The organism is Halobacillus kuroshimensis DSM 18393 (assembly GCF_000425705.1).
Lineage (GTDB): Bacteria > Bacillota > Bacilli > Bacillales > Halobacillaceae > Halobacillus > Halobacillus kuroshimensis.
The window spans coordinates 620,345-735,687 of sequence record NZ_AUDY01000008.1 but is presented as its reverse complement, the minus strand read 5'-3'; the positions used below and the strand labels follow the sequence as shown (position 1 = coordinate 735,687).

Genomic DNA, 115,343 nt, shown 5'->3' with positions numbered 1-115,343 from the left:
GTACGGATCGCTTCGGATCCCTTCATCATCGTTTCCAGTTCGAAATCGCTGGCACGGACGGTGAAATATGCCGCATAAAAGTAAATCGGGTAATGGACTTTAAAATAGGCGATCCGAACGGCCATCAGGACATAGGCGGCGGCGTGGGCTTTCGGGAACATGTATTTGATCTTCTTACAGGAATCAATATACCAGTCCGGTACCCCGTGTTTTTTCATTTCTTCAATCCATTCGTCCTGCAGGCCGCGTCCCTTCCTTACAAATTCCATGATTTTAAAGGCAAGAGATGGATCAAGGCCCTTATGCATTAAATACACCATAATATCATCACGGCAGCCGATAACTTCGGGCAGTGTACAAATGCCGTCATTGATCAGCTGTTCCGCATTTCCCAACCATACGTCCGTCCCGTGAGACAAACCGGAAATGATAACAAGTTCGGCAAAGGTTTTAGGCTTTGTATCCTCGAGCATCTGTCTTACGAAACGTGTACCAAATTCAGGCACACCGAGAGTTCCGGTTTTACACATGATCTGGTCCGCCGTTACTCCGAGGGCTTCAGGGCCGCTGAAGATTTTCATAACTTCTGGGTCGTCGACGGGAATCTCCTTCTGGTCGATTCCACTTAAATCCTGAAGCATACGGATAACGGTCGGATCATCGTGTCCAAGTATATCCAGCTTAAGGAGGTTATCGTGAATGGAGTGGAAATCAAAGTGCGTTGTTCTCCATTCGGATTTTGTATCATCTGCCGGATACTGGATGGGGGAAAAGTCGTAAATCTCCATATCATCCGGTACAACGATGATTCCTCCAGGGTGCTGACCGCTCGTCCGCTTGACTCCTGTGCATCCGTGGACAAGCCTGTCTATCTCCGCGTTCTTATAATGGAGCTGATGATCCCCGGCATAGCCCTTCACATAGCCGTAAGCAGTCTTTTCAGCAATCGTACCAATCGTTCCGGCACGATACACGTTATCCTCCCCGAACAACTCTTTCGTATAATTGTGCGCATGCGGCTGATATTCCCCGGAGAAGTTCAAGTCAATATCCGGGACTTTATCCCCTTTGAACCCAAGGAAGGTTTCAAATGGAATGTCCTGGCCGTCTTTCTTTAAAGATGTCCCGCATTCCGGGCAGTCTTTTTCATCCAGGTCAAACCCACTACCGACAGAACCATCAGTAAAGAATTCGTTGTACTGGCACGACGGACAGACATAATGGGGAGGTAGCGGGTTGACCTCGGTGATTTCTGTCATTGTCGCAACAAAGGACGAGCCGACCGACCCCCGTGAACCAACAAGGTATCCGTCTTCAAGGGATTTGGTCACAAGCTTTTGTGAAATCAAATAGATGACCGCAAAGCCGTTTCCAATGATACTGTCGAGCTCCTTCTCCAAGCGGTCCACTATCAACTGAGGGATGGATTCGCCATAGATGCTCCTCGCTTTGTTATAGGACATCTCACGGATTTCCTGATCCGCTCCTTCAATGTTCGGTGTATAGAGATCATCCTTCACCGGGGAAACTTCCCCGATCATATCATTGATTTTATGTGTATTCGTTACGACGAGTTCCTCAGCTTTTTCTTTTCCCAGGAAGGAAAGCTCATCGATCATTTCATTCGTCGTCTTAAAATGCACCTCAGGAAGGGTCTGTCTGTTTAAAGGATTTCCGTTCTGTGACGATATGAGAATCTGACGGTACTGCTTTTCATGAGGCTCAAGGTAATGTGTATTCCCAGTAGCCACGACTGTTTTGCCGAGCCGTTCGCCAAGAGCGGTGAGACGCTTCAGAATATCAAGGATCTGTGCTTCTGTCTGAACGAGATCTTTTTCGACAAGGTGATAATAGTTCCCCGGAGGCTGTATTTCAATATAATCGTAGAAATCGGCCACTTTTTCAGCTTCTTCTTCCGATTTCTGCATAATCGTTTCAAAGACCTCACCTTTATCACAGCCGGATCCGACAAGAATGCCTTCCCGATACTTTTTAAGCAGCGATCTTGGAATCCGCGGCACACGGTAGAAATAATTTACATGCGCTTCAGAAACCAGCCGGTAAATGTTTTTCAAGCCGGTACTATTCGTCGCAAGCAGTGTGGCATGGGAAGGTCTCGAGCGTTGATAAGCTTTTCCTTCTCCCATATAGTCGTTCAAATTCTGGTGATTGGTAATCTCCCGTTCCATGGCTCTCTTTAGAAGTTTCCACAAAAGGTAACCGGTTGCTTCAGCATCGTAAATAGCCCGGTGGTGCTGGGTAAGCTCGATATCGAATTTCTTACAAAGGGTATTCAGCCGGTGATTTTTAAGTTCCGGTACAAGGAATCGGGCCAGCTCCAGCGTATCGATGACCGGGTTTTCCGCTTTCCCAAGATCGATCGCCTGATAGCCGGCATTTAAGAAGCCCATATCAAAGCTTGCGTTGTGGGCAACGAGAATGTCATCCCCTGTCCATGTATGAAAATCCTTTAGTACTTCTTCGATTTCCGGTGCATCCTTTACCATATCATCCGTAATCCCTGTCAAATCAATGGTCGTCTGAGACAGGGGATGATGAGGGTTGGCGAAGGATTCGAAGCGGTCGACAATTTCTCCTCCTTGAATGCGGACAGCTGCCAGTTCAATGATTTTATCGTAAACAGCAGATAAACCTGTCGTCTCAACGTCAAAAACAACATAAGAGGCATCCTCCAGATCGCGGTCCTGCTCCCCATAGGCAATCGGCACTCCATCATCAACCAGGTTGGCTTCAACCCCGTATAGGATTTTAACCCCATTCTTTTCTCCTGCACTATGGGCATCAGGATAAGCCTGAACGACAGCGTGATCTGTGATGGCAATTGCTTCATGGCCCCAGTCCCCTGCCTGCTTAATCAGACGGGATGGAGACACGGGTGCATCCATGGCACTCATTGTCGTATGGGCATGCAGTTCAATTCGTTTCTTTCCTTCAGGTGCCTCGTCCTGACGCAGCTTCGGCTTCACTTCGTTGATATCATTGGCCATCATCGTCAGCTCGTTGGTAAAGCTGTCCGTTTGTACGCCTCCGCGGGCTTTGATCCACATTCCCGCCTGGACAAGCTTGAACATGTCAGCATGATCATCGCCGCGGGAGAACATTTTGATGGAGAACGAATCGGTGTAATCCGTGACCTTCAGCAGCAGAAGGTGCCGGCCTGAGCGGAGTTCCTTCACTTCTGCATCAAACACATACCCCTGGACAGCGATACGCTTCTCTTCTTCCTGAATCTCTTCCATAGGGATGATATCATCCTGGATTTTATAACCAATTTCAATCGGACCTTTAGGCTTTTGATCGTCCTTATCTTTCGCCCGCTCCTCCTGCTCCTTCACAGCCTGCTGGACAAGGATTTTATCTTCTTTCTGCCGTTCTTCCTGAAACCTCTTGATCTCGTCTTTTTCATGTTTAACCTGTGTTGATAAAACAAATGCAGGAAGACCTGCACGCTGCGCATACTGCTTGAGAGGCTCTTCCAGCTTTTTCTGTACGGCATGGCTCTCAGCTAAATTCCTGCAAGTTAACATAATCTTGTTCCCGTTAACTTCAGGCTGCTGTTCCAACAGCAGATCTTTGTATCCCGGAGTCAGGTTTGTCATCGTCTTAATAAAGTTCTGCCAGTATTCTACGATATCTTCACCGGCCAGTTCTTTATCCGCTGTGTCAATTGTCCAGTCTACTTCAGCAATGGAACGAAAGGCATGGACCAATTTACTTGTGAACAGCTCATAAACAGAAGGTGGAAGCGGCCTTTGCATAGCAAAATGAAAATGCCATGCTTTCTTCTCCTTGAATACAACCAGCTTCTCCATCCGGCTTTCTTTAAAATGAGGTTCAATCAGATTATGAGGAAACTGGATCTGTTCCAGTAAGTAGTGCATCTTCTCCTGACTGTTCACACTCATCGTGATTCCTCCCTTTACCATAAGGACTTAGCTCATTCATGGAAATACCCTTGCTCATCTTATCCCAAGCAAGGGTATTTTCTGTGAAACAATTAAGCTTTGTACCAGTTTTTTATATAGTCTGCGATTTCTGAAGCGGAAAGTTCCTTCTGCTCTCCAGTCGCTCGTTCTTTCACTTCCACAATTCCTTCACCGGCTTGTTTTCCAACCGTCACACGAACCGGGATTCCAAATAAATCGCTGTCGGCAAATTTAACACCGGCTCTTTCTTTACGATCATCATATAAAACTTCGATGCCGGATTCAAGCAGCTGGTCATACAATTGATCAGCAAGCTCCTTCTGCTCTTCCTTCTTCGGATTCATGGAAAGCAGATGAACCTGGAACGGTGCAACATTGGCCGGCCACGTGATGCCGCGGTCATCATTATACTGCTCTACCACAGCCGCGAGTGTCCGGGATACACCGATACCATAAGATCCCATGATCATCGTCTCCGCTTTCCCCTGGTCATTGAGGAAGGTGGCATTCATACGCTGAGAATAGAATTCTCCAAGTTTGAAGACATGCCCAACCTCGATGCCGCGGGCGAATTGGATAACCCCTTCCCCGTCAGGAGAAGGATCTCCTTCTTGAATGAAGCGGAGATCTGCATAGCGGGATACGTGGAAATCTTTTTCCGGTGTCGCATTTTTATAGTGATATCCGTCCTCGTTGGCTCCACAGGTTACGTTCACAAGAGCTTCAACAGCTGCATCCGCTACAACATCCACATCTTCCGGCACTCCTACAGGCCCCAGGGATCCGAATCCTGCACCCATCAGACGCTTCGTATCCTCCGCTGATGCAAGTTCTACGACACCAGCATCATAAAGGTTTTTCAGTTTCACATCGTTGACTTCATGATCTCCTCTTGTGACGGCCAGCACAAACTGCTCGTCTACTTTGAACAGGATGGCTTTTAAGCCTTCCTCCAGCTGGTGTCCAAAAAAGTCAGCAACCTCCTGCATCGTTTTACAGCCCGGGGTTTCGACTTTCTTCATATCGATAGGAGTTTCTGCAGACTTTTCATAAACAGCTGTAACAGGTGCCATTTCTATATTCGCTGCATAACGGGATGTGTCTGAATAGGCGATCACATCTTCCCCGACTTCGGAAAGGACCATGAATTCATGCGTATCTTTTCCGCCCATCGCACCGGAATCAGCGATAACTGCACGGAAATTCAAGCCCAGACGGGAAAACACGTTGGAATAGGCCTGGAACATCTTCTCGTATGTTTCGTCAAGGCTCTCATAGGATTCGTTAAAGGAGTAGGCATCCTTCATTAAAAATTCACGGCCTCGGAGCAGTCCAAACCGGGGGCGTGCTTCGTCACGGAATTTATTCTGTATTTGGAAAACCGTTAATGGAAGCTGCTTATAGCTTTTCACCTCATGCCGAACAAGGCTTGTAATCACCTCTTCATGCGTCGCTCCAAGAGCAAATTCACGGTTGTGACGGTCATTCAAGCGCATCAACTCGGAGCCGAAGGTGGACCAGCGGCCGGTTTCCTTCCATAGTTCTGAAGGTTCAAGAGCAGGCATAGCCATTTCGTGAGCACCGATTTTTTCCATTTCTTCTCTTACAATATTTTCTACTTTCCTCAGCACACGCTGCCCAATCGGAAGGAAACTGTAAATCCCCGAGGCAATCTGGCGTATGTAGCCGGCGCGGACTAAAAGCTGATGGCTTTTAATGTCAGCGTCTGCTGGGTTTTCTTTTAAAGTAGGAATGAACATATGACTTTGTCTCATCATCTACACCTCAATTCAATGTTAATAAAAGAAAGCCGGAAGTCCAGGTAATGCCTGTTGCCTTTAGACTTCCAGCTGTAGGATTCATCATAGGAATAAGCGTTGAATATCGTTCCATGTTACCACCAGCATGAGCAGCATCAGAAGAGCAAATCCAATGAAATGGACGAGACCTTCCTTCTGCGGGTCGATCGGCTTCCCTCTGACGCCCTCAAGCCCGACAAAAATCAGGCGGCCCCCATCAAGGGCAGGAAGCGGAAGAAGGTTGACGATCCCGAGGTTAATGCTCAGGATGGCTGTCCACATGACGAAATTGGTGAAACCTGTCTGAACAACCTGGTCCGTAGCGTCATAAATACCGACAGGACCTGAAAGCATATCCAGTGAAAACTGGCCGGTCACGAGTTTGCCAAGGTTCGTCAATATCAACCCGGCCCACTCATACGTCTGAGTAAATCCAAACGTCAGTTTTTCAGTCAACGATTCCTCAAACGCTCTAGCTACCCCCACCTGGCCGATGGTCATGTCACGGTCTTCAATGGACGCAGGGGTTACATTCATCTGCTGGACGGATCCTTCACGTTCCACCGTTAATGTAACTTCTTCACCGGGATGGTCCCTGATGATAGCCGTGAATTCCTCCCATGTACTGACGGATTCCCCGTCCACAGCGGTCACTTCGTCCCCGGCCTTCAAACCAGCTTCCTGGGCTGGTGTGCCATTTTGAATTTCACCAAGCTTGGCCTCATCTGAAGGCACACCTTGAATGAAACCTAAGATCATAAACAGGATAATCGCAAGGACGAAATTCATCATTGGACCGGCAAAGAGCTGCATCGCCCGCTGCGGTACAGTTTTGGATGCAAACTGGCGGTTATAGGGAGCGATTTGTGTTTCATTTTCATCCATTACAAACATCGCTTTTGGATCGACTTCAAAAAACAGCTTTTCGTCTTCATCCACTTCATAACCTTCAATAACAAGCCGATGGTCGAGATCCGCTTTTTCGACTTCAATCACACGGGCTTCCGGATGCTTGGATTTGTTATTCACAATGATCCGATTTACTTTCCCATCGTTATTGAATTCCAGGCCGATATGATGACCGGCTTTCAGTTCTACAATTTCAGGGTCTTCCCCGGCTACACGGACATAGCCCCCGATGGGAAGCAGGCGGATCGTATACAAGGTTTCATTTTTCTTAAAATGATATATTTTCGGCCCGAAGCCGATGGCAAACTCCCGCGCCAGCATACCTGCCCGTTTGGCAAATATGAGATGCCCCCACTCATGGACGAACACCAATAATCCGAACATGAGTATAAATGCAATCACTGTAGTCAAATGAAGCACCTTCCTTTTAATTTAAATGGAAACGGACTCTCTTCCTTGTTTCCTCATCAATAGAAATTATGGTAGACAAGTCCGGGTTATGAATCTTGTCATGCCTTTCCAACGCTTCTTCGATGTATGATTCGATTTCCAGGAAGGAAATTCGGCCTTCCAAAAACATTTGCACGGCTTCTTCATTCGCTGCGTTCAAAACGGCCGGCATCGATCCACCTGCTCTGCCTGCTTCATAAGCCATGCGCAGGCATGGGAAACGATCCATGTCCATTTTCTCGAAATTCAGGGTCGCAATTTCTTCTAAATTCAAATGCTTTGTAATAGGAAGATCCATCCGGCTTGGATAAGTCAAGGCGTACTGGATGGGCACTTTCATGTCAGGCGTTCCCAGCTGGGCAATGACATTCCTGTCTACGTACTCCACCATGGAATGAATCACGCTTTCCCTATGAAGAATAACATGAATCTGTTCATAAGGCACTTGAAAAAGCCAGTGGGCTTCAATAACTTCCAGTCCCTTGTTCATCATGGAAGCTGAGTCAATCGTGATTTTCGCCCCCATGCTCCAGTTAGGATGGTTCAGCGCGTCTTCCACCGTCACGCCTTTCAATTCATCTCTCGATTTATCACGAAAACTGCCGCCGGAAGCTGTAATAATCAATTTTTCAATTTCTTTCCTGTTTTCGCCATTTAAAGCCTGGAATATCGCGGAATGCTCGCTGTCCACTGGAAGCAGTTCCACACCGTATTTCCTGGCTTCCGCCATAACGAGATGACCGGCGGTTACAAGGGTTTCTTTATTGGCGATGGCAATTTGTTTACGGGCCTGAATCGCTTTTAAAGTGGCCGGCAGACCGATACTTCCCATCACAGCGTTGACGACGACATCCACATCATCGGCAGAAGCGGCCTCAATTAAACCTTCTCCGCCGGTTAAAATGCGGGAATGATCGATTTCCCTGCTCAAACGATGCTTCGTACCCTCGTCCTGCACAACGATGACTGCTGGTTTGAATTCCTGTATGAGTGGAACGGCTTTTTCAACGTTACGGCCGAAAGCCATACTGTACAGCGAAAATTGTTCAGGGTGGAGTCTGATGACATCCAGGGTTTGTATTCCGATGGAGCCTGTCGCTCCTAATAATGAAATGTGTTTCATATTCCCCATCCCTTCTTGATTACTGAATAAAGTTGATCAAATGCAGAATCGGCAGAATAAATATTAAACTGTCAAACCGGTCGAGAACACCACCATGCCCGGGAAGGATCTTTCCAGAGTCCTTCACTGCATAATGCCTCTTGAATGCTGATTCAACTAGATCTCCAATTTGTCCTGCAATAGATATGAGCACTGTTACGAGTAGAACGACAATCAAGGAATGCTCCAGGGGTTGTATCAGATGAAAAATAAATGCAACGACACAGGCAAGGACCACACCCCCGACAGAGCCTTCAATCGTTTTCTTAGGGCTGATCTGCGGCCACAGTTTACGTTTTCCGAATGACCTTCCAAATAAATAGGCGCCTGTGTCCGTCGCCCATACGATGAATAAAGCGAACAGAATGTACGTCAAATCCGCTTCCCTTGTCTCGATTAAGTAATTGAAGCCCATGCCAATATAGATGGATGAGAGAAGCAGGAACCCTGCATCATCAAAGGTGAACCGGTTCTTCACGAGAACGGTATAGCTCAGCAGGACGAGGACCGCCAACAGAGTGATCTCCGATTTGGTTACAAGATCATCGGCGTCCACCACTTTATCAAAAACTTCGTACGGAAACATCAATGCCCACATCAGGACAAGACCAAGACCTGCAGCGACCGAATAACGGGCGATTTTTTTCATGCGTATCAGCTCGAGCAGAGCGATACTGGCTATGAAATAGACAAAAGCTTTAAACGGCCATCCCCCCAGGAGGACGATCGGGATAAAAATAAGTGCTGCTACGACAGCAGTAATTGTTCGTTGTTTCATTTCTTCATTCACACCTTATACTCCGCCAAACCGACGTTTGCGATTTTGAAAATCATAAAGAGCTTTTTCGAAATGGCTTTCATTAAAGTCAGGCCAATACACCTCTGTAAACCAGAATTCTGCATAAGCAAGCTGCCATAACAGAAAATTGCTTAAGCGCTGCTCCCCGCTTGTGCGGATGAGAAGATCCGGCTCAATCAGCTCAGACGTATACAGCTCTGATGAAAACATTTCTTCACTGATATCTGATGGATCGAGGACGCCCTCTTTCACTTTTTCTGCGATCTGCCTGACGGCGTGCACCATTTCAAAACGGCTGCCGTAATTCAAGGCAAAATTCAGTACAAGTCCATCGTTGTCTTTCGTTCTTTGGATGGCCTCCTGGACGGCATTTTTCGTGTGTGGAGGCAGAACATCAAAATCACCAATGGTACGGACCTGGACATTTTTCTCAATCAATTCAGGCAGATATGTATTCAGGAAATCTACAGGAAGCTTCATGAGAAACTCCACTTCATTCTTCGGTCGTTTCCAGTTCTCTGTGGAGAAAGCATACAGGGTCAAAACCTGAACACCGAGGTCAGAAGCATAGCTGACAATCCTTTTTACAACACCCATGCCTTCTTTATGACCCGCAATCCGCGGCATTCCTCTATTTTTAGCCCAGCGGCCGTTTCCGTCCATGATGATGGCCACGTGCTTCGGAAGATGAGTATGGTCAAGGCCGAGCGACTGTGTTTCTGCTTGTTTTTTTGTTTTTGCGAATGGAAACTTGATTGGCATCGTTAATCCTCCAGTCCGTTTCTTCCATCTTTCTATTATATACTAAAATAAACGCATATGCCGAGACCCGCAGCTGGTGAAAAAAAGAAAACCGCGCTGCCAAACATCTACAGCGCGGCTTTACCACTTTATGGCATATGAGGTTAGAGAAAAATCAAACTTCCATGATTTCTTCTTCTTTTGTTTTAGCCAGTTGATCGATCTTCTCTACGTTCTGGTCCGTAAGCTTCTGCACATCGTCCTGATAGGAACGAAGATCGTCTTCTGTCAATTCACCGTCTTTTTCAAGCTTCTTCAAACGGTCGTTGGAATCGCGGCGGATGTTACGAACCTGTACTTTCGCTTCTTCCGAATACTTTCCTACAACTTTAGCAAGGTCCTTACGACGTTCCTCTGTAAGTGCCGGAATGTTGATACGTACAACATTACCATCACTGGATGGAGAAAGACCAAGGTCTGCTTTAAGAATCGCTTTTTCAATCTCTGCAATGGCTGTTTTGTCATATGGAGTAATGACAAGCAGGCGTGGTTCAGGCGCTGATACCTGCGCCAGTTGGTTCAACGGTGTAGCTGCACCGTAGTAATCCACATATACGTTGTCAAGAATGGAAGGGTTCGCACGACCCGCTCTTACCGTGGCAAGTTGACGGGAATAAGCTTGAACCGCTTGTTCCATTTGTTGTTTCGTCTCATTAATCACAGCTTCAGACATAATTTATTTCCCCCTCACAATGGTTCCGATGTTTTCGCCCATAACGGCTTTTTTAATATTACCATCTTCCGTAATCGAGAATACCAGTAAATCGATATCGTTGTCCATACATAATGAAGAAGCCGTTGAATCCATAACGCCCAGCCCTTCATTTAGAACATCCATGTAGGATAGCTCATCATATTTCACGGCATCCTCGTTCGTTTTCGGATCGTCTGTATAGACGCCGTCCACGTTGTTTTTCGCCATAAGAATGACATCCGCTTCAACTTCAGCCGCTCTTAAGGCAGCCGTCGTATCTGTTGAGAAATACGGGTTTCCTGTTCCGGCAGCAAAAATAACTACACGCTTTTTCTCTAAATGACGGATGGCTTTACGGCGGATATAAGGTTCAGCCACCTGTCTCATTTCGATAGAAGTTTGGACACGGGTTGGGATCCCTAAGTTTTCAAGGCTGTCCTGAAGAGCAAGTGAGTTCATGACTGTAGCAAGCATTCCCATATAATCAGCATTTGCACGGTCCATGCCCATTTCAGCACCGACCTTGCCGCGCCAGATGTTGCCGCCACCGACAACAACCGCTACTTCCACGCCCAGTTCAGCCACTTCCTTCACCTGACGTGACACAGATTTTATGATGCTTGGCTCAAGCCCGAATCCTGCTTCTCCACTTAAGGCTTCTCCACTTAATTTTAATACAATTCTCCGATAGCGAGCAGTAGTCATAGTTACCTCCCGTGTGTTTTTCTAAAAGTCGAACATGGCTGCTCATAGCATGTATATCATGTATGTAGCCTTTTTGAAAATAGGGAACACCTGCAGTGTCCCCTATTTTCACCATCATTATTTTTTAACTTGGCTCATGACTTCGTCTGCGAAGTTTTCTTCACGTTTTTCCATACCTTCGCCGACTTCGAAACGATCGAAGTTCGTGATCTGGCCGCTTGTGGAAGCAACATACTGCTTCACTTTCTGGTCCGGATCTTTAACGAAGCTCTGGTCAAGCAGGCAGATTTCCTCGAAGAACTTGTTCAAACGGCCTTCCACCATTTTTTCAACGATGTTTTCAGGCTTGCCTTCGTTCAAGGCCTGTGTTTTAAGAAGTTCGCGCTCTTTTTCTGCTTCCTCCTGAGGAATTTCATCACGGGAAACATAACGAGGGTTTACAGCAGCTACGTGCATAGCAACATCCTTAGCAGCAGCTTCATCTGTAGAACCTTCAAGAACAGTCAATACGCCGATGCTGCCGCCCATGTGAATGTAGGCACCAAATGCGTCATTGTCTGTTTTCTCTTTGATAGAGAAACGGCGAAGGGAGATTTTCTCACCGATTTTCGCTACGCGCTCTGTAATGTATGTGCTTAGTGTTTCGCCTTCTCCATGAAGCTTCTGTTCAAGAGCTTCTTCAACAGAGGCAGGTTTCTGGGATACAAGGTGCTGTCCAAGATCTTTAAGAAGTTCCTTGAACTGGTCGTTTTTCGTAACGAAGTCTGTTTCACAGTTCACTTCAAAAAGAACAGCCGTGTTTCCGGAGATTTCAATTGCTGCAGAACCTTCTGCTGCGATACGGTCTGCTTTTTTAGCCGCTTTGGAAATCCCTTTCTCACGAAGCCATTCGATCGCTTTGTCCATGTCACCATCAGTTTCAGTCAGTGCTTTCTTACAATCCATCATTCCAGCACCTGTTTTTTCACGTAGTTCTTTTACCATCTTTGCATTTACAGCCATTGTGAAAGCCTCCTTTATAATGTACAAGGTTAAACAGTCCGGCCTTGTACCGGAACTGGTTGAATAAAAGGAATTCTTTAAAAAAGGTGATAAAGGTATACCCCCTTATCACCTTTAGACCCTTCTTACTCCTGAGCAGCTTCTACAGCAGCTTCAGTTTCTTCAGTTGTTTCTGTTTCTTCCCCCTGCTTCGCTTCAAGGACAGCGTCAGCCATCTTGGAAGTAAGCAGTTTGACAGCACGGATTGCGTCATCGTTTGCAGGGATGACATAATCGATTTCGTCAGGGTCACAGTTCGTATCAACGATACCTACAACTGGGATATTCAATTTATGAGCTTCAGCAATCGCGATGCGCTCTTTACGAGGATCGATGACGAACATTGCATCAGGAAGGCTCTTCATTTCTTTAATACCGCCAAGGAATTTAACAAGACGATCTTTTTCTTTAAGCATGTCAACGACTTCTTTTTTAGGAAGTACATCGAAAGTACCGTCTTCTTCCATACGCTCGATATCTTTCAAACGGTTAATACGTTTGCGGATCGTTTCAAAGTTTGTAAGGGTACCGCCCAACCAGCGTTGGTTGATGTAGTACATACCACAGCGGGTAGCTTCATCACGTACAGTATCCTGTGCTTGTTTCTTCGTACCTACGAAAAGAACGTTACCGCCGTCAGCAGCGACCTCTTTCACATAGTTGAATGCTTCATCAACCTTCTTCACTGTTTTCTGAAGGTCAATGATATAAATGCCGTTACGCTCCGTGAAGATGTATTTCTTCATCTTCGGATTCCAGCGGCGTGTTTGGTGTCCAAAGTGAACACCAGCTTCTAGAAGCTGTTTCATAGAAATTACAGACATGTTTGTTCCTCCTGTTTTGGTTTTTTTAGTATCCTCCGCCCTTTTCATTTCCTTCCTGTGAACTCCTTATCGGAGCAACCTCACAAGCAGATCCAAAGGCGTGTGTATTGACACCGTCAGTAAATATACCACAAAGGTATGAATGGTTCAAGTTTTTTCAGCATTTTTACTGATTAAACTTATACATCAGTTCCACTTCTGTTTTTCCTTTGTTCAAGGCCTTCGCTGTTTCCTCCACAGACCACCCATCCTTTTTCATATTCATGACCATAGAATGAATCGAGGGCTGCTCCTCTCCTGTTCCTTCATCCGGAAGGGGAGGCTCGTACCCGCCGCCTTTCGTTTCTTTCACAGGGCTAATGGTCTCTTCCATTGAACCGGTGCCTGAAGAAGCCCAGGCTTCCATCCGTTTGTTTTCCTCTTTAATTTCATACAGGTAAGAGGAAAACAAGTCTTCGATCTCCGCAGCGACCTTTTCCTGTCGAAGCTCGAGTTCTTCAGTCCGGCGGATTTTTTTCATCATTATCATAAGGCCGAATAAAATTAAACCGTCAATTAGAAAACTGATCACTAATACAAATGATGTCAAGGAGAGTCACATCCTTTCTTCCCCGTCCGCTCCCCAGCTACATCACATTCTGGAGGGACTGCTTTAGTTTATAAATCGCCTTGGCATGGATCTGTGAAATTCGGGACGTCGTTAAATTCAGGACGTGGCCGATTTCCGTAAGCGTGAGCTCTTCTTTATAGAAAAGACTGATCACCAGCTTCTCTTTTTCCTTCAGCTGGTCAATCTGCTCCGCCAGTTCCTTATAGTTTTCCTGTTTGATGAGCGAGGAGTCCGGAGAACCGGTTTCCTCATCAGGAATCGAGTATCCGATGCCTTCCTTATGATCTTCGCCCCCGTCTTTCGGTTTCTCTTCCATAGAAAGGACATTGGCAAACAATGAGTCCTTGACAGCCGCTTCTACTTCCTGGGCGGATATTCCGACAGCTTCTGCCACTTCTTTGGACGTGACTGGACGCTGCAGCTTCTGCTCAAGCTCCTCTGTCACCTGTTCGATTTTTTTAGTCCGATCCCTCACCGAACGCGGCAGCCAGTCTTCCTTCCTCAAACCATCAATAATCGAACCGCGGATGCGGAAGGAAGCGTACGTATCGAATTTTAAATCCCGGGACCGGTCAAACTTTTTCAATGCATCATAAAGACCAAGCATTCCGAGACTTCTTACATCGTCTTTGCTCACATTCTTCGGTAAATGAGCCGTAATCCGATGGACGTGATAATTCACCAGATAATCGTAAAGCTGGACAAGCTGGTTGGCCGCCTCACCGTCTCTTTCGTTCGTCCATAAATTCCACCATTGTTGTTCCTGAGGAGATAAACCACCTGCCATTTTCATCCTCCCCGCATTTTTTCATTTTTTCATTGAACCGGGCGCATCCTCTCATAATAGAAGCTCACCGCCGCCGGCCTTTTTTATGTTCATTTCACTGGTTTCCACATTAAATAGGATGGATCTTCCGACCTGTCCGCCTGTATCCTCCGCAATGATCGGGATAAGGTGCTCCGTAAGGCGGCTTTTGACCGCACTCACATTCCGCTCTCCTATACGAATCCTTGGACTCTGATCTTTCACCGAAAACATATGAGCCCCTCCTGCGATCTTCGCTTTTAAGCTCCCGGGCCTGCACCCTTTGTTGATGAGAGAATCAACAAGGTCATCAACAGCCGTATCTGCATACTTCCATCGGTTAACACGCCCATGGAGAGCCGTCTGCGCTTCCGGGAGCATAATATGAATCATGCCGGCCATGCCCTTCCCGTTGTACAGCACCACTCCAACACAGGAACCAAGTCCTGTTGTGGTGAGTAAGGCATCCGTTCCCGCAGCAGCCATTTGTCCGATCCCGATTCTTATACGCTTTTTTTGGTCGTGTATAACCCGGGATTGTCCAGAAATGGTCCAGGAATTATCCATACATCTTTTCCAATTCCAAAACATCTTCTTTATCCAGCACTTTTTCCAGATTCAAAAGGATAAATAAACGGTCTTCCATTTTCGCCACGCCATGAATATAAGCGGCTTCCACAGTGCCGACAACTTCAGGAGGCGGCTCGACCAAATCGTCTTGGAGGTCCAGAACATCGTTGGCAGCATCCACAATCAAACCAACATTCATATCTTCAATTGTCACTGTAATGATCCTCGTCTGTTCAGTTTCCGGAGCCGGTTCAAAGCCGAACCTTTCCCGCAGATCTATCACTGGAGTGACGACCCCTCTTAAGTTGATGACTCCTTTTACGAAAGACCTGGCTCCCGGTACCCGGGTGATCGGCACCATTCTTTCAATCGACCCCACCGTTTGGACAGGGAGGGTATATTCCTCGTCCTGGATTTGAAAAACGATGACTTTCTGAGCGTGCCCTTTATATTCTGTCATGAAAATCCCTCCTTTTATTTGATTAACGCATTGCTGTCCAGGATTAATGCCACCTGACCATCACCAAGAATAGTGGCGCCGGAAATAGCAAACGCTCCGGATAGATAGTCACCGAGAGACTTCAAAACCACTTCCTGCTGTCCAATGAATGAGTGGACGACAAGAGCTGCCATCTTGTCACCTTTACGGACGATCACAACAGAATAATCATCATCTTCTTCCCGTTCCACAGGCACCTGAAGAAGTTCTGTCAAGTAGACGAGCGGAATGACCCTGCCGCGGAAATCCATCACCCTTTTGTTATGGGCGTGCAGCAGATCTTTCTTCTTCACAATAGCGGTCTCTATAATAGAAGAAAGCGGGATGGCATATTTCTCTTTCTGCACCTCAACCAGCATGACAGAGATGATGGAAAGTGTCAGAGGGAGCTGGATGGAAAACCGGCTGCCTTCTCCAAACTCCGACTCAATTGTAATAGCCCCGCCAAGGGATTCGATGGTGTTCCTGACGACATCAAGGCCGACACCTCTCCCTGATATATCCGAAATCTGGTCAGCCGTGGAAAATCCACTTTCCATAATCAAATCAAACACTTGGGAATCAGACATTGCCTCGGCCTGCTCTTTTGTAACGACCTGATTTTTGACGGCTTTCTCGACCACTTTCGTACGGTTGATCCCTGCTCCGTCATCCTTGATTTCGATGAATACATGATTGCCACTGTGATAAGCCTTTAATTCAATTTTCCCTGCCGCAGGTTTCCCTTTGGCTTCACGCTCGTCAGGACTCTCAATGCCATGATCCACCGCATTCCTGATTAAATGGACGAGCGGATCTCCGATTTCATCGATAACGGTGCGGTCCAATTCTGTATCCGCGCCCGTAATGGTTAATTCCAGACGTTTATGTAAATCTTTTGAAAGCTGGCGGATCATACGCGGGAACCTGTTAAACACCTGGTCAACCGGAACCATACGCATGTTTAAAATGATGCTCTGCAGATCGCTGGATATTCTCGTCATATGCTCCACCGTTTCCTGAAGCTCCTGATGGGCAAGGTCGGCCGAAATCTGTTCCAAGCGTCCCCGGTCAATCACAAGTTCTTCAAACAAGTTCATAAGAGCATCCAGACGATCAATATTCACCCGGATCGTACGCCCGCTGGAGGATGGTTTACTCGTTTCTTTTCCTGCCCTGTTGTTTGTTTCTGGTTGAGGCTGAACCGGGGTTTGTTCCATCGATTGTGTTTCCTCTTCCTTATACAGCTCAACAGAAACGTGCTCCACCTCTGACACTTTTTCAATTTTTGCTTGGATGTCATCTTCTGACCCCTCTGAAATCAAAAGAACGGTAAAGCTGTTCTCAAACTCTTCATTTTCGAGTTTTTCAACAGATGGAGAGGCAGCGACGACTTCTCCCGCTTGTTCAAGAACTTCAAAAACCATATACACTCTCGCAGCTTTTAACAGGCAATCGTCCCGAAGGCGTGTGTGAATCACCAGCGCCTTATTCCCGGACTCTTCTGCCATATGGATCACATTCTTAGTAAATGCATCGATCTGGAGCTCTGTTTCTTGGGTTCCATCCAGAGGGTTTTGACTTATTAACAGCTGCTCTCCACCCTTTTCAACCGCTTCAAGTCTTCGGACGACGTTGTCTACATTCCGCTCCCCAGTCCCGCCATCAGCAATATCCATGACCATTGCTTCCAGGTCGTCGACCGCATCAAAGACGATGTCCAGCACCCCTTCATTCACTTGAAGCTGTTCATTGCGGACCGCATCCAGCACATTCTCCATGTTGTGGGTCAGGTCCGATAAATCCTGGTATCCCATCGTTGCCGCCATACCTTTCAAGGTATGGGCTGAACGGAAAATCTCATGGACGATAGCGGTATCCAGCGGGTTCTTTTCTAAAATAAGCAGATGATCATTGATGGCTTGGAGGTGTTCTTTACTTTCATCAATAAAGACTTCTAAATACTGATTCATTTCCATTTCTTTACCCCTTCTCTAGCGCATGCACGATTGCGGCGCTTATATTCGAGACATCTGTCACTTCATCAGCCAGTCCTGACTTAACGACCGCTTTCGGCATCCCATAGACGACACAGGATTGTTCAGATTCTGCAATCGTGTAGGTCGGACAGCTGCTTCGAAGCTTGATCATGCCTTCCAGTCCATCCGTGCCCATCCCGGTCATCACAACCGCTGTAACCGTCCACCCTTGTACAGCAGCAAGGGACTGAAACAATGTATTGACGGACGGCCGATGTCCATTCACAGGTGCCTGGGCATTTAATTCAAGGAAAAGCCCTTCCCCTTTCTGAACAACCGTCATATGAGTTCCTCCAGGAGCAATATAAGCGACACCATTTTTCAACTCTTCTTCATCTTCCCCCTCTTTGACGGTGATGGAAGAAAGCTTATCCAGCCGGTCAGCCAGGGTCTTAGTAAATCCCGGCGGCATATGCTGAACGACCAAAAGCGGCGCCGGCAGTTGTTCCGGAAGGGCGGCGAGAACCTTTTGAAGAGCTCTCGGTCCTCCTGTAGAGGTGCCGATCGCTACGACCCGTTTCTTCTTCCCTTTTTGGAATGAAACAGAGGGAGGATTTTCAACAGGATGGCTCAATGGCAATGTTCTTACCCTTGCTTCCGCCGCGCCTTTCACTTTCTTTATTACTTCAGCTTCTACTTTTTCCATATCAAGAGAGATAGCGCCCGAAGGTTTTGGTATGAAATCGACGGCGCCAAGTTCCATCGCCTTCAACGTGCTCTCGGCCCCGTCTTTAGTAAGACTGGACACCATGACGACAGGCAGCGGTGTTTCCTTCATGATCCACTCCAGAGTGGACAGGCCGTCCATGACGGGCATCTCCACATCCATCGTGATCACATCGGGTTGAACCTGCTTCAGTTTTTGAAGACAATCCCGTCCATTCCTGGCAGCACCCACCACCTTGATGCGCTGATCCCGCTGGAGCATATCGCTCAACACCCGTCTCATAAAGGCTGAGTCATCGACGACCAGTACTTTGATTTCTTTCACTACGCTTCCCCCTTCCTTACGAGCCGTTTTAATTTTTCCAAAAATCCCGGTTCTTCCAAATGGATCCTGTATGATGCGCGGTTTAAAAACCGTCCGGTGATTTGATCCACGGCCCGGCTCGCTTTTGCTGAAGGGGCATGGATCAGAAAAGGGACCTGGTTCAAAACAGCTTCAAGAACCTGCCGATCTTCAAGAACAACACCGAGCTGATGCACGTCAACATGTAAAAATCTATGCGCAGCCTCCTGCAGACGAGCCAATGTGCGTTCCCCCGATGGTCTGGTCTGCGCCCGATTGACGATAAACGAGAAAGGAAGTACGGGGTTTAGATATACCAGCTGTTTCATCAGTGCATAAGCGTCGGTAATCGACGTAGGCTCCGGCGTTGTCACAATAATGACTTCATGAGCGGAAAGCAGCCATGAGCGGCTGCTTTCTGTAATCCCCGCTCCCATATCAAGAAGGATGACATCATATATTTTCGAGACGTCTTCAAGCTGCTGGTTCAAAAATTCGTAGTCCTCTGCATTCATATTGAACAACTCTGTCAAACCAGATCCGCCGGCAGCATAATCGAGCCCGCCAGGCCCGTGTTCAATAATTTCCTGAAACGTCAGCCGGTTCCGAATAAGATCAGGCAGACTGAAAGCCGATGTTCGTCCTAAAAGAATATCCACATTCCCCATTCCGACATCCATGTCCAGCACCAACACTTTCCTCCCGGAGCGGCACAGGGATAAGGCCATATTTATCGTGATATTCGATTTCCCGACCCCTCCTTTTCCGCTGGCAACGGCAACCACCCGCGCAGGAGGCTTGGATTCACGGGAAATCATACGTGTCCGAAGAAGCTCAGCCTGATCCTTCATCGGTATACCCCTTCATAAGCTGGACAGCTATTTTTCCGGGAGACATGCTTTGAATATCATCGGGCACGTCCTGTCCATTTGTAATATAGGCCGGCCCCCGTTTTTTCTCCAAGATCAGATTGACGGCATCCGCCAGTGTTGATGTTTCGTCTTCTTTTGTAAAAATAATCTTCTCCACAGGTAAGAAAGAAAAGTTATCATAAACCGCCTGCATGTCCGCATATTTACTCGTTAAGGATAAGACAAGAAAATGATCCGCCTGCTCTTCGAAATCAATCACGTTCTGGAGCTCTTCAATAAATGCACGATTCCGGTAGTTCCGCCCTGCGGTATCGATGAGAACAAGATCAACATCCGTCAGTTTTTCCTTCGCCAACCTGTAATCCACCATGTTATAAGCCACCTCGACCGGGGCATTAAGAATTCCGGCATAGGTTTTCAACTGCTCAACTGCTCCAATTCTGTACGTATCGGTTGTTATGAACCCAACCTTCCACCCCTTATTCAACACCGCATCTCCGGCCAGCTTGGCCAGGGTGGTCGTCTTTCCGACTCCTGTCGGCCCGAACAAGTGAATGTACCGTTTCTGAAACGTATGCCCGGACGGAATCTGCCGCAGCATGTCTGTCAATTCCTCTACCGCCATCCTCTTTACATCACCACGTTTGTTCGGAGGTTCATACTTTTCCAGTATGGAAGTGACAAGGCTTTGAACGTATGGCTTTTGAAGCCCCTGTCTTGATAAATATTGTTCCAACTCCTGCATCAACGGGGACAAAGCTGGATTCCTTGTTGATCCATCTTGAATGATGGCTTTCAACTGAGTAATTTCATCCAGAATCTTCTGGTTTTCTCCATTATTCCCCTTATCCAGAAGTGGTTCAGAGGGTATTGCTTTCTTTCGTTCAACTGGAACATCCGGGTCCATACCTGCGACCACTTCTGTCATTTCTTTTTTAAACAACCCGAGAAAGCCCCCGTTTTTGATAACTTTAGAGCTTAAGATCACGGCTTCTGTTCCAAATTCACTTCTCACTTTTTTCATAACTTCCGGCATCGACACTCCGTGAAACTTTTTTATTCTCACGATACATTCACCACCCCGACACTCTGGACTTCTGCACTTGGATCTAATTCGTTATAAGAAAGCACGACGACCTGGGGCAGCGCCCGGTCCAGCAGCTGCTTCATGTACATTCGCACAGCCGGCGAACAAAGGACGACCGCCGTCTCCTCCTGAAGAGTGACCCGTTCGACCTGTTCAGCTACAGAGCGTAATACCGCCTGTTGCCTTTCAGGGTCAAGGGCAAGATAGCTGCCATGCTCCGTCTGCTTAATATGATCAGCGACCAGCTTCTCCACTTGACCGGAAACCGTAATCACTTTCATCTGATCATGACCACCCTTAAACTGACTCGTAATCTGTGCAGACAGAGACTGGCGCACATACTCACCTAACAATTCTGTATCATTGGTCATCTTCGCAAAATCGGCCAGTGTTTCAAAAATGACCGGCAGATTTTTAATTGAGATGTTTTCACGCAGCAGTTTGGCCAGCACTTTTTGAACATCCCCGACACTGAGTGGGTCAGGGGTGACTTCCTGAACCAATATTGGATAGGAGGCCTTCAAGTGATCGATCAGCTGCTGGGTTTCCTGACGGCCAAGGAGGGCGTGGGCATGACGCTTAATCACTTCCGTTATGTGAGTCGAAACGACAGATGGAGGATCGACAACGGTGTATCCTGACAGTTCCGCCTCATCTTTTACATCTTCTGTAATCCACTTAGCCGGGAGTCCAAACGCAGGTTCCACGGTATCCATGCCCTCGACTCCGTCATCCTCATCACCTGGGGTCATGGCCAGATAATGATCCAGCAGAAGCTCTCCACCTGCAACTTGGTTTCCTTTGATTTTCAACCGGTACTCGTTGGGACTGAGCTGAATGTTATCACGGATACGCACGACAGGAATGACAAGGCCGAGTTCTATGGCAAGCTGCCGCCGGATCATAACGATCCGATCGAGCAGATCTCCCCCCTGACTCGTGTCGGCGATAGGAATTAAGGCATAACCGAACTCAAATTCAATCGGATCCATACTAATAAGGTCAACTACATTTTCCGGCGACCGCATCTGATCCCCTTCTGCTTCATCGGTCTCCTCCGGTTCTTCAATGTCCTGCTTTTCAGACTGCCTGGAAAGGCGATACCCTCCAAACGCCAGCACTCCGGCGATCAGGCTCGTTAAGAAAATGGGAATCGGGGTCAGGCCGAGAAGGAAGATGGAGGCGGCTGCAATATAAAGAAGCTTTGGATAGCGGAGCAGCTGACTGGTCACATCAGAACTCAAATTCCCTTCTGAGGCGACTCTTGTGACTACAATTCCGGTTGCGGTCGATATGAGCAGGGCCGGAATCTGACTGACGAGTCCGTCACCAACGGTCAGACGCATATATGTATCAATAGCTTCATTAAAAGACATGCCCATCTGGGCCATGCCGATAATCAATCCAAAAATGATGTTGATGATCACGATAATAATTCCGGCGATGGCATCTCCTTTTACGAACTTACTGGCTCCGTCCATGGCTCCGTAAAAATCGGCCTCATTCTCAATTTTTCCTCGTCGTTCCTTAGCCTGATGTTCATTAATCATGCCTGCGTTTAAGTCGGCATCAATACTCATCTGTTTTCCCGGCATCGCATCAAGAGTGAAACGAGCAGCTACTTCGGAAACCCGTTCCGCCCCTTTGGTAATAACTAAAAATTGTATGATGACAAGGATGATGAATACAACAAAACCAACGAGAGGATTACCACCAATGACAAAAGTTCCGAAGGTTTCTACAACACCACCGGCTTCCGCCTCAGAAAGAATCGAACGCGTTGTTGATACGTTCAGACCAAGACGGAATAACGTAAGCAGCAGCAAAAGGGTCGGAAAGACGGCAAACTGGAGCGCCTCATCCATATTCATGGATACTAAAATAACGATAAGGGCAAGCGTGATATTAATAAGAATAAAAAAGCTGAGGAGCCACCCAGGTAAAGGTATAACAAGCATAATGATGATCAATATTACACCTAACAGGACGGATAAATCTCTTGGTGACATAAGGGCACTCCTTTCTTAAATCTTTTCCTGCAGCCGGTAGACGTAGGCGAGTATTTCAGCCACCGCTTTAAAAAACTCTTCATCAATCGGCTTGTCTATTTCACATTTGGCATAAAGCGATCTGGCCAGCGGTCTGTTTTCCACGGTTACAATGTCGTGCGCCCTGGCAATATCCTTAATTTTAAGGGCGAGAAAATCCACACCCTTAGCTACGACGATCGGAGCGTCAGATTCCTGGTCATCATACTTCACCGCAACAGCGTAATGGGTCGGGTTGGTAATGACGACATCTGCCTGTGGGACTTCACTCATCATCCTCGATGCTGACATCTGGCGCTGCTTTTCTTTGATTTTCGCTTTGATTTGAGGGTCACCCTCTATGTTTTTATACTCATCCTTTATGTCTTTTTTGGACATTCGGATGTTCTTCTCGTGATCATAACGCTGGTATGTATAATCGAGAACGGATAGGAGCAGCAGGGCCAGAGCTGAAGCGATTCCCATGATGACAGTAATCGTCCCGAAGAAAGACACGGCATCTTCCACCGATTTCTGCGACATCATCATCATCTGATCTTTGTTTATCCAAATGATAGAGAAGGTGATCACCCCGACGACGCTGATTTTCAGAAGAGACTTCAACAATTCCACAAGGGCTCGTGCAGAAAAAATCCGCTTGGCTCCTTTAATCGGATCGATTTTTTTCAAATCCGCCTTCAAAGGCTCCCCTGTGAACATGACGCCTACTTGAAGAAGGTTGGAAGCGATCCCTGCAACGACTGCAATACCCATGAGCGGGGCCGTCACCTTCGCTGTTTCCATCGTCATTTCAACAAAAATGGTATGAGTCTGCTCCTGTGTTAAGTCCTGATGCACATAATAAGTAAAAGCATGGCGGTACATATTCAATACCGCGTCCCTCATATATCCGCCAAGGAGAAAAAGGCCGCCGAACATAAACAACAGCAGGACCCCTGTGTTTACATCCTGACTTTTGGGTACCTGTCCTTTTTTTCTCGTATCCTGCCTCTTTTTTGGTGTTGCTTTTTCCGTCTTTTCATCGGCTGCGAAATATTGCAGATCCAACTTCATCCATGCCATTGTTCATCAGCCTCCAAGTACATCCATAAATCCCCTCATGGTTTCAAGCATCGTTTCGAACAGTATTTGAATCAGATAAACATAAAAACTCATCGCTATAACGAGAACGGACAGCGCGACAAAAATTTTCAAAGGCAGTCCCACAACAAACACGTTCAACTGTGGGACGGTCCGGGCAACGATTCCAAGGGCGATGTCAACAAGGAACAGACACCCAACGATAGGTACAGCCATTAAAAAAGCAATCATAAACATCTTATTGAACGACTGGATGACAAACATGATCCAGCCTTCTTCTTTCATAGGAAGAAATTGATCAAGGCCGATGAATTGATAGCTGTAAAAAATTCCATCAATCATCAAATGATGACCATCGACGACTAAAATGAACAGTAATGTAATGATATACATATACTGGCCCACCAAAGGAATTTGAGCTCCTGTTTGAGGGTCGATCACATTGGCGACGGCAAAGCCCATTTGAAAATCGATGAACCCTCCGGCGATTTGTATGGCTCCCAGAATAATGTAAGCCAAAAGACCGACCCCAAGTCCCACGGCTGCCTCTTTTAAAAGCAGAAGAAAATAGGTCCCGTCCACCGTCATTTCAGGAACAGGAAGGGTGAAAACCATCAAGGCGGCTAAAAAAAAGCTGAACCCTACTTTATGAGTGACCGGTACTGTCCGATAAGAAAACAAAGGCAGGGATGCAAAAAAAGCGGCCACCCGGACGAAGACCAGCAGAAATGCCGGCAGATTCACGAGCGAAATCGATTCGATCATAGTCAGCCCACCAGCATATTCAAGTTATTAAAGATTTCCGCTGTGTATTCAACCATATTGGTAAGCATCCAAGGCCCAAAGACGATCAGTCCAATTAAAACGGCGACGATTTTCGGGATAAAGGCAAGCGTCTGTTCCTGAATCTGCGTTGTAGCCTGGAATATACTCACAACCAGCCCTACGGTTAATGCAAGAATCAAGAGGGGCCCGGAAATCAGCAGGACCGTATAAATTCCTTCCTTGGCAAATGAGATAACCATATTGCTATTCATCGTGGTTCCTCCTTAATAGCCTTCCAGCAAGGATTTCGTTATTAAGAACCAGCCGTCCACGAGGACAAACAGCAGAATCTTAAACGGCAGGGAAATCATGACAGGTGGAAGCATCATCATTCCCATCGACATCAACACGCTGGCGACAGCCATATCAATGACTAAAAATGGTACAAAAATCATGAAACCCATTTGAAAAGCGGTTTTCAGTTCACTGATGGCAAAAGCAGGCACAAGTGTAGTCAGCGGCACATCCTGGATAGAAGAAGGAGCTTCCAGACCGGAATAATTCATAAATAAGGCCAGATCCTTCTGCCTGGTGTGTTTGCCCATGAACTCCTTCATCGGAGCACTCGCTTCGTCATACGCTTCATCTAATGTGATTTCCTCATTAAACAACGGGGTTAATGCCTGCTCGTTGACCTCCTCAAACGTAGGAGCCATGATAAAGAACGTCAGAAACAGAGCGATTCCTATCAACACCTGGTTGGGAGGCATCTGCTGAGTAGCCAGCGATGTCCGGACAAAGGACAAAACGATAAGAATCCTTGTAAAACTGGTCATTAAGATCAACAGACCGGGGGCCAGTGATAAAACCGTCAACAACAGCAGCAGTTTGACAGAGGTAGCGATGTTTTCAGGATCTGAGCTTGTAAAGATATCTACAAATTCATTCATGATCCTGTCCCCCTTTCGTTCTCTCCGCTGCTTTTTTCTGTTTCTGTTTCATATCGTTCAGCTGGGTTTCAAAAAGCTGTTGGAATTGAAACGTCGAGGTATCCTTTTTTGGCTCTTGATGACCGGGGAGTTTACGCAGCAGGTTCTGCACGGAAGCTGTTGGAATGGAAGGGCCCTGGTCCTTTTTCTGAAAAGAAGCCTTCGTATCCTGATCCGTAATTTCAGTGATCAACTCCACGGAATCTCCTACACCTAATAAAAACACCTGCTCCCCTACTCTTACAGCCTGTATGGAACGATTAGGCCCGAGACTCATCCCCCCCAGGTTCTCCATAGTTCTTGATTGGTTCACCCACTGGTTTTTACGGTTGAACAATTTCAGCAATCCATAAATCAAGGCCACAACAAAAACCAGGGCCAGTCCGAGCTTCATGAAGTTCCACAGAAGCGAAGGCTGATCCTGTGCTGTTCCAGCGGCCGGCTCAGATGGATCCATATCCGCATCTGCACCAGGGCAGCCCTCCAGTTCCGGATTGGATAAACATTCGTTCACAGAGGGCTGGGCCATCGTTTGCAAAGGAAAAACCGTCAGCAGGAGGACCGTAAACATCAACATTGCTGATACTCTTGGTGCAGAAAACATCATATTCCCCGCTTCAGCTTAACGCTTTCTGAATCGCTTCAATCACACGGTCCGCCTGGAAAGGCTTCACAATAAAGTCCTTGGCGCCGGCCTGGATTGCGTCCACAACCATCGCCTGCTGCCCCATAGCTGAACACATGATGACTTTTGCGTCTGGATTAACCGCCTTAATTTCCTTCAACGCCGTAATCCCATCCATTTCCGGCATGGTGATATCCATCGTGACAAGATCCGGTTTTTCCTCTTTGTAAAGCTCCACTGCTTTTTGTCCATCTTCCGCTTCGCCGGCAATTTCATAGCCGTTTTTTGTTAAAATGTCCTTCACCATCATACGCATGAACGCTGCATCATCTACAATTAGTATTCTTTCTCCCATTTCTCTTCCTCCTGTCATATCGTTCCTGTATTAACGTAATTTTGTCAGTCGGTCCTTTGGACTTAAAATATCAGTCACCCGCACACCGAAATTTTCATCGATGACGACGACTTCCCCTTTAGCCATCAACTTTTCATTCACATGAATGTCGACAGGCTCACCGGCGAGTTTATCCAGTTCCACAACAGACCCGGCAGACAATTCAAGAATGTCCTTCACCGTCCGTTTCGTCCTTCCAAGTTCCACCGTGACTTTTAACGGGATGTCCATCAGCATATCAAGATTTTTATGAGCGGTTCCTGTCATTGATGGAGACTGCTCGAACTGTTGGAACTGTGCATGCTGCACATCTGCTTCCTGAGCACTGCGGCCTGCAGGCCCCCCCACATACTGCGGATCAGCCTGATGCTGTTCAAATTCTGTAACTTCACGATCCGGTGAAGTCCCTGAAGACGACTGCGGTTCTTCAGGTGAAGAAGGCCCGGTTTGTTCCAGCACTTGTTTTTCATCTGAAATGTTAGGTTCACTTGTTTGAGAGCCTTCCGGATCGAGAAGCTGCTCTACCAGGTCTTTAGCAAAATTCAGTGGAATCAACTGCATGATTTTCGAGTCGATCAATGTTCCAATTTTGAGTTGAAAGGCTACATTGACTAACGTTTCCTCCTCAGGGATCATATCCTCCCCGGATTGATCCTCCAAGTCCAGCACATTGATCGACGGTGGAGAAATATCCACTTTCTTATTAAAGATGGTGGACATACTGGTCGCTGCGGACCCCATCATCTGATTCATAGCTTCCTGAACGGCACTTAATGCGATTTCATTCAAGTTTTCGTCCGGGTTCAGACCATCCCCCCCGAGCATCAAATCAGCGATGATGGCTGCATCCTTCGTCTTCATAACAAACACATTTTCCCCTGTGAATCCGTCTGTATAAGTCACTCCGACGGCGACATGGGGTTTGGGAAATTCGTCCGCCAGATCCTTCCGGTACACAACAGCGATCTCCGGCGTAGTGATCTCTACTTTTTGATTGAGCAGAGAAGACAGCGCAGTTGCGGAGCTTCCAAACGATATATTTCCGATCTCGCCGAGCGCATCTTCCTCAAGAATGGCCAGATGCGACTCTTTGGGAGACAGATCTGAATCTTTATTGCTGCCTGTGTCACCCCCGCCATTCAATAACGCATCAATTTCGTCCTGGGATAACATGTCATCACTCATCTTCCCCGCCTCCTTTTGTAAATTCGTCTAATATTTGAACAGCCATCTTACTTTTCACCTGTCCAGGCTGAATGTAAAATTTCGGTTCATCATCCACTTTCATAATCATCGGATGTTCGATGGATTGATCAAGTCGGATGACATCATTTTCATCAAGGTTCAAAAACTGCTCAATACTCATATCCGCCTCTCCGAGAACGGCAAGGACATTAAGCTCTGCTCCCTGGATCGTCCGGCTGATCGCTTCAAAGTCTTCCGGATTTCTTTCTTTGGACTGCTCTTTCTGCATCCAGTAATGGACGGAAAGCTTCGGAATGATCGGCTCTAATACAACGTGTGGAATACAGACGTTGATCATGCCGCTCGTTTCTCCGATCGTCGTGTTCAATGAAACAACGATGACGGTCTCATTGGGAGAAACCATCTGAAGGAATTGAGGGTTTACCTCGAAATCCTCAAGCATAGGATCGATGTCCACAATCGATCCCCATGCCTCCTGATAATTTTCAAGCGCTCGTTCAAACAGGTGGGACATAATCGTCGTTTCAATCTCGGTCAAATTATCCACCTTGTTCACACTGCTCCCACGGCCTCCAAGAACGCGGTCCAGCATGGCGTAAGCGACGTTCGGGTTGGCTTCGAGCAGAATACGCCCTTCCAGTGGAGGGACGCTGAAAATATTTAAAATGGTCATGGCTGGGATCGACCGGATAAATTCCTCATAAGGAAGCTGGTCCACCGACGCTACCTGTATATCTACATACGTGCGTAACTGCGCAGAAAAGTAAGTTGTCAGCAGCCTGGAGAAATTCTCGTGAATTCTAGACAGGCTTCGGACCTGATCCTTGGAAAATCTCAAGGCCCGCTTAAAATCATACACTCTGACTTTCTTTTCTTTTTCTTCTTTCTTTAATTCCTCGGCGTCCATCTCTCCTGAAGACAGTGCAGATAGAAGGGAATCTATTTCATTTTGTGAGAGAACCTCTTCCGCCAAATTTTCTCCCCCTTCCTTCGATTATTGAAGGACTTTGTTTACGGTATAAACGTCCGTGACTTTACCTTCTGTAAGAAGCTCGTTCATCTTTAATTTCATCTTTTCCTCTAAATCAGAAATTCCAGATTGAAAGCTTTCCGACTTCATCACAGATAATTCCTTAATCAATGTATTGCTGATTTGGAAATCCCTCTTTTCCAGTTCCTTTTTCGTAGCTGTGCTGTCTGTGACGACTTGAAAGCTGATCCTCACATAGCTTCCATCTTTCAAGTCCGTGGTGATCTCCTCTGTTACAAATGAGGCCTCCCGGATATCATCAATGCTGCGTTCTCCGGATGCTTCTTCTCCGCCATTGACGTTCAGGACGAAAACAAGCGCAACAACACCGAGAATCGTTAAGGTACTTAACGTGATGATCATTCCTTTGAAAATGTTCATCTTTTTACTCACCTGCCTTATCTGCAGCCTGGATCAGGCCTATGCTGCGAAAATAGTCCGTTACCTTCAGAGCCACTTCTTCCTCTGATTCCAACACGAGAAATGTACGACCGCGGGCAGTGGTGATGGTCGTATCCGGATTAGACTGGACCTGTTCTATGTAAATCGCATTATAGGTGAAAGATTGTCCGTTTAACTTTGTCAATGTAATCATAGAAAGGAGGAGGGTCGGCACCCTCCGTCTCTCCTTATCGCTTCAGATTGACTAGTTCCTGCAGAATCTCATCAGAAGTGGTGATGATTTTCGTATTGGCCTGGAATCCACGCTGGGATGTAATCATTTCGGTGAACTGATCGGCGAGGTCTACATTGGACATTTCAAGCGCCCCTGCAATCATGCCGCCTGTTCCATTCTGACCGGCAACGGATAGATCAGACACGTTATTCAATTCATCGTCATTTGCATTACTGCTTATAAAACCAGAGTTGGGCGTTGCACGATATTCATTTCCGCCGACTTTCTCAAGACCGCCGGGATTGGAAAATTTGGCAAGCATAATTTGACCCGCCTGCTGAACGTTATTATTTGCATCAATGTAGTTGACGGTTCCATCCGTCTGGACACTGAAGCTCTGTGCATCATCAGGAATAGTAATCGCACCCTCGTTACCAATGACATACTTCCCACTGTTATTGACGAGTGAACCATCATCATCCAAGTAAAAGTTCCCTGCTCTCGTGAAACTGATCTGCAGTTGTGAAAGATCTGTGTTTCCTCCACCAACGTTAACGCCAGCCGTTCCCGCTTCCGCAAGCACAAACATGCCGTCTCCTTCAAGCGCAAGATCAAGTGGACGACCGGTGGACTGACGGTTCCCCTGTGTATGGATGGTATCGATGGAGCCGATTTGTGTCCCAAGACCGACCTGGGTTGCATTCAGTCCCCCTGTCACATTGCCACCATTATCATTTGCAATCGGACCTTGGGCATTGGACATCGTCTGACTCATCATATCCTGAAAAGTTACGCGTCCCTGTTTGAAGCCGTATGTGTTCACGTTGGCAATATTGTTGCCGATCGTATCTAATTTTGTTTGAAAACCTTTCATTCCAGAAACTCCTGAATATAGTGAACGTAGCATGTATTCAACATTCCTTTCGGGTTTTAATGCCGGTGCTTCTGTCCTTCCGCCCCAGCTGCGGCTTCCCTTCATACGGGTCCAGCCTATTCATTGATAAAAATGGTGCCATTGATATTCGTAAAGATTTGCGACTGCGTTTCCTCCCGGTTCATCGCGGTTACGACGGTTCGATTCTTCGTACTGACGATCAGCGCTGCTTCATTTGTCAATACAAGAGAATCGGTCACGCCCTTGGTTTCAGCTTCCTGCATTTTTGCAGAGATCTGTTCCCAGGAAGACGGCGCAATGGAAATGTTTCTTGTTTTCAGGCGCTGCTCCGCATGTTTGCTGATTTTCAACCCTGCTGCTTCCTCCAGGGCGTTCTTAAATGAAGCGGACGTTTCTCTCTCTGTTCTTATGCTCGTCTGCCTTCCCATTAAAGGGGGCTGGACAGCATGGACGCGCGGGTCCATCAGGTTTCCTGCTTTCCTGATCCGCTCTCTTGACTCACCTTTGTCAAATCCTGTACTGATACAAGACTGCCGGACTGCAGTTCAACATATGTGCCATCTTCTTTTTGGTTAACAGCAGCAACGACATCTGTCTTCAAACCTCCCTGATCCTTGGAAGAATACGTAACTTCCTTTCCGATTAAATGACTGTAGGTAATCAAGGAAGACATGTTCTGCTGCTCTGTGAAGGACTGAAAAGCTGTCGACATATTCGTCATCTGTTCCAGACTTGAGAACTGCGTCATTTGAGAAACAAACTCCTGATCTTTCATAGGATCAAGCGGGTTTTGATTTTGAATTTGAGTCATCAGGATTTTCAGAAAATCATCCTTTTCAAGGATGTTGCTTCCGGATGTATGGGGCTGCTGATTTTTTAAATAAAAGGACGGATCAATCGAAGTCACGGAACCACCTACACTTTCTCATTCATTAATATATCTTCAAAGGAAGCGCCATCCTCCCCTTCCTCTTCTTCATTCACATGCTGCCTGTCTTCTTTCTCCCCGCGTGACTCATCAGACGATCCATGTTCATCAGCAGTCTGCGCGCTGGAATGGTGCTGTGTGAATGCCAAGGCGTCATTTTTTTCAACCACTACCTGCTGGGGTGAGAACATAGGTCTCAAGTGATGAAGGTTCCCTTCAAGGAGTTCCTTTGCTGCCAGGGTCTGCACCATTAGTTTGACAATCATCTCACCATTCTGCTGGGTCACCTGTACCACCATGTTTCCCAGGCTTCCTGGTTTCAATTGGATCTGCATTTCCTTCATCCCGGATGAATGTGTCAACAAGCGGCTGTTATGGACCATCCGCTCCAGTTCCTGCAGAAAACCAGCAGGACGGGTCTGATCACTTCCCGTTTGATTCACATGGAGGACAAATTGTTCGACTTTAGACATCGCTCCAGAAGCCCCCGTCCAGGATGGTGTATAGGCTTCATCCGCACCGGCTGTGTTTTTTAATGTTTCCTGGACCCACCTGCCCATCTCTCTTCCCGTCAAAGGGTGTTGCTGCTGATAGGTTTGAGGGAGCTTCTGATGCTGCTCCAGCCGTGCAGCAAGCTGTAGAAAAACTTGTTTCTCGACCGGGGCATCACGGAACAACCGGTCGATGACGTCCTGTTTCCCAGAATCCATGGAAGCCTGATGAACGGATTTTGTCAGCGGAATCAGTATTTTTTTTAAATCTGACCCTGCCTGCACACCATTCCTGACGGCCTCAACCAAACTCCTGAACTGTTTTGAAAAGGAAATCAGCGATGGTTCGACGTCCAGAGCTGCCCCTGCAGGCACACGATTGAGAACACTCTGAGGCAGAACGTCTCCTTTTTCTACACTGGCAGATGCATCAATGACCTGCCCCCCTCTGAGCAGGGCTGTAAGCATATCCTTCACTTTTGGGTGGCTTTCCCGAAAAAGAGAAGCCATTTCAACAGCTGCATCATCCGGATGCATGTTTTGCAAAGCTGCCGCTATAGGAGCAAACTCCCTGGTGATAGAATCAATGGCTTCACTGCCCTCCCTGCGAGAAGCCAGGTGCAGGAGTGATTGATGAAAGTCTCTCCATCCATTTGAAAGGGCGGTGGTTGCACTTACCGCTTCATCTTGGAGAGCCGTTTGGGAATGATCACCCTTTGTTTCCCGAGTGATGAACAGGGACTGCGTATTCCCAATTGCGTGCAGTTGATCTTCGAGATCTGTCATCGCTGCCTGCTCTCCATCTGCACCAGCTATTGAATTCAATGATTCCAATAAATCTTCCAGTTGAGAAACGAAAGTCTCGACGGCTTCTTTTGTTATAAAAAGTGGACGTTCCTGTTCACGGACATTTCCTTCTGCGCTAACCTTCTCAAGCATCCGAACTGTTTCTTCATTTTTTATCGAGGAATTTTCTTGGAAATCAAATGACAAGGGAATATCCCCTTGTTCCTTTAGTTGAAATAGTCTGTTCAAACCTGCCGGCATCCCTTCCGTCACCGAATCGGGAGGGGATGATAATCGTGACCCGGATGTTTTCGGTATAAACGATGTCAAAAATAAGTTCAAATCATGATCCTTGTCCACGACCGGAGGACTTCCCGTCTTCTGTTCTTCCGACTGCCTTACAGAGGACGTACCAACTGAAACTAATTTCCTTAACACTTCCAGTGATTGTTCCTCACCAGGCCCCCTATTTTTCACAGGGGGATGTTGGTCAGCAACCTCGGACGGCACACCCTGCACCGGCTTTATTTCCGTCTGCAGATCAGCCTTGATACTCGATGATTTTCCGGAATGCATCAAGAGAAACTTCTGGAATTCTCCCTGAATACGGGCCCATTGATTATGTATATCCCATCCGTCGTTTTCAGAGACAGCTTTTGGGGACAAGGACTTTACCTGCTGCCCAACTTCATTGATCAACTGCTGCATTTGATTCGTCAGCTCTTCCAGGACTTCGTTTTCGTTGGTATCCGCCGGTAAAGTTGTACCAACCTCAGACATTTTTACAGCCTGAAGCGCTTGTTTGAATGTAAGCCCATCAGTCTTAGGAGAAGGGCTCGTGAGTGACTGCGTGGGTACCGACCTTGGAACTAATGAAAATAGCGTCGTTATCTTCTTCACCCCCTTTTCAAATGTGCCGTTTATTCATCCATTAAACGTACGGCAATCTCGGCTGCGGCTGCCGATTCCATAGCGCCTAAAATCGTTCCACGTTCTTTATTCGTAATCTCTTTTAGAACGAGTACTGCTTTATCCTGATTCATTTCCTGTAAAATGGGTGCTGCATCTTCTGCGTCCATCTCACGGAATGACAAGGCCAGATCCTTCACGGAGTCTTCAGCCTCCTCTTCCTGCACTGACGGCTGGGAAGCTTCTTCCAAATCGGCTTGAAGCTGAAGGATTTGTCTATCCTTCTCTTCCATCAATGATTCTTTATCTGAAGCCTCCTGTTTCAATTGGTTGATTTCAGCTTCTTTGTTTGCCAGTGCTGCCTCCAGACGGTCACTGGTATCCCCGGTAGATTCTGCTTCATTGGAAGAAGTGAATGTTGAGAGTCCCGGAATGGCAGACGCAGCTTTTCCAACCTCTTTGGAAACGTTCATCCCTGACAGTGTCAGTGCTACCCATGCGAGAACACCAAGAAAGATAAAAGGAATGAAGACAGCGAGCATGATTTTACCTAAGGAACGCTCTTTTGTTGGGTTGTTTTTTATTTTTCCAGCCATACCATCACCTGTTTAAGAAATTTAAGTATTGATTCATGGACAGTTCATCCATGCGTGCATTTTCTTCGTGTTTCATCCACTGCACTTCTTCTTCTTCCTTCATTTCTATTAATTTTTCATACTTTTTCACTTCGATGTAAGCATCTGTGAGAACAGTTTGAGCGTGCTCCATTTTCATACGGGCCTGTTGGACGGACGGCTGCAGATCATCAACGATGGCTTCTAAATGTTCAATATACTGCCGGTGTTGAACAAAAGCGGCGGCCTGGAGAGTCCCCCGTGATAAGGAATCGTTGAACTGTTCAACTGCCGTCTCTTTTTCCCTGAGCCTTTCATACAGCTCGCCGGCCCGTTTTTCAAAGGTTTCCACTGTTTTTTGGTACTCTTTCTGCTTTTCATGCTTGTCTTTATCTCTCAAGTCCTTAATCTTTTGATAGGTTTGAACAACGGCCGTCATTTACAAATCCCCCTATTCAAATAACCCCTTCAAATCTTCCACCGAACCTTCATAGCTTGCCGGTTCATATACATCCTGTTTTAAAAACTTCACCAGATGCGGATAGTAGGAAATCGATTCATCAATGTCCCGGCTGGACCCTTTTTTATAAGCGCCAATTTGAATCAATTCTCTGTTCTCTTCATACGTCGCCAGATGAGCACGGAGCTGGGATGCTGCATGGGCATGATCCTCTGTGACAATCTGCTTCATCACGCGGCTGATGGATTTCAGGATATTGACTGCAGGAAACCTTCCCTGCTCAGCCAGTTTGCGATCAAGAACAAAATGGCCGTCCAGAATACCGCGGACTGTGTCAGCGATCGGTTCGTTTAAGTCATCCCCATCTACAAGAACGGTATAGAAGGCTGTAATCGTTCCCCTGTTCGAAGCCCCTGTACGTTCCAAAAGCTTTGGAAGGAGAGCGAAGACAGACGGCGTGTACCCTTTCGTAGTCGGAGGTTCGCCAGTGGCCAGACCGATTTCACGCTGGGCCATTGCAAACCTTGTGACGGAATCCATCATCAGGTTGACGTTATAGCCAAGGTCACGGAAATACTCACTGATGGCTGTCGCCGTATAGGCCCCTTTCACTCTCATTAAAGCCGGCTGATCTGAAGTTGCCACAACAACAATGGACCGCCTCAGCCCTTCTTCTCCAAGATCATGTTCGATAAATTCCCGGACTTCCCGGCCCCTCTCTCCGATTAAGGCGATCACATTCAAATCCGCCGAGCTGTTTCGGGCAATCATGCCCATCAACGTACTTTTTCCAACACCACTGCCTGCAAAAATCCCTACGCGCTGCCCTTTGCCGACACTCAACAAGGAATCAACCGCACGGACACCGACTTGTATCGGCTCTCTTACCGGAGGCCTTGATAAAGGGTTCGGGGGGTCCTGAATCGTCGGATATTCTTTCAACCCCTTGGGCAGCCGGCTTCCGTCCAGCGGCTGTCCGGAAGCATCCAGCACACTCCCGATCAGGCCTCTGCCCACATGAATGTTCAAAGGGGATCCAGTAGCTTCCACCAGACTTCCAGGGCTGATATGAGTCACTTCCTGATAAGGCATAAGCAGAATGTTTTCATCATGGAAGCCGACCACTTCCGCCTGGATAGTTACCTGTCCATTTATCGGCGAATGAATGGTACACACTTCTCCGATCGAAGCCTCCGGACCTTTGGACTCAATCATCAGACCGACAACGCGGTGAATTTTCCCGTAGCGCTTATACGTATCTGCCTGGCGGATCACAGATTCAAAAAAAGCTTCATTCATCTGCAGCCGCCCTTTCTGCAGCTTTCAAGACGGCTTTACGTAGTTCTGTCAGCTGTGTATCAATTCCTGCATCAATAATTCCAAATGGGGATTCGACTCTGCATGTTAAAGGAGGCAGTTCTGCCTCAACGTAGATGGAAAGGTCTGTATTGTGACGGACCGCTTCATGAAGCTCTTCCCTCTGCTCCTGTAAAAGACCGAACTGATCCGGGTGAACATAAATGGTCACTTCTGGCTGCGCCTGCACTTCTTCAATGGCTGCACTGACCAAGGGAAGGAAAGCTTCCGGTTGTTCCACCAGTTGTTTTTTCACAATTTTCTCCGCACATGTCAAGGCAAGGTCCAGAATCATACGTTCACTTTCCTTCACCTTTTCTTTTTGAAGGAGCCCGGCTTTTTCAACGACAAGATTCGCTTGTTCGATCCGGCTTTCATACACCTGTCTGCCTTCCTCCTTCCCTTTAGATGTTCCTTCTTCAAAGCCTTTCCGGAAGGCTTCATTTTCAATGACTTTTCTTTCTTCCTCCCAGGTCTGTTTCATTGCTTCAATTTCGGCAGTCGTCTGCTGGATCAGCTCCTGCTTTCTAGTCTGAAGATGATGGATTTCCTGTTGGAGGGAATGCTTGTGGTTCTCCAGATTCTCTGAGCTGTATTCCTCTTCAGAAGGATGTGGGGCCGGATTTACTTTCTTAATTTGAATGACCCTGCCGGTATCCTGGGGGTAGTTAGACAATGATGTCATCTCCCCCGCCTCTGGCGATAATGATCTCGCCAATGTCTTCTAAATGTCGAATAGTGGAAACCACTCTTGTTTGAGCTTCTTCCACATCACGCAGGCGCACAGGACCCATAAATTCCATTTCTTCCTTAAAGGTCTGGGCCATGCGGTCGGACATATTATTGAAGACAACTTCTTTCACTTCTTCACTGGACACCTTAAGCGCAAGACGCAGATCATCCTGATCAACATCTCTGACCACACGCTGGACAGCCCGGTTATCGAGGGCGACGATATCTTCAAACACAAACATTCTCTTTTTAATTTCCTCTGCCAGGTTTGGATCCTGTGTTTCCAGGGAATCTAAAATGGTACGCTCTGTACTGCGGTCAACCCCGTTCAATACTTCGACAACTGCCTGAATACCGCCCGTTTCCGTGTAATCGTTTGTGACAGTGGCCGATAATTTCTTTTCAAGAATCTGCTCCACCTGACTGATGATTTCAGGAGACGTCGAATCCATCACGGCAATTCTTCTGGCCACATCTCCCTGCTGCTGCTGTGGAAGTTCTGATAAGACTTGTCCAGCCTGCTCGGCATCCAGGTAGGATAGTACGAGAGCGATTGTCTGGGGATGTTCATTTTGAATGAAATTTAAAATTTGTCCGGGATCAGCCCTTCTGGCAAAATCGAACGGTTTCACCTGAAGAGAAGATGTCAGACGACCGATGATATTTGACGCTTCTTCCACGCCCAGTGCCTTTTCCAGGATCGTTTTGGCATATCCGATGCCTCCCTGGGAAATGTAGTCCTGGGCTAAAGCAATTTGATGGAACTGATCAAGAATGTCTTCTTTCTTGTCAGCTTCTACTTTTTGAACAGAAGAAATCTCCAAAGTGAGCTGTTCAATCTCTTCTTCTGTCAAATGTTTATATACCTGTGCAGCAACGTCGGGTCCCAGAGATATGAGGAGGACGGCTGCTTTTTGTTTTCCTGTCAGTGTCTGCTTGTTCAAAGCCATCTTCAGACCTCCTTAATCATCCGAAATCCAGGAGCGCAGTAACTTCGCAAAATCCTCTGGCTTTTCTTTCGCCATCTTTTCCAGCTGTTTCCGTTTTTGAGTTGATTCATCTTCTTTTTCCTTTATTTCCGGAATTTCTGTTTTTTCTTCAGGTACGGCGCTTTCCTCTGTATACACGTAAAATTCTTCTTCTTCCTCTTCCTTGTTCTGTCTCAATAATCTCCAGATTAAAACAATGATGACCAGAAGCAGTCCACCAGCCACGATGTAGGCCCACATCGGAAGCCCCGTTGACGGTTCACCGGTTGGAAATTCCACTTGGCCACTGAATTCCTGGAATACGATCGAAACCTTTCCGTCGGTATTCTCCTGCTCGTATTCTTCATTGATGGATGTTGTAATCATCGAGTCCACAATCGATTGAACACTTTCCTGAACGGTCTGCTCTTCTGCTGCAGTCAAATACTCAATAGATCCGTCTTCGTTTACGGATTTTTTATTATCCACAGCCACCTGAATACCGAGGTCCCGTACTTTATACGGACTTTCCTCTATATTCTTCTTAATCCGATTGAATTCATTATTGATCGTTTCCTTTTTCATTTCATAATCGCCGCTGCCGGTTTCGCCAGCTTCATAGTTAGGAATATCTTCGTCCCCTGTTCCGGCCGTTCCGCCTTCGGGTACAGCACCGTCTTCGTATGTCTCTTCAATCAATTCCATACTTACAGGGAGCCCTTCCATTGTTTCGGGGTCCACCGGTTCCACAAGCTCTTCCACACGGTTTTCTTTAGTGAAATCAATATCTGCCGTTACGGTTGCAATTACTTTCTGCTCCCCGATCATCATACCGAGCATATGCTGCAGCCGTTGCTTGATATCTTTCTCAATATCTGATTTGACCTTCTGCTGGTATGTATACATATCTTCCTGTCCAGCCAGTTCAGATTGATTGTCAAAATAATTAAAATTTTGATCCATGATGACGATATTATCTTTAGACAAGTCGGGAACAGACTTGGAAACAAGGTTATAAAGCGTTTCAACCTGGCTCGCTTCCAGCTGATACCCCGGCTGGACATCAAGGACAACTGACGCTGAAGCATTCGCTTCGGCATCAGCAGCAAAAAGCTGTTCTTCAGGCATGTTAATCATCACTTTTGCATTTTCAATCCCTTGAATACCTGTGATCAATCCCGCCAGTTCCGTCTGCATAGCATCCAGTTTGATGACATCAAATTCATTGTCTGTCATCCCCCACTGTATGTTATTACTGAAAAAGCTGTAGTCGATCGTTCCACTGTTCGGAATGCCCGAGGCTGCCAGATCTACCAGAAGCCCCTCCACCTCTGAGTCAGGAACGAGAATGCTTGTCCCCCCCTGATCAAGCTCATAAGGGATGCCGCGTGTATCCAGTTCCGCTTTTATCTGTCCGGCTTCCTGCACAGTAATATCCTTGTAGAGAGGTACCATCCCCGTATTGGATGCCAGCACACTGATCACGATTAAAGCAATAATCAGCACAGCTCCTGCAATTGTCATCAAGCTGCGCTGTCCTTTGCTGCGGCCTTTCCAAAAAGCAGTCAGCCGCTCTTTAAATACATGTAATTGCTCTTTCATAACTGCCCCCAAAAAAATTACGATTCAAACGAATCGTATAATGCAAATCTTCTAATGAACTGCTATACCTGCATCCGCATCATTTCTTTATATGCGTCGATAACTTTGCTCTGCACTTCCACAGCTGTCTGCATCGTAATACCGGCTTTCTGGGATGCAATCATGACATCGTGGAGATCATCGATTTCGCCGGTGGCGAGAGCCTTCGTTTTTTCGTCTGATACGACCTGGACGTGATTCAGCTGTTCCACGGCGTTCTTTAACTGACCGGAAAATGAACGATGGGCCTCGCTTGGGGAAACCCCTTTCTGCCACTGTGACTGCACAGGTTCGGATATTGATTTCACACTCGTTAATGGAATCATTTCTGCCATCCGTTATCTATCCCCTTTCTTATCTGCCAATCTCTAAAGCTTTCATCAGCATACTTTTCGAAGCGTTCAGCGATGTTACGCTGGCTTCATATGAACGTGTTGCACTCATCATATCCACCATTTCCTGCAGGGGGTCCACGTTGGGAACTCGAACATATCCTTCGTCATCCGCATCAGGATGGGACGGGTTGTACGCCATCTTGAATGGTTCTTCGTCCTCCACAATTTCCGATGCTTTCACACCTGATGCGCTGCCGTTCTCCGTGGATTGCTGCAGAACGTGCCTGAAATTCTGCCTCTCCGGTTCCAAGACAACCATCTTCCTTTGGTATGGTTCCCATTCTCCAGCTTCATTGATGGAAGCTCTCGTGGAATTCGCATTGGCAATGTTGGATGATGCAACATCCATACGCAGCCGCTGGGCCGTCAATGCACTGCCGCTGGCGTTCATAGCCTGAAAAATACTCACCGATTAACCACCACCTTTTAATACGGATTGAAGACTTTGAAACTTCCCGTTCATACGTTCCACCAGTGCCTGATATTGGATCTGGTTCTGTGCCAGCTCGTTCATCTCTTTATCTATATCCACATTGTTTCCGTTCGGATGATAGGATGAATCATGCTTCTTATATGTAGTATAGGATTGACCAGCTTCACCGCTGAAGTTGATATGTCCGGCATGTGTTGTTTTGGTCTGAAACGATGCTTCCTTGGCAAGGATATCTTTGAAAGCCACCCCTTCTGCCTTGTATCCCGGCGTATCTACATTGGCGATATTATTGGATAACGCTTTGTTCTTGGCCGCAGAATAATCGAGAGCACCCTGAAGGGACGTAAATGTATCATTAAACAGGCTCATCTATCCACCTCTATCCTTTATTCGACATTTTTTCCATAACCACATCTTCAATTTTAAAAAAATTACTTAAAATTTGTCTATACAATCCTGATCTTTTTTACGAGAGTATTACAAATAGTACATATTAACTATGATAAATTACCTTAAAAAGTGCATGATATTGGTAAAAGTGTCGAAAAGAATCTTATAATGAACATTATGTCATAAAAATGTGTCGAATAGTATGTATTTATTGGAAAATAAAAAAATAATCCATTAGGCATACAGCAGAGGCTGTATTATATAAATGGATAAAAATAAAAAAGCAGGCACACGGCCTGCTTTCCTTTAATTTGTGCGAAGCTTCTGAAGCTCCAGCAAGAAATTATTATTAAGAACTTTAATATAGGTTCCCTTCATCCCAAGAGAACGGGACTCGATGACTCCTGCACTTTCCAGTTTACGGAGTGCATTTACGATGACAGAACGGGTAATCCCCACGCGGTCGGCAATTTTACTTGCCACCAGCAGTCCTTCATTGCCTTCCAGTTCATCAAAAATATGTTCGATGGCTTCAAGTTCACTGTAGGACAGAGAACTGATCGCCATTTGCACAACAGCTTTGCTCCGCGCTTCCTGCTCGATTTCCTCTGTTTTCTCATGAAGAATCTCCATGCCTACAACAGTGGCACCATATTCAGCTAGAAGAAGGTCATCGTCATTGAAATTTCCGTTAAGACGGCTCAGAATCAATGTACCCAGGCGCTGTCCGCCTCCGATGATCGGAACGATGGTTGTCAGACCGTTCTCAAACAAATCGCGGTTTTCAATAGGGAAGGCAGTATATTCACTGTCGATATCAATATCAGGTGTTGTCTCCTGGATATTGAACAGACTCTGGGTATACTCCTGCGGGAACTGGCGGTCAGAAAGCATCGCCTTCATACGCTCGTTCTCAATCTCCTGATTAATCGCAAAGCCAAGAAGCTTTCCGCGGCGGCTCAGTACGAATGTGTTGGCTTCAATAACATCACGCATCGTGGCGGACATATCATTGAAGTCGACGGACTTTCCTGTTGTTTTCTGCAGCATTGCGTTGATCTTACGTGCACGGTCTAGTAGTTTCATGTGCATTTCCTCCTTGTTGATCTCTCCTACAAGATAAATCGGCTGAGATCTTTGTTTTTAACAATTGATGATAATTTACTGTCTACATACTGCGGTGTAATTTCGATGGTTTCCATCATGACATCCGGAGCTTCAAACGATAGATCCTCAAGTAGTTTTTCGAGAATCGTATGAAGTCTGCGGGCACCGATATTATCTGTTTCCTGATTCACTTCATGAGCGATTTCTGCGAGTCTGGTAACAGCATCGTCAGAAAATTCAACCTTTATACCTTCGATTTCAAGTAAAGCTTTATATTGTTTTAAAAGGGCATTGGAAGGCTCCATTAATATACGCTTGAAATCGGCGACGCTGAGCTTGTTAAGCTCCACACGGATCGGAAAGCGTCCCTGCAGTTCAGGGATCAGGTCAGATGGTTTGGACATATGGAAGGCCCCCGCTGCTACGAAGAGGATGTGATCGGTCGCTACAGGTCCATACTTCGTTACAATCGTGGATCCCTCCACAATCGGAAGAATATCACGCTGTACACCTTCCCGTGATACATTCCCCTGGTTGTCTCCCTTTGCCGCGACCTTATCAATCTCATCGATAAAGATCATCCCGGACTGCTCTACTTTATAAACCGCTTCCTGTCCGACTTCATCCATGTCCACAAGTTTTCCCGCTTCTTCCTGGGTCAGCACTTTTCTCGCTTCTGATACGGAAAGGCGGCGCTTTTTCTTTTTCTTCGGCATAAACTGGCTGAATGCATCCTGCATGTTCATCCCCATCTGTTCCATTCCTGAACCTTGGAGCATATCAAACATGGAAGACTGCGATTCTTCGACCTCTATCGTCACCATGCGGTCTTCCAGCTCACCCATATCGAGCTGGTGGCGGATCCGGCTCCGCTTCGTTTCGATTTCAGCTTCTTCCTGAGACTCATCGGGTTGGTTGTCCTGCTGGCCATTTTGGTTAAACAACATTTCAAAAGGGTTCTTGAAATTATTATTCTGCTTCTTTTTGGATGGAACGAGAAGTTTCACCAGTCTTTTATCCGCCTGTTCTTCAGCCCGGTCCTTGACCGCGTCCATTTTCTCTTCCTTGACCATTCGGGCCGCCATTTCGACGAGGTCGCGCACCATGGATTCGACGTCACGGCCGACATAACCGACTTCCGTGAATTTGGTGGCTTCAACTTTTACAAAAGGAGCTCCTACAAGCTTGGCAAGTCTGCGGGCGATTTCTGTTTTACCTACGCCTGTCGGACCCATCATCAAAATATTCTTAGGAACAATTTCGTCCTTCAGCTCATCAGTCAGCTGCATGCGGCGGTAACGGTTCCTAAGAGCAATAGCGACGGAGCGTTTGGCACTGTCCTGTCCAATAATGTATTGATCAAGTTTTTCTACAATTTGTTTAGGGGTTAACTGTATAGACATTCCTGGTCCTCCTTATTCGAGAACTTCCAAAACGATCTGATCATTTGTAAACACACAGATTTCTCCGGCAATTTCCAGCGCAGCTCTTGCGATATCCGGAGCAGACTGATCCGGGGAGTATCTCTTTAATGCGCGTCCGGCGCTGAGAGCAAAGTTTCCGCCGGATCCGATGGCAAGTATTCCGTCATCTGGTTCAATGACTTCCCCCGTTCCGGAGACGAGAAACATTTTTTCTTTATCCATTACAATCAGCATGGCTTCCAGTTTCCTTAGTACCTGGTCACTGCGCCACTCCTTGGCCAGTTCCACAGAAGCTCTTGCCAGATTACCGTCATAACTCTCAAGCTTGCCTTCGAATTTCTCAAAAAGTGTAAAAGCATCGGCTACGGAACCGGCGAAGCCTGCGAGCACCTGATCGTTGAACAGTCTTCTCACTTTCCTGGCTGTATGCTTCATCACTACCTGATTTCCTAAAGTCACCTGTCCGTCCCCGCTCATGGCTGATTTACCATTATGCTGGACGGCAAAAATTGTCGTGGCGTGAAATTGCTGATCCATGTGGTTCACCTCTTATTCGCTCTTGGATGGCTGTTCATATATACATTTCTCAGTCGATCCTTGGTTACATGCGTATAAATCTGTGTGGAGGATAAATGCTCATGGCCGAGCAGTTCCTGAACGGACCGCATATCAGCCCCCTCGTTCAGCATATGTGTAGCAAAGGTATGCCGGAGCTTATGAGGGTGAACATCCACAGTTAACGCAGCTTCTTTCACCATTTTATTTAAAATCAAACGGATTCCATCAGCCGTAAGCGGCCCTCCCCGGGCATTGAGAAACAATGTCCGGACTGGGTCCTTATGTTTAGACGCTAAGTCAAGACGGCCGTCTTCCATGTATGTTCGGAGCGCTTGTGAAGCTGACTTTCCAAAAGGAACATACCGCTCTTTTCTTCCCTTCCCGAGGACAAGAGCTGTGTTCAGGGAAAAGTCCAGGTCTCCTGTTTTCAACTGGACACATTCACTCACACGAATTCCCGTTCCATACAACAGTTCGAGAAGAGCCTGATTTCTCTGTCCGAGTGGATCTGTCAGATCACTGACTTGAAAAAGCTGATCCAGTTCCTGTTCATAAAAGAAATTAGGAATAGGGGCTTCCGCTTTAGGAAGCGACACATTGGCGAACGGGTTGCTGTCAAACCAATTCTCCCTTTCTAAATACTTAAAAAAACTCCGGAGACTGGACACTTTCCTGGAAACAGTTTTTCTCGCGTACCCGGCTTCATACTGCTTTGTTAAAAATACTCGGACGGTGGAATAATCACAGTTCTCAATGGCTGTACCTTCCGCATGAAGGAAAGTATAGAACTCATCAATATCTCTGCCATAATGTTTGATTGTCAGAGGGGACGCGTTCTTTTCAATCTGAAGGTACTCCATAAAAGAGTCTTTATAGGAATGCATGAGTTTTTCACCTCACAAAGGCGATTAAATTTTATCACACCATTGACTGAATAAACAATGGATTTAATTAAAATGTAACAAAATTCTGAATTGTTTCCAAGTCTAAACAATTAATTGGAAAAGATTACAGTATTTCCGACTCCAGCCGCTGTGCCATCAGTGCTGTCAAGTATGTAGCCTTACCAAAGCGTAATTATAGCGTCCAACTCCACCCGTGTCAATTAAAATAATTGGAAAGAGCCTATGACTATAAGGATAGTCATAGGCTCTTGAAAATATAACAGGACTCAGGCCTGCGGTTCTTCTTTATAATCACAGCTGGTACATTGGATCTGGGTACCTTTCTTGACTTTCTTCTCTACAAGCAGGGACTCACATTTCGGACATGGCCGGCTGATCGGTTTATCCCAGGAAATAAAATCGCAGTCCGGATAATTTTCACACCCGAAGAACTTCCGATTCTTCTTACTCTTCCTTTCCACCACTTCTCCGTCTTTACACTTCGGACAAGTCACTCCGACCTTTTTCAAAATCGGCTTCGTATTCCGGCACTCCGGGAAGTTGGAACAGGCGAGAAACTTTCCGTAGCGTCCCATTTTATAGACCATTTCATGGCCGCATTTTTCACAATCAATGCCTGCAGGCTCATCCTTGATTTCCACTTCTTCCATTTCTTTTTCTGCTTTTTCCAGTCTCGGCTGAAAACCTTGATAGAACTGGCCGATGATGTTGGCCCATTCCTCTTTGCCTTCTTCAATGGCATCAAGGTCATCTTCCATTTCCTTCGTAAACGCAGCATCGATGATTTCCGGGAAGTACTCGCGCAGTTGATCAAGGACGATTTCACCAAGCTCGGTTGGAACAAATCGTTTATTATCCAAAGCGACATATCCGCGGCGCTGGATGGTATCGAGCGTAGGAGCGTAAGTCGAAGGACGTCCAATCCCCAGTTCCTCCAGCGTTTTTACAAGGCGCGCTTCGGTATAGCGTGGAGGCGGCTGAGTGAAGTGCTGGTTCGGCTTGATTTCCTCTGCCTTCACTGTCATGCCTTCCTCGAGATGCGGCAGGAGCTTATCCTTTTCCTTCTTGTTGTCATCATTGCCTTCCACATATACTTTCATGAAACCTTTGAATTTGACCTCAGAGCCCGTTGCACGGAACTCCACCCCTTCATTGGTCATGTGGACGGTCATCGTGTCAAGGACAGCCGGTGCCATCTGACTGGCTATGAAGCGGTCCCAGATCAGCTTATAAAGACGGTACTGGTCCCTGGAGAGGATACTCTTCATAGCTTTAGGATCTCTATCAGCACCTGTCGGACGGATCGCTTCGTGGGCATCCTGTGCCCCTTCCTGCTTTTTAGCCGCTTTGCCGGCACCAAGAAACTCTTTACCGAAATTGTTTTCCACGTACTGCTTGGCGTCATCCTTTGCAGAATTAGAAAGACGTGTCGAATCGGTACGCATATAGGTGATCAAACCAGTGATCCCCTGTTTGCCGCCGAGATCAATCCCTTCATAAAGCTGCTGGGCAATCATCATCGTCTTCTTAGCCCTGAAGTTGAGCTTTCGTGCTGCTTCCTGCTGGAGGGAGGATGTTGTGAAAGGAAGCGAAGGATTCCGTCGCCTTTCCCGCTTGTTTACTTTGTCTACTGTAAAGTTCCTGCCATCCAGACGGGACTGGATCGTTTCAACGTCCTGCTGAGTCTTAAGCTCCTGCTTTTTACCATCGACACCGTAGAAAGATCCTTCAAAAGGCTCCTTGTCCTTCAGGAAATCAGCTTCGATGGTCCAGTATTCTTCCGGCTGGAAGTTTTTAATTTCATTCTCGCGGTCAATAATAATTTTTACTGCAACGGATTGTACACGCCCGGCACTCAGCCCTTTTTTCACTTTTTTCCAGAGAATCGGGCTGATGTTGTATCCTACAAGCCTGTCAAGGATACGTCTGGCCTGTTGAGCGTCCACAAGATCTGAATCGATGCTCCGCGGTTGTTTAAAGGAATCTTTAATAGCTTCTTTAGTGATCTCATTAAATACGACACGGCATTTGGACTTATCATCAATGTCCAGGCTGTGGGCAAGGTGCCACGCAATGGCTTCCCCTTCACGGTCGGGGTCGGCTGCAAGGTAGACTTTCTTGGCCTTCTTAGCGGCCGTTTTCAATTCTTTTAATACAGGACCCTTGCCTCGTATCGTAATATACTTTGGTTCAAATTCATGTTCCACGTCCACACCCATTTGACTCTTTGGAAGGTCACGGACATGCCCGAGGGAAGCTTTAACTTTATATTTTTTTCCAAGATAGCGTTCAATTGTTTTTGCTTTTGCAGGTGATTCCACTATTACAAGATAATCTGCCATACAGGTTCCTCCCATAGAGGTGTTTTCTCTATAAATTTTACATAAAATAAATCTTCCCTATTATTAAATACAATGAAACCGTTTGTCAAACCGGTCCTCTCTCTTTATTAGGGAATAACGACTAATTCTTCTTAGTACTGTACCACCTTTGTCATCGATTATTCAAATTTTTCAAACCAGTCTTCGGCTATGTCTTGGTACGTGTGAACAAGCTTGGCCCCTTCATTTATAAGGTGGTGGCACCCCTCACTTGTCGGGCTTCCCGCCGGACCTGGAAGGGCATACACGCTTCTCCCCTGCTCCAGAGCCTGGTCTACCGTAATCATTGTCCCACTTCTCATTTTTGCTTCAATGACAAATGTGGCGGGGCTCAATCCTGAAATAAGCCGGTTCCTTTCAGGGAAATGATATTTCTTCGGCGGCATATCAGGAGGGTATTCACTAATGACTATATGATGGTCAGCCATTTGTTTATACAAAGAAAGGTTGTTTGAAGGGTAAATGTGCTCAAAACCCGACCCGAGAACAGCGGCTGTCTTTCCGCCATTATGAACAGCGAGGGTATGCGCATACTGATCAATTCCATAAGCCATCCCGCTGACAATCATGGCTCCCTGCTTAATGAGTGGAGTGAGCACCTGTTTCATAGCTGGGAAAGCGTAAGAAGAAGGTTTTCTAGTACCGATGACGCTGAGGGAGAAAGCGTTGGAGAGAAGATCGGGATGGCCCTCTATATACAACACTAAAGGAGGGTCGGGAATGGTGCGGAACATAGGAGGAAACCGGTCATCAAACCACGTTAAAATGGTATACCTCCGAAAATAGTTATCGAGTTTCTTCATTATATTAGGGTCTTTCAGCCTTCGATAAATCATATGGGAGGTGTGGATAGGGATCCCTGTTAAAGAAGCGAATTGTTCGGGGGAAAAGTTTGTGAGGAAATCGAGTTCAGGGTCAGATGTCAGCAGACTTCTTATCCGTGCTCTGCTTATCATCGAAAGGCTGTGCAGGCCGATCAGTCTGATTCGTTTGGAATTCATACGGCACCTCATTTGTATTGGATTTCATGATAAGGAGGCCGCATCTTTATCGATACGGCCTCCCCGGACTCCCTTTTAATGGGTCTTACATTTGTCGAAAAGATTTTCATTTTTCAATACTTCAATAAGGGTTTCTCCCATGACAGATGGAGTCTCTGCCACTTGAATCCCACATTCATTCATGACACGGATTTTCTCATCCGCTGTCCCTTTACCACCGGAAATGATGGCACCCGCGTGCCCCATACGTTTCCCTGGTGGTGCTGTTCTGCCTCCGATAAAGCCGACAACAGGTTTGTTCATGTTCGCTTTCACCCATTCAGCCGCTTCTTCCTCAGCGGTTCCGCCGATTTCACCAATCATAATGACAGCTTCCGTATCGTCATCCTCATTGAAGGCTTTTAAGACATCAATAAAGTCAGTGCCATTTACAGGGTCACCACCGATGCCTACGGCTGTGGATTGACCGATTCCTGCCTCAGACAGCTGGTGTACGGCTTCATACGTCAATGTACCGGACCGGGATACAACCCCTACATGGCCTTTCTTATGGATGTATCCAGGCATGATGCCGATTTTACATTCATCCGGCGTAATGACTCCCGGACAGTTCGGCCCGACAAGACGCGTCTTCCTGCCTTCCATATACCGTTTCACTTTAATCATATCCAGAACAGGAATATGCTCGGTAATGCAGATGGCCAGATCCATTTCTGCATCTGTCGCTTCCATAATGGCATCTGCAGCAAATGGGGCAGGTACGTAGATGACCGAAGCGTTGGCACCTGTTTTTTCAACCGCTTCTGATACGGTATTGAAAACAGGAATGCCTTCCACTTCTGTGCCGCCTTTGCCTGGTGTTACTCCACCGACAATCTGTGTGCCGTATTCCACCATCTGCTTCGTGTGAAACAAGGCTGTTGATCCTGTAATCCCTTGAACAATCACTTTAGTATCCTTGTTAATAAATACACTCATCTCATTCCCCGCCTTTCCTACTTCACTAGTTCCACGATTTTTTGTGCGCCTTCTGCCATGGAATCTGCAGAAGTAATGTTCAAACCGGATTCATCAAGAATTTTCTTTCCGTCCTCGACGTTGGTTCCTTCCAGACGGACGACAAGCGGAAGTGTCAAACCGATCTGCTTCGTCGCTTCTACGACACCTTCAGCAATGACATCACATTTCATAATGCCTCCGAAAATGTTGACGAAAATCCCTTTTACGTTATCGTCGGATAAAATAATTTTGAAAGCTTCTGTGACTTTCTCCGTCGTCGCACCGCCGCCGACATCAAGGAAGTTCGCTGGATCACCGCTGTAGTGCTTGATAGTATCCATCGTCGCCATAGCCAGTCCAGCTCCGTTAACCATGCAGCCGATATTGCCATCCAGGGCGATGTAGCTGAGATCATACTTGGATGCTTCCACTTCTTTCGGGTCTTCTTCATCCAGATCACGAAGCTCCATGATATCTTTTTGACGGAACAGAGCATTGTCGTCAAAATTCAACTTTGTATCCAGGGCAAGGACGTCCCCGTCTCCAGTAGTGACTAAGGGATTGATTTCAGCTACGGAGCAATCCTTTTTAACGAACACATCATACAAGCCGAGCATGAACTTGACCGCTTTACCTACAGCTTCTTTAGGGATGTTGATATTAAAAGCCAGACGTCTTGCCTGGAAAGGAGTCAGACCTGTAACCGGATCAATGACTTCCTTGAAGATTTTTTCCGGTGTTTCAGATGCCACTTCCTCAATCTCCGTACCCCCCTCTTCAGAGGCCATCATCGTCACCCGGCTTGTAGCACGGTCAAGGACAAGACCGACATAATATTCACTCTGAATGTCGCATCCTTCCTCGATGAGTAAGCGCTTAACTTCCTTGCCTTCTGGTCCAGTCTGATGGGTGACAAGCGTTGAACCCAGTATTTCATCGGCATATGTACGTACTTCATCAAGATTTTTGGCGATTTTCACTCCGCCCGCTTTTCCACGCCCACCTGCATGGATCTGCGCTTTCACGACAGTAACGCTGCTGCCAAGCTTCTCTGCTGCCTCAACAGCTTCATCGACTGTATAAGCTACGTATCCATTTGGCACAGAAACGCCAAAATCACGCATGATTTGTTTTCCTTGATACTCATGAATGTTCATGTTTCATCCTCCCATCAATTTTCACTGCAAGTACATTGTATAAAAAAACGCTGTCAATTGTCCATAAAAAGCGTGATATCTGTCGAAAAATTCAATAGATTAACAAAAATTATCTTATGTAAATAAAAAGAGAGTAGGACAGAGCAGATCCGTCTCCTCTGTTCCTACTCCCTTGAAGAGTCTTTTTCAATAACGAAAACGGCTCCCCCTTCTAGAGCATGTTTTTTACGGGAGCAAAGGTTTTCCTGTGTACAGGGGTGATTCCATAGGTTTCAAGGGCCCACAGGTGATCTTTGGTTCCATAGCCCTGGTTGGACTTGAACTGGTAGCTCGGATACACTTCGTCGAGTTCTGCCATCATCCGGTCCCTCGTTACTTTGGCAATCACACTGGCAGCAGCGATGGATACACTCCGTTGATCCCCTTTGATCAGTTTCGTTTCACTCCATCCATCACCGAGCGTCATCGCGTCGACCAAAAGGTGATCCGGCTCGTGTTTCAACTGGGATACGGCTCGTTTCATAGCGAGCCTGGCCGCCTGATAGATATTGAGCTGATCGATTTCCTCGCTGGATACAATTCCGGCTGCCCAGTCGGCATCTCTTGTAATCTGTTCATAAAAACTTTCCCGCCTGGATTCTGAAAGCTGCTTGGAATCATATAGACCTTCCAGATAATAATCATCGGGAAGGACAACCGCTCCTGCGACGACCGGACCAGCAAGCGGCCCCCTTCCGGCTTCATCAATACCGCATACATATTGCCGCTCCCCTGCCCAGGCTTCTTTTTCAAACACAAGCATGTCTTCATACTGTTTGCGAAGGGCCTCTTTTTTCTTCTGCCTGTCTGTGTACTGCTTCAACAGGTGCTGTACGCCTTTTCGGGTGTCCCCGGACAGTTCCTCCCATTGGGCTTCTGTCGGCTTCTGTGCCTGCAGCATGGCTTTAATTTCATTGATTGTACGTTTGGACATGATGGCTCCTCCGTTTCTTTTAATTCGACTGTCGGATCTACAGGTTCACACGCATAAAAAAAGCGCTCCAGGCACGGGCCTGCAGCGCTCCTTCCTGCATCTATTCAGGGGTTTCCAGACTGATCAGCCCGAGTTTTCCTGTGCGTAAATCCTGAAGAATAATATCGGACACTTTTTCAAAATTCACGTGGCCCCCGCTTTCCAGGCAGCCCCGTTTTTTACCAATGTGCTCAAAAACGTCCATCATATCATCAACCTGGTCCAGCCCGAACCGATGTTCAAGCATACTTGGATATTCCCGGCTGAGAAAATCAAGAACGTAGGCGGCTACATCTTCCTTAGGCAGAATTTGATCCTTGATCGTCCCGATGGACGCGAGGCGGTATCCGACCTCTTCTTCCTCAAATTTAGGCCAGAGGATTCCCGGTGTATCCAGCAGTTCAAATTCTTTCTTCACTTTAATCCACTGCTGTTTCGTCGTAACCCCGGGTTTATCTCCCGTTTTTGCGGCTCTTTTATTTACAAGACGGTTGATCAGCGTCGATTTTCCGACGTTCGGGATACCGATAATCATCGCTCTTGAAGCTCTTGGACGAATCCCCTTGGCCACGAGCTTATCGATTTTTTCCTTCCCGAGAGCTTTTGCCTTCTGAACCACCCGCTGGACATCCTGCTTTTGATTGGCTTCAATCGCAACAGCGGGAATATTCTTGTTTTGGAAATAGTCGATCCACTGCTCTGTGACTGCAGGATCAGCCAGATCTTTTTTCATCAGCACAACCATTTTCGGCTTTTCCTGAAGAATCCCGTGAAGCATCGGGTTCTGTGAAGATAAAGGTGCTCGGGCATCGACAAGTTCAATGACAAAGTCAACGAGCTTTAATTTTTCTGCTACTTCCCGTTTCGCTTTTGCCATGTGCCCGGGAAACCATTGTATACTCATGTAAATCCTCCTAATTAACGATACGGATACGGTCCAGCGGCCAGTAGGATAACACAGCTTCTCCAACCAGCTGCTCTTCCGGAATCATGCCGAGAACACGGCTGTCTGTTGAATTGTCCCGATTATCCCCAAGGACAAAGACATGACCTTCAGGCACTTCCTCAAAACCCCCTGGAATGTCCTCCTCCATCCTGAAGTCACTGGTCAATCTTCCGTCTTCCGGAAGCTGCGCCTTTCTTTCTTCAAGAAACGGCTCCTCCACCCGTTCGCCATTCACATATAACTGATCATTTTCATAGGCGATGTGATCCCCTGGGATACCGATGACCCGTTTTATGTAATCTTTCTGTTCTGTTGCATGAAAAACGACGACATCAAACCGATCAGGAGAAGTCAGACGTTTATGCAGCTTACTCACAATGAGGTGATCTCCACTATGAAGTGTCGTAAGCATAGACGGTCCTTCGACGACAACAGGTGCAAAAATAAATACCCGTACAATCACTGCCAGAACAGCAGCAATGGCAAATGCTTTGACCCAGTCCAACCACTGTTGCTTCATTTCCCCACTTCCCTGTCTTATGACGTTCATCTTTGCTGTTTTCATCGTATAACAGCTGGAACTTATTATAAAGTAGAAAAAAGGAGCTTGGCATACGCAAGCTCCTTTTCACCGGTTTAGATAATTTCTTTAATACGTGCTGCTTTACCACGAAGGTTACGTAGATAGTAAAGTTTCGCACGGCGTACTTTACCACGACGGGAACGTTCGATTTTAGCAATACGTGGTGAATGAACTGGGAATGTACGCTCAACACCTGTACCGTAAGTAATCTTACGAACTGTGAATGTTTCGCTGATTCCACCGTTCTGACGTTTAATAACAACACCTTCGAATACCTGGATACGCTCACGGGTGCCCTCGACAACCTTCACGTGTACTTTGACAGTGTCACCAGGACGGAAGTCAGGGTGATCTGTACGAAGCTGTTCTTTTGTAATGTCATGAATCAACTGTTGCATGATCTTCACTCCTTTTTAACTAATGCTCTTGTCTTCTAAGAGGCAGCGGAACATCGTTTTCCACTTAAACCGATCGTTTAAGCACAAAATTTAATATACCATAGGGGGAGAAAAACTTCAACCGTCGGCTGTTAATTTTTCCACTCATCGAGCCATGTTTTTTCCTGATCCGACAGCTCTTTCTTCTCTAAAAGGTCCGGCCTGCGTTCATACGTACGCTTCAGAGACTCTTTGTGTCTCCATTCATCGATTTTAGCGTGATTGCCCGAAAGAAGGACATCAGGGACCTTCATCCCCCGGAAATCGGCCGGCCGCGTATAATGAGGATGCTCCAGGAGGCCGTTGGAAAAGGAATCCATCGGAGCCGACTGTTCATTTCCGAGCACCCCGGGAAGCAGACGGACGACGGAATCAATGACCACCATTGCTCCGAGTTCACCACCAGTGAGCACGTAGTCTCCGATGGAAATCTCATCGGTCACAAGCTCTTGGCGGATGCGCTCATCATATCCTTCATAATGGCCGCAGATAAATACAAGATGGTCTTCCTCAGAAAGCTCTTCCGCCTTCTGTTGGGAATAAGGTTCCCCCTGCGGACAAAGCAGGACGACACGTGGAGGCTTTTCCGATTTTTCCCGGATGGCCTCAATGCTGTCGAAAATTGGCTGCGGGGAGAGTACAAGACCAGCTCCACCCCCGTAAGGATAGTCATCCACCTTATTATGCTTACTTGTTGTGTAATCACGGAAATTCACATACTCATATGAAAAAGCCTGCTGCTCACGAGCCCGCTTCATAATGGAATTCTGTAGGACACCTTCGAACATTTCTGGAAACAGCGTTAATATATCCATATGCATGTCAGTCCAGCAGCCCTTCTATTGGATCGATGATGATCGTTTTTTCCGTTGGATTTACCTTCTTCACAACCGGTTCGATATAAGGAATCAACAGATCTTTGCTTCCCCGGCGCTTAACGACCCATACGTCGTTGGCCCCCGGTGTCAGAATTTCTTTAATAACCCCTAGTTCTTCCCCTGATTCAAGGTAGACGGTACATCCGATAATCTCATGAAAATAAAATTCATGATCTCCGAGTTCTTCCTGTTCCTCTTCTGAAACCATCAAGGTCACGTTCTTCAATGGTTCCACATCATTAATGGATGGAAGACCCTCAAAGCTGATCAGATCGAATCCTTTATGGATCCGGTGACTGCGCACGACCAAGGTCTTTGTTTCCTGTTTATCATTTACCCAATACAAAAGCTGCCCGGGCTGGAAGCGCTCTTCAAAATCCGTGATTCGATGAACTTTGACTTCTCCTTTGATGCCATGTGTATTAATAATTTTTCCGACATTAAACATTTGTCTATCCATGTTATTACCTCGCTCGTATGACTTTTCCATCTTTAATGATGATCTGGCGGTCCTGGACAATGTCTTGCCACACGTCACCTTCCTCGATCGTGACAAGGGTGTCGACTTCGTCCGTTTCCAGCTCGCTTCCATCTGGAAGGATATCAAGCTGTTTACGCTGATATTCCACCCACCTGAGCTGATCTTTCCGGCGGCCGATCTCACGGGAAAACCTCCGCTCCACTTCCTGTTTGGATACACCGGGTTTGCGCTCCAGTTTCTTCTGTTCAAAAGCAAGCTGCCGGCATTCTTCATCAAGCTGGCGCTCCCTCTGGTTGAACCTTTCTTTAAGCTGGGCCCGGCTGGAATCTGTCAGGACTTGTTTGACAGGTACTTTTCTGATGATCTGCATGCACTGACCGCCTCCCTATCCTAAAGATTACATAGTAAAAAAGGGAAAGGTTCTCCCTCTCCCTTCTTACATGATATCCAAATAGATTCTTTTATCAGAATCAGAGCCTGCCGCATACACGACAGTTCGAATCGCTTTCGCTATCCGCCCGTTTTTTCCGATCACCTTACCGACATCATCCGGATGGACGGAAAGATGATACACCATTTTGTGCTCTTCTTCTTTCACATCCACCTTGATGTCATCAGGATGATCGACAAGCGGAGTGACGATCGTTTCGATTAAGGCTTTCATGATATCACCACTATTTTATTATTGGTTTTTCTTATCGTGGAACTGCTTCATGATGCCTTCGTTAGAGAATAGGTTACGGACTGTATCGCTCGGCTTGGCACCGTTGGACATCCAGTCGATCGCTTTTTCAGCGTCGATTTTAACCTCAACTGGGTTTACAACCGGGTTATATGTTCCAATCTGCTCGATGATGCGGCCATCACGAGGAGAGCGGGAATCTGCAACTACTACACGATAAAATGGGTTACGCTTGGATCCCATACGTTTTAGGCGAATTTTTACTGCCATATTTAACAACCTCCAAAATTTCTTTAATTAATTGTTTCACACAGAATTAGATTTTAGCAGAACTTCAAGGGTGTGTAAAGGTTTTTTCCATTACATAAACGGAAATTTCATTCCGCGGCCTTTTTTCCCTTTGGTATTGCTCATCTGCTTCATCATTTTCTTCATTTCTTCAAACTGTTTCAAAAGACGGTTGACTTCTGAAACAGACGTACCTGAACCTTTGGCAATCCGTTTTTTACGGCCGGCATTCATTAATGACGGATCCTGACGCTCATGCTTGGTCATAGACTGAATAATTGCTTCCACATGGACAATCTGTTTATCGTCAAAGGAGACATTCTGCAGTCCTTTCATCTTGTTGGCTCCGGGGATCATATTCAAGATCTCATCGAGCGGCCCCATGTTCTTCACCTGCTCCATCTGCTCAAGGAAATCCTCAAACGTGAAAGAAGCATTCCTCATTTTTGATTCCAGCTCTTTGGCCTGTTTTTCGTCGACCTGTGTCTGAGCCTTTTCAATAAGAGTGAGCACGTCTCCCATACCAAGGATACGGGAGGCCATACGCTCGGGGTGGAAAACTTCAAGCTGATCCAGCTTTTCTCCCATACCGGCAAATTTAATCGGTTTTCCAGTGACGGCCTTGATGGACAGTGCCGCACCACCACGGGTGTCGCCATCAAGCTTCGTCAAAAGAACGCCGCTGACATCCAGCTGTTCATCAAAGCTTTCCGCTACGTTGACGGCATCCTGTCCGGTCATGGAGTCGACGACAAGGAAAATTTCATCCGGGTTGACAGCATCCTTGATCTGCTGCAGTTCCCCCATAAGATCTCCGTCAATATGAAGGCGGCCGGCAGTATCGATAAGAACATAGTCGTGATGTTCCTCTTTCGCTTTGGCAACCGCATTGCGCGCAATGTCCACAGGGTCTGCCTCTGTCCCTTCAGCGTGAACCGGCATGCCCAGCTGCTTCCCGAGCGTTTCCAGCTGCTGGATGGCGGCCGGACGATAGACGTCAGCAGCAACCAGCATCGGGTTACGGTTGTAACTCTTACGAAGAAGGTTTGCCAGTTTTCCCGTGGTCGTTGTTTTACCGGCACCCTGAAGACCAACCATCATAATGACGGTTGGAGGACGCTTGGCTACGGCAATTTTACTTTCATTGCCGCCCATGAGCTCGGTCAGCTCTTCTTGAACGACTTTAATGACCTGCTGGCCCGGAGTCAGACTTTCCATAACTTCCTGGCCGACAGCCCGTTCACGAATACGTTTGACGAAATCCTTCACTACTTTGAAGTTAACATCGGCCTCGAGGAGGGCGAGACGGACTTCCCGCGTCATCTCTTTTACGTCTTGTTCGGTTACCTTCCCTTTGCCTTTGATTTTTTTAATCGTTTCCTGCAAACGGTCGGATAAACCTTCAAATGCCATCGAAGAAACCCTCCTATTCTAATTCTTGTAATTGATCAAGCCAGACGGCCGTGTGCTCTGGAAGCTCCTTTTTATCAACAGCAGCTTCCATTTCCGCCATTACCTGCTGGCGTTTTTGGAATTTCTCATATAAATGAAGCTTTTTTTCATATTCTTCAAGCATGGTTTCCGTCCGGCGGATATTATCATACACCGCTTGACGGGATACTTCAAAGGTCTCGGATATTTCACCAAGAGAATAATCTTCCAGATAATACAACTCCATGTAATTTCTCTGTTTAGGAGTCAGCAGCGATTGGTAAAAATCGAATAGGTAATTGATTCTTGTCGTCTTTTCAAGCACGCTTGTAGCACTCCTTGTTAAGTGAAATACCTTTACACATAAATATTAACGGAGCGGGTCCATGTGTGTCAAGGTTTACAGCGTATTTTCTTAATCCTCTTCGTACTCCTCTATCATGTCAGCAAACAGCCCATAGACAAAGGCGTGGGCATCAAACGTTTCGAGATCGGTCACTTTTTCACCAAGCCCGACCAGCTTGACCGGGATTTCCAATTCATTCCGGATGGCAAGGACGATCCCGCCTTTAGCCGTTCCGTCAAGCTTCGACAATACAATCCCGGATACGTCTGTTACCTCTGCGAAAGTTTTCGCCTGGCTCATGGCATTTTGACCGGTTGTTGCATCCAGTACGAGCAGAACCTCGTGAGGAGCACCAGGGATTTCACGTTCAATGACCCGCTTCACCTTGGAAAGCTCATTCATGAGATTGACTTTATTCTGCAGGCGGCCTGCCGTATCACAAATCAGCACATCCGCGCCGCGGGATTCAGCCGCTTTTATGCCGTCATAAACCACGGCAGCCGGATCACTGCCCTCTGAATGCTTCGTGACGTTGACTCCTACGCGGCTCCCCCACTCTTCCAACTGTTCAATAGCACCGGCTCTGAACGTATCTCCGGCAGCCAGCGTGACTTTTTTTCCTTCGGATTTCAAGCGGTGGGCCAGCTTCCCGATGGTTGTCGTTTTTCCGACACCGTTGACTCCGACAAACAGGTACACGGTCAGACCATCCGGATTTTCCGTCAGGCCTTCCACTTCTCCTGCATCGTCGTCTCCATAATAAATGTCCACCAGTTTTTCAGAAATGATTTCCTTGACCTTCTGTGGATCCTGGACATTCCGGCGTTTCACTTCCATCTCAAGTTCTTCAATCATTTCCATGACGGTGGTTACTCCAACGTCAGCAGAAATCAGCACTTCCTCCAATTCTTCAAAGAAGTCTTCATCTACAGTACGGTAGCGGGCCACAAGGTCATTGATTTTACTTGAGAAGGAATTCCTCGTTTTGGCCAGTCCTTTTTTAAACTTGGAAGCGATCGTTTCTTTCTCGTCCTCTTCCTCTACAGCCCCGGATGGACGTTCGCCCTCGTCGTCCTCCACAGGATTTCCGGCTTCAGGTCCGACACTACCTTCTTCCTCTTCTGTCCCGGGTACATCTGGATCGGCATCCTCTTCCGTTCCGGTAGCATGAGAATCAACGCTCCCTCTCCCTGCAGGCTCCTTGTTCACGTGCGGTTCCTCTTTTTCTGGGACGGAAGTAGAAACTTCAGGAGAAGACTCCTCATCTGCAGAATCTGAAGAAACAGAACTGTCGCCTTCTGCAGGATCAGAAGGGTGTTGATCCTTGTTTTCCTCCTCAGCATCCTGCTCTTTCACAAATTTATCTTTCAGCTTTTTGAAAAAACTCATCCAATCTTCCTTTCTATGCTTCCATTAGTTCAGGTGTTTCTTCCAAACGGACGGAAACAAGTTTCGACACGCCGGATTCCTGCATCGTTACTCCATACAGGACATCCGACTCTTCCATTGTTCCCTTACGGTGGGTGATCACGATAAACTGTGTATTTCTGCTGAATTCTTTCAGGAACCGGGCAAACCGGTCGACGTTGGCTTCATCAAGAGCCGCTTCCACTTCGTCCAGGACACAGAAAGGCACGGGGCGGACTCTTAATATAGAAAACAGCAGGGCAATGGCTGTCAACGCTCTTTCACCACCAGATAAAAGACTCAGGTTCTGAAGTTTCTTACCAGGCGGCTGAGCGACAATATCCACACCGGTTTCCAGCATGTTCTCCGGATCGGTAAGCTGAAGATCGGCACGACCGCCTCCGAAGAGTGTCCGGAATACTTCATTGAATTCAGCACGGATCTTCGTGAAGGTATCTTCAAATTTCCGTTTCATTTCCCCGTCCATTTCATTAATGACACTATGGAGGGTTCCTTTCGCTTCCAAAAGGTCATCCTGCTGGCCTTTAAGAAACTCGTAGCGCTCTTTGATACGTTCATATTCGTCAATAGATCCAAGGTTGACGGTTCCAAGCTCTTCAATGGACCGTTTGATCAGTTTCACTCTCGTTGCAGCCTGATCAACATCCTCAACGGTATCGTAATCCCGTTTCGCCTTTTCAAATGTCATCACGTATTCTTCCTGCAGGTACGTGAGAAGATTATCAAGCTCTACGTCCAGACGATTGGCTTTGACTTCTTTCTGCTGAATATCCTGCAGATAGTTCTGATGCAGCCGGTTGTGTTCCTTCAGAGATGCATCCTCTTTATGCACATCGGCACTGATATCCGACCGTTCTTTGCGAAGGGACTGAATATCTTTTGAGGCTGCCGTTTTCTCCTGTCCAGCATTTTTGATCAGCTCTGTTAATTCTTCTTCGGTTTGATTGGATTCCACCACTTCCATCAGCTGCTGATAGGAAGCTTTATTGCCACGAAGCTCCTGCTCGATCAGTGCTTTCTCCTCTTCATAACGGCTGACCTTTTCCTGTTGGTTATGGACGGCCGATTCCTGCTCGGCGAGCTTGATCTGTAGTTCTTGACGCCGCTTTTGAAGAGCCTCCTCATCTTCTTTCTGCCTGTCCTTTGCTGCAGTAAGAGCTTCGATCCTCTGCTGGGTCGAGGCAAGTTCCTCCTCAAGAGAGCCAAGGTTCTTTGTCAGGGTTTGAAGTCTGTCATCCGCCTGTGTGCGATCTTGATCAAACTGGGCCTGATCCTGATCGTAAAGGTGGAGCTGACTGTTAATATGGTTCAATCTGACTTCATTTTCCCTGGCATCGGACTGTTTTTCATACTCTTTGTTCTTCATATGAGAAAGCTTTTCTGCATAGGACTCCTTCGCTTGTTCCTGTTCACTCAGGCTTTGCTTCAGCTGCATAACCTTTTGTTCAACATCCTGCAGTTTCTTTTCATAATCCTTTATTTTTCCCGTTGTCTCCTGAAGCTCTTTTTCCCTGGTAAACAACGACTGGCCGGATTGTTTTTTTGCTCCTCCCGTCATGGAACCGCCGGGATTAACGACATCTCCTTCCAGTGTGACGACGCGGTACTTCCGGTTCAGCACACGGGCAATCGCATTCGCGTGTTCCAGGGTTTCTGCTACAACGATATGGCCAAGAAGGTGCTGTACGGCCTTGGCATACACATCCGGGACGTGGATCAGTTCAGCTGCGACCCCCACATAGCCGTCCTGCTCGTTCAATGAACCGGCGCCGGTCACATACCGCGGCTGGATAGCGGAAAGCGGCAGGAAGGTGGCTCGGCCTTTGTGCTGGGTTTTCAGCCAGTGGATAGCCTGTCTACCTGCTTTTTCATCCTGGACAACAATGTGCTGAGCCTGAGCTCCGAGGGCTGTTTCGATGGCTGTCATGTAGGCGGACGGGATATCAATCAACTCAAGGACGGCCCCTTCTATACCGGAGAGTCGTCCATTCTGCCGCGCTTTCAAAACTTCCCTTACGCCTTGGAAATAACCGGAGAAGTCCTCTTTCATATCTTCCAGCATTTCCTTTTTGGAACGCATCTTCTCAAGATATTGATACCCTTTGTACAGTTTTTCCTGCCATTCCTGATACGCCTGTTTGTTTTCATCAAGCGAATCTGACACTTCCTGGAGGCTGCTTTCTAGTTCGCTGCGGTCAGCCGCCAATTTTTCAAGCTCTGCGGTTAACCGGCTGCGCTCCGTTTCGAGCGTTTCCCGCTCTTCTCTCAGGCCCTGGAATTTTCCACTCTGAACATCTTTTTTTGAATGCAGTTCTGATAGCTGCTTTTCCAACAGATGTTTTTCATTTCGTTTTGCGGCCTGCTTGTTTAATAGTTCGATATAATCACTTTTTAAATCCTCAATCTGATCTTCCATCTCCTGCAGGTTCTGATTGAGCGCCTGATTCGTTTCCTTGAGCTCCCGCTTGGATTTCCGCCTTTTTTCCCGCACCTCCTCCAATTTGGAGGTTTCTTCTGCCGTTACGGCCTTCAGCGTCTCAAGTTTGTTCGAGAGTTCTTCGTAGGCCTCTTCAAGTTTGGATTTGTTCTCTTCGAAATGTTTATGCCGCTCTTTCATGAGCTGCTTTTTACCTTCCAGGTTCTCAAGTTCCCTCGTCAGCTCCACCAGTTTTTCCTGAAGACTTTCCAAGGACTCATCCAGCTTTTGAATGCGGTCCCGCTTCGACTCCACGGATTCCTGCCGGGCGGTGATATCAGCCTTCAACGCCGATTCTCCGTTCTTGACCTTTTCCAGTTCCTTTAGAACAAGCTGCCAATCCTTGTGGAGACCCTCAATCTGAGTAATCAAAAGGGAAATTTCGATATGCTTCAACTCTTCTTTTTTCTCCAGGTAATCTTCAGCCACAGCGGCCTGTTCTTTCAAAGGTTCCAGCTGTCCATCGATTTCATGAATGATGTCTTCCACACGGTTCAGGTTTTCCTGAGTCTCTGCGAGTTTATATTCGGCTTTTTTCTTCCGTTGTTTATATTTAAGGACACCGGCCGCCTCTTCGAAAATGGTCCGGCGCTCTTCAGCCTTCGAGCTTAGAATTTCCTCGACTTTCCCTTGGCTGATAATGGAAAAAGCTTCTCTCCCAAGACCAGAATCCATAAATAAGTCAATAATATCCTTCAACCGGCATGTCTGGTTATTGATGTAAAATTCACTTTCTCCTGATCGGTAAACCCTTCTTGTTACACTGACCTCCTGGTAATCCAGCGGCAGGGTCTGATCTTCGTTATCGAGCGTAAGGGTCACTTCTGCCATATTCAGGGCAGAACGCGAGTCGCTCCCTGCAAATATAATATCTTCCATCTTCGCACCGCGCAGGGAACGGGCCGACTGCTCTCCGAGCACCCAGCGGATGGCATCTGTTATATTACTTTTCCCACTGCCGTTCGGACCGACCACAGATGTAACGCCTGAAACGAAATCCACGGTCACCCTGTCGGCAAATGATTTAAATCCAATAGTATCCAACTGTTTGAGGAACATAGTCATCCTCCTGTATCTTCACAATCTTTCATTCACTCAACTAATATATTTTATCATAAACACTTTCCCTACGGTAGGAAGCCTCCAGCGTTCTTTTCCTACCGTCAAAGGGTTTCAAAATTGGACAAAGTCCTTTATCATATGTACTAAACCGGATGAAGTCAGCCGAAGGAGGAATCAGCTTTTGAGTTTACAAGAACCAAAACAAGAGAATCTTGCATTTATCATTGACGATATGGCCGAAAAACTGCAGGTGGTCAATCGTTCCCTTATGAAACCGGAGGATTATGATTTAGACAAATATGAGGAAATCAAATCCCTCTACGACATCATCAATATGAAGGGCCAGCTCAGTGTTTCTGAAATCCAGGCATTTGTCCAGGAACTGGGCCAGTACCGGCGATGAAAAAAAGGACCGTCTACAGCCGCTTAAGGCTGATGACGGTCCTTTTTAAAATCGAGCGCCCTGATTCTCTAAAGCCTGCTGAGCTGCTTTCTGCTCTGCTTCCTTCTTCGTACGCCCGACGCCGATACCGCCGATGTCATCCTGGATCATCACGTGAGCGATAAATTCCCGGCTGTGTGCTGGGCCTCTTTCTTCCACAATTTCGTACTCAATTTTACTGTTTTTATCCCGCTGTATAAACTCCTGCAGCTGGCTTTTATAATCCATCGCATGAGAAAAAGCACCTTTTTGGACTCTCGGATAGACGTAGGTCTTCAAAAACCGAATAACCGCCTCATACCCCTGATCCAGATATAACGCGCCGATAAAGGCTTCAAATACGTCTGCCAATAGAGCAGGCCTGTTGCGTCCGCCCGTCAATTCCTCGCCCTTGCCGAGAAGGATCAAGTCCTGAAAATTCAGTTCATTGGCAAACTCGACCAATGAGGCTTCGCAGACGATCGAGGCTCTGAACTTCGTCAGCTCCCCTTCGGCCATATCCGGAAACTCCCGGTATAGATACTGGGAAACACCAAGCTCCAAAACAGCATCCCCGAGAAATTCAAGACGCTCGTTGTCCTCCCGGTCGGTTTTACGATGCTCATTCACATAAGATGAATGCGTGAAAGCCTGCTCCAGCAACGAAATGTTCTGAAATGATTGATTTATCTGCTTCTGGAAACTGGAGAAATCACCCATAAATCACCTTGTCCTTTACTAAAAGTTTCTGAATACAGGAAAGGCTGCCCGTTGAACAACGGACAGCTGACCTTTTTATGACTGGCTGCTTATGTAATTCACAGCGTCGCCAACTGTATTGATTTTTTCAGCTTCTTCATCAGAAATTTCCATATCAAACTCGTCTTCAAGCTCCATTACAAGCTCTACTACGTCAAGAGAGTCTGCTTCAAGATCTTCTTTGAAGGAAGCTTCCATAACTACTTTGGATTCGTCAACATCTAGACGGTCGACGATGATCTGTTTTACGCGATCAAATGTTTCTGCCATTGGAACCTCACCTCCCTTCAGTCATTATAGTAAATTTTGCAGAGAAAAACCATAGTGGTTTTTACATGACCATTCCGCCATCCACATGAAGCGTCTGTCCGGTCATATAAGCGGCGTCTTCTGAGGCCAGGAAACGGACCACTCTCGCCACATCCTCCCCTTCTCCCAGACGTTTCAATGGAATAAGGGCAAGCATCTGCTCACGCTGTTCTTCTGTTAGAGCATCCGTCATATCGGTTGTGATATAACCGGGAGCTACAGCGTTCACCTGAATATTACGGGCCGCCAATTCCTTGGCATTGGATTTCGTCATCCCGATGACGCCTGCCTTCGCAGCCACATAGTTCGCCTGTCCGGGGTTCCCGGAAACGCCGACGATGGAGGCTACATTAATAATCCGGCCGTACTTCTGTTTCATCATCTGACGGGTAACACCTTTCGTGCAGAGGAAAACACCCTTCAGATTCGTATTGATAACAGAATCAAATTCCTCTTCCTTCATACGCATGAGAAGGTTATCCTTGGTGATTCCGGCATTATTGACTAGAATGTCCAGGCGTCCGAACTCATCGACGACCGCTTTCACCATCTGCTTCACATCTTCTTCGCTGGCTACATCGGCCTGGATCTTCATAGCTGAACCACCGCCGGCAATGATTTCCTGCACGACCGCTTCCGCCTTATCTTCACTTCCTGCATAATTGACCGCCACTTTAGCTCCTTGTCGCGCAAGTTCTAAAGCGATGGCACGGCCTATGCCACGTGATGCTCCTGTAACGAGAGCTACTTGTTCGTTCAACATCAGGCTTCCTCCTTATACCACTTTACAAAATCCTTTAATGAATCTGGATCCTGAACACTGAATGACTTCATCCGGCGCTGGACTTTTCTCACAAGGCCGCTGAGAACTTTCCCCTGCCCTACTTCTACGATGGCATCGACTTCTTCTTCGACAAATGCCTCAAGAATTTGTTGAAAACGCACGGGAGAATAAAGCTGCTCAACAAGCAGACGTTCAATCGTTTCTGCCTCCGTGACAGCTTCCGCTGATACGTTGGCGTATACTGGAATGGAAGCATCCCTGATGGTACGGGCGTCCAGATGACCGGCGAATTCTTCACTCGCGGGTTCCATAAGTCGGGAGTGGAAAGGACCGCTCACGTTCAAAGGCAGAACACGTTTTGCGCCTTTTTCCTTCAATTGTCCACTCGCTTCCTCCACGCCTTCTTTTGTACCAGAGATGACGATCTGCCCCGGACAGTTAATATTAGCGAGATCAACGGCTTTTTCTCCGTCGAACCCTGTCAGGACATCCTCGATTTCCTCCTGGGAAAGTCCAAGTACAGCGGCCATCGTACCTTTCCCGGTCGGGTACGCTTCCTCCATGAGTTTTCCGCGGATATGGACAAGCTGAACCGCTTCAAGCGGGTCCAGAGCCCCGGCAGCAGTCAAAGCACTATATTCACCAAGACTGTGTCCCGCCGTCATATCTGGTGTGATTCCTTCTTCAGTCAGCACCTGCTGGATGGCAATACTGTTTAACAGCAGAGCAGGCTGGGCATTTTCCGTTTTCGTGAGTTCTTCGACCGGGCCTTCAAACATCAGGGAAGTAAGGGAATACCCGAGACTTTCGTCAGCTCTATCAAACAATTCTTTCACAGAAGGATAGGCTTCATACATCGCCCGTCCCATTCCGACTTCCTGGGAGCCTTGGCCCGGAAAAACGACTGCAATCTTTTTCATTCTGATTCCTCCTTTTCCTTCATCCGGTCCAGCGTACTGGAGATGGTTTCTGTTACATTCAGTTCAACCATTTCACATGCCTGGCGGATCGCATTCAGCACAGCACGCTCATTTGAGGAGCCGTGGGCTTTAATAACCGGTGAGGCAAGGCCGAACAAACCGGCTCCCCCGTATTCACTATAGTCCAGCTGGTTTTTCAGGCCGCGGAGCTCATCTTTCACGAGTCCGGCAGCAATTTTCGTTTTCCAGCTGCTCATAAATGTCTCCTTCATCATGGAAAACATCGTAAGAGCCGTTCCTTCTATTGTTTTCAAAGCGACGTTTCCTGTGAATCCGTCTGTTACGACGACATCAGCGACCCCATTAAGGAGATCGCGGGATTCCACATTCCCAACAAAGTTAATCGGCGCTTCCTTCATGAGCTGAAACGCCTGCTTCGTAAGGTCGCTTCCTTTTCCATCTTCCGTTCCGACATTTAACAGCCCCACTCTTGGGTTGTTGATTTTCCGGACGTTTTCTGAGTAAATCGAACCGATGACGGCATACTGCAGCAGGTGGGCCGGTTTGGCATCGACGTTCGCTCCAACATCAAGCATTAAAAAGCCTTTTCCATCCATCGTGGGGAGGGTAGGACTCAAAGCCGGCCGTTCCACACCGGGCATGCGGCCGACGATGAAAAGACCTGCACTCATAAGGGCGCCTGTATTACCAGCAGAGATGCACCCATCCGCACGCCCCTCTTTCACTTCCGTCGCAGCCATGACCATGGAAGCTTTTTTCTTTCTGCGTACAGCCCTTACGGGTTCGTCTTCCGAAGTAATCATTTCTGTTGTATGTAAGACCGTTATATTCGGCTGCTCTTTCAAAAACGGACGGATTTGTGATTCGTCTCCTACAAGTGTGATGGACAAACCATCAATCGTTTCAGCTGCCTTGACAGCTCCTTTCACAATGGCTTCAGGGGCGTTGTCCCCGCCCATTGCATCAATGGCTAACTTCATGAACATTCGACTCCTTTACTGATTCGAGCGGTACATTTCAAATGTACCGGCAAACACTTCCTCGTTTCCAACAAAACTGTGGACGCTTACGATCGTTCGTCCTTTATCATCTTCACCTTTGGCCGTCGCCTTCGCTACCACGCGTTCACCCAGTTTGACCGGTCTGGAAAAATGAATCGTCGACCGGGCTGTCAAAGCCAGTTCATCATTGATCAAAGCGACAGCTAGTGAATTGGCCTGGGCAAACAGATGGTGCCCCCGGGCGATATGATTTCTTGAAAAGACGTGTTCCGGACGGATATCCAATATGGAAATGGCACGGTCATCAAGCTCTAAATCAACGACCTCTCCAATGATTTCTTCAACTGGAAGAGCTTTCACCGTCTCATTCCATTCCTGTGTGGCCACCGATTTTATGCGCTCCCGCAGCTCGGGAATTCCGAGCTCCATCCTGTCGAGACGGATCGTCTGTATGCTGACACCAAAGGATTTAGCGAGTTCTTCATCCGTTGTGAAAGGCATTTGCTCAATACGTGTCTTCAGTTCTTCCTGACGTACTCTCTTGGTTTTCTTCACACAAATACCACCGTTCATCCAGCCATAAGTCTCGTTTTATGACTAGGTACTAATAGTAATATATAATACCGGAAACCATAACGCAAGGATTGAAAACCCATTCATTAAAAAAATACGGATGCATGCGAAAAGAGGAAATGAAAAAACACGCCCTTTTGTCAGGACGTGTACTTTTCCACTCAATCCAGAACATTTTCCATGATCTGCTTATCCTTATAGACGACTTCCTTCAACGAACTGTAGGATTCATGTTGATCCAGGACGTCTTCTTCAATCATTTCGGCTGCATCTTTTCTTGCTGTTTCAAGCGCGCGGTAATCGTGTACCATATCCCCGACTTTAAATTCAGGTAATCCGCTCTGTTTTTTTCCAAAGAAGTCCCCCGGCCCCCGGAGTTTCAAGTCCTGCTCAGATAATTCGAAGCCATCGTTCGTCTCCGTCATGATCCGCATGCGTTCTTTACCGACATCCCCTTTCGGGTCAGCAAGAAGAATACAATAGCTCTGGTCCGATCCACGTCCGACCCTGCCCCGCAGCTGGTGCAGCTGGGAAAGGCCGAAGCGCTGCGCATCATAGATCACCATCATCGTCGCATTGGGAACGTTCACACCCACTTCAACCACCGTAGTGGAGACCAAGATATTCAGATGATTATCAGCGAATTCCTTCATCACTTCTTCTTTTTCATCATTATGAAGTCGTCCATGCATCAGCCCGACAGAAATGTCCGGCTCAAAAACGCTGCTGAGCTGATGATACAGATCAATGGCATTCTGAATATCCAGCTGATCAGATTCTTCAATAAGCGGGCAGATGACGTAAGCCTGGTGTCCCTGATCGATTTCCTTCTTGATGAAATTCAAGACCCGGTCGGTCATTTCCCCTTTCACCCAGTACGTCTCTACAGGCTTACGCCCCGCCGGCATTTCATCAATGACACTGACATCCATATCACCAAAAGCCGTAATGGCCAGCGTCCGCGGGATAGGTGTGGCCGTCATGAACAATACGTCGGGAGAAAGACCTTTGTCCCTCAAGGTACGCCGCTGTTCTACACCGAAGCGGTGCTGTTCATCTACAATGACAAAGCCGAGATGACTGAATAGGACTTCATCTTGAATGAGCGCATGTGTTCCTACAAGAATATCAATCTCCTCCGCTTTGACTGCTTCGAGGATTTCCTGGCGTTTCTTCCCTTTAATAGAACCTGTCAGAAGCTCCACTCTTGCCCGCCCTTCAAACATGGCCGACAAGGACTGATAATGCTGTTCCGCCAGAATTTCCGTCGGAACCATCAATGCCCCCTGGTAGCCAGCGGTGATGGAAGCATAGAGAGCAATCGCCGCAACGGCGGTTTTCCCTGAGCCTACGTCCCCCTGAAGAAGGCGGTTCATACGGTGGGGACGTTTCATATCCTTCAAAATTTCAGCAAGCGAACGCTTCTGTGCCCCAGTCAGTTCAAAGGGCAGGGACTGGACAAAACCGGTCAGCTTCTGATTATCATACCTTTGAACAATGCCCTGTGTCGATTCACGGTTATGCTTACGCAGCAGCTGCATTTTCAGCTGGAAAATTAAAAACTCCTCATATACGAACCGGCGCTTGGCATGTTTGAGCATCACCCGGTTTTCTGGATAATGCATCTGCTGCAGGGCTTCCCGGCGGGGCGGGAGTTTATAAGCAAGAGCAAGATCCTCAGGAAGGATTTCCTTAACCGATCCTCCATACTCCCCGAAGGCAGCCGTCATCACTTTCCGGAGGGTGTTCATGTTCACCCCTTCCTTTAATGTGTACACAGGCTGGATGGGAGCCTGACTTTTCGACTCCCCTTTTTTGAATTGACTAACCGTCACTTGAAGACGCTGCTGATCCCATTTTCCTGTTACTGTAACGGTGTCCCCCTGCTGCAGCTGCTTTTTCGCAAAGGCCCGGTTGAACATGACTGCCTTCACAGCAAAATGCTCCACCTGCAGGGTAAAGGTCAGCCTTGATTTCTTCCGCCCGTAATAGCTGACGACAGGTTCGGAGACAATCTCCCCTTCAATGGTCGCTTTTTCATTATGATCCAGCTCCGTCAACGGCTTCACTTCATAGGAATCATAACGATGTGGAAAATAAAACAAAAGATCCTCCACTGTAAACAGTCCCAGTTCATTTAAATGGGACTGCAGTTTTTCTCCAACTCCTTTGATTTCACTAATGGGTTGCTGCAGCACATCATTCACTCTTTCTTTAAAGATATTCCGTACACTTTTGCTTCGAGTTCGCGTCCGGTCGGTGTCGCAGCCAGTCCACCCTGGGCGGTTTCCCTGAAAGCTGACGGCATCCGCTGTCCTACTTTATACATGGCATCGATGACTTCATCACATGGAATTCTGCTCTTCACACCGGCAAGGGCCATATCTGCCGCCACGACAGCGTTGGAGGCACCCATGGCATTTCGTTTCACGCACGGGACTTCGACAAGCCCTGCAACAGGATCACAGATTAATCCAAGCATATTTTTCAAAGTGATCGCCATGGCTTCGGCAGACTGGGAAGGCGTGCCTCCTGCCATTTCCACAATAGCCGCGGCAGCCATTCCAGCAGCAGATCCGACTTCTGCCTGACATCCACCCGCAGCCCCTGATATCGATGCATTATTTGCTACGACGAAACCGAAGGCCCCGGATGTGAACAAATACCGGACCATCTGCTCCCGTGTGGGGTTCAGCTGGTTTTTAACGGCAAATAAAGTACCCGGCACACACCCCGCACTACCGGCTGTCGGCGTGGCGCAGATGGTGCCCATAGCCGCATTCACTTCGTTCGTGGCCACTGCCTTACTGACAGCGTCCATCAGCAGCTGGCCGGACAAAGGCGTATGATTTTTCATGTAATCCTGTATGAGTACGGCATCCCCGCCGGTAAGTCCGCTGTGAGACTTCACACCTTTCAAGCCATCTTCCACCGCTTTTTCCATGACGTCGAGATTCCTTTCCATATGGGCAAAGACCTCTTCCCTGGAAAGCTGCTTCACTTCCATTTCCTGACGAATCATCACTTCAGAAATTTGTATCTGCTCACTTTCAGCAAGCTCTATCAGTTCTGCTACATTGCGAAACATGCGAACACTCCTTTTGTATGTCTAGTCTGAGATTTTAGCCACTTGAGTAATGTGGTCTGCGCGTTCCAATTCATTAAGTATGGAATCATCAATATTCTGGTCAACCTCAATGACCATCAAAGCCTGCTCACCCTGGGCTTTTCTGGATACTTCCATCCGGCCGATATTGATTTCATTTTTTGCAAGGACCGCTGTCGCTGACGCAATAGCCCCGTAACGGTCATTATGAATAAGGAGGATAGCCGGGTGGCTCCCCGATAACCGGAGTTCAAAGCCATTCAATTCCGTAATTTCAGCTTTGCCTCCTCCAATGGATATGCCGACAAGCTCCAGTTCCCCGTCTTCATCGCCGATCTTAACACGGGCGGTGTTTGGATGATCTGTATGGGCATCCTCTTCGTGAAAACGGATTTTCATGCCCGAAGCTCTGGCTGTTTCAAGGGAAGTGCTTATCCTTTCATCATAGGTTTCATAGTCCAGGAGACCACCAATAATAGCTACATCCGTTCCATGCCCCTTGTAGGTTTTAGCGAATGACCCGTAGAGGTGGATATGCGCATACTTCGGCTCCCTTCCGAATAAATGGCGGGCAGCCCTCCCGATGCGGGCCGCTCCTGCAGTATGCGAGCTGGAAGGCCCGATCATAACAGGTCCGATGATGTCAAACACAGATCTAAACTTCATTAAGATCCCTTTCCTTTCTATATAAACCTGAACAGGTAAGTGTTGAAAACGCTTACTACATTCTAACATTCCTCTATCATCTTATCACATTCCACTTTATACTTCCTTCCTTTTCGTGTCCTCCATATTTTGACTGGTTGATTGTTTCCTTATGAGAGAGTAGAATAGTAGATTGTGGGTTACTCGGTAACCGGGCGGGAGAGGGATAATTTCATATGAGGGATTGAAATGCTCAATCAGCAACATCAACAGGCGGGCTGGAAAAAAGAAGGACTGGCAGGTTTGATCGGTTATTTCACAACGGTATATATCGTAGCCGTCAACAGTCAGATTCTGGAGAGTGCAGGACTGCCGCTTGAGAGCGGTATGGTCGCTACCATTCTCGCCAGCGCGTTAGGCTGCTTGATCATGGCTTTTTATGCGAATGCACCGATGGTTCTCATCCCGGGGATGGGTGTCAATGCGTTGTTCGCCTACTCGATTGTCGAAGGAACCGGTATGTCCTTTCAGGAAGGACTCGCTGTCGTGACGATGGCTTCCATCATTTTTCTCATCACTGCTTTCACAAAGCTCGGTGACTGGCTGAAACATGCCATTCCCGCTTCTTTGAAGCATGCTATCACCGTCGGGCTCGGGCTTTTCCTGACGCTGATCGGACTTGAAAAGGGAGGTCTCGTTGTCAAGGGGGAACATTCCCTGATCACGCTCGGCAACCCGTCATCTGCCATGGTGATTACCAGTGTCATCACCTTATTTATCGGGATTTTTCTATTTTCAAGAAACGTCCCCGGCAACTTCTTAGTAACGATGATTGCCGGGACCGTTCTGGCTCACTTCACGGGTCTGCTCGGGGAAAGTGGAAAAAGCATCGATATTCAGGAGCAGAGCTTTCTGATGCTGCCGGACTTTTCCGGAATCTTCGGGTTCGGTTTCTGGATGGCGGTTTTCCCGCTGGCGATCGTTCTCATCTTCGAGAATATGGGGCTGATCCACGGCCAGCTTTCCATGCTCAATCAGGAGGACAAATTCAAACGGTCCTATCAGGCAACGGCATTTTCCGCCTTATCCACCGGATTCCTTGGTACATCTCCGACGGTTTCTTCCGCAGAGAGTGCTGCTGTCATTGCATCCGGAGGAAAGTCAGGGAAATCGGCGCTGACCATGGCCGTTCTATTCGGTGCCACACTGTTTTTGATCCCATGGATTTCCATGGTTCCATCTTCAGCTATCGCTCCGATCCTGATCATCGTTGGAGCCCTTATGGTTCAGAACATCAAGGAAATTCCATTTGATCAGCTTTCTGAATCCATGCCGGCGTTTTTAATTATCGTGATGATTCCTTTCACGTATTCCATCGCTGACGGAATGGCCTTCGGCTTTATTGCCTACCCGATTGTAAAGCTTGCCCTTGGCAGGCATCGGGAATTGTCCACCCCTGTCGTATTCATCGCCATGATCTTTCTCGTTGAATTTATCGTACGCTCGCTTGGACATTAATGATTCATTTAGTTAAAAAAAGCTTGAAGAGAACGAGGTTTCGTTCTCTTCAAGCTTTTTTATCTCCAGCGGAGTATAAGCGTAAGCCGGCAGCAGTCCCCCCTACTCCCGGACGATCCAAGGGTGACCTTCAAACGGTCAGGGTTATAGGTGGTCTGAAAAGCACTTGATATATACTCACCAAGCAGGCCCTCCACTTTCTTATCATCGGATTGCTGGGCAGCCATCATGATCTGCTCGGCGTAAGACTCATCGTTGTGAATTTTTCCAACCAGTCCTTCTGCTTCTCTGATCAGGTCCTCCATCGTCATAGCGGATTCTCTGAACAATGATGCCTCCACCTCCGGATATGAAGGTGCAGGTCTTGGGTACATCGGAGTGACCGGTCTCCAGCAGCAGGGAATCCAATATCGATACACAGCCTTCCCCCTTCCCCTTCATATATATGTCATAAAAAAAGGGAAGAGAAGCGGTGACACTTCCCTCCCCTTTCAGTCTTCAATTGGAATGGACTCCAGCGGCCCCCGCTTTTGAAAGACAACTTTTAAGACACCGTTATGAAAAGCAGCCCGGCTGCTGTTCGTATCCGCTTCAAATGGCAGTTCCACGGTTTGTTCTCTACTCTTCAAAAAATGCGTTCGTCTGTAATAATCACGAACTTCATCGTTCACTTCGCGCATCTGCTGTTGTTCAATAAGAATGCGGAGCTGCCGGCCGGAACGGTCGATACGGATTTGATTCTCCTGCACATCCGGGAGAACGGCCTCCACTACAATTTCTCCGTTGGATTCATAGATGTCCACTGAAAATGAACTTCCTTGGAATAATGGTTCCACCGCTTGTAGGGACTGATCAAAAAACGAGTCCACGGCCCGAACCAGATCCAGAAACGTATGCTCAAAAAAACCGGGGAGCTGACTCTTTTTATCATCCATGCTGCTACACCTCTCTGCCTGTCGTTTCCCCTACAAGATATGCAGAGACAGCCGGCAGGTGACACATGTTTAGGAGGTGTGGAACTCTGTGCCTGACGAAACGGCCGTCACATAACCGGCTCGAATGACGAAATCCCCGAACTTTTCACCTTCTGAACGGGTAAGCGCAAATTCCTTAAACATTTGTCTTAACTCGAGAAGAATTTCTTCTTCACCGATGTTTTCTTTATAGATTTTATTCAATCGATCTCCTGCAAATCCAGCCCCTAAATACATGTTGTATTTCCCCGGTGCTTTGCCAATGAATCCAATTTCACCAAGAGCCGGTCGGGAGCATCCGTTGGGGCAGCCCGACATCCGGATAATGATTTCTTCATCTGAGAGCCCGTATTCATCTAGAATATCTTCCAGTTTATCCACGAGGGACGGGAGGTATCTCTCAGACTCTGCCATCGCAAGTCCACAGGTCGGAAGAGCGACACACGCCATGGAATTTCTCCTCAGCGCTGAATTCTGCCTGCCATCGGTCAGTCCGTACTCATCGATGACCGCTGATATCTCATCTTTTTTTGCATCTGTCACACCTGCTATGCTCACGTTCTGGTTCGGAGTTAACCTGAAGTCGCCATCGTGTATACCGGCAATTTTTCTTAATCCGGCCTTTAACTGGTATTCTTTTTCATCTTTAATCCGGCCGTTTTGGATAAAAAATGTGTGATGCCAGGTGCCGTCCGCGGCTTTAATCCAGCCATAGCGGTCTCCATTATGGTCGAAGTGGTATTCTCTGGCTTCTTCAAGTTCCCAGCCGAGTCGGTTTTCAAGTTCTTCACGGATCCAATCCAACCCCAGACGGTCAACCGTATATTTAAACCGGGCGTTTTTTCGATTGGACCGGTTCCCATAATCACGCTGGATCGTGACTACTTTTTCAGCCGTTTCTACAATTTTATCCGCTGGACAGAAACCGATAACACGTGATAGCTGCGGATACGTATTCTCATCTCCATGGGTCATCCCCATTCCCCCGCCGACGGCAATATTGAAGCCGGCGAGTTGATCATCTTCCATAACAGCTATGAAGCCCAGATCCTGTGAAAAGACATCTACATCGTTGGAAGGAGGCACGGCCACCCCGATTTTGAATTTCCGTGGGAGATATACAGGACCATATATCGGTTCTTCTTCCCTGCCGTCCGCCACTTTCTCTTCGTCCAGCCATATCTCATGGTAAGCCCTCGTTCTAGGCAGAAGATGCTCACTAACTTTCTTCGACCACTCATACACTTCCTTATGAACATCGGACTGGTCCGGGTATACATTACACATGACATTCCGGTTCACATCTCCGCAGGCAGCAATGGAATCCATGAGTGCTTGATCCATGCGCTGGATGCTTTTTTTCATGTTCCATTTCAATATGCCATGCATTTGAAAGGTCTGCCTAGTCGTCAATTTCAATGTTCCATTTCCATATTGGTCCGAAAGCTCATCCATTGTCAGCCATTGTTCGGGGGTGGCTACACCGCCCGGAAGCCTGACACGCACCATAAATTGATAGGCAGGTTCAAGCTTCTGCTTTTTTCGTTCATTCCGGATATCACGATCATCCTGCATATAGCTTCCATGAAACTTCAATAGCTTTGTTTGATCATCCGGGATGCTGGCTGTAATAGGATCTTGAAAACTCTCTACAAGGGACCCGCGCAGGAGACGGCTGTCCTCCTTGATTTTTTCCATTACATCCGGAGGGCCCTGTGTCTGATGAGAGGGTTGTTCGGATTTTGTCATGGTTCGACCTCTCCTTTCCGTTGCTTCCATATCAATAATAGTTAATACACGTCTCTCTGGTAGCGCTTCTGCTGTCTAAGTTCTGCCACATAGCTTTCTGCTTCTTCCTCGGTCCTTCCGGATTCTTTCTGAACGATGGATACCAGGGCCTGATGGACATCTTTGGCCATATGCTTTTCATCCCCACATACATAGAGATGAGCCCCTGCTTCCATCCATTCAAAAAGCTCCCTGCTACGCTCTATCATTCGGTGTTGTACATAGACTTTTTCTTCGTTATCCCTCGAAAAGGCGACATCCATCCTGGATAAAACGCCGTCCTTGAGCCAGCGCTGCCATTCCGTTTGGTAAAGAAAATCCGTCGTGAAATGCTGTTCTCCAAAGAACAGCCAGGCGTTTCCTTCAGCTCCAAGCTCCTCTCTCTCTTCAAGGAACGCACGGTATGGGGCGATTCCAGTTCCAGCACCGATCATAACGACAGGAGCAGAGTCATCTTCCGGCAGTTTGAAATTGGAGTTTTTCTGGACAAATACATCTACGTTTCCACCAGGCTCCATCCGCTCTGCACACTGGCCTGAACAAACACCAAGCCGGTTCCTTCCGTGACTCTCATACCGCACAGTGCCGATAGTCAAGTGAACTTCGTCCGGGTTCGCTTTCCTGCTGCTCGCTATAGAGTACAGACGAGGCGGGATTTTGCGAAGTTGCTGCACCAATTCTTCTGCTCCAAGGTTCCATGGACCAAAGTCTGTGAGAACATCAAGAAGATCTCGACCGTCCATATACGTTTGAATCGCCTCTTTGGATGCAAGGATTTCCTGCAGTTTTTCATTACTGGTGAAGGCTCCCAGCTTTTCGAGCAGCGGTTTAGTAAGCACAGTGATCTCGAAGTGGGACAGCAGGGCTTCCCGTAATGCACGGACCTCTCCGTCTTTATTAAGGGTAACCGAAAGCTCAGGATCCCACTGCATCAGAGTAATTAATTGATCGACCAGCTTCTCATCATTAAGCGGGTAGATCCCAAGACTGTCCCCAGGCTCATATTCCAGGTTGGAGTCTTCCAGATCCAGTTCTAGATGGCGGGTCTCTTTATTGGAACCGCGGCCGTTCAAGTTGATATTTTCCAGCACTTCCGCCGGAAACGGATTTTTCTTCGTATACACTGGTCCGGCTGATGGCGGATTGGGAGCGGCCTGCACCTTTTTACCTTCTTCAGCTGTTTCCAGAGAATTGATGATTTTATTGATCCAGTCTTCCGCCTCATCTTCATAATCGAGGTCACAATCCACACGTTCTACGATCCGTTCTGCTCCAAGCTCTTCCAAACGTTTATCAAAGTCTTTACCTGTCTGACAATAAAATTCGTACGAGCTGTCCCCAAGGGCAAGCACGCTGTAGCGGACGCCATCCAGTTTTGGTGCACGCTTGCTGTAAAGAAATTCATAAAAGGAAAGCGCATTATCCGGAGGGTCGCCGTCTCCATGGGTACTGGTAATGATCAATAGATCTTCTTCCTTTTTTAAGGACTTCGGTTTGTATCGGTCCATATCTTCGACAGAAACCTGCAGGTCGTTTTCCTTCAACCTGCCTGAAAACTCTTCCGCAAGCGCCTGGCAGTTCCCAGTGTGTGATCCATATAAAAGGGTGACGTGTCTTGTTTCCACCGCCGGCGCTCCTGCTTCTGTTTCCTTTGCTGCTCCACTTCCACTGTCTGCCCCTGCGGCCAGATAGCCGCTGAGCCAGATTTTCTGCTGCTCATTCAATGTTGGAAGCAGCTGGTTCAGTAAATCCGTCTGCTCTTTATTAAACGGACTGTTGATTACTTGTAACGACAATTCTGTCACCTCCATAGTCAAAAATGAGCGGCCGTGTGCGCGCCCTCCCGGTAATAACGCTCCAACGCTACAATCATAGCGCCCATTTTCGCTTTTTCAGGCTGCAGGACATAGGAAATCCCCTGCTCTTCCAAAGCGGCTGCCGTTACCTTTCCGACAGCTGTAGCGAGAACACTTCGGTTAAAGGCGTCGATGACCGGCTGCTGCTCTTTCGAAAACAGCTGTTTTACCTGGGTTTTACTGGTGAAAACGACCGCATCAAGGTTTTCCTTTGTAATTTCGCTGCGCAGTCTTCCTAAAATAACGGGATCCGGTGGCAGGAATGAGTAGGGTTTTGATAAATAAACATCGTATCCCATTTCCTCCAAACTGTCTTTTAAGGCAGCATCATCCAGATTATAGGCTTGTAAATACACACTTTTTCCAGATTTTCCGGTATCTTTCTCCATATAGGACAACAGCTTTGCCATCGTCCCGTCTTCAGCCATCCATTCATAAGCAAGGTTTTGTTCTTTCAACCAGTCTGCGGTTTTCTGACCACGGATGAGCAGGGTTTCATCAGATAATTTCTTTATAAATGAACGGCGGTGACCAATGCCTGCAGCTGCATCTTCCAATGTTCTTGCTCCTATACCTGTCGTTAACAGGACGTAGCCAAATCTCTTCTTCAGAAAATGAAGCACATCTCTTCGTGCCGTTTCCTGATTGTATTGATGAGAGCCCTGAATGGGAAAACCGGCGGAGCGGCCATCCATATTACCAATCAGCCTGGCAATATCATCCGCTCTCCGATCGGCTGCCACCCCTATCTTTTTACCGGCCAGTCCTTTCACAGTCATCCGCCTCCTTCTCTTTATGTATTTCCTCCAACAATAACTGTTGATTAACCCTGGATTGACAGGCTTCTTTCAATCCCTCCTCCAGATAAAAACGCCTTCGGTCAGATGAAAAGCCGGCATGGCGAAGTTCATTCCTCAACGCGAACAAAAAATCCACGTAACTCCCGTAATCCTCGGGAAACTGCTCTTCAAACCTCTGTTTGATCTCCGCTGTCAATTTAGGGCTGGCCCCGTTCGTTGTGATAGATACAGAGAGTCTTCCTCTCTTCATATGGGCAGGAAAATGAACATTGCCGCTTCCATTGTCCGCACGGTTGAGCAGCGGAACGTCTCCTGACTCAGCTGCTGCCTGTTCATTAACCTCAGGCTGATCAGCAGCCGTTATGAGCAGAAAAGCACCGGAAGCGTCACCTTGGAAATAAGTCTTCTGCTTCCACTCAAATACCCCCTGCTCCCATAACTGCAGAAGGGCTTCGGTCAATTCAGGACTGATCACCGTCATTTCCGGACCCTCTGACAAGAGAGATCTCAAACGCTTCTCTGCTACTCTGCCACCTCCGACAATAACGACCTTCTTTTTGTGTAAATCGATGGATAAAGGTTTCACAGGCCGGTCACTCCACTCTGGTAAGTTTATTGAGCGCTTCGTTCACCCTCAGCTGAAGCGCATGCTCCATGGCCTGATGATCCTCCAGATGATGGGCAGCAGCCGCTGAAAACCCGAGTTGGACAGCTTTTGCGACTTCCGCTTCAATCTCTTCCATCAATACACCTGTGAACCAAAGGTACGGCAGCACAATGGTGTGCTCATAAGACACCGTCGACCGGTGGAAAGCCTCTGGAAAACGCGGGGAAAGAGCCGCGAGGTAACAAACCTCCACGTGAGAGTGGTTGATTTCCTCCTTCAGCAGCTTCGCAATCTTTTCGACAGCTTCTGGTGTATCCGGGTGACGGCTTCCTCTTCCGACCAAGAGGATATTCGTTCCCTTCTGAACCGGTATATCCGTTCCTTGTAAACGTTCGGCGAGCGCTTTTATAATCGATGGCTGCACCCCCAGAGGCTCTCCATAGGAAAACGTCAGGTCGGGGTAAAGGACGGAGATTTGGTCAATCTCTTTAGGGATATCTTTGTAATAATGACCGGCACTCAAAAGCAGGACCGGCTGTACAACGATGCTGGATGCTCCCCTTTCCACAAGGCGCCGCACCCCTTCTGATATAGCGGGTTCAGCGAGTTCCAAATAACAAATTTCATAAGGCAGATCATGTGCATCGGCTGTACGGTGTAAAAAGTCCTCTGCCTGTCTGGTGGCTGCTTTTCTTCTGCTTCCGTGACTTACATACAGGACAGCTTCCATCCTCATCCTCCTCTTCCTACCCTACGATCGTTTCCGCAGATACGCGGGCATCTTCACCGGCCGGGTCGAACCATTGGAGGTGGCTGCTCAGTTCCACCACTTCCCCCACAACGATCATGGCAGGGTTTTCGATAAAACGGCTCTTTTCTACAATCGTATCGATCGTTCCCTTTACCATTTTCTGGCTGTTCATCGTTCCGTTCTGGATAAGGGCCATAGGTGTATCTGGAGATCGTCCATAGTTTTTCAGCCGATCACAAATCTCCGGAAGTCTTTTGACACCCATATAGATGCACAGCGTATCCATGCTTTTGACAACCCGCTCCCAGTACGCTTCTTCATCGGTTCCTGGTTTGCTGACTCCGGATATGAAAGCGACCGATGAGCTGTAATCCCTGTGTGTAACAGGGATGCCGGCGTACGCAGGTGCAGCTGTACCGGACGTAATTCCCGGAACAATTTCAAAAGGAATCGATCTCTTCGCGAGAGCTTCTGCTTCTTCCCCGCCGCGGCCGAACACAAATGGATCGCCCCCTTTAAGGCGTGTGACCACTTTCCCTTGGAGGGCGTATTTGACAAGAAGGTGATTGATGGTTGATTGGGAAAGTGCGTGATGATCGGGTCTTTTCCCGCAGAAAACAAGCTCAGCTCCCTCTTTTGTTTCCTCCAGCAGATCCTGGTTGATCAGTCTGTCATACAGGACAACATCAGCCTTCTGGACAGCTTTAAGACCTTTCACAGTAATCAAATCAATGTCTCCAGGACCTGCGCCTACGATATATACTTTGGTCACGTTCATCCCTCCTTGTCGTTCAGCCACTTTTTATCAATGAGAAGTTGAAAAATCTGTTCCGCACAATCCTGGATGGAATGTTGACCGGACTGCACGATACATTCCGGATTGACCGGTGCCTCATAAGGCGCATCCACGCCTGTGAATCCCGAGATTTCACCAGCTCTCGCTTTTTTGTACAATCCTTTTGGATCCCTGTTTTCACATTCCTCTACAGGACAATCGACGAAGACTTCCATAAACTCATCCTCTTCCAAAAGGGAGCGGACCCGGTCACGGTCCTGCCTGTATGGAGAAATAAAAGCAGTCAAAACGATGGACCCATTGTCTGTAAACAACTTGGATACCTCACCAATCCGGCGGATGTTTTCTGTACGGTCGGCTTCAGAAAAACCAAGATCTTGATTCAACCCATGACGGACGTTATCCCCGTCAAGCAGGTAGGTTTGGATGCCGTGCTCAAAAAGCAGGCGGTTCAAATGGTTTGCAATGCTGGATTTACCAGCCCCTGAGAGGCCGGTGAACCAGAGCACACCACTGAAATGACCGTTTTTACTGCGGTAATCTTTTTTTTGTACGGCAGCTTCATGCCATGTCAAATTCGTCGCCATTCCATTCACCCCTTTACATCCGCTGTCTGTTGTTTAAGGCCTTCAATCAGCACTTCCACGACCTCCGGGCGGCTGAACGTTTTCGGTGGTTTCTGCCCGCTGCGAAGCAGCTCGCGCACTTTTGTCCCTGATAAAATTACGTGATGCTCCTTGCTGTGAGGGCAGGTTTTATGAGAAGCCATTGCTTCACAGGCTTTGCAGTAAAAACTGTGTTCAAAAAAGACGGGGGTTATTTCCAGCTCCCCTTCTTCAAAGTGACTGAAGATTTTTTGGGCGTCATATGTACCATAATAATCGCCGACACCTGCATGATCCCTCCCGACTATGAAATGGGAGCAGCCGAAATTCTTCCGGACAATCGCATGGAAGATGGCTTCCCGCGGGCCTGCATAGCGCATAGCCGCATTAAAGACAGCCAGGGTCACCCGGTTTTCCGGATAATATTCATCCAAGAGTACTTCATAGCTTCTCATGCGCACATCACTCGGGATATCATCGCTTTTCGTTTCTCCTACGAGCGGATTCAGAAATAGTCCATCTACACTTTCCAGGGCCGCTTTTTGGATATATTCATGAGCACGGTGAACAGGATTACGTGTTTGGAAACCGACAACCTTTTCCCATCCGGCCTGTTGGAATCGTTCTCTTGTCTCTTCGGGATCAAGATAGTAATGGTCTGAATGCTCCCGCTCCGGACGATGGAATACTTCAATTCTGCCACCGACATAAAAATCCGGACGCTTGTAAAGTTTACTGACCCCTGGATGAGCGTCTTCTGTCGTTAAGTAAACCTTTGCAGCTTCTTTCTGTTTATCCGGCTTGTAAATATCTTCGATTTCAATCACACCGTAGATCGTCCCATCTTTGACAAGTGCCGCTTGACCTTGTAACGAACGGGCCTGCTCTTCAGATACAGGCAGTGTGATCGGGAGACTCCAGGGAGTGCCGTCTTTCAAACGAAGATTTTCAACGACGTGCTCATAATCTTCCTTTGTTAAAAACCCTTGAAGTGGACTGTACGCCCCATTAGCGATTAAATCGATATCACTCAACGCCATCGCATCAAGTTCGATCCTTTGCTCCGGAAGTGTTTCCGGCTGTGCTGTAAAACGATTGATTAACTGCCCGCCATGCGGTTGAATAATGGACATAGATTATCTCTCCTTTATTGTTTCGTATCTCCGGCCGTGTGGAGTCCACACTCCGTTTTATTGAATCCCTGCCATCTTCCTGAGCGGCCGTCATCCAACGCTTTCGCTGTGCAGGGGATACAGCCGACACTTGGATAACTCTGGTCGTGCAATTCATTGTAATCCAAGCTATTTAGTCGGATATATGACCAGACGTCTTCCCATGTCCAGTGAATTAAGGGGCATACCTTGATGGACCGGAAGCGTTCGTCCTTGTTTACGAAATTCGTATGACTCCGGCTTGCAGATTGTTCCCTTCTTAATCCCGACATCCAGGCCGCTGCTCCGGTCAGGGCTTCTTCCAGCGGTTTGATTTTTCTGATGGCACAGCATTGGTCGGGATTCCTCTTCCAAAGAGCCGGACCATATTCCTCTGCCTGTTCTTCCACCGTCAACTCCGGCTTTTTCATATGGATGTTCAACTCCGGATATCTCTTTTTCACTTTTTCAATCAAATCATAGGTTTCCTGGAAGTGAAGTCCGGTGTCCAGAAAAACGACGTCGGCATCAGGTTGTGCCTTTGCAATGAAATCAAGCAGTACGATAGCTTCAGCACCGAAGCTGCACGCATAAACGAGCTGTTTTCCATAATGCCCGTAAGCCCATCGAATCACACTCTCTGCCCCTTTGTGTCCATCATCAATGTCCATATGGTGTAAAGGATCGCTGGTGAATGTTTCATATGTCGGTGCACTCGTATTCATAAGCTCCTCCTTTCTTATCTTCAACAAAAAAACCTTTCTTCTGATAGTAAGAAGAAAGGAGAGTCATCATACATGATTCAACCGTTCTTCTTATCCTTCCAAGTGTTGATCACCTGCTGGAATTGGCACAGTTTCTGTTCATGAAGACAGATCCGTTGCCGAGGCTTCCAAGGGCCAGTCCCTCCACCTCTCTCGATAAGAAAAATGTTTCCAGATATTGTTCAAAAGATTTGATTCAAATATTAGACCCGATTTAATGATATGTCAACATGTATTTAAAATATTACTAGTTTTCTGTTTATTTTAATGTAAACCATTGACAAATAGTCATCCATGTTTTAGCTTTGAATATATTATTCATGTACTTAGGAATTCCGCTTTCGGAGCGGGCTACATATATCCTTATAAAGAGCCGGGGGAGGAAACTGGTCTGATGATCCCGCAGCAACCTCACATAGGAAAAGGTGCTCATTCCAGCAGACGGTGGTCTGAAAGATAAGGAGAGGAAGCTTGACCTCTTCTGGATGAAGAGGTTTTTTTTGTGCCTCTTCATGGTTAAAACCAAGTAATCTTATGTGTTTAATCAAAAGGAGAGGTACGATGAAGAAATTACTTATATTTTCACTGGTTGGATTCTTTGCTCAATTGATGGATGGAGCCCTCGGAATGGGGTTTGGTTTAAGCTCCTCCACCATCCTCCTCGCCTACGGAACGGCTCCGGCGGTAGCCTCCGCCTCCATTCATTTGTCCCAGATTGCTACAACGGCAGCTTCCGGGTTTTCCCATTATAAATTCGGAAACGTGGATAAACGGCTCGTTTTGACTCTTGCTCTCCCCGGAGGGATCAGTGCCTTTGCCGGGGCTGCTCTGCTCAGCTGGATTCCAGGTGATTTGATCCGTCCGTACATTTCCATCTTTTTACTAGGGCTTGGCGTTTATGTGGTCATCCGCTTTTTGTTGATGAATCGAGTGAAGCCCTTGCAAACTGAAAAAAGACCATTTCGACGGCGCTTCTTGTTTCCTTTAGGTTTCCTGGGTGGTTTTCTTGATGCCGTGGGCGGTGGTGGTTGGGGGCCGGTAAATACTCCTGTTCTCTTATCCAGTAAAGGAATCCTCCCCAGAAAAGTCATTGGCACCGTAGATACAAGCGAATTCATCGTTACTTTATCCGCTACGGCCGGATTCCTGCTTTTCCTTGGGTGGGAGGAGCTGAGCTGGCTGCTTGTGCTCGCCTTTGTGATCGGTGGTGTCATAGCAGCCCCCCTCGCTGCCTGGCTTGTAAAAAAACTCCCCCCTCTCGTGCTTGGTGTGGCAGCGGGTGGATTTATCATTTTGACGAACAGCCGGACACTGCTTACCTATGCCACATGGAGTGAACAGATTATAATTGTTATCTACAGCCTGCTGCTTGCCGGATATGCCGCTGCCGTTATCTTCTCGGTGCGAAAATATATTCAACGGCACCGGCACCCGCATACGGAAACCCGACTAAAAAAAGCGCAGTTCTAATAGAGAACTACGCTTTCAGCCTATAGAACGACAAGCCAAGAAGACAAACCGTCAAGGCATTTTCAGGGGAAGACGTTCTACAGCAGCAGGGCGGCATTTGTCGATTGTTTTATCAATATCCTTTGTGAAACAATTTCTTTCATCTTCCCTCCTTCATTCAGACCAAAGACCAATAAATAAGGCTGCCGGGAAAAATCCCGACAGCCTTAAAGCGCTGTTCTCAATTCAGAACCAGTGCTTTTTTATTCAATAGAGAAGATATAACTGTAAATCGGCTGACCACCGTGATGGATTTCCACCTCTAAATCTTCAAAGGTTTCTTCCACATAGGCTTCCAGTTCAGCCACATCCTTATCGTCCACAGCTTCCCCGGTAAGAATGGTAAGGATTTCATCTTCATCCTCATCAATCATCTGGTTCAGCAGTTTTTTCGCCGTCATGAGGGCGTCTTTATCGGTCGCTGAAATCTTTCCGTCGGAAATCCCCATAAAATGACCCTTTTCAATATCAAGCCCGTCAATCTGGGTGTCCCGGACGGCATAGGTGATCTGCCCCGTTTTCACTTCTGACATCAGACTAATCATTTCTTCTTTGTTCGTATCGAGATCTGCTTCAGGATTGAAACCAAGCATAGCACTCATCCCTTGAGGAATGGTCTTCGTCGGGATGACAGCCACTTCCGCTTCCGCCATCTCTGCAGCCTGCTCTGCTGCCATCACAATGTTTTTGTTATTCGGAAGAATGAACACACGTTCTGCATGCGCTTCTTTAATAGCCTCCGATAAGTCCTGGGTACTAGGATTCATCGTTTGACCACCCTGGATGATTACGGTGGCTCCGAGGCTTTCGAAAAGTTTTTTCATTCCCTCGCCCATGCTGACGGTTACAATACCATATGGCGCTTTTTTCTCGGGCGCGGCTTTCGCTTTCTTATTACCAACGATGGACGTATGCTGCTCCCTCATGTTTTCAATCTTCATATTGATCAGGCTGCCATACTTCTGTCCAAGCGTCATTGCTTCACCCGGGTACTCAACGTGGACGTGAACTTTGACCAGTTCTTCGTCAGACACGACAAGCAGGGAATCACCAAATTCACTCAGTCGGTTACGGAAAGCTTCTTCATCATAAGGATTCTCAGCCAGCTTATCCTCTTCGAATTTCACCATGAACTCCGTACAATAGCCGTAATGGATATCTTCGGTATTCATGAAGTCCTGAGCAAGTTTATGGTGTTCGGCGTTTACCATTTCGTTCATGGAAACCATTTCTTCGACATCCGGCATTTCCTCGCCTTTCAAGTTGGCCAGAAATCCTTCATAGATCGTTACAAGTCCCTGACCGCCGCTGTCGACCACACCGACTTCCTTTAGAACCGGAAGAAGTTCAGGTGTCCGCTTCAGGGAAGCTTTGGCTGCTTCTACGACACCTTCCATGAAAGGAATAAAGTCCTCTTCCTTTTCAGCTATTTCCACAGATGCTTCCGCTGCTTCACGGGCAACAGTTAAGATTGTTCCTTCTACAGGCTTCATCACAGCTTTATAAGCCGTTTTCACACCACCCTGCAGGGCATCAGAGAAATCACGGGTCGTTAACACCTCTTTATTCTCAATGGCTTTTGCAAAGCCGCGGAAGACCTGGGAAAGAATTACTCCTGAATTTCCACGCGCACCCATAAGAAGACCTTTGGAAAGAGAAGTGGAAACTGCTCCTGCATGGTCCTGGGAAACGTTTCTCACCTCGTCCGCTCCGGAGGTCATGGAAAGATTCATATTTGTTCCTGTATCCCCGTCAGGTACAGGGAATACATTCAGCGCATCGATCATCTGCGAGTTCTGCTTTAAATAATGCGCTCCCTGTAAAATCATCTCGGCTAATGTTCTGCCGTCAAGCTTTTGTAACGTCACACTTACTTCCTCCTTTGACTGCAACTGCAACCTATTCGCTTGTCACGCGGACTCCCTGGATGAAAATATTGACAGAGTCAACGGACAATCCGACTGTTTTGTTTAATGTGTATTTTACTTGAGATTGGACGTTATGAGCGACTTCCGATATCTTCGTACCATAGCTCACAATAATATACATATCAATGTGGAGGTGATCTTCTTCCTGTCTGACAACGACACCCCGGGAAAAGTTCTCTTTACGGAGCATTTCAGCCAGCCCGTCCCGCAGCTGGTTCTTAGAAGCCATGCCGACGATACCGTAGCACTCTACAGCTGCTCCTCCAGCAATCGTTGAAATAACTTCATTGCTAATCGTTATATGGCCGTATTGGTTGTTCAAATCCACAGACATATAGATCCTCCTTTAGATTCCTCAATTTCTCTCCTAATTATAACACAAGTGAAGGGTGATGAATTTGTGTTGACTGTTGAAAATAAGCCGGTTATCCCCTAATATACTTTGAAACAATTCAATCTGTCTGTCAAGAAAAAATTCTTGATATAATTGTTCGGAGATTATTGCAAAGCCTACATACATATGATAAAGTTACTAAGTATCTGATGATTTTTGTATGTAACAGGAGGGATTTTCATGGCACGTAGAAGTGTTCTATCTGGTAAAGGTACACGCGCAGGTAACCACCGTTCACACGCGATGAACGCTAATAAACGTAAATTCAAAGCAAATGTTCAAAAAGTACGCATCCTTGTGGATGGCAAGCCTCAGAAAGTTTACGTAACAGCGCGTGAACTTAAATCTGGTAAAGTCCAGCGCGTATAACAACGAGCTGAAAAAAGCACCCGTTCTGCGGGTGCTTTTTTTCTTGCCTTTATATGATTATGGCAGTCCCCGGGAGCGTCTACTCCGCCCCCAAAGACCACCGAATCGCATCAGGGCCTTCCGGGAGACACCTATCCTCTCCCTTCAGGCACGTATGGCCCGGAGCTAATCCTTTTTAAAAGTACTTATGACTGCGCGCACTATCCCCCCGACAAAACGCGGGAGTTTAATGGTGTAAAATTTCAAAAGAGCCCCCTCCTCCTAAGTGAACTAATGCGAACTCCCTTTTCCGTGATCCATTGAGTCTGTACTTCTTATTACTAAGAGTATGCCTGACTCAAATGAAAAAGTACCTGTATCTTCAACGAGCCTGTTGGAGATACATAAGGTGGACCCGAAGGGCAGATAAGCCTTGGAAAGTGGATAATAAAAGCCGTTGAGCGTCAGCTCCTTCACCTCCAGGGTCACAGGAAGAAAAGATAGATAGGGATAATGTGGGTCCTCATTGATTTTATGCGATCCGGACGCTGCTATTTCCACCTGGTTCTGATGATCCACGATAACCGCCTTCACCCCTTTTTTCATTAACGGATACAACAGCTGAATATTCGCTTGGGAATGGTCCATCCTTCCTCCCGTCACTCCGAGTAATACGATATGCTCTGCTTTCCGGTTCAGTGCCTCATTAATCGCAAGCTCCAAATCTGTCTCATCCTTCTCGTCCGGATATGTATGCATCTTTCGGGCCTTATCTTTAATCTTCTGATAGGAAGCAGCGCTGACCGAGTCAAAATCGCCGACGGCCACATCAGGGATTATTCCGGCTTCTACAAGCACTTCTGCTCCCTGATCTGCTCCGATCCATTCTACATCTTCCTCTGCCCATCGTTGGAAGCTGGGGATATAGGTTTTCGGCCCTCCACCGACTACGATGATTTTTTTCACGTATGCTCATCCTTTCTATAGAAAAAGCCCAAAGGATTCTCATCGATCCTCTGAGCTCTTTCAACTAAGACTCCAAATGCAGAGCCGCTTGGTTCTCCCTGTTATTTACAACGAGTCGCGGATCCCTTCAATGGCTTTTTTCCTGTCCGATTGATTAAAGACAGCACTGCCTGCCACAAGAACATCCGCTCCTGCTTCTGTGCAGAGACGGGCGGTCTTCTCGTTGACTCCGCCGTCCACTTCAATTTCATAGGAGAGTCCGTATTCGCTTCTTAATTGAGCCACCTGACTGATTTTATCAAGCACATCAGGAATAAATGCCTGACCGCCAAATCCTGGATTCACGGTCATCAATAAAACAAGGTCCACTTCCCTTAGAACCGGACGGATCATTTCGACCGGTGTCCCGGGATTGATGACTACGCCCGCTTTCACTCCGAAGCTTTTGATCAGCTGCAGGGTGCGGTGGAGGTGAGGAGAAGCTTCCTGATGGACGGTAATGATATCCGCTCCCGCTTTGGCAAAGGCCTCTATATAGGCATCCGGGTTCTCAATCATTAAATGGACATCAAGCGGAAGGTTGGTGACCGGCCTTACCGCATCCACAATCAGGGGGCCTATTGTTATATTAGGGACAAAATGGCCGTCCATAACATCCACATGAATGTAATCCGCTCCGCCTTGGTCCACATCCTGGATTTCTTCAGCCAGTCTTGCAAAATCAGAAGATAAGATGGAAGGTGCAATTTTTGTCATTCCTTAATACCTCGGCTTTCTATTCTGGATTTCCTGCATGAAATGCAGGTAGTGGTCATAGCGGTGCTCTGATATAACGCCGTTTTCCACACCGGCTTTCACCGCACATTTAGGCTCTTTATGATGCAGACAGCCTCTGAACTTACAATCATTTTGTACTTCTACAAATTCCGGGAAGCACTCCGGCAGCTGTTCAAGCTCTAAATCCCCAAACTCAAGGGAGCTGAACCCCGGCGTATCGGCCACTAGCCCACCGGAAATGTCATACAGTTCCACGTGGCGTGTCGTATGCTTTCCTCTTCCAAGACTTTCAGAGATTTCATCCGTGTCGATGGAAAGACGGGGGTCGATGGAATTCAGCAGCGAGGACTTGCCGACTCCGGACTGCCCGGCAATCACCGTTGTCCGCCCAGCCAGGTGTGCTTGTATCTCATCCATGGAATGGGAATCGTTCACAGCCGACAAAATGACCGGATATCCGACCTTCTCATACTCGGCCTTATACTGCTCCATTTCTTCCACCATAGCGCTGTCCAGCTGGTCCATCTTGGAAATCACGATAAACGGTTCGATCCGTTTAGCCTCAACGAGAACGAGAAATCTGTCCAGGAGAAGCGAATTAAAATCAGGATGGATGGCTGATGTTACAATCAACGCTTGGTCGACGTTGGCTATCGGCGGTCTTACAAATTCATTTTTCCGGTCATGGATGGCTAAGATGTAGCCCTCTTCGTAGTTGTCCGCCTTAAATTCCACCATATCCCCGACGAGAGGGGACACTTTTTTCTTACGGAAGTTTCCGCGCCCACGGCATTGATAAACCTCACCGTCATGAAGTACGTAATAAAAACCGCTGAGAGCTTTTATAATTTTTCCGGTTGCCACTTGATCACCTTCTTAATAAGGAACATTTCCTTCATCAATCACTTCATCACCTCGCTGCACACGGTAAGACGCTTCCCCGCCTTCTTCTATAATCAGTGTTACATCAAAAGAGGTGGTTTCTGTGATGGTTTCTTCCACCACTGGTGTCTCCATATCGTTTTCATAATCGTCGACATAAATCAACACCTGCTGTTCTGTTTCTTCCGATTCCTCATTAAACGGAACTTCCAACGTTACGTTTTCTTCTCTCGGAGGTTTCTCCTCCGGCCCTTTGGATATGGTGATGGTTACTGTTGAACCTTCTTTCACATCGGTATACGCCTCCGGAGCCTGTGTAATTACCTCTCCAGCAGGTACAGTCTCCGAGTAGCTCTCAGCAACTTCAACGTCCAGGCTGCGGTCCTTTAAATATTTCTCCGCCTGTTCCTGGGTCATCCTGTCCAACCGTCCCAGATTAATGGTCGGGGGGCCGGTACTGACGCGGAAAATGACTTCCTCTTCTTCCGGAATCACGCTTGCCCCCGGGTTCGGAGAAAGCTGGGCGACAATTTGACCAGCCGGTTCATCGCTGGAAACAGGAATACGTTCAATCCCTGCGTACCCCTTATCCTGGAGTTCCTTATCGACCTGGTCATATTCTTCACCCACATAATCCGGGAATTCTTCCCGTTCTTTTCCTTTACTCGTATAAATCGTGACTTCTGTTTCTTCTTTCACTGTCATACCGGGTTCAGGATCTGTCGTAATAACAAGTCCCTCTTCCACTTCATCCGAAAACTGAGACTCACGGCTGACCATCAGGTTCAAATCACTCAGTTCACTGTAAACCTCTTCATATTCCCTTCCGTCAAGGTCTTCAGGGATGGTCACATCGGCAGGCTGTATGATTCCCGGTGTGAAATACAGGGCAGCTCCGCCCCCTAGTATGATCAGAAGCAGGAATGTCAGGACCCATGGCCAGATCTTTCTTTTCTTCTTTTTCTTTTCTTTATCGACCGGTTTCTTTTCCTCTGCCGGCTGCTGATGATGCACTTTTGTATCCTTGACCGGCTGATACTCACCGGTATGGATGATTGTATGATCTTCTGTGTGATCTCCGTAGGCTTCGTTCGTAATGACAGGGATGGCTTTCGTTTTTTCCTCTTCATCTTCCTCCGGCAGTTCAAAGGGTTTTTCATCCCGTCGGTAGGGTTCAAGTGAGGTCTCAATATCCTGTTCCATTTCCACCACGGTGGGATAACGGTGAAACGGATCTTTGGCCGTTGCTTTCAATACGACATTTTCCACACTCTGCGGCAGGTCAGGATGCCATCGTTTCAACGAAGGTGTATCATGCTGCAGATGCTTAAGGGCAATGGATACAGGAGACTCGCCTGAAAAAGGAAGACGTCCAGTCAGCAGTTCGAAGAAAACAATGCCCATCGAATAAACATCGGATTTCTTCGTCGCCATTCCTCCACGCGCCTGCTCAGGAGACAGATAATGAACAGAACCGAGAACTGAATTTGTCTGAGTCAGAGCGGTCGCACTCAAAGCCATTGCGATTCCGAAATCAGTCACTTTTACATGGCCGTAATGATCAATCAAAATATTCTGCGGCTTGATATCTCTGTGTACAATGCCGTTGTCATGGGCATGCGTGATGGCAGAAGTTACCTGACGCATAATGTCCACCGCTTCCGAAACATCAACAGGACTGTTGTGCTGGATATACTGCTTCAGTGTCATGCCGTCTACATATTCCATGACCATATAATACAAATCGTCCTCTTCCCCGACATCGTATATACTGACGATATTCGGATGAGAAAGGCTGGTAGCGGACTGGGCTTCCCGGTGGAAACGCGCAATAAACTCTTCATCATTTCCGTGTTCCAGCCTTAGTACCTTGATGGCTACGCTTCTGTCCAGGATGGTATCATGAGCTAAATAGACGTTCGCCATCCCTCCGCCGCCAATCATTCTATCGACACGGTAACGGTCATTAAGAAGACGGTCATTGAGCATCAATCCACACCTTCCTTCTCACCTTGGGGTGGGAGATGATGGACAATGGCAAGAGTGATATTGTCTTCTCCGCCCCGCTCATTAGCCCGTTCAACAAGAGAGCGGGCGAAATCGGACCAGTCTCCTTCGTGATCACTTAAACCACTTAATTCTTCATGACTCACTTTATTGGTCAGACCGTCTGTACAAAGAAGAACACGGTTATCCGGATCCCACTCCATACTCTGGACATCAGGAAAAAGGTCATATTCTGTGCCAAGCGCCTTTAGCAGAACATTTTTGCGGGGGTGATGCTCGGCCTGTTCTTCTGTAATCTGTCCGGACCTGACAAGCTCATTGACGAGCGAATGGTCTTCCGTAACGGCTTTGAATCCGTAAGCATTTGCTAAATAACAACGGCTGTCCCCGATGTGGGCAATGGATACAAACTGTTCGGTGCAGATAGCTGCCACAATTGTCGTCCCCATGCCGGCACATTCTTCATGTTCAGAAGCATAGGTTTTGATTTCATTATTGGCGGAGCGGATAGTTTCCTTTATCCACTCTTCAGCACCATTCGGAGTTTGAAACGAACCCGTATGCTCCCATTCCTTATGTAAAACATCAACAGCCATCCGGCTGGCGACATCACCTGCCTGATGCCCCCCCATGCCGTCGGCTGCGACAGCAAGCACCTGACCGGAATGATTTCTGAACACGCCGCCTGCATCTTCATTATGAGCCCTTACTCTGCCTTGATCTGTGAGGTAGTACTCTATCATGGACGTTCACCTGCCTTTTTCAGTTACTGTCATCCATAGAAGGCCGGCTGCTTCCATCAACAAGAAGCAGGAGCCTTTATTTTTTCACCAATCGCGTCAAGAAAAAGCCATCCGTATCCCACTCGTGGGGAAACAGCTGAAGACCGGTTTCGGTCAGGCCTTCCCCTTGCCGCAGAGCATCGGGAAGATCGTTGACAAAGGATGGATCCAGTTCATATTCCGGATGTTGATCCAGAAAATGACGGACCGCTTCTTCGTTTTCATGCCGGTCCACTGTACATGTGCTGTAGACGAGTTTTCCACCGGATTTCAGGAGCGGCGCCACCTCGTGGAACAAGTCGTCCTGGATACTCCTGAGCTTATAGATATCTTCCTCACTCTTATGGTACTTAATATCCGGCTTGCCTCTCAGTACACCAAGACCTGAACATGGGGCATCAAGCAGGATCCGATCAAAGCTCTCAGACGCATGCACCGATGTGAGTGTCCGGGAATCCGCCTGCCCGGCTTTAATGGAAGTAAGATGGAGCTGTTCAGCTTTTTTACTGACGAGCTTTGCCTTCTTTTCATGAAGATCATAAGCTGTCACGCTGCCTTTATCCTTCATTTTTTCTGCTATATGCGTGGTTTTACCTCCTGGTGCACTGCACGCATCAAGGACAGCCATCCCTTCATCCAGGTCCATCATTTCCGCAACCAGCATGGAACTCTGATCCTGAACGCTTACAAAGCCCTCTTTAAAGAGCCTGTGGTTTATAATGTTCCCCTCTTTTACAACCAGGCCTTGTGTAGAAAATGGACTCTCCTCTACCGAAAATCCTTCCTGACGCAGCTCGCCGGCTGCGTCGCTGCGGCTGATTCTGAGAGGCTGGACGCGGATGGACATAGGAAGATGGTGGTTGTTCGCTTCACACATCAATCTCGTCGTTTCCATGCCGTACTGATCCACCCACCTCCGTACAAGCCATTCGGGATGACTGGTTTCAACCGCAAGACGCGTAACATCATTTTCAATGTGATCAAGGCTTTGAACACCTTTTCGCTGCACATTGCGCAGAACGCCGTTCATAAAGGAAGAGATTCCTTTATGTCCGCGTTTTTTCGAAATCTCCACCGCCTCGTGGATGACCGCATGGTCCGGAACCCGTTCCAGGAAGATCATTTGATAGACTGACATGTAAAGCAGCCAGCGTACCCACGGTTTAATTTTCTTCTGCCCGGCAGTATAAGGCTGAATATAATAGTCGATCAAGTCTCTGCGCTGCAGGGTTCCGTACACAATTTCGGTCAATAGAGCCCCGTCCTGACGGGAGAGCTCCTGTTTGGACATTTCTCTGTCGAGCAGGACATGACTGAAGCCTCCCTGCTCACCGATTCTTGTTAATAGATGGAGCGCGGTTTCTCTTAATACATACTTAGCCATGCTGCTCCCCCAATACGTCGCCCTCGCTTAAAGATTGGCCAGCACCGTTAACGAACGACTGCCCGTCCATTTTTTTCTTCCCTGAAGGCTGAAGGGATACAATTTTCAACGCTTTTCCGTCTCCTGTCTGAACGAGGAAACCGTCCTCTTCGATTTTGACCACTGTTCCCGGGACTTTGGAAAAGTGTCCGGAAACTTTTTCGGCCCACCAGATTTTCATCGGTTTTCCATTCCAGTACGTGTACGCCACCGGCCAGGGATGAAGCCCCCTTACGTGGTTGTAAACGGTCTGTTGATCTCTGTCCCAGTCAATCCATTCCTGTTCACGTTTAATGTTGCCGGCAAACGTGACTTTGGATTCATCCTGAACTTCAGGAGTGATGTTTCCTGCCAGCAATTCAGGCAGTGTGTCAGCCAGAAGGTCAGCTCCTGCTGCTGATAATTTATCGTGCAGTGTGCCGACATGGTCGGTATCTTCAATCGGAACGACAACTTTGGAAAGCATATCGCCGGCATCCAGTTTTTTCACCATGTACATGATAGTGACGCCGGTTTCTTGTTTTCCTTCCAGAATACTATAATGGATAGGAGCTCCTCCCCTGAATTCGGGCAGCAGCGAGGCATGTACATTGATGCATCCGTATTCCGGAACGTTCAGCAGTGCTTCCGGGAGGATCTGTCCGAAAGCCGCTGTGACGATCAGGTCCGGCTCATAGGCGAGAACATCCTCATATTCATGCTTGATTTTTTCAGGCTGCAGCACCGGAATACCGTGGTTCAAGGCTGCTGTCTTCACCGGCGGCGGTGTAAGAACCCTCTTCCTCCCTTTTGGACGGTCCGGCTGGGTCACAGCCACCACCACTTCATATCCTTCTTTCATAATCCGGTCAAGAACAGGGACCGCAAAGTCCGGTGTTCCCATAAACGCAATTCGTGTCATAACTGACGGCTCCTTCCTACATCAACTGATACGGCTGAAAATCAACCGTGATCTGTAAACCATTTTCCTGTTTCATTTCATCTTCATAATAATGCAGTATTCGTTCAACAAACTTCCGCTGCTCGGGTTCCTTCTTGTATTTTACCATGCATTGATAGCGATATCTATTATTGATCCTGGCCAGTGCAGAAGGGGTTGGCCCCAGTACGTGGGCCTGGCTGGACAGCTTCTGCTGCATAAACATCGTAATCTTACGGGTGGCTTCCTCCGCTTTCAACTGGTTGGGATGCGAAATTGTAAACAACGTCAAATAATAATAAGGAGGATATCGGAACGCTTTTCTAAGCTTCATTTCCTCCTGGAAAAACTGTTCATAGTCGTAAGTACTCGCAAGTTCTATGCTGTAATGTTCCGGTGTATAAGTCTGCACAACCACTTCCCCGCTTTTCTCATGGCGTCCGGCCCGTCCGCTCACCTGGGTCAGCAGTTGAAAGGTCTTTTCGGAGGCACGGAAATCCGGCAGGTTCAGCATCGCATCCGCTGCCAGCACACCGACAAGTGTGACGTTGCCAAAATCGAGCCCTTTGGCGATCATCTGTGTTCCAAGCAGGATATCCGCTTTTCCTTCCCCGAACTGTGTAAGTAGTCTTTCGTGGGCCCCTTTTCTCCTCGTTGTATCAACATCCATCCGGATGATCCGCGCCTCGGGAATCAGTTCCTGAAGGGCTTCCTCAACTTTTTGAGTTCCTGTCCCAAAGTATCGGATCGTTTTGCTTTCACATTCCGGGCACTTCTCCGGCATAGGCTCCTCATGAGAACAGTAGTGACATTTGAGACGGTTCTGCCGCTTGTGATAGGTCAAAGCAATATCACAGTGCGGGCATTCGCTCACATGCCCGCAGTCCCTGCACATGACAAACGTGGAATATCCCCGTCGGTTAAGAAACAGCACGACTTGTTCCTTCCTAGCCAGCCGCTCTTCGATTTTTTCCTTTAATGGAATCGAGAACATGGATCGGTTCCCGCTGTGAAGCTCCTCTCTCATATCCACAAGCTCCACCTCAGGCATAACAGCCTCATTCATCCGTTTGCTGAGTGTCAACAGCTGATAGTTGCCTTTCGCAGCCCGCGCATACGTTTCCAGTGACGGGGTCGCGCTTCCCAGAACGACCGGGCAATGATGTGTCTTGGCGCGTTGGACAGCTACATCGCGGGCATGATACCTCGTCCTGTCTTCCTGCTTATAGCTCGTTTCATGCTCTTCATCAATGATGATCAGCCCAAGATTCGTAAACGGGGCGAATATGGCGGACCGGGCTCCTACAACAACCTGTACTTCCTGCCGCTGAATCTTACGCCATTCGTCGTATTTCTCTCCAGCTGACAGAGCACTGTGAAGGACAGCTACCTTTGAGCCGAAACGTCCTTTAAACCGCTCCACCATCTGAGGGGTTAAAGCAATTTCGGGGACGAGCATAATGGCTTCCTCCCCTTTATCCAGCACCTGTTGAATCGACTGCATATAAACTTCCGTTTTACCGCTCCCCGTTACACCGTGAAGGAGAAACACGTCGTGCTCCTGTTTTTCAATGGTTGAAAGAATCGGCCGGATGGCGGTTTCCTGTTCATCGGTTAATGCAAAAGGCGTCGTTCGTTTAAATTCCCGGCCTCCGTACGGATCGCGGAAGACTTCCTGTTTATACTCTTTGAGCACGTTCTGCTCCACAAGAGGCTTCAACGCAGCAGGGGTGGTTTGAAGGTGATCCAGCAAACGCTTTTTGTCCAGTGGCTCTGGGTGCTGAAGGAAATATTCAACAATGGCCCGCTGTTTTTTGGCCTGTGGCGGGAGATCTTCCAGCTTTTCCTCCATATCAATAGGAGAAACAGCCGGCGCAACCACCGCCTTCAGCTTTTTCGTTTCCCTGCTCTTTACTTCATAGTGAACATCCACTTCGCCTTCGTTCATATGTTTTCTAAGGATATGGTAACTGATACCGGACTGTTCGAACTCCTCAAAATCCATGACACCCCGCCCGTCAAACACAGCATCCAGTGCTGAATCCAGCGGTTCATCCGAGAGTTTCCACAGCTCTTTTCTATATTTGGCTTTCATGACCTGCGGCAGCATGACCTGTAGACAGGATATATAATAACTCAACGTATAATTGGACAGCCATTTCCCAAGATGAAGCAGCTCTTGCGTCAACGTTGGGATGACATCCAGTACATCAGTGATTTTTTTCACTGAGGAAAAGCTGGAGGTTTCTGACAAGGAGATCACATAGCCGAGAATTTTCCTCGGTCCGAAGGGGACGATGACTCTGACCCCGGGCTGTACAATTCCTTCAAATTTTTCAGGGATTTCATAATCAAAGGGTCTGTTGGTATTCTGTGAGGCTACGTCCACAATGACATTGGCAATCACGTGCGCTCACGCCCCGTCATCTCCTGAGAGGCTTCCTTTAGGATTTCTTCTGCCAGCTGATCCTTCGTCATCATGGGATAGATTTTTTCACGACCGCTTTTCTGAATGAAAAGGGAGGCATTCGTATCCGTCCCAAAGCCGGCCCCTTCCTCGGCAACATTGTTGATCACAATGGCATCCAGGTTCTTCTTCTCCAGCTTCTCTCTTCCATAACGCTCAGGATCATTCGTTTCGGCGGCAAAGCCGATCAGATACTGATGTTCCTTCCTTGTACCGAGCTCCTGCAGGATATCGTGCGTGCGCTCCATTTGGACCGCATATCCTCCCGGGGATTTTTTCATTTTATGTTCAAAGGTTTCCTTTGGCCTGTAATCGGCGACAGCGGCGGATTTGATCACAAGATCGGCCGCTGGATAATGCTTCAGCACTTCTTCATACATCTCCTGAGCAGAGACTACATCAATGCGCTTCGCCCCTTTTGGCGTATGAAGAGAGACAGGTCCGGTGATCAGGGTGACATCAGCACCGCTTCGAACCGCCTGCCGCGCAAGAGCAAACCCCATTTTTCCTGTCGAAGGGTTCGTGAAATACCGGACCGGGTCAATTTTCTCCTGCGTTGGTCCTGCTGTAATCAGCACCCGTCTGCCTTTTAACCACTCGGTTTTCCGATATTCATCTTCCAGTACCTTGACGATGCTCTCCGGTTCTTCCAGTCTTCCTTTCCCGACATATCCGCAGGCCAGATACCCTTCCCCAGGCTCAATAAAACGAAAGCCCCATTCATCAAGCTGTTGCATGTTGTTCATGACAGCCGGGTGGCTGTACATGTGCACATTCATCGCCGGTGCAATGTACACGGGTGCCTCGGTCGCAAGCAGTGTCGTTGACAGCATATCATCCGCCAGCCCGCCGGCAAGCTTGCCAATCGTATTGGCTGTAGCGGGCGCAATCAGGAATAAATCGGCCCAGTCGGCGACATCGATGTGCTGGATCTGAGTGGCGTCCTGTTCATCAAACGTATCGGTATAGACCGGCTGCCTGGACAGTGCCTGAAAGGTCGTCGGAGCGACAAAATTTCTCGCGCTCTCTGTCATAATGACTTTGACGAAGGCTCCTGCCTGGACAAGCTTACTTGTCAGTGCCGCCGCTTTGTATGCAGCTATTCCTCCTGATACGCCCAGGACAATCTTTTTATCTTTTAACATGTGATGGACCTCCCTGCCTGTGAAAATCTTACGATAAAATACGTAGGAAAAGCCGCGCTGATCGTCAGACAGATGCGCGGCTTTTCCTACGTTGTTCCGGGAACAATGCTATTATGTGGTTTCCGTTCTTTCTTGAATCTCTTCCGCTTCAATATAATTCAATTTCCCGTCGCGGATTTCTTCCAGAGCTACACCAACCTGCTGATGAGAAGTTGGGTTGTCGACCATAGGAGCACTTCCCTGCTTCAATTCGCGGGCTCTTCGTGCGGATAGTGTGACAAGTGTATATTTTGATTTGATCTGCTTCTGCAGGGAATCAATGGATGGTTCTAACATCATAATTATTTTTCCTCCAATGCTTTTTTGTATTGATGGGCCACGCGCTCACGTTTGCAGTGTTCACTGGCTACAATGGACTGGACCTTTTGAACAGCGTTATTAATCTGGTCGTTGACAACGACATAATCGTAGGCATCCATCATATCAATTTCTTCTTTGGCCGCCAGCAGACGGTTTTTCACCTTTTCCTCTGTTTCGGTACCCCGGCTTACGATTCGGTCTTTTAATTCTTCAAGAGAAGGAGGAATTAAAAATACGAACACACCTTCCGGGAAGTTTTCGCGGACTTTCAATGCGCCCTGAACCTCAATTTCAAGGAATACATCCTTTCCCTGGTTCAACGTTTCTTCCACATAATGTCTCGGCGTGCCGTAATAGTTGCCCACATATTCGGCATGTTCAATCAGCTGTCCTTCTGTGATCAGCTTTTCAAATTCATCTCTGCTTTTAAAGAAATAATCGACTCCATCCACTTCCCCTTCACGCGGGGCACGCGTCGTCATGGAAATGGAATATCGCAGGTCTGTCGACTGCTCGAACAGAGCCTTCCGTACGGTTCCTTTTCCGACACCTGATGGGCCGGAAAGTATAAATAATATACCTTTCTGTTCAATCACTGCAAATAGTCCTCCTAGTTTTCATCTGAAATCTCATCATTACTGATTACACGCTGGCCGACGGTTTCCGGCTGAACAGCAGACAGAACGACATGATCACTATCTGTGATAATGACCGCACGTGTACGGCGGCCATATGTAGCATCTACTAATTTATTATTGTCACGGGCGACAGTAATGATACGTTTGATTGGAGCGGATTCCGGTGAAACGATGGAAATGATTCGATTGGCAGAAACAACGTTCCCGAACCCGATATTGATCAATTTTAAACTCAAAGCTGACTCCTCCTTCTTATGGCCAAGCACTTAATCATTAACTCTATTATATGAAAAAAACCGTACAGAACACAATTGTTATTCGACATTTTGCACTTGTTCCTTCATTTTTTCCAATTCACCCTTCACGTTAAGTACATACTCCATCAAGAGGGTGTCATTGGATTTTGACCCCATCGTGTTCACTTCCCGGTGCATTTCCTGAAGGATGAAATCCAGACGTCTCCCGACGGACCCGTGCTGGTCCAGAGCCTTCTCAAACTGTTGAAGATGGGAGTGCATACGTGTGAACTCCTCTGTGACATCCCCTTTTTCAGCCATAAGGGCCACTTCCTGGAGAATTCTTGGTTCATCCTGAGAAAGGGGCTGTGCAGCGTAATCTTCAATTCGGGCGCGTATTCTAGCTTTGTATTCGTTTATCACCTCAGGCCGGCGCTGGTCCATCATGTCAAGCCAGCAGGCGACAGCCTTGAGTCTGGATAGAAGGTCCTTCGTAAGCTGCTTTCCTTCCCGTCCCCTCATGTCCTTCAGCTGGCGCAGAGCCTGTTCCACCGACGTCTTCAGCATATGTTGAAAAGAATCCGGAATGTCTTCCGATTGCTTAGTAATGAAGACATTCTCTAACTTGGATACCATATCAATAGTTATATCACCCGTCAAATGAAACCGGCTCTTCATATCTTCCAACGCCTGAATATACTGCTCCGCTGCTTCCCAGTCCACTTCGACATTTTTCTGCAGGCCGCCGTCCATCGTTATGTACACATCGACCCGCCCGCGGTGGAGGGCTTCTTTTACAAGTTTCCTTATCGGGTCCTCCATAAATAACAAGGAGGAAGGAAGATGCATATGAACATCAAGAAACCGATGGTTAACGGATCTGATTTCCACCACTATCCGTGTCCCCTCCTGCTCTGATATTTCCCGTCCATATCCGGTCATACTGTCAGCCATATCCCCTTCACCTGCCGCTTCTTCATTGATACTGTATAGTTTACCAAACTTCCTCTTTCAGAGCGACTGGTATGATTCTTTAGAAATACGGCGGAAAATCATGCTATAATGACCTTTTAGAGAGGTGAAGAGATTATGTCTTTCGACGGAATTGTAACCCGGGCTGCGACGAATGAGCTGAACAATGTTCTTCAGTCCGGACGAATCATGAAAATTTATCAACCCACGGACACAGAGCTTGTATTCACAGTCCGCTCCCAGCGGACGAAACATACGCTTCTGTTATCCGCTCATCCATCCTATGCACGGTTCCATTTAACCAATGATCAATACCACAACCCAAAAGAACCGCCAATGCTCTGTATGCTCCTGCGCAAGCATCTTGTTGGAGGATTTATAGAGAAAATTGAACAGGTGGATATGGAGAGGATTGTCAAGATCCAAATCCGCACACGGAATGAAATCGGCGACGAAACGTATAAAACCTTGATCATTGAGGTGATGGGGAAACACTCCAATATTCTTCTTGTCGACGAACAGGAGGGGCATATTCTGGACAGCATCAAGCACCTTCCCCCTTCTCAGAACCGGCACAGGACGATTATGCCGGGCCAGCCCTATAAACGGCCGCCGGAGCAGGGCAAAATAAGTCCGGTGGAACTGGAACCAGCCCAACTCCTTAAAAAACTGGACTTTAATGCCGGGCGCCTGGACAAACAGATTCTCTCCATAGTCATGGGCTTTTCCCCTATGATTACAAAGGAGATTGCAGAAAAAGCAGGAATGGGCGGACCATCAGGATACGAAGCTGCTTATGAGGAAGTACGGAACCGAATACTGGATCACTCGTATGAACCACAGGTGAAGCGCGGGGACAAAGAACAATTTTATGTACTGCCGCTGAAGGCCTTCGGAGAAGAAAAAGAAACTTTCTCTACAGTGAGTGACATGCTGGACGCTTTTTATTCAGGCAAAGCCGAAAGGGACCGTGTCAAACAGCAGGCTGGTGATTTATTCCGCTTTCTGAAAAATGAACGCGACAAAAACCAGAGGAAAATCAAAAAGCACGAGGATACCTTGAAAAAGTCTGAAGCAGCCGGGGATTATCAAAAGCTCGGCGAACTGCTGACCGCTCATATGCACCTCGTTCAAACTGGAGACGAAAGTGTAACGGTCGTTGATTACTACGATCCTGACCAAAAGGAAATGTCAATCGAGCTGAATCCGAATAAAACGCCAAGTGAAAACGCCCAGTCTTACTTCCAGACGTACCAGAAATTGAAGAAGTCCAAACAGGTGGTTCAAAAGGAAATCGAAAAAGCGGACATTGAAATCACCTACTTCGAACGTTTGATTCAACAAGTCGAAACAGCCAGGGAAGAAGATATTGAAGAAATCCGGGAGGAACTCCGTGAACAGGGCTATATGAAGAAAAAAAATGCCTCCCCGGGGCGTAAGAAAAACCAGCCTAAAAAGCCGTCTCCTGAAACCTTCCGATCCAGTGACGGGACGATGATCTACGTCGGGCGCAACAATAAACAGAATGAATATTTAACCAACCGAATGGCAGGTAAATCTGATATCTGGCTGCACGCCAAAGATATTCCGGGTTCCCACGTAGTCATTAAAGATGAGAACCCAAGTGAAGACACACTGCTTGAAGCAGCCCAGCTTGCAGCAAACTTCAGTAAATCAAGCCGGTCGTCCTCCGTGCCTGTTGACTACACACAAATCAGGCATGTGAAAAAACCGTCCGGAGCCAAACCCGGTTTCGTTACCTATGATCACCAGCAGACCCTGTTTGTAACTCCGGATGCCTCCTATGTCCGCACGATGAAAAAACAGGCAGAGGAATAAAACAGGAACAGGCAGCCATACTAAGGGAGCACCTTGATCTTAGTAGAGGAGGCTGCAGTCATGCCAAAGAACTCAAAATCAAAACGCAACCCAAAGAAGAGCCGGGATGCGGTCCAGCCCAGCAATGGTGAAGAGCGCGTAACGATCTCTAAAGCGGGCAGATCTTTTGATGACCGTTGAAGAGCAATAGTCAGAGTTCCCATGACAAACTCTGGCGTACACACGCCAGGAAAGCTGTCGAGAAAATTTCTCGGCAGCTTTTTTTCTATAAAGAAACCGCCGGGACTCAATCCAGGCGGTTATCTTTTCCTCATATGATCAAGCTTGTCCCTGAGAATTGTAATGGAACGGTTGATTTTCCAAATGTAATACAGATGATGGAGCAGATTTTCCTTATCCTCTGTTCCCGGCTGCACTTTCATCTCTACCTGCTCCCTTTCCTCCAGCAGGTCATAACCCGGTTCGGAAAGATTTCCTGTTTCGATTTGATGGATCAACCCTTGTAAATTCTTTTCCATCTTATCCTGAACCGCTGTTAAAAGCTCCAGTGTTTCATGACTGTGATTCGTGTATTTCGGATATGGAGAGGCGACAAGGTGCTTGGCATAATAATTGACGGCTGTAATTACGGTCAGCACGGCTGTAAGGTTTTTGTCCCCTCGGAAAATAGGATCCTGTACAGCAGGTTTGGATTCTTCCTCAATTTCCTGCATTTTCGCATCAAGATCCAATGCCTGCTGTGCAAGACCTTTAACCCCTTTCGTACCCTTGATGTTGGTTAAATACTGGCTGATCAATTGAGACATTTGTGTAAAGTATTCACGAAAGGCCTCCGAAAGCTTGTCCTTTGTCCTCGTGGGAAAGACAAAAGCAGAAACACCAAGGGCAATTGCAGCTCCTGCCACTGTGTCAATGACCCTCGCTCCAAGAAGCTCCGGCGTAACTCCACCGAGAATCAGATCATAAATAAAGGCAATCATCATCGTAATAAAGAAGCTTGCCACCGTATAGGAAACCGTAAGAAAGTAAAAGGCCGTAAAAATAACCAGAAACAATAGGACAACCTCAAGGTAAGGGTGGCCGGAGAGCCACAAAGCAGCGAGAAAACCGAAGAAAGCACCGAAGAATGTGCCGACGGAGCGTTCAAAAGCTTTTAAGTACGTCCTGCCGACGGTTTCCGTACCGAGCTGGATAATAAAAGCGGTCAACAGGACCCAGTACGGCTGAATCGGAGAAATAATATAGCCTGTGACAATGGCTATGCTTCCTGCAATCAACGCCTGTACGGCTTTTTTCTCAGCAGGTTTTAGTCCGGCCGGCTCCTCTTCCTTCTCATGCACCGCCTCTTCATCTGCTGACGGCGGATGTTCCACCGCTTCATTGAAATGAATATCCCGCTGCACTTCGGAAGCGCCTTCTGTCACGTGGGAGGCCATCGTTTCAATTCTTCTAATCAAATAAAGCCGTCCATCAGGAAGGTCGGTTACATTCATCATCCAGTGATCAAGCTGATGCCGGATACCTGCGACCACTTTCTCAGCCTGCTGAAGGCTCTTCATTTCCGGCTGCGGGTCAAGCACATCGGCATCCTTTAATGTCAGAAGCAGATCGACGAGAAGATAGCGCAGCTCCTTCAAATCCAATGCCTCGTCTTCCTTCAATTTCTGCAGGCTTTCCGAAAGTGTCATGACAAACATGGTTGTATCGAAAATATATAATCGAAGCCGGCCGGATTGGAGCCCCGGCCAGATTTCTGTGCTGTCCTGCTGATGTAGATCAGCGGCGACCTGGTTGGCGTAAATTCTTAATTTACTTACGTTGCTGCCCAGCTTCTTCAACCGGGACGGCTGGAGTTCAGGGTCTTTAATCACCTCAATAAGCAGGTCGAACGTCAAGTTTGCCTGCCTGTGGAAGGAAACCGTGCTTCTCCGCAGCATCTGTCTTGTGTCTTCAAATAGGAAAAAATTGTAAATAAAGGCATAAAGAATGCCGATTCCAACTGCGAGGTAAAACCAGGGAAACTGGGCCGGAGACAGCTGAAGAAATGAGGAGAAATAAATCGTGAAGAACCCAATCATTCCAAGAGAAAAATACCGGCTTCCATACTGCGAAAAATAAAAGGCTGAACCTATCGAAGCAATCATCAGGATACTCACCAGGACGGGGCTTGAAGCAGTCAAAGACCCGAGCGTCACCCCTGAACCAGCAGCCACTCCCAGGAGAAGTGTTGTCACCTGTTTCTTTCTTTTTGTATCATCCATAACAATCATAATGCCCATCAGACCGGCAATCCCGGAGATGATCGCAGGAAAAAGCGGATCGATGGCAAAGACGTTCATGATCAACATCGTTGTAAAAACCGATGAAATCAAACTCAGCGTTGCTTTCCCCGCCTGTGCCAGTCTCCGTCTGCCCGGATCAGAGGCGAGCAGACGCCGCAGCCAGTAGGACTGTTTGACTAAATCTTTCATATATTGATGCTCCCCTCTTTCATATGTATAGTCATTTATCTCATCGATTTTCAAGTGGCAGGACAACTCTCACGTCCTGACGTTTTCTATTGTAAGAACATTCCATCAAATGCCCCGGACGAAAAAAGCTGCGATCGGCATCGCAGCTTCAAGTTAAAAAATAAGCAAAAACGGCAATCGAGGCAACATAGGAAAAAACCGCCTGGGCCCAGTATCTTTTCGCTTCTTTTTTCAACATGTACATATTCCACAATATAAATATCGTCAACGACCCTGCCAGACTGAGAAGGGGTTCCCATGACAGCATGGATTCCATAAAGGAAAAAGCGACCCACGTGTATAAATAAACAAAGCAGGTTAATAGTCCGAGGGAGGCATTCATGAGAATAAAAAAGGAATGTTTGTTAGATTTCATCGTCATCACCAATACGTTGTGTTGTATTAATGGTACAAGGACAAGATGAAAATAGCAACTCTTCCATCATTTAAGAGTTTGTAAAAACGTAGGGGTCTTCCCTCCACACTCTCAGTTTCTCCAGCTGAACGTCATCCAGTTCTTTCTGTTGATACAGCTCATTCAACAGATCATCATAGCTGGCAATCGATTGAACATGGTACTCCTTTTCCTTAAATGCCTGCTTCGCTTCCGCCAGGCCGTAGGTGAAGATGGATAAAATTCCTGCCACTTCCACCCCGGCTTCCCGAAGGGCATCTGCAGCTTGTATGGAAGACTTCCCTGTAGAAATCAAATCCTCAATGACGACTACACGGCTGCCTTCGGTAACCACTCCTTCAATCTGATTTCTGCGTCCGTGTTTTTTGGCAGTCCCGCGAACATACACCATCGGAAGATTGAGACGATCGGCTGCCCATGCTGCATGCGGAATACCAGCTGTGGCGCATCCGGCTATTCCATCCACCTCTCCCGGCAGTTTCTGGATCATGTCCACAAGCGCCTCTGCGACAGCGGAACGGACGGATGGATAAGACATCGTCAAACGGTTGTCACAATAAATGGGGGATTGGATGCCTGAGGTCCATGTGAAGTAATCCTCCTCGTACATTTTGACAGCACCAATATCCAGCAGTTTATGAATCAACTGATTTTTTTCCATGCAGAAATTCCCCCTTAATGGTTTGATATGTATCCTCGGGTTCGCCGCTGTTCCGGATGGGTCTGCCAACGACGATTGCATCACTGCCCTCCATAGCGGCTTTTACAGGAGTAGCTGTCCGTTTTTGATCGTGGACGGGTCCTCCCGGGAGCCTGATCCCCGGGGTCAACGTTAGAAGCCCTGATTCTTTTTTCACCAAGGATGCTTCATGAACAGAGCACACGACTCCATCCGCTCCATGTTCTGCCGCTAAGAGGCTGTAATGAAGGACCATGTCCTTTGTTGACTCCTCTACCTTCCATTCCCTGCTCATAGCCCTTTCGTCCATGGAAGTAAGGACAGTGACGGCAAATAAAAGAGGTGTTTTTCCATCTGCCCCTTCGCTCAACCCCTTCCGGGCAGCTTCGATCATATGACTGCCGCCGGAAGCATGAATCGTAACGATATCCACACCGAGACCGGCAAGGTTTTTCATCGCCCGGCGGACGGTTTCCGGTATATCGTGAAGCTTTAAATCCAGGAAAACCGCGTGGTTCCGTCTTTTGAGTTCGGCAATGAAGGGGGCGCCTTCCTTATAAAAAAGCTCCATGCCCACTTTAACTGGAACACCTTCAAGATGATGTAGAGTCAAAAAATCAAGCGCTTCGCGGCCTGAAGAGAAATCAAGGGCGAAGTAGACCGGCTTCAACACTTTCACGATGCGCACCTCCTACAGCTTCCTCTACAGATTGAAATCCATAATGATGTAACGTCTCCGGCAGTTGTTCCACGAGTTCCCTGCATATGAGTGGATTTTTAAAGTTCGCACTGCCTACAGCCACTGCGCTCGCTCCTGCCAGCAGGTACTCGACAATATCGGCTGCCGTTTCAATCCCTCCCATTCCGATAATAGGTATGGCGACCTTGGGATAAACTTGATGGATCATCCGGATACTGACCGGCTTCAGGGCAGCTCCGGACAATCCTCCGGTCCCGTTCGATAAGACAGGTTTCCGCGAGGATGGATCGATGCGCATAGCGGTCAGCGTATTGATCATAGACAGGCCGGAGGCACCTCCCCTTTCAGCCGCTTTGGCCATGACAACGATGTCGCTTACATTCGGCGACAACTTCACATATACCGGAACACGGCTTACTTGAACGACTCTGCGTGTAACATCCTCCGCAAGCACTGGATCCATTCCAAACTGAACACCGCCCTCCTTGACATTCGGACAGGAGATATTCAGCTCGAGAGCATCGACATGAGAAGAGATCTTCTCTGCTACTTCCACATATTCCTCTACCGTGCTGCCGGCGACATTTGCTATGATCGGCACCTGCTGGGCCTTCAGAAAAGGGATTTCCTCCTGAATGATCGACTCGACACCTGGATTTTGCAGACCAATGGCATTGAGCATCCCTCCTGTTGATTCAGCTACACGCGGAGTTGGATTGCCATATCTCTTTTCACCGGTGGCGGCCTTCATGATGACAGCTCCGAGTTCAGCGAGCGGGTAAAAGCGGGCATATTCACGACCAAATCCAAAGCATCCCGAAGCCGGCATGATTGGATTTTTCAAAGAGAGGCCGGGCAGTTGAATCATCGTATTCATGTCAGCACAACCTCCTTATGGTGAAAGACCGGACCATCACAGCAGATTCGCTTGTAGCCTTTTTCATCATGGGAAGGCACTACACAGGCAAAACAAGCGCCGATCCCACATCCCATCCGTTCCTCCATGGAAATATATCCTTCTGTATCACCGAGCTGTTTGACCACAGCTTTCAGCATGGGCGTAGGTCCGCACGTATAATAGCGGTCAAACGAACCAGACATTCCTGCAATCCCGTCCGTGACAAACCCTTTATTTCCGGAGGTTCCGTCATCTGTCATAATGTAGACGCTCCCATATTGTTGAAATTCACTCTTCAAAAAAGCGTGACGGATGGATTGAAATCCGAGAATAATAGTAAGGTCCGCTCCTTTTTCATACAGCTCACGGGCCAGCCGGTATAGAGGGGGCACACCGATGCCTCCCCCTGTCAGAAGGACATTCTCTCCAGGACGAGCTTTTACAGGAAAACCTCTGCCTCCGGGACCAAGCACATCAAGAGAATCACCAATCTGATAAGCTGTAAGGGCTTTTGTTCCTTTTCCAATCACTTTGTACAACAGAGTGATCGTTTCCTCATCTATGTTGTAATCCGAGATGGATACCGGCCTTCGTAAATATTCGTCCGTACTTGTCCGAATGTGAACAAATTGTCCAGGCTGCTTGATGTCGTGTACCATACGCCCGCAAAGAATTAATTGGTACGTATCTTCGGCAACCAGCGTATGATCCACAACCGTCAGATCTTCTCTGATCACTGCCCCACCCCTTCCATCGGAGTAATGGCTCTTGCCGAAAAAGACATGGCGTTAATGACTTCAACGATAGCCGTTGCCGTATCAAGGCTTGTCAGACAGGCGATGCCGTTTTCTACAGCTTCCCGGCGGATCCTGAACCCGTCAGACCTCGCACGCATCCCTTTGTTCAACGTATTGATGACAAATTGAACTTCACTGTTCTGAATAAGATCCAGCACATCCCTCTCTGCCGAACCAACTTTACCGACTGCTTCTACAGGAAGACCTTCCCGGGCGATTACGGTTGACGTGCCTTCTGTGGCAAACAAACGAAAACCGAGTTCATAAAAGGTCCGGGCAATGCGCACCATTTCTTCCTTATCCTTATCAGCAACCGTCAAAAGGACAGATCCCTGGACGGGTATCTTTAACCCGGAGGAAATCATGCCTTTGTATAAGGCTTTCTCCAGCGTTTCATCATACCCGATGACTTCCCCTGTTGATTTCATTTCGGGTCCAAGCGTCGTATCGACACTTCTTAATTTTTCAAAGGAGAACACCGGCACTTTCACATAGACCCCTTTCGGCTTGCGGGCTGTCCCCGTGCTGTATCCATGTTCGGTCAATTTTCCGCCCATCAGCACTTTCGTTGCCAGCCCTGCCATGGGAACACCGGTTATTTTGCTGAGAAAAGGAACGGTCCGGCTTGCTCTGGGATTGACTTCCAATACATAAGCGGTTCCATCTGAAATAACGAACTGGATATTGACGAGACCCTTCATCTTCAGTTCTCTTGCGATATCAGCCGTGATGTCCAGACACTGCTTTTCGAGCGCGGGAGTCAAACGCCGGGGTGGATAGACAGCCATGGAGTCACCTGAGTGGACCCCTGCACGTTCGATATGTTCCATAACACCAGGTACGAACACATCCTCGCCGTCTGTAATGGCATCTACTTCCACTTCCATCCCTGTCATATACTTATCGATTAAAATGGGGTGACCGTTATGGACAAAAGCATTGTCATCCAGATAGGAAGCCAGTTCTTCCCGCGAATACACGATGGCCATCGCTCTCCCACCGAGAACATAGGATGGACGGACGACAATGGGATAACCGATTTTCTCAGCGGCGGCTACAGCTTCTGCTTCACTAGCCGCACTTTCTCCTCCCGGTTTCGGTACATTCAGGCGGTTGAGGAGCTTTTCAAACAAGTCGCGGTCTTCTGTTTCATGGATGGCTTCCATCGTTGTTCCGAGAATCCGGATTCCGTGCCGGCTCAGCCCTTCTACTAGATTAATCGCTGTCTGTCCACCGAATTGAACGATTACGCCTTCAGGATTTTCAAGGTCGGTGACGTTGAGAACATCTTCAAGAGTCAAAGGTTCGAAGTACAATTTATCAGAGACACTGAAGTCAGTGGAAACCGTCTCCGGATTGTTGTTCATAATAATCGCTTCATAACCCATTTCTTTTAACGCAAGCACCGAGTGCACCGTAGCATAATCAAACTCGACCCCCTGACCAATCCGAATCGGTCCGGATCCAATGACGAGCACTTTTTTCCTTGATGAGGAAAGGGATTCATTTTCCTCTTCATAGCTGCTGTAAAAGTACGGCGTTTCGGAGGCGAATTCCCCTGCGCACGTATCCACCATTTTATAGACCGGTTCAATCCTCATGCTTTTCCGCTTCTGTCGGACTTCATCGACTGACACTCCTGCTGCACGGGAAATCTGCTGGTCGGACATCCCAAGCTGTTTTACTTTCCTTAGGAGAGAAGCAGACAATTCCTCTGTTTCAAGCTGCTGTTCCAGAAGGATGATCTGCTCCAATTTATAAAGGAAGAACTCATCAATCGCTGTTTTTTCGTGAAGTTCCTCGATAGAAAAGCCCCGGCGGAAAGCTTCGGCAATTAAGAAAATCCGTTCGTCGTCCGCTTTCACGATTCGCTCGTTCAATTCCTCTGCGGTTAAACGGGACGCATGGGCCAGTCTCAGTTCTTCCGTCCCCCCTTCGAGCGAGCGGATGCCTTTCAACAAAGACTCTTCCCAAGTCCGGCCGATGCTCATCACCTCGCCTGTCGCTTTCATCTGCGTGCCCAGAACACGGTTTCCCTTGGCGAATTTATCGAACGGCCAGCGGGGGATTTTGGATACGACATAATCCAGCGCAGGTTCAAAGCAGGCATATGTGGTTCCTGTAATCGGATTTTGAATCTCATCCAGCGTCATCCCTACCGCAATCTTTGCAGCAATTTTTGCGATGGGGTAACCCGTTGCTTTTGAAGCAAGCGCTGAGGAACGGCTGACTCTTGGATTGACTTCAATCACATAGTACTGGAAGCTGTCGGGATCGAGAGCCAGCTGTACGTTGCAGCCTCCCTCAATTTTTAAAGCTTCGATAATTTCCAAAGACACGTTTCGAAGCATCTGATATTCTCTGTCACTAAGTGTTTGAGATGGGGCGGTTACTATGGAATCACCGGTGTGTATGCCGACAGGATCAAAGTTTTCCATGTTACAGACGACAATTTTATTTTCTGCACTGTCCCGCATCACTTCGTATTCAATTTCCTTGAATCCGGCGATATTTTTCTCGACGAGACATTGAGAGACGGGGCTGAGAGAAAGTCCGCTTCTCACCGTTTCCCTCAGCTGCTCTTCGTGATCACAAATCCCTCCACCGGCTCCACCCATCGTATAAGCTGGACGGACGATGACTGGATAGCCGATACGATCGGCAAAACGTAACGCTTGATCCACCGTACTGACGATATCACTTTCCGGAACCGGGTGCTCTAATTCGTGCATGAGGGAGCGGAACTTCTCCCGGTCCTCCGCGCGCTGGATCGCTTCCAGTGGAGTACCGAGCAGCTCCACCTGATATTGATCGAGAATGCCTGAGTCATGAAGTTCGACGGCCATGTTCAGACCTGTCTGGCCTCCGAGTGTCGGAAGCACGGCATCCGGCTGTTCCTTACGGATAATCTTTTTCATAAATTCAAGAGTCAAAGGTTCCATATAGACCTGATCCGCAAACGTATGATCCGTCATAATCGTAGCTGGATTGGAATTTGCCAGAATGACCTCATAACCTTCCTCTTTCAAAGACTGACAGGCCTGGGTGCCGGAATAATCAAATTCAGCCGCCTGGCCGATCACGATGGGACCGGATCCAATGACGAGGATTTTATTTATATTTGTACGTTTAGGCATTGAGGTTCCTCCTTTGTGCGCTTGTTCGTCTTTTCGATGTTTTTAAGAAAGTGGTCAAACAACCAGGACGTATCTTCTGGTCCCGGTGAGCTTTCGGGATGATACTGCACACTAAAAACGGGCTGTGTGCGGTGCTTCAGCCCTTCAACCGTCTCATCGTTCAACGATACTTGTGTCGCCATCAATTCCGTATCTTCAAGGGATTCCAACGCTACGGTGTACCCATGGTTTTGGGAGGTAATAAAGGTTCGATTCGTTTCAAGATCTTTCACAGGCTGGTTGGACCCACGGTGTCCGAACTTCATTTTCATCGTATCGGCACCACCTGCAAGGGCGATCAGCTGGTGGCCGAGACAGATGCCGAAAACCGGAACACGCCCGATGAGGTTGCGTACCGTTTCCACAGCCTCCGGGACGTTTTTCGGATCTCCAGGCCCATTGGAGAGCATAACGCCGTCCGGTTTCAGCCTTAAAATCTCCTCATGACTAGTGTGGTAGGGGACAACAGTGACGTGACAGCTGCGCCTGGCAAAATCCCTTAAAATACCATACTTCATTCCAAAGTCCACCAGAACAATCCTTTTCCCCCGCCCGGGTACAACGTACGGTTTCACAGTGGAAACGTGCTGCACCTGGTTGTTGTAAGAAGGTGAATCCTCCATCATTTTCATAACTTCTGAGGGGGATCGCTCGCTGGAGGCAATCATCGCTTTCATCGTACCGTAACGGCGGATGATCTTCGTCAGTTTTCTCGTATCCACTCCACTTATCCCGGGAATGTTCCTTGCCTCAAGGTAAGCATCCAGGGTTTCCTCACTGCGGAAGTTTGACGGCCGTACACAGTGCTCCTTCACAACGACCCCGAACACAGCGGGGTGAACCGTTTCAAAATCGTCGCGGTTGATGCCGTAGTTTCCAATCAACGGGTACGTAAAGGTCACAATCTGACCGCAGTAGGAAGGATCGGACAGGACCTCTTGATAACCTGTCATTCCTGTGTTGAAGACAATTTCACCCATCGATTCCCTTTCGCATCCGAAACCTTCCCCTTTGAATACTGTTCCATCTTCAAGTACGAGCTGCTTCATGTGTACTCTCCTCCCATGTTAGATTTCCGTTGACTACGGTTAAAACCGGCCAGCCCTTCAGTGTCCAGCCGTTGAATGGCGTGTTTTTTCCTTTCGAAAGGAATGTTTCCCGCACGACAGCCCTTTCACTGGTTAAATCAATCATTGTAAAATCTGCAGGAGCTCCAGGCGCAAGCGTGCCGTAAGGCAGGTGGAAAACGGCTGCCGGCTTCACTGTCATCCAATCCACCAGCTCCTTCAAAGTGCAGAATCCTTCCTCAACGAGGTGGGTATATAATAGAGGAAAAGCTGTTTCCAATCCTGTAATCCCAAAGGGGGCGTCTAAAAAGCCCTGCTGCTTTTCCTCTTCTGTATGTGGAGCATGGTCTGTAGCGATAAAGTCGATCGTGCCATCTTTTAAACCTTCAAGAAGCGCTTGTTGGTCCTCTCTGCTGCGAAGCGGTGGGTTCATTTTATAAAACCCATGATCCTCGATGATGTCGTCTTCCTGCAGGACAAGATGGTGGGGAGTCACTTCAGCCGTTACATGAACCCCCGCTTTTTTTGCGTTGCGGATGATGCGTACGGATTCTTTTGTGGAAACATGACAAATGTGATAGTGACAGCCGGTTTGTTCAGCGAGCAGGACATCTCTGGCAATCTGAACAGATTCCGTCGTTGACATGATTCCCGGCAGCGAAAGACGCTGACTCACATCCCCTTCATGACACACCCCTTTATGTACAAGAGAATTGTCCTCACAATGAGCGACTACAGCTTTACCGGCCGATGAGGCAGCTTTCATGGCTTCCAGCATCATTCCCGCATCCTGAATACCTACCCCATCATCAGTAAAAGCGAAGGCGCCTTTGTCTGCCAGGGTTTCCATATCCACAAGTTCCCGGCCGACCTGACGGCTTGTGATGGAAGCATAAGGCAGGACACGGACATGGGCCGTTTCTTTTATTCGCCGCTTGAGTTCATCCAGGGTCTGCCCGTCATCAGGTACAGGGGTGGTATTCGGCATGGCGCAGATGGTCGTAAATCCACCTTTTGCTGCCGCCTGTGTCCCTGTTTGTATCGTCTCCTTCGCTTCTCCACCCGGTTCGCGCAGATGGACGTGTACATCAACAAAGCCGGGACTGATGAATAGACCTTTCGCATCCCATACACGGTCGACAACCGTTTGGTTATGGTTTCGCCCTATTTCCTGGATCATCCCATTTTCCATCACCATTTCTGTGGATTCCATCTTTCCATCGCTTTGCAGCACACGAGCGTTGATCACTTTTATCTTCATTTACAGTTCCCCCTTCATTAACGAATCCATAACAGCCATCCTCACAGCAACTCCATTGCTCATCTGCCTGAAAATTCTTGATTTCCTGCTCTCTACTAGATCACTATCGATTTCAACTCCGCGATTGACAGGAGCTGGATGAAGGATGATGCTGTCCGCATCCATTCTCGCTTCCCTTTCTTTCGTCAACCCGTACTGCTCAAGGTACGCAGCCGTGTCTTCCCGATGGATATGCCGCTCATGCTGGATTCTCAGGAGCATCAGTACATCACAGTGTGTGACAGCTTCATCCATAGAAATGTAGTGATCCGCTATGGCTGAGTCCTGCCATTCGGGTTTACTGACAAAATAAACCTCGGCTCCAAGACGGGAAAGCGCAGCAGCATTCGACCTGGCTACCCGGCTGTGTTTAATATCACCAGCGATACAGATGCGCAGCCCTTTGAAGCTGTGAAACTGCTCATAAATGGTATACAAGTCCAATAGACTCTGTGTGGGATGCTCACCGCATCCATCCCCTGCGTTGATCAGAGTAAGATTTAAATGTGAAGCACAATGCTGAAGCAGACCCGTCTGTGACTGTCGGACGACAGCCAGTTCAACTCCAAGGGATTCGAGCGTTTTCAACGTATCATAAAGACTTTCCCCCTTCGTCAGGCTGGACCCCCGCCCCTCCAGATCGATGAGTTCAAACCCTGATTTACGTTGAGCAATCTGGAAGCTTACTTTAGTCCGTGTGCTTGGTTCTAAAAAAAGGTTGGCAGCAAACCTGCCATGGTAAGAGGGATTATCCCCTGGCTGATTCAGACGCTCCGCCCTCTCGATAAGCTGGAATATCTGCGCTGGGCTCAGTTCCTTCATAGATAATAGATGTTGTAAAGGCTGGACTACCGGCATATCCTTCACTCCGATCTTCATGATTTTGACCGGTATACAAAGAAAAAGGCACCCCCGGTGTACGGGGGTGCCTCACTCGCTGCACAGGCAGACGAGCCATTCCCTGGTACACCTTTCCGGGCCTCACGGGACCCGATTAAAACGTGTGTTCTTGGTTATGCCACTTCATGCTGTTCTTTTTTCTCTTCCACTTCAGGTTCTTCAAACATTTTTCCATTGCCATAGCCTTTTTCTTTTCCTGGCAGCACTTGGTGAAGGAAAACACCGATCACTGCTGACAGAGCCATTCCGGCGATCTGAACCTCCTCGGTGACCTGTACGAAGGCGCCTCCTACGCCGAGAACAAGGATGATGGATGCTATAATCAGGTTGCGTTTTTCTCCAAAATCAATTTGATTATCAATCAGCATGCGTAGTCCACTGGAAGCGATAATTCCGAAAAGAAGAATGGAAACCCCTCCCATAACGGCCGACGGGACAGACCCGATCACAGCCGTAACCATTCCTATAAAACCGAAGATGACTGCGATGACCGCTGCCCCTCCGATAACGAAAACGCTGTAGACTCTTGTGATGGCAAGCACGCCGATGTTTTCCCCGTATGTCGTATTCGGAGGACCGCCCAGACAGGACGCGATCATAGTGGCCGCTCCATCGCCGAGAATCGATTTATCAAGCCCCGGATTTTTCAAAAAGTTCCGCCCCACTACTTTGGAAAGAACCATTTGGTCCCCTGTATGTTCTGTAATCGTAACAAGGGCAAAAGGCACCATCAGGAGGGCAATTTCCCAGCTGATCACTCCCCATGGGCTGAAGTCGACAAAGGGAACGATGAAGTCAGGGACTTGGAAGAACGCTCCGAGAAAGCCTGTCACAGAATCTGCTGAAGTGAGTGCCTGCCATTCTGCTTGAATGGCCGTTGTATCCACAATACCCTGGAATAAGGCAAAGATGTATCCGCCGACGATTCCGAACAAGATGGGCAGCAGGGAGAAGAACCCCTTGAAAAAGATGGATGCGATGACCGTTAACCCTAAGGTGACCAGAGCTGTCGTCAAGTGCACACTGCTGTATACATTCTCTTCCTGTCCAGGCAGGTACATGGCCATATCGACCGCTGTGGAAGCCAGCCCAAGACCAATGACGATGATGACCGGGCCTACGACGATCGGCGGAAGCAGATTCATCAGCCATTTAGTTCCAAAAACAGTGATGAGGAGAGCGACCGCCCCGTATACAAGGCCTGTCAGAAAGCTTCCGACCATGGC

115 protein-coding genes and 2 riboswitches (2 of these 117 running past the window's edge) are annotated in these 115,343 nt (G+C 47.6%); of the genes, 5 read left to right on the top strand and 110 right to left on the bottom strand.

The window, feature by feature from the left end; all coding sequences use genetic code 11:
• The 63 genes from H615_RS0105700 to smc form a co-directional block, all read right to left on the bottom strand.
• Window positions 1–3,926, bottom strand: partial view of a PolC-type DNA polymerase III gene (locus H615_RS0105700; RefSeq protein ID WP_027954241.1) — the 5' portion only. The gene continues 367 nt to the left of window position 1, outside the view; the window shows 3,926 of its 4,293 coding nt (coding positions 1–3,926); it begins with the start codon at window positions 3,924–3,926; the stop codon falls past the left edge of the window.
• Between the two features lie 92 nt (window positions 3,927–4,018).
• Window positions 4,019–5,722, bottom strand: a complete 1,704-nt coding sequence (locus tag H615_RS0105695) for a proline--tRNA ligase (protein ID WP_027954240.1) — start codon at window positions 5,720–5,722, stop codon at window positions 4,019–4,021.
• An 87-nt stretch (window positions 5,723–5,809) separates the two neighbouring features.
• Window positions 5,810–7,066: an RIP metalloprotease RseP gene (rseP, locus tag H615_RS0105690; protein WP_027954239.1), complete on the bottom strand. Its 1,257-nt coding sequence runs from the start codon at window positions 7,064–7,066 to the stop codon at window positions 5,810–5,812.
• A gap of 16 nt (window positions 7,067–7,082) precedes the next feature.
• Window positions 7,083–8,228 carry a 1-deoxy-D-xylulose-5-phosphate reductoisomerase gene (locus H615_RS0105685; protein ID WP_027954238.1) on the bottom strand — a complete coding sequence of 382 codons (1,146 nt, stop codon included), beginning with the start codon at window positions 8,226–8,228 and terminating at the stop codon, window positions 7,083–7,085.
• Between the two features lie 19 nt (window positions 8,229–8,247).
• Window positions 8,248–9,045, bottom strand: coding sequence for a phosphatidate cytidylyltransferase (locus tag H615_RS0105680; RefSeq protein ID WP_027954237.1), 798 nt, complete (start codon window positions 9,043–9,045; stop codon window positions 8,248–8,250).
• A 15-nt stretch (window positions 9,046–9,060) separates the two neighbouring features.
• A complete protein-coding gene (locus tag H615_RS0105675; protein WP_027954236.1) occupies window positions 9,061–9,828 on the bottom strand; it encodes an undecaprenyl pyrophosphate synthase in 768 nt (255 codons plus the stop codon).
• Between the two features lie 154 nt (window positions 9,829–9,982).
• Window positions 9,983–10,540, bottom strand: coding sequence for a ribosome recycling factor (gene frr / locus H615_RS0105670; protein WP_027954235.1), 558 nt, complete (start codon window positions 10,538–10,540; stop codon window positions 9,983–9,985).
• Window positions 10,541–10,543: 3 nt separating this feature from the next.
• Complete coding sequence (pyrH, locus tag H615_RS0105665) at window positions 10,544–11,266, bottom strand: UMP kinase (protein ID WP_027954234.1); 723 nt, start codon at window positions 11,264–11,266, stop codon at window positions 10,544–10,546.
• A 117-nt stretch (window positions 11,267–11,383) separates the two neighbouring features.
• A complete protein-coding gene (gene tsf / locus H615_RS0105660) occupies window positions 11,384–12,268 on the bottom strand; it encodes a translation elongation factor Ts (RefSeq protein ID WP_027954233.1) in 885 nt (294 codons plus the stop codon).
• Between the two features lie 125 nt (window positions 12,269–12,393).
• Window positions 12,394–13,131: a 30S ribosomal protein S2 gene (rpsB, locus tag H615_RS0105655; protein WP_027954232.1), complete on the bottom strand. Its 738-nt coding sequence runs from the start codon at window positions 13,129–13,131 to the stop codon at window positions 12,394–12,396.
• Window positions 13,132–13,297: 166 nt separating this feature from the next.
• On the bottom strand, window positions 13,298–13,720 hold the full coding sequence (locus tag H615_RS0105650; protein WP_027954231.1) for a hypothetical protein: 423 nt from the start codon (window positions 13,718–13,720) through the stop codon (window positions 13,298–13,300).
• Between the two features lie 37 nt (window positions 13,721–13,757).
• Entirely contained in the window at window positions 13,758–14,528 is a 771-nt protein-coding gene (locus H615_RS0105645) for a FliA/WhiG family RNA polymerase sigma factor (protein WP_027954230.1), read from the bottom strand.
• Window positions 14,529–14,579: 51 nt separating this feature from the next.
• Window positions 14,580–15,113 (bottom strand): chemotaxis protein CheD, encoded by a 534-nt coding sequence (locus tag H615_RS0105640; RefSeq protein ID WP_051254597.1) that lies wholly within the window; start codon window positions 15,111–15,113, stop codon window positions 14,580–14,582.
• Window positions 15,106–15,576 (bottom strand): chemotaxis protein CheW, encoded by a 471-nt coding sequence (locus H615_RS0105635; RefSeq protein WP_027954228.1) that lies wholly within the window; start codon window positions 15,574–15,576, stop codon window positions 15,106–15,108. The genes H615_RS0105640 and H615_RS0105635 overlap by 8 nt, the downstream gene beginning before the upstream one ends.
• Window positions 15,577–15,590: 14 nt before the next feature.
• Window positions 15,591–17,573 carry a chemotaxis protein CheA gene (locus H615_RS0105630; protein ID WP_027954227.1) on the bottom strand — a complete coding sequence of 661 codons (1,983 nt, stop codon included), beginning with the start codon at window positions 17,571–17,573 and terminating at the stop codon, window positions 15,591–15,593.
• Window positions 17,574–17,577: 4 nt separating this feature from the next.
• The gene (locus H615_RS0105625; RefSeq protein WP_027954226.1) at window positions 17,578–18,624 is read right to left on the bottom strand and encodes a protein-glutamate methylesterase/protein-glutamine glutaminase; all 1,047 of its coding nucleotides are present in this window, start codon (window positions 18,622–18,624) and stop codon (window positions 17,578–17,580) included.
• Window positions 18,624–19,493: a MinD/ParA family protein gene (locus tag H615_RS0105620; protein WP_027954225.1), complete on the bottom strand. Its 870-nt coding sequence runs from the start codon at window positions 19,491–19,493 to the stop codon at window positions 18,624–18,626. The genes H615_RS0105625 and H615_RS0105620 overlap by 1 nt, the downstream gene beginning before the upstream one ends.
• On the bottom strand, window positions 19,477–20,580 hold the full coding sequence (gene flhF, locus H615_RS0105615) for a flagellar biosynthesis GTPase FlhF (RefSeq protein WP_027954224.1): 1,104 nt from the start codon (window positions 20,578–20,580) through the stop codon (window positions 19,477–19,479). Before flhF ends, H615_RS0105620 begins: the two co-directional genes overlap by 17 nt.
• The gene (gene flhA, locus H615_RS0105610) at window positions 20,577–22,610 is read right to left on the bottom strand and encodes a flagellar biosynthesis protein FlhA (protein WP_027954223.1); all 2,034 of its coding nucleotides are present in this window, start codon (window positions 22,608–22,610) and stop codon (window positions 20,577–20,579) included. The genes flhF and flhA overlap by 4 nt, the downstream gene beginning before the upstream one ends.
• 15 nt (window positions 22,611–22,625) lie before the next feature.
• Window positions 22,626–23,711 (bottom strand): flagellar biosynthesis protein FlhB, encoded by a 1,086-nt coding sequence (gene flhB / locus H615_RS0105605; protein ID WP_027954222.1) that lies wholly within the window; start codon window positions 23,709–23,711, stop codon window positions 22,626–22,628.
• A 6-nt stretch (window positions 23,712–23,717) separates the two neighbouring features.
• Window positions 23,718–24,494, bottom strand: coding sequence for a flagellar biosynthetic protein FliR (fliR, locus tag H615_RS0105600; protein ID WP_027954221.1), 777 nt, complete (start codon window positions 24,492–24,494; stop codon window positions 23,718–23,720).
• Between the two features lie 2 nt (window positions 24,495–24,496).
• Window positions 24,497–24,766, bottom strand: coding sequence for a flagellar biosynthesis protein FliQ (fliQ, locus tag H615_RS0105595; protein ID WP_027954220.1), 270 nt, complete (start codon window positions 24,764–24,766; stop codon window positions 24,497–24,499).
• 12 nt (window positions 24,767–24,778) lie between these two features.
• Window positions 24,779–25,444 carry a flagellar type III secretion system pore protein FliP gene (gene fliP / locus H615_RS0105590; protein ID WP_027954219.1) on the bottom strand — a complete coding sequence of 222 codons (666 nt, stop codon included), beginning with the start codon at window positions 25,442–25,444 and terminating at the stop codon, window positions 24,779–24,781.
• A complete protein-coding gene (locus H615_RS0105585; RefSeq protein WP_027954218.1) occupies window positions 25,437–26,060 on the bottom strand; it encodes a flagellar biosynthetic protein FliO in 624 nt (207 codons plus the stop codon). The genes fliP and H615_RS0105585 overlap by 8 nt, the downstream gene beginning before the upstream one ends.
• A 40-nt stretch (window positions 26,061–26,100) precedes the next feature.
• Complete coding sequence (locus H615_RS0105580) at window positions 26,101–26,463, bottom strand: response regulator (RefSeq protein WP_027954217.1); 363 nt, start codon at window positions 26,461–26,463, stop codon at window positions 26,101–26,103.
• A gap of 30 nt (window positions 26,464–26,493) precedes the next feature.
• The gene (fliY, locus tag H615_RS0105575) at window positions 26,494–27,687 is read right to left on the bottom strand and encodes a flagellar motor switch phosphatase FliY (RefSeq protein WP_027954216.1); all 1,194 of its coding nucleotides are present in this window, start codon (window positions 27,685–27,687) and stop codon (window positions 26,494–26,496) included.
• On the bottom strand, window positions 27,680–28,681 hold the full coding sequence (gene fliM / locus H615_RS0105570) for a flagellar motor switch protein FliM (protein WP_027954215.1): 1,002 nt from the start codon (window positions 28,679–28,681) through the stop codon (window positions 27,680–27,682). Before fliM ends, fliY begins: the two co-directional genes overlap by 8 nt.
• 21 nt (window positions 28,682–28,702) lie before the next feature.
• On the bottom strand, window positions 28,703–29,119 hold the full coding sequence (gene fliL, locus H615_RS0105565) for a flagellar basal body-associated protein FliL (RefSeq protein ID WP_027954214.1): 417 nt from the start codon (window positions 29,117–29,119) through the stop codon (window positions 28,703–28,705).
• A gap of 4 nt (window positions 29,120–29,123) precedes the next feature.
• Complete coding sequence (locus tag H615_RS0105560; RefSeq protein WP_425306996.1) at window positions 29,124–29,354, bottom strand: flagellar FlbD family protein; 231 nt, start codon at window positions 29,352–29,354, stop codon at window positions 29,124–29,126.
• A 13-nt stretch (window positions 29,355–29,367) separates the two neighbouring features.
• Window positions 29,368–30,261: a flagellar basal body rod protein FlgG gene (gene flgG / locus H615_RS0105555; protein ID WP_027954212.1), complete on the bottom strand. Its 894-nt coding sequence runs from the start codon at window positions 30,259–30,261 to the stop codon at window positions 29,368–29,370.
• Window positions 30,262–30,344: 83 nt separating this feature from the next.
• Window positions 30,345–30,713, bottom strand: a complete 369-nt coding sequence (locus H615_RS0105550; protein ID WP_027954211.1) for a TIGR02530 family flagellar biosynthesis protein — start codon at window positions 30,711–30,713, stop codon at window positions 30,345–30,347.
• The gene (gene flgD, locus H615_RS0105545) at window positions 30,713–31,156 is read right to left on the bottom strand and encodes a flagellar hook assembly protein FlgD (RefSeq protein WP_027954210.1); all 444 of its coding nucleotides are present in this window, start codon (window positions 31,154–31,156) and stop codon (window positions 30,713–30,715) included. Before flgD ends, H615_RS0105550 begins: the two co-directional genes overlap by 1 nt.
• 8 nt (window positions 31,157–31,164) lie before the next feature.
• On the bottom strand, window positions 31,165–33,234 hold the full coding sequence (locus tag H615_RS0105540) for a flagellar hook-length control protein FliK (protein ID WP_027954209.1): 2,070 nt from the start codon (window positions 33,232–33,234) through the stop codon (window positions 31,165–31,167).
• A 140-nt stretch (window positions 33,235–33,374) separates the two neighbouring features.
• Window positions 33,375–33,959, bottom strand: a complete 585-nt coding sequence (locus H615_RS0105535; RefSeq protein ID WP_027954208.1) for a MotE family protein — start codon at window positions 33,957–33,959, stop codon at window positions 33,375–33,377.
• A 4-nt stretch (window positions 33,960–33,963) separates the two neighbouring features.
• Entirely contained in the window at window positions 33,964–34,416 is a 453-nt protein-coding gene (gene fliJ, locus H615_RS0105530) for a flagellar export protein FliJ (RefSeq protein WP_027954207.1), read from the bottom strand.
• 12 nt (window positions 34,417–34,428) lie between these two features.
• On the bottom strand, window positions 34,429–35,736 hold the full coding sequence (fliI, locus tag H615_RS0105525; protein WP_027954206.1) for a flagellar protein export ATPase FliI: 1,308 nt from the start codon (window positions 35,734–35,736) through the stop codon (window positions 34,429–34,431).
• Window positions 35,729–36,469, bottom strand: a complete 741-nt coding sequence (fliH, locus tag H615_RS0105520) for a flagellar assembly protein FliH (RefSeq protein ID WP_027954205.1) — start codon at window positions 36,467–36,469, stop codon at window positions 35,729–35,731. The genes fliI and fliH overlap by 8 nt, the downstream gene beginning before the upstream one ends.
• Window positions 36,462–37,475 carry a flagellar motor switch protein FliG gene (gene fliG, locus H615_RS0105515; protein ID WP_027954204.1) on the bottom strand — a complete coding sequence of 338 codons (1,014 nt, stop codon included), beginning with the start codon at window positions 37,473–37,475 and terminating at the stop codon, window positions 36,462–36,464. Before fliG ends, fliH begins: the two co-directional genes overlap by 8 nt.
• A gap of 12 nt (window positions 37,476–37,487) precedes the next feature.
• Window positions 37,488–39,095 (bottom strand): flagellar basal-body MS-ring/collar protein FliF, encoded by a 1,608-nt coding sequence (gene fliF / locus H615_RS0105510; protein WP_027954203.1) that lies wholly within the window; start codon window positions 39,093–39,095, stop codon window positions 37,488–37,490.
• Window positions 39,096–39,157: 62 nt separating this feature from the next.
• Window positions 39,158–39,460 (bottom strand): flagellar hook-basal body complex protein FliE, encoded by a 303-nt coding sequence (gene fliE, locus H615_RS0105505; RefSeq protein WP_156896462.1) that lies wholly within the window; start codon window positions 39,458–39,460, stop codon window positions 39,158–39,160.
• Between the two features lie 28 nt (window positions 39,461–39,488).
• Window positions 39,489–39,938: a flagellar basal body rod protein FlgC gene (gene flgC, locus H615_RS0105500; RefSeq protein ID WP_027954201.1), complete on the bottom strand. Its 450-nt coding sequence runs from the start codon at window positions 39,936–39,938 to the stop codon at window positions 39,489–39,491.
• Window positions 39,939–39,941: 3 nt separating this feature from the next.
• A complete protein-coding gene (gene flgB, locus H615_RS0105495) occupies window positions 39,942–40,331 on the bottom strand; it encodes a flagellar basal body rod protein FlgB (RefSeq protein WP_027954200.1) in 390 nt (129 codons plus the stop codon).
• Window positions 40,332–40,658: 327 nt separating this feature from the next.
• Complete coding sequence (gene codY / locus H615_RS0105490; protein WP_027954199.1) at window positions 40,659–41,438, bottom strand: GTP-sensing pleiotropic transcriptional regulator CodY; 780 nt, start codon at window positions 41,436–41,438, stop codon at window positions 40,659–40,661.
• Between the two features lie 26 nt (window positions 41,439–41,464).
• Window positions 41,465–42,862: an ATP-dependent protease ATPase subunit HslU gene (gene hslU / locus H615_RS0105485; RefSeq protein ID WP_027954198.1), complete on the bottom strand. Its 1,398-nt coding sequence runs from the start codon at window positions 42,860–42,862 to the stop codon at window positions 41,465–41,467.
• A gap of 12 nt (window positions 42,863–42,874) precedes the next feature.
• Entirely contained in the window at window positions 42,875–43,420 is a 546-nt protein-coding gene (gene hslV, locus H615_RS0105480; RefSeq protein WP_027954197.1) for an ATP-dependent protease subunit HslV, read from the bottom strand.
• Window positions 43,421–43,425: 5 nt separating this feature from the next.
• Entirely contained in the window at window positions 43,426–44,325 is a 900-nt protein-coding gene (gene xerC / locus H615_RS0105475; protein ID WP_027954196.1) for a tyrosine recombinase XerC, read from the bottom strand.
• 287 nt (window positions 44,326–44,612) lie between these two features.
• Complete coding sequence (gene topA, locus H615_RS0105470) at window positions 44,613–46,688, bottom strand: type I DNA topoisomerase (RefSeq protein ID WP_027954195.1); 2,076 nt, start codon at window positions 46,686–46,688, stop codon at window positions 44,613–44,615.
• Window positions 46,689–46,846: 158 nt separating this feature from the next.
• Entirely contained in the window at window positions 46,847–47,728 is an 882-nt protein-coding gene (gene dprA, locus H615_RS0105465) for a DNA-processing protein DprA (protein WP_027954194.1), read from the bottom strand.
• Between the two features lie 75 nt (window positions 47,729–47,803).
• Entirely contained in the window at window positions 47,804–48,706 is a 903-nt protein-coding gene (gene sucD, locus H615_RS0105460) for a succinate--CoA ligase subunit alpha (RefSeq protein ID WP_027954193.1), read from the bottom strand.
• Window positions 48,707–48,723: 17 nt separating this feature from the next.
• On the bottom strand, window positions 48,724–49,884 hold the full coding sequence (gene sucC / locus H615_RS0105455; RefSeq protein WP_027954192.1) for an ADP-forming succinate--CoA ligase subunit beta: 1,161 nt from the start codon (window positions 49,882–49,884) through the stop codon (window positions 48,724–48,726).
• A gap of 211 nt (window positions 49,885–50,095) precedes the next feature.
• On the bottom strand, window positions 50,096–50,857 hold the full coding sequence (locus H615_RS0105450; protein ID WP_027954191.1) for a ribonuclease HII: 762 nt from the start codon (window positions 50,855–50,857) through the stop codon (window positions 50,096–50,098).
• 100 nt (window positions 50,858–50,957) lie between these two features.
• Window positions 50,958–51,800, bottom strand: coding sequence for a ribosome biogenesis GTPase YlqF (gene ylqF / locus H615_RS0105445; protein ID WP_027954190.1), 843 nt, complete (start codon window positions 51,798–51,800; stop codon window positions 50,958–50,960).
• Between the two features lie 10 nt (window positions 51,801–51,810).
• Window positions 51,811–52,362 (bottom strand): signal peptidase I, encoded by a 552-nt coding sequence (lepB, locus tag H615_RS0105440; RefSeq protein ID WP_027954189.1) that lies wholly within the window; start codon window positions 52,360–52,362, stop codon window positions 51,811–51,813.
• A 116-nt stretch (window positions 52,363–52,478) separates the two neighbouring features.
• Window positions 52,479–52,823 carry a 50S ribosomal protein L19 gene (gene rplS, locus H615_RS0105435; RefSeq protein WP_027954188.1) on the bottom strand — a complete coding sequence of 115 codons (345 nt, stop codon included), beginning with the start codon at window positions 52,821–52,823 and terminating at the stop codon, window positions 52,479–52,481.
• Between the two features lie 131 nt (window positions 52,824–52,954).
• Window positions 52,955–53,683 carry a tRNA (guanosine(37)-N1)-methyltransferase TrmD gene (gene trmD, locus H615_RS0105430; RefSeq protein WP_027954187.1) on the bottom strand — a complete coding sequence of 243 codons (729 nt, stop codon included), beginning with the start codon at window positions 53,681–53,683 and terminating at the stop codon, window positions 52,955–52,957.
• Between the two features lies 1 nt (window position 53,684).
• Window positions 53,685–54,200, bottom strand: a complete 516-nt coding sequence (rimM, locus tag H615_RS0105425; RefSeq protein ID WP_027954186.1) for a ribosome maturation factor RimM — start codon at window positions 54,198–54,200, stop codon at window positions 53,685–53,687.
• A 4-nt stretch (window positions 54,201–54,204) separates the two neighbouring features.
• Window positions 54,205–54,591, bottom strand: a complete 387-nt coding sequence (locus H615_RS0105420) for a YlqD family protein (protein WP_027954185.1) — start codon at window positions 54,589–54,591, stop codon at window positions 54,205–54,207.
• A 66-nt stretch (window positions 54,592–54,657) separates the two neighbouring features.
• Window positions 54,658–54,885: a KH domain-containing protein gene (locus H615_RS0105415; RefSeq protein ID WP_027954184.1), complete on the bottom strand. Its 228-nt coding sequence runs from the start codon at window positions 54,883–54,885 to the stop codon at window positions 54,658–54,660.
• Between the two features lie 18 nt (window positions 54,886–54,903).
• Window positions 54,904–55,173, bottom strand: a complete 270-nt coding sequence (rpsP, locus tag H615_RS0105410) for a 30S ribosomal protein S16 (protein ID WP_027954183.1) — start codon at window positions 55,171–55,173, stop codon at window positions 54,904–54,906.
• Window positions 55,174–55,263: 90 nt separating this feature from the next.
• Window positions 55,264–56,604 carry a signal recognition particle protein gene (ffh, locus tag H615_RS0105405; RefSeq protein ID WP_027954182.1) on the bottom strand — a complete coding sequence of 447 codons (1,341 nt, stop codon included), beginning with the start codon at window positions 56,602–56,604 and terminating at the stop codon, window positions 55,264–55,266.
• A gap of 13 nt (window positions 56,605–56,617) precedes the next feature.
• The gene (locus H615_RS0105400) at window positions 56,618–56,947 is read right to left on the bottom strand and encodes a putative DNA-binding protein (protein WP_027954181.1); all 330 of its coding nucleotides are present in this window, start codon (window positions 56,945–56,947) and stop codon (window positions 56,618–56,620) included.
• Window positions 56,948–57,037: 90 nt separating this feature from the next.
• Window positions 57,038–57,985 carry a signal recognition particle-docking protein FtsY gene (ftsY, locus tag H615_RS0105395; RefSeq protein ID WP_425306998.1) on the bottom strand — a complete coding sequence of 316 codons (948 nt, stop codon included), beginning with the start codon at window positions 57,983–57,985 and terminating at the stop codon, window positions 57,038–57,040.
• Window positions 57,986–58,370: 385 nt separating this feature from the next.
• Window positions 58,371–61,931, bottom strand: a complete 3,561-nt coding sequence (gene smc, locus H615_RS0105390) for a chromosome segregation protein SMC (protein ID WP_027954179.1) — start codon at window positions 61,929–61,931, stop codon at window positions 58,371–58,373.
• Between the two features lie 184 nt (window positions 61,932–62,115).
• Between smc and H615_RS0105385 the strand changes: the two genes are divergently transcribed.
• Window positions 62,116–62,337 carry a DUF1128 domain-containing protein gene (locus tag H615_RS0105385; RefSeq protein WP_027954178.1) on the top strand — a complete coding sequence of 74 codons (222 nt, stop codon included), beginning with the start codon at window positions 62,116–62,118 and terminating at the stop codon, window positions 62,335–62,337.
• A 45-nt stretch (window positions 62,338–62,382) separates the two neighbouring features.
• Here H615_RS0105385 and rnc read toward each other — a convergent pair whose 3' ends face one another.
• The 9 genes from rnc to sdaAB form a co-directional block, all read right to left on the bottom strand.
• Window positions 62,383–63,075: a ribonuclease III gene (gene rnc, locus H615_RS0105380; RefSeq protein ID WP_027954177.1), complete on the bottom strand. Its 693-nt coding sequence runs from the start codon at window positions 63,073–63,075 to the stop codon at window positions 62,383–62,385.
• 75 nt (window positions 63,076–63,150) lie between these two features.
• Window positions 63,151–63,384 (bottom strand): acyl carrier protein, encoded by a 234-nt coding sequence (acpP, locus tag H615_RS0105375; protein WP_027954176.1) that lies wholly within the window; start codon window positions 63,382–63,384, stop codon window positions 63,151–63,153.
• Between the two features lie 61 nt (window positions 63,385–63,445).
• Entirely contained in the window at window positions 63,446–64,186 is a 741-nt protein-coding gene (gene fabG, locus H615_RS0105370) for a 3-oxoacyl-[acyl-carrier-protein] reductase (RefSeq protein ID WP_027954175.1), read from the bottom strand.
• Complete coding sequence (gene fabD / locus H615_RS0105365) at window positions 64,186–65,127, bottom strand: ACP S-malonyltransferase (protein WP_027954174.1); 942 nt, start codon at window positions 65,125–65,127, stop codon at window positions 64,186–64,188. The genes fabG and fabD overlap by 1 nt, the downstream gene beginning before the upstream one ends.
• Window positions 65,124–66,128 (bottom strand): phosphate acyltransferase PlsX, encoded by a 1,005-nt coding sequence (gene plsX, locus H615_RS0105360; protein ID WP_027954173.1) that lies wholly within the window; start codon window positions 66,126–66,128, stop codon window positions 65,124–65,126. The genes fabD and plsX overlap by 4 nt, the downstream gene beginning before the upstream one ends.
• Window positions 66,129–66,143: 15 nt before the next feature.
• On the bottom strand, window positions 66,144–66,722 hold the full coding sequence (fapR, locus tag H615_RS0105355; RefSeq protein WP_242520187.1) for a transcription factor FapR: 579 nt from the start codon (window positions 66,720–66,722) through the stop codon (window positions 66,144–66,146).
• Window positions 66,723–66,883: 161 nt separating this feature from the next.
• Window positions 66,884–68,920, bottom strand: a complete 2,037-nt coding sequence (gene recG / locus H615_RS0105350; protein ID WP_027954171.1) for an ATP-dependent DNA helicase RecG — start codon at window positions 68,918–68,920, stop codon at window positions 66,884–66,886.
• Between the two features lie 5 nt (window positions 68,921–68,925).
• Window positions 68,926–69,810, bottom strand: coding sequence for an L-serine ammonia-lyase, iron-sulfur-dependent, subunit alpha (gene sdaAA, locus H615_RS0105345; protein WP_027954170.1), 885 nt, complete (start codon window positions 69,808–69,810; stop codon window positions 68,926–68,928).
• 21 nt (window positions 69,811–69,831) lie between these two features.
• A complete protein-coding gene (gene sdaAB / locus H615_RS0105340) occupies window positions 69,832–70,494 on the bottom strand; it encodes an L-serine ammonia-lyase, iron-sulfur-dependent subunit beta (protein ID WP_027954169.1) in 663 nt (220 codons plus the stop codon).
• Between the two features lie 228 nt (window positions 70,495–70,722).
• Here sdaAB and H615_RS0105335 point away from each other — a divergent pair, with 228 nt between their 5' ends.
• Window positions 70,723–71,991, top strand: coding sequence for an NCS2 family permease (locus H615_RS0105335; protein ID WP_027954168.1), 1,269 nt, complete (start codon window positions 70,723–70,725; stop codon window positions 71,989–71,991).
• Window positions 71,992–72,050: 59 nt separating this feature from the next.
• Here the strand turns inward: H615_RS0105335 and H615_RS0105330 are convergent, their stop codons facing one another.
• The 11 genes from H615_RS0105330 to H615_RS0105280 all read right to left on the bottom strand — a co-directional run bounded on the left by H615_RS0105330 (window position 72,051) and on the right by H615_RS0105280 (window position 82,044).
• Entirely contained in the window at window positions 72,051–72,410 is a 360-nt protein-coding gene (locus tag H615_RS0105330) for a YuzC family spore coat inner layer protein (RefSeq protein ID WP_156896445.1), read from the bottom strand.
• 72 nt (window positions 72,411–72,482) lie between these two features.
• Complete coding sequence (locus H615_RS0105325; protein WP_027954166.1) at window positions 72,483–72,926, bottom strand: Hsp20/alpha crystallin family protein; 444 nt, start codon at window positions 72,924–72,926, stop codon at window positions 72,483–72,485.
• Window positions 72,927–72,995: 69 nt separating this feature from the next.
• Window positions 72,996–74,714: an assimilatory sulfite reductase (NADPH) hemoprotein subunit gene (gene cysI, locus H615_RS0105320; protein ID WP_027954165.1), complete on the bottom strand. Its 1,719-nt coding sequence runs from the start codon at window positions 74,712–74,714 to the stop codon at window positions 72,996–72,998.
• Window positions 74,715–74,755: 41 nt separating this feature from the next.
• Window positions 74,756–76,549, bottom strand: coding sequence for an assimilatory sulfite reductase (NADPH) flavoprotein subunit (locus H615_RS0105315; RefSeq protein ID WP_027954164.1), 1,794 nt, complete (start codon window positions 76,547–76,549; stop codon window positions 74,756–74,758).
• Between the two features lie 17 nt (window positions 76,550–76,566).
• Window positions 76,567–77,388 (bottom strand): uroporphyrinogen-III synthase, encoded by an 822-nt coding sequence (locus H615_RS0105310; protein ID WP_084162999.1) that lies wholly within the window; start codon window positions 77,386–77,388, stop codon window positions 76,567–76,569.
• Window positions 77,363–77,995, bottom strand: a complete 633-nt coding sequence (locus H615_RS20915) for an NAD(P)-dependent oxidoreductase (RefSeq protein ID WP_051254596.1) — start codon at window positions 77,993–77,995, stop codon at window positions 77,363–77,365. The genes H615_RS0105310 and H615_RS20915 overlap by 26 nt, the downstream gene beginning before the upstream one ends.
• Window positions 77,996–78,002: 7 nt before the next feature.
• The gene (locus tag H615_RS0105300; RefSeq protein ID WP_027954162.1) at window positions 78,003–78,746 is read right to left on the bottom strand and encodes a sirohydrochlorin chelatase; all 744 of its coding nucleotides are present in this window, start codon (window positions 78,744–78,746) and stop codon (window positions 78,003–78,005) included.
• Between the two features lie 16 nt (window positions 78,747–78,762).
• Window positions 78,763–79,539 (bottom strand): uroporphyrinogen-III C-methyltransferase, encoded by a 777-nt coding sequence (cobA, locus tag H615_RS0105295; RefSeq protein WP_027954161.1) that lies wholly within the window; start codon window positions 79,537–79,539, stop codon window positions 78,763–78,765.
• A gap of 2 nt (window positions 79,540–79,541) precedes the next feature.
• A complete protein-coding gene (gene cysC, locus H615_RS0105290; protein WP_027954160.1) occupies window positions 79,542–80,150 on the bottom strand; it encodes an adenylyl-sulfate kinase in 609 nt (202 codons plus the stop codon).
• Window positions 80,151–80,155: 5 nt separating this feature from the next.
• Window positions 80,156–81,301 carry a sulfate adenylyltransferase gene (gene sat, locus H615_RS0105285; RefSeq protein ID WP_027954159.1) on the bottom strand — a complete coding sequence of 382 codons (1,146 nt, stop codon included), beginning with the start codon at window positions 81,299–81,301 and terminating at the stop codon, window positions 80,156–80,158.
• A 14-nt stretch (window positions 81,302–81,315) separates the two neighbouring features.
• The gene (locus tag H615_RS0105280) at window positions 81,316–82,044 is read right to left on the bottom strand and encodes a phosphoadenylyl-sulfate reductase (RefSeq protein ID WP_027954158.1); all 729 of its coding nucleotides are present in this window, start codon (window positions 82,042–82,044) and stop codon (window positions 81,316–81,318) included.
• An 87-nt stretch (window positions 82,045–82,131) separates the two neighbouring features.
• Window positions 82,132–82,246, bottom strand: a riboswitch (SAM riboswitch).
• A 197-nt stretch (window positions 82,247–82,443) separates the two neighbouring features.
• Window positions 82,444–82,546, top strand: a riboswitch (SAM riboswitch).
• Window positions 82,547–82,644: 98 nt separating this feature from the next.
• On the opposite strand from H615_RS0105280, the gene H615_RS0105275 reads away from it, so the two are divergent.
• Window positions 82,645–83,553 (top strand): sulfite exporter TauE/SafE family protein, encoded by a 909-nt coding sequence (locus H615_RS0105275; RefSeq protein ID WP_027954157.1) that lies wholly within the window; start codon window positions 82,645–82,647, stop codon window positions 83,551–83,553.
• Window positions 83,554–83,795: 242 nt separating this feature from the next.
• Here H615_RS0105275 and H615_RS0105270 read toward each other — a convergent pair whose 3' ends face one another.
• Window positions 83,796–85,460: a DAK2 domain-containing protein gene (locus tag H615_RS0105270; protein ID WP_027954156.1), complete on the bottom strand. Its 1,665-nt coding sequence runs from the start codon at window positions 85,458–85,460 to the stop codon at window positions 83,796–83,798.
• A gap of 31 nt (window positions 85,461–85,491) precedes the next feature.
• Window positions 85,492–85,854: an Asp23/Gls24 family envelope stress response protein gene (locus H615_RS0105265; RefSeq protein WP_027954155.1), complete on the bottom strand. Its 363-nt coding sequence runs from the start codon at window positions 85,852–85,854 to the stop codon at window positions 85,492–85,494.
• A 240-nt stretch (window positions 85,855–86,094) separates the two neighbouring features.
• Here H615_RS0105265 and rpmB point away from each other — a divergent pair, with 240 nt between their 5' ends.
• Window positions 86,095–86,283: a 50S ribosomal protein L28 gene (gene rpmB, locus H615_RS0105260; RefSeq protein WP_027954154.1), complete on the top strand. Its 189-nt coding sequence runs from the start codon at window positions 86,095–86,097 to the stop codon at window positions 86,281–86,283.
• A gap of 165 nt (window positions 86,284–86,448) precedes the next feature.
• On the opposite strand, the gene spoVM is transcribed toward rpmB, so the two are convergent.
• The 14 genes from spoVM to H615_RS0105190 form a co-directional block, all read right to left on the bottom strand.
• Window positions 86,449–86,529: a stage V sporulation protein SpoVM gene (spoVM, locus tag H615_RS20910; RefSeq protein WP_035531293.1), complete on the bottom strand. Its 81-nt coding sequence runs from the start codon at window positions 86,527–86,529 to the stop codon at window positions 86,449–86,451.
• Window positions 86,530–86,553: 24 nt separating this feature from the next.
• On the bottom strand, window positions 86,554–87,228 hold the full coding sequence (locus tag H615_RS0105250) for a thiamine diphosphokinase (protein ID WP_027954153.1): 675 nt from the start codon (window positions 87,226–87,228) through the stop codon (window positions 86,554–86,556).
• A 105-nt stretch (window positions 87,229–87,333) separates the two neighbouring features.
• Window positions 87,334–87,984: a ribulose-phosphate 3-epimerase gene (gene rpe, locus H615_RS0105245; protein ID WP_027954152.1), complete on the bottom strand. Its 651-nt coding sequence runs from the start codon at window positions 87,982–87,984 to the stop codon at window positions 87,334–87,336.
• A 3-nt stretch (window positions 87,985–87,987) separates the two neighbouring features.
• Window positions 87,988–88,869, bottom strand: a complete 882-nt coding sequence (gene rsgA, locus H615_RS0105240) for a ribosome small subunit-dependent GTPase A (RefSeq protein WP_027954151.1) — start codon at window positions 88,867–88,869, stop codon at window positions 87,988–87,990.
• 12 nt (window positions 88,870–88,881) lie between these two features.
• Complete coding sequence (pknB, locus tag H615_RS0105235) at window positions 88,882–90,876, bottom strand: Stk1 family PASTA domain-containing Ser/Thr kinase (protein ID WP_027954150.1); 1,995 nt, start codon at window positions 90,874–90,876, stop codon at window positions 88,882–88,884.
• Window positions 90,876–91,637, bottom strand: coding sequence for a Stp1/IreP family PP2C-type Ser/Thr phosphatase (locus H615_RS0105230; protein WP_027954149.1), 762 nt, complete (start codon window positions 91,635–91,637; stop codon window positions 90,876–90,878). Before H615_RS0105230 ends, pknB begins: the two co-directional genes overlap by 1 nt.
• A gap of 76 nt (window positions 91,638–91,713) precedes the next feature.
• Complete coding sequence (gene rsmB / locus H615_RS0105225) at window positions 91,714–93,060, bottom strand: 16S rRNA (cytosine(967)-C(5))-methyltransferase RsmB (RefSeq protein WP_027954148.1); 1,347 nt, start codon at window positions 93,058–93,060, stop codon at window positions 91,714–91,716.
• Window positions 93,053–94,000 (bottom strand): methionyl-tRNA formyltransferase, encoded by a 948-nt coding sequence (fmt, locus tag H615_RS0105220; protein ID WP_027954147.1) that lies wholly within the window; start codon window positions 93,998–94,000, stop codon window positions 93,053–93,055. The genes rsmB and fmt overlap by 8 nt, the downstream gene beginning before the upstream one ends.
• A 16-nt stretch (window positions 94,001–94,016) precedes the next feature.
• The gene (gene priA / locus H615_RS0105215) at window positions 94,017–96,425 is read right to left on the bottom strand and encodes a primosomal protein N' (RefSeq protein WP_027954146.1); all 2,409 of its coding nucleotides are present in this window, start codon (window positions 96,423–96,425) and stop codon (window positions 94,017–94,019) included.
• Complete coding sequence (gene coaBC, locus H615_RS0105210; RefSeq protein ID WP_027954145.1) at window positions 96,422–97,630, bottom strand: bifunctional phosphopantothenoylcysteine decarboxylase/phosphopantothenate--cysteine ligase CoaBC; 1,209 nt, start codon at window positions 97,628–97,630, stop codon at window positions 96,422–96,424. Before coaBC ends, priA begins: the two co-directional genes overlap by 4 nt.
• Window positions 97,631–97,741: 111 nt before the next feature.
• Window positions 97,742–97,969, bottom strand: a complete 228-nt coding sequence (gene rpoZ, locus H615_RS0105205; RefSeq protein ID WP_084162996.1) for a DNA-directed RNA polymerase subunit omega — start codon at window positions 97,967–97,969, stop codon at window positions 97,742–97,744.
• A 2-nt stretch (window positions 97,970–97,971) separates the two neighbouring features.
• Complete coding sequence (gene gmk, locus H615_RS0105200) at window positions 97,972–98,586, bottom strand: guanylate kinase (protein ID WP_027954143.1); 615 nt, start codon at window positions 98,584–98,586, stop codon at window positions 97,972–97,974.
• Between the two features lie 14 nt (window positions 98,587–98,600).
• The gene (remA, locus tag H615_RS0105195; RefSeq protein ID WP_027954142.1) at window positions 98,601–98,864 is read right to left on the bottom strand and encodes an extracellular matrix/biofilm regulator RemA; all 264 of its coding nucleotides are present in this window, start codon (window positions 98,862–98,864) and stop codon (window positions 98,601–98,603) included.
• 78 nt (window positions 98,865–98,942) lie between these two features.
• Window positions 98,943–99,818, bottom strand: coding sequence for a YicC/YloC family endoribonuclease (locus tag H615_RS0105190; protein ID WP_027954141.1), 876 nt, complete (start codon window positions 99,816–99,818; stop codon window positions 98,943–98,945).
• Between the two features lie 135 nt (window positions 99,819–99,953).
• On the opposite strand from H615_RS0105190, the gene H615_RS0105185 reads away from it, so the two are divergent.
• Complete coding sequence (locus tag H615_RS0105185; RefSeq protein ID WP_027954140.1) at window positions 99,954–101,675, top strand: Rqc2 family fibronectin-binding protein; 1,722 nt, start codon at window positions 99,954–99,956, stop codon at window positions 101,673–101,675.
• Between the two features lie 299 nt (window positions 101,676–101,974).
• Here the strand turns inward: H615_RS0105185 and H615_RS0105175 are convergent, their stop codons facing one another.
• From H615_RS0105175 to H615_RS0105125, 11 genes are all read right to left on the bottom strand, one after another.
• Window positions 101,975–104,146: an FUSC family protein gene (locus H615_RS0105175; RefSeq protein WP_027954139.1), complete on the bottom strand. Its 2,172-nt coding sequence runs from the start codon at window positions 104,144–104,146 to the stop codon at window positions 101,975–101,977.
• 148 nt (window positions 104,147–104,294) lie between these two features.
• Window positions 104,295–104,561 carry a hypothetical protein gene (locus tag H615_RS0105170; protein ID WP_242520185.1) on the bottom strand — a complete coding sequence of 89 codons (267 nt, stop codon included), beginning with the start codon at window positions 104,559–104,561 and terminating at the stop codon, window positions 104,295–104,297.
• A 70-nt stretch (window positions 104,562–104,631) separates the two neighbouring features.
• Complete coding sequence (gene pyrE / locus H615_RS0105165; protein ID WP_027954137.1) at window positions 104,632–105,261, bottom strand: orotate phosphoribosyltransferase; 630 nt, start codon at window positions 105,259–105,261, stop codon at window positions 104,632–104,634.
• On the bottom strand, window positions 105,236–105,958 hold the full coding sequence (gene pyrF / locus H615_RS0105160; RefSeq protein WP_027954136.1) for an orotidine-5'-phosphate decarboxylase: 723 nt from the start codon (window positions 105,956–105,958) through the stop codon (window positions 105,236–105,238). Before pyrF ends, pyrE begins: the two co-directional genes overlap by 26 nt.
• The gene (locus H615_RS0105155; protein ID WP_027954135.1) at window positions 105,924–106,856 is read right to left on the bottom strand and encodes a dihydroorotate dehydrogenase; all 933 of its coding nucleotides are present in this window, start codon (window positions 106,854–106,856) and stop codon (window positions 105,924–105,926) included. The genes pyrF and H615_RS0105155 overlap by 35 nt, the downstream gene beginning before the upstream one ends.
• On the bottom strand, window positions 106,853–107,614 hold the full coding sequence (locus H615_RS0105150; RefSeq protein WP_027954134.1) for a dihydroorotate dehydrogenase electron transfer subunit: 762 nt from the start codon (window positions 107,612–107,614) through the stop codon (window positions 106,853–106,855). The genes H615_RS0105155 and H615_RS0105150 overlap by 4 nt, the downstream gene beginning before the upstream one ends.
• A complete protein-coding gene (gene carB, locus H615_RS0105145; RefSeq protein ID WP_027954133.1) occupies window positions 107,611–110,811 on the bottom strand; it encodes a carbamoyl-phosphate synthase large subunit in 3,201 nt (1,066 codons plus the stop codon). The genes H615_RS0105150 and carB overlap by 4 nt, the downstream gene beginning before the upstream one ends.
• The gene (locus H615_RS0105140; RefSeq protein ID WP_027954659.1) at window positions 110,790–111,899 is read right to left on the bottom strand and encodes a carbamoyl phosphate synthase small subunit; all 1,110 of its coding nucleotides are present in this window, start codon (window positions 111,897–111,899) and stop codon (window positions 110,790–110,792) included. Before H615_RS0105140 ends, carB begins: the two co-directional genes overlap by 22 nt.
• Window positions 111,880–113,178, bottom strand: coding sequence for a dihydroorotase (locus H615_RS0105135; RefSeq protein WP_027954132.1), 1,299 nt, complete (start codon window positions 113,176–113,178; stop codon window positions 111,880–111,882). The genes H615_RS0105140 and H615_RS0105135 overlap by 20 nt, the downstream gene beginning before the upstream one ends.
• Window positions 113,179–114,075, bottom strand: coding sequence for an aspartate carbamoyltransferase catalytic subunit (locus H615_RS0105130; RefSeq protein WP_027954131.1), 897 nt, complete (start codon window positions 114,073–114,075; stop codon window positions 113,179–113,181). It abuts the gene before it with no gap.
• A 155-nt stretch (window positions 114,076–114,230) separates the two neighbouring features.
• A protein-coding gene (locus H615_RS0105125; protein WP_027954130.1) for a solute carrier family 23 protein crosses the window boundary here: on the bottom strand, window positions 114,231–115,343 show its 3' portion. The gene runs 276 nt beyond the window's last position; 1,113 of the gene's 1,389 nt are visible here — the last part of the coding sequence; its start codon lies off the right edge, out of view; its stop codon occupies window positions 114,231–114,233.

Coding starts and splice junctions, on each gene's coding strand:
- H615_RS0105695 (WP_027954240.1), bottom strand. CDS start 5,722: ATGAGACAAAGTCATATGTTCATTCCTACTTTAAAAGAAAACCCAGCA.
- H615_RS0105685 (WP_027954238.1), bottom strand. CDS start 8,228: ATGAAACACATTTCATTATTAGGAGCGACAGGCTCCATCGGAATACAA.
- H615_RS0105680 (WP_027954237.1), bottom strand. CDS start 9,045: ATGAAACAACGAACAATTACTGCTGTCGTAGCAGCACTTATTTTTATC.
- H615_RS0105675 (WP_027954236.1), bottom strand. CDS start 9,828: ATGCCAATCAAGTTTCCATTCGCAAAAACAAAAAAACAAGCAGAAACA.
- frr (WP_027954235.1), bottom strand. CDS start 10,540: ATGTCTGAAGCTGTGATTAATGAGACGAAACAACAAATGGAACAAGCG.
- pyrH (WP_027954234.1), bottom strand. CDS start 11,266: ATGACTACTGCTCGCTATCGGAGAATTGTATTAAAATTAAGTGGAGAA.
- tsf (WP_027954233.1), bottom strand. CDS start 12,268: ATGGCTGTAAATGCAAAGATGGTAAAAGAACTACGTGAAAAAACAGGT.
- rpsB (WP_027954232.1), bottom strand. CDS start 13,131: ATGTCTGTAATTTCTATGAAACAGCTTCTAGAAGCTGGTGTTCACTTT.
- H615_RS0105645 (WP_027954230.1), bottom strand. CDS start 14,528: ATGGCAGGTGGTTTATCTCCTCAGGAACAACAATGGTGGAATTTATGG.
- H615_RS0105640 (WP_051254597.1), bottom strand. CDS start 15,113: ATGGATAATTCCTGGACCATTTCTGGACAATCCCGGGTTATACACGAC.
- H615_RS0105635 (WP_027954228.1), bottom strand. CDS start 15,576: ATGACAGAATATAAAGGGCACGCTCAGAAAGTCATCGTTTTTCAAATC.
- H615_RS0105630 (WP_027954227.1), bottom strand. CDS start 17,573: ATGGAAATGAATCAGTATTTAGAAGTCTTTATTGATGAAAGTAAAGAA.
- H615_RS0105620 (WP_027954225.1), bottom strand. CDS start 19,493: ATGAAGGATCAGGCTGAGCTTCTTCGGACACGTATGATTTCCCGTGAA.
- flhA (WP_027954223.1), bottom strand. CDS start 22,610: ATGTCACCAAGAGATTTATCCGTCCTGTTAGGTGTAATATTGATCATC.
- flhB (WP_027954222.1), bottom strand. CDS start 23,711: ATGGCATGGATGAAGTTGGATCTGCAATATTTCGCAGCCGATGAAAAG.
- fliR (WP_027954221.1), bottom strand. CDS start 24,494: ATGATCGAATCGATTTCGCTCGTGAATCTGCCGGCATTTCTGCTGGTC.
- fliQ (WP_027954220.1), bottom strand. CDS start 24,766: ATGAATAGCAATATGGTTATCTCATTTGCCAAGGAAGGAATTTATACG.
- fliP (WP_027954219.1), bottom strand. CDS start 25,444: ATGAATGAATTTGTAGATATCTTTACAAGCTCAGATCCTGAAAACATC.
- H615_RS0105585 (WP_027954218.1), bottom strand. CDS start 26,060: ATGTTGATGTTTACGGTCCTCCTGCTGACGGTTTTTCCTTTGCAAACG.
- H615_RS0105580 (WP_027954217.1), bottom strand. CDS start 26,463: ATGGGAGAAAGAATACTAATTGTAGATGATGCAGCGTTCATGCGTATG.
- fliY (WP_027954216.1), bottom strand. CDS start 27,687: ATGAGTGATGACATGTTATCCCAGGACGAAATTGATGCGTTATTGAAT.
- fliL (WP_027954214.1), bottom strand. CDS start 29,119: ATGAACATTTTCAAAGGAATGATCATCACGTTAAGTACCTTAACGATT.
- flgG (WP_027954212.1), bottom strand. CDS start 30,261: ATGCTACGTTCACTATATTCAGGAGTTTCTGGAATGAAAGGTTTTCAA.
- H615_RS0105550 (WP_027954211.1), bottom strand. CDS start 30,713: ATGGACCCGCGCGTCCATGCTGTCCAGCCCCCTTTAATGGGAAGGCAG.
- H615_RS0105540 (WP_027954209.1), bottom strand. CDS start 33,234: ATGTCTGAGGTTGGTACAACTTTACCGGCGGATACCAACGAAAACGAA.
- H615_RS0105535 (WP_027954208.1), bottom strand. CDS start 33,959: ATGGCTGGAAAAATAAAAAACAACCCAACAAAAGAGCGTTCCTTAGGT.
- fliJ (WP_027954207.1), bottom strand. CDS start 34,416: ATGACGGCCGTTGTTCAAACCTATCAAAAGATTAAGGACTTGAGAGAT.
- fliI (WP_027954206.1), bottom strand. CDS start 35,736: ATGAATGAAGCTTTTTTTGAATCTGTGATCCGCCAGGCAGATACGTAT.
- fliG (WP_027954204.1), bottom strand. CDS start 37,475: ATGGCTTTGAACAAGCAGACACTGACAGGAAAACAAAAAGCAGCCGTC.
- fliF (WP_027954203.1), bottom strand. CDS start 39,095: ATGAAAGAGCAATTACATGTATTTAAAGAGCGGCTGACTGCTTTTTGG.
- fliE (WP_156896462.1), bottom strand. CDS start 39,460: ATGATTCCATTAACGAGTGTGAAATCAATATCCGAACCTGTGCAGTCA.
- flgB (WP_027954200.1), bottom strand. CDS start 40,331: ATGAGCCTGTTTAATGATACATTTACGTCCCTTCAGGGTGCTCTCGAT.
- codY (WP_027954199.1), bottom strand. CDS start 41,438: ATGAAACTACTAGACCGTGCACGTAAGATCAACGCAATGCTGCAGAAA.
- hslU (WP_027954198.1), bottom strand. CDS start 42,862: ATGTCTATACAGTTAACCCCTAAACAAATTGTAGAAAAACTTGATCAA.
- hslV (WP_027954197.1), bottom strand. CDS start 43,420: ATGGATCAGCAATTTCACGCCACGACAATTTTTGCCGTCCAGCATAAT.
- xerC (WP_027954196.1), bottom strand. CDS start 44,325: ATGCATTCCTATAAAGACTCTTTTATGGAGTACCTTCAGATTGAAAAG.
- topA (WP_027954195.1), bottom strand. CDS start 46,688: ATGGCAGATTATCTTGTAATAGTGGAATCACCTGCAAAAGCAAAAACA.
- dprA (WP_027954194.1), bottom strand. CDS start 47,728: ATGAATTCCAAACGAATCAGACTGATCGGCCTGCACAGCCTTTCGATG.
- sucD (WP_027954193.1), bottom strand. CDS start 48,706: ATGAGTGTATTTATTAACAAGGATACTAAAGTGATTGTTCAAGGGATT.
- sucC (WP_027954192.1), bottom strand. CDS start 49,884: ATGAACATTCATGAGTATCAAGGAAAACAAATCATGCGTGATTTTGGC.
- H615_RS0105450 (WP_027954191.1), bottom strand. CDS start 50,857: ATGTCCAAACGTACAATCAATGAAATTAAAGCCATGCTGCAGGCACAG.
- ylqF (WP_027954190.1), bottom strand. CDS start 51,800: ATGAGTATACAATGGTTTCCCGGGCACATGGCAAAAGCGAAACGGGAA.
- lepB (WP_027954189.1), bottom strand. CDS start 52,362: ATGAAGCAACAGTGGTTGGACTGGGTCAAAGCATTTGCCATTGCTGCT.
- rplS (WP_027954188.1), bottom strand. CDS start 52,823: ATGCAACAGTTGATTCATGACATTACAAAAGAACAGCTTCGTACAGAT.
- trmD (WP_027954187.1), bottom strand. CDS start 53,683: ATGCATATGGATATATTAACGCTGTTTCCAGAAATGTTCGAAGGTGTC.
- rimM (WP_027954186.1), bottom strand. CDS start 54,200: ATGGATAGACAAATGTTTAATGTCGGAAAAATTATTAATACACATGGC.
- H615_RS0105420 (WP_027954185.1), bottom strand. CDS start 54,591: ATGCAGATCATCAGAAAAGTACCTGTCAAACAAGTCCTGACAGATTCC.
- H615_RS0105415 (WP_027954184.1), bottom strand. CDS start 54,885: ATGAAAGCCTTAATCGAAACGATCGTCACTCCGCTTGTCGATCATCCT.
- rpsP (WP_027954183.1), bottom strand. CDS start 55,173: ATGGCAGTAAAAATTCGCCTAAAACGTATGGGATCCAAGCGTAACCCA.
- ffh (WP_027954182.1), bottom strand. CDS start 56,604: ATGGCATTTGAAGGTTTATCCGACCGTTTGCAGGAAACGATTAAAAAA.
- smc (WP_027954179.1), bottom strand. CDS start 61,931: ATGTTCCTCAAACAGTTGGATACTATTGGATTTAAATCATTTGCCGAC.
- rnc (WP_027954177.1), bottom strand. CDS start 63,075: ATGGGTGATTTCTCCAGTTTCCAGAAGCAGATAAATCAATCATTTCAG.
- acpP (WP_027954176.1), bottom strand. CDS start 63,384: ATGGCAGAAACATTTGATCGCGTAAAACAGATCATCGTCGACCGTCTA.
- fabG (WP_027954175.1), bottom strand. CDS start 64,186: ATGTTGAACGAACAAGTAGCTCTCGTTACAGGAGCATCACGTGGCATA.
- fabD (WP_027954174.1), bottom strand. CDS start 65,127: ATGAAAAAGATTGCAGTCGTTTTTCCGGGCCAAGGCTCCCAGGAAGTC.
- plsX (WP_027954173.1), bottom strand. CDS start 66,128: ATGAAGTTAGCCATTGATGCAATGGGCGGGGACAACGCCCCTGAAGCC.
- fapR (WP_242520187.1), bottom strand. CDS start 66,722: ATGAACGGTGGTATTTGTGTGAAGAAAACCAAGAGAGTACGTCAGGAA.
- sdaAA (WP_027954170.1), bottom strand. CDS start 69,810: ATGTTTCGCAATGTAGCAGAACTGATAGAGCTTGCTGAAAGTGAGCAG.
- sdaAB (WP_027954169.1), bottom strand. CDS start 70,494: ATGAAGTTTAGATCTGTGTTTGACATCATCGGACCTGTTATGATCGGG.
- H615_RS0105335 (WP_027954168.1), top strand. CDS start 70,723: ATGCTCAATCAGCAACATCAACAGGCGGGCTGGAAAAAAGAAGGACTG.
- H615_RS0105325 (WP_027954166.1), bottom strand. CDS start 72,926: ATGGATGATAAAAAGAGTCAGCTCCCCGGTTTTTTTGAGCATACGTTT.
- cysI (WP_027954165.1), bottom strand. CDS start 74,714: ATGACAAAATCCGAACAACCCTCTCATCAGACACAGGGCCCTCCGGAT.
- H615_RS0105310 (WP_084162999.1), bottom strand. CDS start 77,388: ATGACTGTGAAAGGACTGGCCGGTAAAAAGATAGGGGTGGCAGCCGAT.
- H615_RS0105300 (WP_027954162.1), bottom strand. CDS start 78,746: ATGGAAGCTGTCCTGTATGTAAGTCACGGAAGCAGAAGAAAAGCAGCC.
- cysC (WP_027954160.1), bottom strand. CDS start 80,150: ATGGCGACGAATTTGACATGGCATGAAGCTGCCGTACAAAAAAAAGAT.
- sat (WP_027954159.1), bottom strand. CDS start 81,301: ATGTCCATTATTCAACCGCATGGCGGGCAGTTAATCAATCGTTTTACA.
- H615_RS0105280 (WP_027954158.1), bottom strand. CDS start 82,044: ATGAATACGAGTGCACCGACATATGAAACATTCACCAGCGATCCTTTA.
- H615_RS0105275 (WP_027954157.1), top strand. CDS start 82,645: ATGAAGAAATTACTTATATTTTCACTGGTTGGATTCTTTGCTCAATTG.
- H615_RS0105265 (WP_027954155.1), bottom strand. CDS start 85,854: ATGTCTGTGGATTTGAACAACCAATACGGCCATATAACGATTAGCAAT.
- rpmB (WP_027954154.1), top strand. CDS start 86,095: ATGGCACGTAGAAGTGTTCTATCTGGTAAAGGTACACGCGCAGGTAAC.
- rpe (WP_027954152.1), bottom strand. CDS start 87,984: ATGACAAAAATTGCACCTTCCATCTTATCTTCTGATTTTGCAAGACTG.
- pknB (WP_027954150.1), bottom strand. CDS start 90,876: ATGCTCAATGACCGTCTTCTTAATGACCGTTACCGTGTCGATAGAATG.
- H615_RS0105230 (WP_027954149.1), bottom strand. CDS start 91,637: ATGATAGAGTACTACCTCACAGATCAAGGCAGAGTAAGGGCTCATAAT.
- rsmB (WP_027954148.1), bottom strand. CDS start 93,060: ATGGCTAAGTATGTATTAAGAGAAACCGCGCTCCATCTATTAACAAGA.
- fmt (WP_027954147.1), bottom strand. CDS start 94,000: ATGACACGAATTGCGTTTATGGGAACACCGGACTTTGCGGTCCCTGTT.
- coaBC (WP_027954145.1), bottom strand. CDS start 97,630: ATGTTAAAAGATAAAAAGATTGTCCTGGGCGTATCAGGAGGAATAGCT.
- rpoZ (WP_084162996.1), bottom strand. CDS start 97,969: ATGATGTTAGAACCATCCATTGATTCCCTGCAGAAGCAGATCAAATCA.
- H615_RS0105190 (WP_027954141.1), bottom strand. CDS start 99,818: ATGGCTGACAGTATGACCGGATATGGACGGGAAATATCAGAGCAGGAG.
- H615_RS0105185 (WP_027954140.1), top strand. CDS start 99,954: ATGTCTTTCGACGGAATTGTAACCCGGGCTGCGACGAATGAGCTGAAC.
- H615_RS0105175 (WP_027954139.1), bottom strand. CDS start 104,146: ATGAAAGATTTAGTCAAACAGTCCTACTGGCTGCGGCGTCTGCTCGCC.
- H615_RS0105170 (WP_242520185.1), bottom strand. CDS start 104,561: ATGAAATCTAACAAACATTCCTTTTTTATTCTCATGAATGCCTCCCTC.
- pyrE (WP_027954137.1), bottom strand. CDS start 105,261: ATGGAAAAAAATCAGTTGATTCATAAACTGCTGGATATTGGTGCTGTC.
- H615_RS0105155 (WP_027954135.1), bottom strand. CDS start 106,856: ATGAATACGATGATTCAACTGCCCGGCCTCTCTTTGAAAAATCCAATC.
- carB (WP_027954133.1), bottom strand. CDS start 110,811: ATGCCTAAACGTACAAATATAAATAAAATCCTCGTCATTGGATCCGGT.
- H615_RS0105140 (WP_027954659.1), bottom strand. CDS start 111,899: ATGAAGCAGCTCGTACTTGAAGATGGAACAGTATTCAAAGGGGAAGGT.
- H615_RS0105135 (WP_027954132.1), bottom strand. CDS start 113,178: ATGAAGATAAAAGTGATCAACGCTCGTGTGCTGCAAAGCGATGGAAAG.
- H615_RS0105130 (WP_027954131.1), bottom strand. CDS start 114,075: ATGCCGGTAGTCCAGCCTTTACAACATCTATTATCTATGAAGGAACTG.